The sequence below is a fragment of the Erysipelatoclostridium sp. An173 genome, assembly GCF_002160495.1.
In the GTDB taxonomy this organism is placed as follows: Bacteria; Bacillota_I; Bacilli_A; order Erysipelotrichales; family Coprobacillaceae; genus Thomasclavelia; species Thomasclavelia merdavium.
Genome location: NZ_NFKR01000008.1, coordinates 1 through 99,965 on the forward strand (window position 1 = coordinate 1; position 99,965 = coordinate 99,965).

The window sequence follows — 99,965 nt, forward strand, 5'->3', positions numbered from 1 at the left end:
GTAAATCTATTGCGCAAGTAATTTTAAGATGGTTAGTACAAAGAGGAATTGTACCACTAGCAAAATCAGTTAAAAAAGAAAGAATGCAAGAAAATATTAATATCTTTGACTTTGAATTAAGTGATGAAGATATGGCAGTAATTGCTAAAATGGATAAAAAAGAAAGTTCATTCTTTGATCATTATGATGCTTCAACAGTAGAAATGATTGCTGGATTGAACAGATAAGATAGGAGAAGTGTTTGATAAAATGAAAGTTATTTTAATTAATGGAAGTCCTAACGCTAGAGGCTGTACATATACAGCCTTAAGCGAAGTAGCTCAAACTTTAGAAGACGAAGGAATTGAAACCGAAATTATCCATGTCGGTCATAAAGATATTCGTGGATGTATTGGTTGTCGTAAATGTAAAACTTTAGGAAAATGTATTTTTAATGATATCGTAAATGAAGTTGCTCCTAAATTTAAAGAATGTGATGGAATCGTAATTGGTTCACCAGTATATTTTGCATCTGCAAATGGAACATTGATTTCTTTTGTTGATCGTTTATTCTATAGTATGACTGAAGACAAAACAATGAAAGTTGGAGCTGCAGTTGTTTCAGCTCGTCGGGCAGGAAATACGGCAACATTTGATGAAATCAACAAATACTTTACAATTTCACAAATGCCAGTAGTTTCTAGTCAATATTGGAATATGGTACATGGAAATAATGCCGAAGAGGTTAAACAAGATCTTGAAGGGTTACAAACAATGAGAACATTAGGAAGAAATATGGCATTTTTAATCAAGAGTATTCATTTAGGTAAAGAAAAATATGGTTTACCTGAAAAAGAAGAATCAGTTCATACTAATTTTATTCGCTAAATAATAGGTACTTAGTTATTAAAATATCATTATTTTATCTTCTAGATACAGAATTTATTTTCTGTATCTTTTTTGCCGATTTTTTAATATTAGTATTTGGATTAAAAAAGATTTATAATAATAGCTATTTTCTTCTAGTGTAGATTGGTTTATACTGTTGTTGGTTAAAGGAGATGGAATTATGCATACTAATAAAATATTAAAAATTGTAATGATTGGGTTAATGGCAGGATTATGTTATATATCTTTCATGTTTTTTCAAATTAAAATACCAACACCAGGTGGTTTTACTTCATTTCATTTAGGAAATACTTTTTGTGTTTTAGCGGCACTTTTATTAGGTGGTTTAGAAGGTGGCTTGGCAGGAGCAATAGGAATGGGAATTGCCGATTTACTAGATCCAACATATGCAATCGTAGCTCCTAAAACAATGATTTTGAAATTAGGGATTGGTCTAGTAACTGGTTTTGTTGCACACAAGATTTTTCATGTTCAAAAATTAGAAGGGAAAAAATTATTGAAGGCAGTTGTTTTATCAACTAGTGCGGGAATGTTATTTAATATAGTAGGAGAACCAGTTTTCTCATATTTTTATACTGCTTTTGTTTTAGGTTCACCACATAATGCCGCTGCTGCTTTGGCTTCTTGGAATGCAATAACAACAGCTGTAAATGCAATTCTTGCAATTGTTATTTCATCGATTTTGTATATAAATATCCAACCACGGTTAAAAAATAATGGTATCTTAAAAAAATTAGCGGTAAAAGAATAATATTAGCTAGTTTTATTTGTAAAAAACAAAAAAGAACTTGACAAATTTTTAATAATGATAAGAATAATTTATAGAGATAAGTTAGTATTTTAATAGATAAAAAAAGTCCATATGCTTATATAGTTATAAAACCAACTAATGTCTATTATGTAGATAGTTTTATGGCTTTTTTTATATAAACCTTTTAAATGATTGAAAAGACTGTTCCAAAAGAGGGATGGTACAGTTTAATGGTTGTAAAATGAAAGAGGGAAGTATGAAATCAAAAATTTTAGGAGTATTGCAAAGGATTGGACGTAGCTTTATGTTACCAATTGCTTTGTTACCAATTGCAGGATTCTTTTTAGGGATAGGTAGATCTTTAACTAATGAAACTACTATTCAAACCCTTCATTTAGACGCATTTTTAGGACAAGGAACATTTGTTAATAGCTTTTTAACGATTTTAACAAAAGTTGGAACAGTGCTGTTTAATAATCTACCATTAATTTTTGCAGCATCAGTTGCTTTAGGAATGGCTAAAAAAGCTAAAGAAGTAGCGGTTTTATCGTCGATCATAGCATTTTTTGTTATGCATACAACTATCAATAGTATGTTAACGTTAGATGGAATGCTTATAAATGATCAGATTGCTGGTCATGTTTTACAAGGGACGATTACTTCGGTTTGTGGAATTAATTCTTTAGAAATGGGGGTTTTTGGTGGCATAATTGTTGGTTTAGGGGTTGGCTTTTTGCATAATCGTTTTTATCAAATTGAACTGCCTAGTGTTTTATCGTTTTTTGAAGGAGAACGTTTTATTCCAATCATTTCGGCAATTGTTTATGTTTTCGTTGGAATTGTGATGTTTTATTTTTGGCCATTTGTTCAAAATTTGATTTTTGAATTAGGACACCTAATTTCATCTACTGGTTATTTTGGTACCTTTGTCTATGGAATGATTGAAAGATTACTAGTGCCTTTTGGTTTACATCATGTCTTTTATTTACCATTTTGGCAAACTGCAATTGGTGGTTCAATGTTAGTTAATGGCACAATGGTTTATGGGGCTCAAAATATTTTCTTTGCTCAGCTAGCTGATCCTAGTGTAGTTCATTTTAGCAGTGAAGCAACTAAATATTTTACTGGTAAATTTATTTTTATGATTTTTGGTTTACCAGGAGCAGCTTTAGCGATGTATCAATGTGCTAAACCGGAAAAAAGAAAAGCAATTGGTAGTTTATTATTAACAGCTTCGCTTACAAGTATGTTAACAGGAATTACGGAACCATTAGAGTTTACTTTTTTGTTTTCAGCGCCATTGTTATTTGGAATCGAAGTTATTTTAGCTGGAAGTGCTTATATGATTGCTCATATTTGTAATATCGCAGTTGGTTTAACATTTTCTGGCAGTTTGATTGATCTTATTGTATTTGGGGTTTTACAAGGGAATAGTAAAACAAGCTGGCTTTTAATGATTCCAATAGGAATTGTATATTTTGGATTATATTATTTTAGTTTTAGATTTTTGATTAAAAAATTGAATTTGAAAACAATTGGTAGAGAAGATGATGATCGTTTAGTTGTTTTTAAAAAGCCTAAAATTGGTGATAAAAAAATATTTGATGAAATAGAAGTAGATAAACAAATCCAAATGATTGTTCGTGGATTAGGGGGCCGAGATAATTTTAGTGATTTAGATTGTTGTATTACCCGATTACGAGCAGCAATTGTAAATACTGATTTAGTAAGTGAGAGTTTATTGAAACAAGCTGGGGCAGCAGCAATAGTGTTACAAGGAAATAATATCCAAATTATTTATGGTCCTAAAGCATCTTCAGTTAAAGTAAGATTAGAGGAATATTTACAAAATATTCCCCCTGAATATGATGAATTACCAGTTAAAGAAAATAAAGAAACTTCAGTAATTGAAATAGGAAATGTTGTTGATGGAGAAGTATTACCAATTGAGGATTCATGTGATGATCTTTTTGCCCATAAGTTATTAGGTGATGGTGTAATGATTAAACCTTATCATGGTTTAGTTGTAGCACCATGCAATGGAATTATTACGATGGTTTATCCAACTAAACACGCTCTTGGTATTCAGCTTGATAATGGCTATGAGTTATTGATTCATTTTGGAATTAATACCGTTAATTTACAAGGAAATGGTTTTGAATTATTGGTAAATGCAAATCAAAGAGTAAAAAAAGGTGATTTATTATGGAACGCGGATTTGGAGTATATCAAGGAAAATGCAGTTAGTGAAAATATATTATTAGTAGTTACAAAGATAGATGATAATTGTCAAATTGAAAAAGAATATGGCAAAAAAGATAGTGGTACAACAATATTAAGGTTATGTAATTGAAAAGGGATAGAGTATGTATAAAATAATAAAAGTATTAAATAATAATACCGTTTTAGCTGCTTTTGAAAATGATGAAGTAATTATTATGTATAAAGGGATTGGTTTTGGTAAAAAAGTTAATCAAGAAATCGAAATACCTAAAAATGCCAAAAAATTTTTGATGCAGAAAAACTATAATTCAAAAATGAAATCTAATAATATTATTAATTACATTGATCCAGTTTATCTTGAAATTGCTTTTGAAATCATTAAATTAGCAGTTGAAAAATTTGGTCGTGTTGATAACGATATACTTTTACCATTAGCTGATCATATTTATTTTGCAATTAAAAGAATGGCTGAAAATATCATGCCTTCAAATCCATTTTTAGATGACATTAAATTATTATTTCCTGATGAATATGAAGTAGCTTTACAAGGAAAAGAAGTAATCGATAAATTTGTAGCAGTTAAAATCAATGATGATGAAGTTGGATTCATTACGTTACATATCCATTCAGCAATTTCATCAAATCAAGTTGTGGAATCAATGGAAGCAACGCGGGTTATTCATGAAAGTATTGATAAATTACAAAAAGACTTAAATATCGTTATTGATGTTAATTCAATATCTTATGCTCGGTTAATGAATCATATCAAGTTTTTGATTTTAAGATTAAATACTAATGAAAAGTTACAGATGGATATCAGTGAGTTTACTAAAGAAAAATTTCCATTTGCTTATTTACAAGCGGTTAATATGTGTAATGCATTATCTAAAGCTTTAAATAAAGAATTACCAGAAACTGAAGTTGGTTATTTAGCACTACATCTAGAGCGAATTTTATCTAGTATCGTTTAATTTTAAAACGTTGCTTGACAAATTTAGCCCTTTAATGCTATGATTGTTGCATAAAAGAATACTTAATAGTGTGTAACTGGTGAGGCAGGCATTAACTATTTTTAAGATTTAATATCCATGGGATTATTATATCTTTTAATAGTTATGTCTGCTTTTTTGCGTTGTTGAGTATTTAAAAGAAAGGGAGGAATTTATATTATGGTAGGAATTATCCTTGCTAGTCATGGAGAATTTGCAAACGGTATTTTGCAATCTGGGTCAATGATTTTTGGTGAGCAAAAAGATGTTAAAGCTGTAACATTGCAACCAAGCGAAGGACCTGATGATTTAAAAGCAAAAATGGAAGCAGCAATTGCTACCTTCGAAAATCAAGAACAAGTATTGTTTTTAGTTGATTTATGGGGTGGAACACCATTTAACCAAGCTAATGGTTTAATTGCTGGCCATGAAGACACATGGGCTATTGTTACCGGACTTAATTTACCAATGTTAATTGAAGCTTATGCTTCAAGAATGTCAATGGAAACAGCTCATGAAATTGCAACACACATTACAGAAGTTGCTCGTGAAGGGGTTAAAGTTAAACCAGAAACTTTAGAACCAGAAAAACCATCAGCAAAAGCAGCACCTGTTGCTACACCTCAAGGAGCAATCCCAGAAGGAACAGTTATTGGTGATGGTAAAATAAAATATGTATTAGCACGTGTTGATACAAGATTATTACATGGACAAGTTGCTACTACATGGACAAAAACTACACAACCAAATCGTATCATCGTTGTTTCTGATTCTGTGGCCCATGATAATTTGCGTAAACAAATGATTGAACAAGCTGCGCCACCAGGAGTAAGAGCTAACGTTGTTCCAATTCACAAAATGATTGAAGTTGCTAAAGATCCACGTTTTGGTAACACTAAAGCAATGTTATTATTCGAAACACCTCAAGATGCTTTAAAAGCCATTGAAGGTGGGGTCGATATTAAAGAATTAAATATTGGATCTATGGCTCATTCACTTGGAAAAGTTGTTGTTAATAAAGCAATCGCTATGGGTGAAGATGATGTTAAAACAATTGAAAAATTAAAAGAAAAAGGAATTAAATTTGATGTACGTAAAGTACCTAGTGATTCTAATGAAAACATGGATACTTTATTGAAAAAAGCGAAAGCTGAATTAGCTAACGCATCAAAATAATTAAACAGGAGGAATTATAATGTCTTTAATTACAATAATTTTAATCGTTATAGTTGCCTTATTAGCTGGTATGGAAGGAATCTTAGATGAATTCCAATTTCATCAACCGCTAGTGGCATGTACATTAATTGGTTTAGTAAGTGGACATCTAACTGAAGGAATTATTTTAGGTGGTTCATTACAAATGATTGCCTTAGGATGGGCAAACGTTGGAGCAGCAGTTGCTCCTGATGCAGCTTTAGCATCTGTTGCTTCTGCTATTATCATGGTGTTAGGATTACAAGGTGGGACTACTGATGTTCAAACAGCAATCTCTACATCAATTGCTGTTGCTATCCCACTTTCAGTAGCTGGTTTATTCTTAACAATGATTTGTCGTACTATTGCAATTCCAATGGTGCATTTTATGGATAATGCAGCTGAAAAAGGGAATTTTAGAACAATGGAAATGTGGCATGTTTTAGCAATTTTATTACAAGGGGTTCGTATTGCTATTCCTGCTGCTGCACTTTGTATCGTACCGGCTTCAGTAGTAACTGATGCTTTAAATCAAATGCCTGCCTGGTTATCTGGCGGAATGACTGTTGGTGGTGGAATGGTTGCCGCAGTTGGTTATGCAATGGTTATCAATATGATGTCAACTAAAGAAACTTGGCCATTCTTTGCTTTAGGTTTCGTATTAGCAGCTATTGGTGAATTAACATTAATTGCATTAGGTGCTATCGGTGTTGCATTAGCATTAATCTATTTAGGATTAAAAGAAAATGGTGGTTCTGGAAGCGGTGGAACTGGTTCTGGCGATCCATTAGGTGATATATTAAATGATTATTAAAATCTTGAAGGAGGAAAAAAACAATGGCAGAAAAAATTAAATTATCAAAAAAAGATCGTTTATCAGTCGCTTGGCGTCATCAGTTCCTTCAAGGTTCTTGGAACTATGAACGTATGCAAAATGGTGGTTGGTGTTATTCAATTATTCCAGCTATCAAAAAATTATATTCTAATAAAGATGATCAAATTGCAGCTTTAAAAAGACATATGGAATTCTATAATACTCACCCATATGTATCTGCTCCAGTTATGGGGGTTACATTAGCATTAGAAGAAGAAAGAGCTAATGGTGCCAAAATTAATGATCAAGCTATCCAAGGGGTTAAAGTTGGAATGATGGGACCTCTTGCTGGGGTTGGGGATCCAGTATTCTGGTTTACTTTAAGACCTATTCTTGGGGCTTTAGGTGCTTCTTTAGCATTAAGTGGAAACATTATTGGACCTTTATTATTCTTCTTTGCATGGAATATTATCAGAATGGCATTTATCTGGTATACACAAGAATTTGGGTATAAAGTTGGTACATCAATTGCTCAAGATTTATCAGGTGGTTTACTTGGTAAAATTACTCAAGGAGCTTCAATTTTAGGGATGTTTATCATTGGTGCTCTAGTTCAACGTTGGGTAACTATTTCATTTACACCAATCGTATCTACAGTAACTCAATCTGAAGGTGCATATATTGATTGGGATAAAGTTAAATCTGGAGCTGATGGAATTAAATATGCTTTAGAACAATATAGTACTTTAGGAGCAGATGGTCTAAATGTTGAAAAAGTAACTACATTACAACAAAACTTAGATCAATTAATTCCAGGTTTAGCAGCTTTATTATTAACATTATTATGCTGCTGGTTATTAAGAAAGAAAGTTTCACCAATTGTAATTATCGTTGCATTATTCGCAGTTGGTATTATTGCACGTCTTTGTGGAATCATGTAAGATAAAAATATCGATAAAAAATATTTAGGAGGAATAACATGGTACAATCTTTAAACACTAAAGTAGATTTAACAATTAAAGCCACTTCTTATTTAGGTTTAGCGACTTATGGGAAAGTAATGGTTGGCGATAAAGCTTTTGAATTTTATAATGAAAAAAATATTCGCGATTATATTCAGATTCCTTGGGAAGAGGTTAGTTGTGTAATGGCTTCAGTAATGTTTAAAGGAAAATGGATTCCTCGCTTTGCCATCAAGACTAAACAAAATGGAAATTTCACATTTTCTACAAGGGATAATAAAGCGCTATTAAGAGCGGTCAATAAATATATTCCTTCTCAAAATATGGTTAGATCACTAAGCTTTTTCCAGGTTGTTGGTCGGGGCTTAAAATCGATTTTTATCAGAAAAAAGAAAAAATAAAAATAACTAAAACTGTCGGTAAAACGGCAGTTTTTTTATTATGCTTGCCAGGTATACTGAAATGCGATATTGGTATTGTACTTTAAAAAATAACTTTAATAAAATATAGTTAGAAAAAGAAAAATATATTATTAATTGATATAAGGAGGTCAAAATGAATTCAAATACATTAGTAAATAGTGTTATTAATAACCCAAAATTTAAAAACTTTGGCAGATTTATTTTTCCTAGTGGTTTTAATCAGCCAACACCAACAATGAAAATAAGTAATATAAATTCATTATTACCTTATCATAGCTATATTAATACCAATACAACAATTGAAGTATTAGAATACTTTGAAAATCAAGTAAACAATGGGCAAACAATATTCTATGATATCTATTCACCTGAAGAAAAAGCAAGTGATCCAAGTAAAGAAGATACGGGATTATTCTTCTTTAAAGGTAAAAAGAATGCTCCATTTGCTTTGATTAGCGCTGGCGGCGGTTTTGTTTATGTTGGCTCAATTCATGAAAGCTTTCCTCATGCTTTAAAACTATCTAGACAAGGATATAACGCCTTTGCTTTACAATATCGCACATATAGCGGACAAACGGCATGTGTTGATCTAGCTAGGGCGATAGCGTTTATCTTTGAACATGCTAAAGAATTAGAAGTCGATACTAATTGTTATTCACTTTGGGGTGGTTCAGCTGGTGCGAGAATGGCTGCTTATTTAGGTTCATATGGTCCTGGTTCCTTTGGTCAAAATCTATATCCACGTGCTGGTACTGTAGTAATGCAATATACCGGGCATAATGACTACACCCCAAATGATCCACCTACTTATGTTTGTGTTGGTAAAAATGATGGTATTGCTTATTGGAAAACTATGGAGCGAAGAATAAATCGTTTAAAGCATTGTGGCATTCCTACAGAATTTCATGTATATCCTAATTTAGGTCATGGTTTTGGTTTAGGAGTTGGAACTTTGGCAGAAGGATGGATAAATGATGCAATAGCATTTTGGCAACAGCAAATCGATAAAACTAAATAAAAAAGGAGGATTAATATTGAAAAAAGTTTTCACTATTATCTTGATGATGTTTTTAGTTATTGGTTTAAGTAGTTGTCAAAATAATCAAGATCAAATGGCAAATGAAGATACAAGTATTTTAGTTGCTTATTATCGACCCAATTCATTTGACTGTTCTAGTGATGATATAAAAGAGGGGGGAGTTAGATATTCAAGAAATTGTCGATATTATTGATGAAAATATTGAGGCTGATTTTTTTGAAATCGAAACTGAACAGGAATATTCACAAAATCTAGATGAATTATCTAATCAGATTCAAATGGAAAAATTAGCGATTATCCTCAGTTAAAAAGTAAGGTAGCTTGATGATGATATGATCGCCAGTTAACCAATATATTCAATAGTTAATATTATTTTGTGAAATTATGTGTTTTCAAAAAAATAATTGACCGGTTGTAACTACCGGTTGATAAAATCTAAATCGAAAAGAAGATGGTGTTTTTAGTTGAAAGTAAAACGTATTTTAGATGTTGTTATGTTTATACTGTTATTATTTTTGATGGCCTTTTTCAACACTGGTCAAACAGTTCACGAAGTATTAGGAATATTGATGGCGATATGCTTTATTATTCATCATGTTTTAAATAGAAACTGGTACAAAACAGTTTTTAAAGGAAAGTATCCATTATTAAAAAAGGTCTATATCGTAGTTAATTTTCTTTTATTAGTCGATGTTGTTTTTCTAGTATTGAGCGGGTTATCAATGTCAAGATTATTACCATTTTTAAGTTTTATGCCAGTTTCATTAGCTAGAAGAGTTCATTTAACTTTATCTTATTGGGGTTTTGTATTAATGGCAGTACATTTTGGATTGCATATTCAAAGTATTTCAAGACCGCTAGCTAAGAAATTTGAAGATAGTTCTAAAGTAGTAAAAACAATTATCTTTTTGGTTATTCCTTATGGATTAGCATTATTTGGTTTAATTATGTTTATTAAAAATCAATTGATTGCATATTTATTTATGTTGACTGATTTTGTTAATGTTGATAGCAGTATAAATTTGGTGAGATATATATTTGAGTATTTAGGAATTTTCAGTTTATTTGGACTTTTAACATATATTGCAATTAAAAATATTAAAAAAACATAAGGAGTGAGATTAATGAAAAAATTTTTATTAGCTTTATTAGTAATGCTGGTATTTGTTACTGGATGTTCATCTAATAACCAAAGTAATAACGATGAATCTAGTGGAAATACAAATGAAAGTCAAGATGCTACTAATGATCAAACAACAACAGAAGATAGTAATATTTTAATTGCTTATTTTTCAAAAACGGGCAATACTGAAGCGATTGCTCAAGAAATTCAAAGTTTAACTAATGGTACATTAGTAGAAATTGAAACAGTTGAACCATATCCAGATTCATATTCAGAAACTGTTGATATTGCTGAATCTGAAAAAGAAGCCAATGCTCGTCCAGAGATTTCAACAACAGTTGATAATATGGATCAATATGACACTATCTTTATTGGTTATCCAATCTGGTGGCATGATGCGCCAATGGCTGTGTATACATTTTTAGAAAATTATGATTTTGAAGGTAAAACAGTTATTCCATTTTGTACTAGTGGTGGTAGTGACATTGAAGAAAGTATTCCAGGAATTGAAGCAGCCGTTTCTGGAGCGACAATGTTAGAAGGGTTAACTGCTAATGATAGTAGTGATGTCCAGCCATGGTTAGAAGAAATTGGGATTTTAAAGTAAGGAGGTAATGCTTGTGAAGAAAAAGATTTTAATTATTCTAGGTGTAATTGTTATTGTTGGGGCCGCGGTAGGGTTTTACTTGTATCAAAATAGTGATAGCCCTAGTGTTGGAATTAATGATTCAATCGTTAATGAAGATGGAAAAGAAGGTAGTGCTAGCACTAATTTAGATAGTGATAAAGTTTTAGTTGTGTATTTTTCTCATGGTGGTAATACTCAAAAACTTGCAAAAGAAATCTCTGATCAAGTTGGTGGCGATTTTAGAAGAATCGAACCAGTTAATGCTTATCCTGAAGGGGATGAATTATATGATTATACTGAACAAGAACAAGCCGATGGTGCTCGCCCAGAGATTCAGGATTTAAATATTGACATGAGTAAATATGATACAGTATTTATCGGTTATCCAATCTGGTGGTATACTTATCCGCAAGTTATCTTAACATTCTTCGACAATTATGATTTAACTGGTAAAACAATTGTCCCATTTGTAACTCACGGTGGTAGTGGTATGAGTGGTACTGAAGATGATATGCGTGAGTATTTAAGTGATAAAGACGTTACAGTATTAGATGGTCTTGCTGTAAGTCGAAATGATATTGAAGAAGACCAAAGTCAAACAGTTACAAACTGGCTAGAAGAGTTAGGTTTTATTAAATAAGAAAAGAGGTAATTATATTATGAACAACTTTAAAATGACTAATATGCCTAAAGTTTATTTTGGACAAGGGGCTTTAAAAGAAGCTCTAAATACTGAATTAAAAACAGTAGGAGATAACGTATTATTAGCTTATGGTGGCGGATCTATTAAGAAAACTGGAATTTATGATGAAGTTGTCACTTTACTTAAAGAAGCTGGTAAAAATATTTTTGAATTTAGTGGTATTATGTCTAATCCAACTTATGCTAAAGTCTTAGAAGGGGCTAAAATTGTTAAAGACAATCAAATTGATTTTATTATCGCTGTTGGTGGTGGATCAGTTATTGACTGTTGTAAGATTGTTAGTGCCCAAGCTAAAGTTGATCAAGATATTTGGCAAATGGAATTTGTTGATGGAAAATTACCAACTGAATTTATTCCAATGGCAGCTGTTACAACAGCTTCAGGAACTGGATCAGAAATGAATAATGGTGCTGTTATTACTAACGAAGAATTAAAAATTAAAGCCGGAATGTTAGGAGCTTTATCAAAGTTTGCTGTATTAGATCCAGCTTATACATTAACAGTCCCAATGAAACAAGTTGTTTCTGGAGCTTTTGATACATTAAGCCATGCAATGGAAACATATTTTGGAAAACCGCTTGAAAACAATGTTTCTGATGAAATCAATGAAGCAATCATGCGTAATACTATTAGAAATATTAGAGCAGCAATTAAAGAGCCTCAAGATATTCAAGCTCGTAGTGAATTAATGTGGGATTCAGCAATGGCTGAAAATGGTATTTTAAAATTAGGAAAAGTAACTGATTTCCAAGCTCATCAAATTGAACACCAATTAGGAGCTTATACTGATTGTAATCATGGTCAAGGATTAGCAGTAATTCATCCAGTATTATATCGTCATATTTATGAAGCAGGAGTTTCTAAATTTGCTCGTTTTGCTAAAGAAGTATGGCATGTAGATGATACTAATTTAACTGAAAAAGAAACAGCTTTAAAAGGAATTGAAGCATTAGCAGATTTTATTAAAGAAATTGGATTACCAACTACTTTAACACAAATGAATATTACTGATGTAGATATGCTTAAAAAAGTAGCAGATTCATCTAATATTACAGCTGGATGCTGTAAACAATTAAGCCATGATGAAATTTTCGAAATCTTAAAAGAATGTCTATAAAAATATCGAATTTGTCTCAAATTTATATAATTGCAGTATCAAAAATATCAATATCAAATTATAAATAAGCTAAAAATATTGATAAAATTTAGATAAAAGACAAAATTTATTACAATTTATTAAATCTTTATTCCCTGGTGCTTGCTTTACAACTAAATTGGTAAATGATAAGATAAAGCCAAGGAAAGCGAATATTCTATTTTCTCAAAGTACCCGTTCGGGTACTTTTTTAATTATCAAATACTTTAGTTATTGAATTTCGTTTTTCTAAAAGAACAGTTTATAGAAAGAGGGGAATAAAGATGTTTTGTCGTGATCCTTGTTTAAAAGCATTATAAAATGCTTTTTTTATTTTAAGGAGGAAAGTTAAAATGATAAGGTTGAAAAAAAGAAATAAGAAATTGTTTAAAATAATAATTTCTTTACTAATGGTTTTTAGTTGCCTTTTAACAAGTATTAATACTATAAATGCCGCTAGTTATACAGGACCATTTACCCGCGTTAAAGAACTTGATTATCCAGAATGGTGGGCAAGGAAATTAGGCGTTAAACAGTGGAGTACCTGGATGTGTACTTTTAATGGGCAATGGTCTTACTGCCTGGAATCAAGTAAAAATAGTCCTAGTTCTGGTAATAAGACAGCTGAAGAATTAGTAAACTCTAATGAAATGATTAGTAAGCTGCTTTACTATGGTTATGGGGGACCGGCTGCTTTAGAAGGACAGCTTGATGGTAGTGGTACAGGACTAGAAGGTGATGGATTAACAGCACCAGAAACCCATTATCTTTATACTCATGTTTTATTATCAATTGCTTATAGTGGTGATATGATGGGTGTTGATTTGGATGGATTAGAAACTTTAGGAATCGGATTAAAAGGGTTATATAATTATATAGCTAGTTTACCAATGCCAGTTAGTCCAACTTTAAGTGATTCTTTCACTGCTAGTTTTGATCCAGCTACTAAATTACAAAAGACTAATACAGTTACTTTCAACGGGGCTAGTAATGCAGTGATCAATGTTACTTTACAAGATGGGGTTACTCTTCATAATGTGACTACTAATGCTTCTGAAACTGGAACTGTCAGTGTTAGTGGTGGTCAAAGTTTTTATTTAACAGCACCATTAAGTGTAACAGAAGATTATACTAGTGGTAATATTGCCGGTAGTAATTGTACTCGTTTTGTACCGCTAGCAATTTATGGCAGTGGTAATACCCAGACTCATGGCAGTTATACTTATGATGTTGCCAATTTAACATATCATGTTGATTGGATCGATACTGGTCGTTTAGAACTTAGTAAAACTAATACAAATAATGATTTGATTGATGGAGCTATCTTTAATTTAAAATCAATTAGTTTTGAAGGTTATGATGAAAACATAACGGTTACTAATGGTAAATTAGTAGTTGAAAACTTACCAATTGGAACATATGAGTTAAAAGAAATTAGCGCTCCTGATGGTTATTTATTAAATAGTACAACTTTTGCAGTTACGATTAATAAAGATGAAACAGCCAGTCAAAGTGTTAGTAATGAAGAACCATTAGGTAAGTTAGAATTAACAAAGAAAATTGATACTAGTAAAACTGATGGTAAATCAGGTGATAGTTATTTAAAAGGTAATGAATATCAATTGATTGCTCGTGATGATATTACCAACCAGGCTAAAACAATTACATATTTTAATAAAGGTGATGTAGTTGCAAAGGGAATAACTGATGAACAAGGGCAGATAACTTTTGATAATTTACATGTGGGTAAGTATTATCTTCATGAAAGTAAAGCTAATGATACTTTAGTATTAAATCCTAATGATATTAATGTTGATATAAATTATCAAGGTCAAACCGTTTCTAAAATTTTAGAAACCAAAGAAACAGCTAATAGAGTAAACATGCAAAAAATACAGGTTCATAAATCTGGGGAAAAAGAAGGGATAAGTGGTTTTGTTAAAGGTTTACAAGGCTGTGAATTTACGTTCAAACTTAAAAGTGAAGTTGATAATGTTGGCTGGGATAATGCTAGTGTATATGATGTAATTACTACTGATGAAAACGGTCGGGCAGCAACTAAATATTTGCCATATGGTACGTATTTAGTTAAAGAAACTAAAACACCGCAGGATTATATGACAGCTCCTGATTTTTTAATTGACATAACAGATGATTATAGTGAATATAGCGATATTGATCAGATAAAAACTATCGATATTAATAATCGTCCTTACACTACGCAATTAAAATTAGTTAAGCGTGATCAAAAAACTAATCAAATTGTAACTTTAAGCAGTGCTTCATTTAAAATTAAAGCTAAAGAAGATATTGTTTCTAACGGTAAAATAATATATCACGCTAATGATACTATTGTTCAAAAAGTTAGTGGTAAAAACTATGACACTTTTACTACCAATAGTGATAATGTTATTGTAAATGATTCATATAGTAATCATGATAATGATCGCGGAACAGTAATTTTACCATTACAATTAGATCCCGGTAAATATTATCTTGAAGAAGTAAAAACGCCAGAAGGCTTTTTGGCTCTAGAAAGTCCAATTGAATTTACGATTGAAAACATTCGTGATTATACAACAGATGAAGATGGTGATCCAATTTTAGAAATCAATGTAGTTAACGATACTCCTAGTGGTAAACTAACAGTTATTAAGAAAATTGATTTAGGTGAAGGTGATACTAGTCGGGTAAATATCCAGGATTTATCACCAATTAAATTTAGGTTAACAGCTAACAGTAAAATAGTTTCTCCAATTGATGGTAGTGTTATTTATGATCAAGGTGATGTTGTTGGTGAATATAATTTATCATCAGATGGCAATTTAACGATTGAAAACTTACCATTAGGAACAGGTCAAGTAGAATATCAACTTGAAGAAATTGCCACTTTACCAGGTTTGGTTCTTGATGAAAAAAAACATATCGTTGCCTTTGAGCAAAATGATACGACAACCAAAGTTTATAGTCATGAATTAGAAATTGAAAATCAGATTACTAAAGTAGAAGTATTGAAATTAGATAAAGCTAATAATCAAGGTCTAGCAGGAGCTAAATTACAAATTCAAGACCAGGATGGAAATATTATTGATCAATGGCAGTCTGATGGAAGTGGTCATTTGATCCAAGGATTAGTAGTGGGACAAGAATATAAATTAATTGAAACAAAAGCCCCTGATGGATATCAACTTGCTAGTGAACTTACTTTTACGGTTGAAAATACTACTGAAGTCCAAAAAGTTATCATGTATGACCAGGCAATAACCGCTGTTAAGACTGATGATACTGTTTCATTTGATCATTTAATAGTTATTACTTTTAGTAGTGGATTGTTATTGATAGTTTTAGTTTTAAAAGGTTATTTAGCTAAAAAAGAAAATTAATTTTAGATAGTATAAATTATGTTAAGAAGGTTAAATTATATTATGATAATATAATTTAAACCTTCTTTTTTTGTTTAAATAACAATAAATTACAAATTATAAAATAATTATGAATATTATCACTTTTTGTTTAAATAAATGTTATAATTTTGTAAAGAACACAGGAGGGTATAATAATGGCAAAAGAACTAGATGAAGCAGTCAAGTCTGGACATCAGTTAGCTGCTTATTTAGAAAGTGAGCAGGCTGATCAAAAAGCTGAAAATAAGTTTGATGCTTTATGGCAAAGTATCTATGATGTCTGTGCATTAGTTTATCGAGATATTTTAGATGAACTATTGACTGAAGAGGAATATAAGGAAGCTGTTACCTGGTTAAAAAAATATCAGCATTTAACAAAAGATTATCAAGAAATGGAAATTGAATTATAAGGGACAGAATTATGAAAAATTATTTAATTGTTACAGATACAACAAGTGCAATGAACGGGGATCAGGCTAAAAAATATGGAATTGAACTTGTTTCTTTAAGTGTGCTGATTGATCATCAAGAATATAAAGATCAAATTGATATTTCAACAGAAGAGTTATATCAAAAATTAAGAGATGGTTGTATTCCAACAACTTCACAGCCTAATACTGGTTATTTACAAAATTTAATGGAAAAATGGAAAAGTGAAAATTATGAAGCGATTATTGTTATAACATGCAGTAGTGATTTAAGCGGGACATGGAGCGGTTTTAATTTAGTTAAAAATGATTTAGAAATGGATAATATGTATATTTATGATAGTCGTCAAATTGGCGCTCCTGTTATGGATATGGCTATTTGTGCTAAAGAAATGGCTAATAATGATTGTAGTGTAGCTGAAATTTTTGAAATGTTAGAAAGAAAAAGTGCTAATGTATTTTCATTTTTAGCACCACTAGATTTTAAACAATTAGCTCGTTCTGGTAGATTATCACCATTGGCTGCTAAAATGGCAACGATTTTAAAAGTAAAAGCGTTGTTGTATTTAAAAGAAGATGGCAGCTGTGTTGATAAGTTTGCTATGAGTCGAACAGAAAGTAAAGTTATTAAGACAATGATTGAAAAGTTTAAATCAGCTAATGTTAATGCTCAGGATTTTAGAATCTATATTTCTCATGCTGATAATGAAGAATTAGCTATTAAAGCTAAAAATTTATTACAAGATATTTTTGAGGGAATTGCAGTTTTTGTTAATAAACTTCCAGCGGTATTAACTTGTCATGGTGGACTTGGTTGTATTGCGATTCACTATATTTGTAAATAAAATAATGTTTTTAAAGTGATATTTATAATGCAATATAAATATCATTTTATTGTATTATTTAATAATATAAAGGGGGCTAGCAAAATGAAAGTTGTGGATATGCATTGTGATACTATTTCAAGAATATATAAAGAAGGTGGCAGTTTAAAAGAAAATGATTTTAACGTTGATTTAAACAAGATGAAAAAAGGGGATTATCTTTTACAAAACTTTGCAATGTTTGTTAATTTAAAAAGTAATCCTGATCCGTTAACTAAAGCACAGCAATTAATTGATTTATATTATCAAGAACTAGCAAGAAATCAGGATATTATTAAACCAGTATTTAGTTATCAAGATATTGTTGATAATCAAGAAAAAGGATTGATGTCAGCATTATTAACATTAGAAGAAGGGGCCGTTGTTAACAATGATTTAGCGATTTTGCGCAATTATTATCGTCTTGGTGTTAGAATGATTACGTTAACCTGGAATCATCCAAATGGGATAGGTTATCCTAATATGTTAAGTGGTGAAGGATTTGCTCGTTTAAAAAGCATTAATACTGATAAGGGATTAACTGATTTTGGAATTGCTTATATCCAGGAAATGGAACGCTTGAAAATGATCATCGACGTATCACATTTAGGTGATGCTGGATTTTATGATGTCTTGAAATATACAACTAAACCATTTGTTGCTTCACATAGTAATGCTCGTAGTGTTTGTGATGTTGCTCGTAATTTAAGTGATGATATGATTAAAGAACTGGCAAAACGTGGTGGGGTAATGGGAATTAATTTTTGTGGTGACTTTTTAAAACAGTCTGATACTGGTGATGAAAGATCATGTATTGAAGATATGGTAAAACATATTTTATATATTAAAGATCTAGTTGGAATTGATTATGTTGGTTTAGGCAGTGACTTTGATGGAATTAGTCAAAATCTGGAAATTAAAGATGCTTCGATGATGCCTTTGTTACAAAAAGCTTTAGAAGATGCCGGATTGACTAATGATGAAATTGAAAAAGTTTTTTATAGAAATGTTTTGCGGGTATATCAAGAAGTATTATAAACGTAAAATGGCAAGTGGGGAAAAGCACTTGCCATCTTTTTATTAGTTATCAGGGAAAGGATACTAATAATATATGATATCAGGGAAGGATATCGTTATATCTTGTAGTCATTATATTGAAGGGAAAATCGAATATCTTTTGACTACGCTTATAATATATATTAAAAGGTTGGTCAAAATGTAAAAAGAATATAAAAAAATATGTGAAATTAATTTTTTTACAGCTATAAGTGAGCTATTTTAAATTATCAAAATATAGTGTATAATACACATAAGTGGAGGATAGCATAATGAAAAGTTTGTTTTATCGTTTGATTATCTTTTTAGATACAGCTAGCGAGGCAGATACAAATTATAATATTGCCTGGTATATGGCACACAATTTTTCCAAAGTAGCTAAAATGGGAATTAGCCAGCTGGCTAAAGAATGTTATGTTTCCCCTGCTACAATTTCCCGTTTTTGTCGTGCTCTTGGATATGAAAACTATGCACATTTAAAGCAGGAATGTTCTTCTTTTGCTTCTGATAGTAAAAAGTTTAATAACTTGATTAATGTTCCTTTAAATGTTATGAAAGATAAACCACAGGCATGTACTGAATATTATAGTCAGCAAGTATGTCATGCAGTCGCTAATTTGACACATTATTTAGATTGGAATGTTATTGATAAAGTTTTAGAATTGATTCATGATAGTGATTCGGTTGCTTTTTTTGGAACACAGTTTTCACATTCGGCAGCATTACATTTTCAAACTGATTTATTGATGCTTGAAAAGTTTACAATGGCTTATATGGAAACACAACGGCAAATTGAATGTGCACGATCTTTAGATAGAAATAGTGTTGCTATTATTATGACTGTAAATGGGTTTTATTTAAAAAGTAATACTAAGGTATTGCAGTATTTAAAAAAAGCTCATTGCAAAGTTGTTTTGATTACTAATAATCCTGGTATTGATATTGGAATAGATGTTGATTATACTATCATATTAGGTGATAGCAAGCAAAGAAAAACAGGTAAGCATACATTGCTTACAACTGTTGAGTTGATGTCACTTAGATATTATTCATTATATTATCCAGATGTTCAGGAAAATATTGTTTAAAAAGGTTGTTAAATACCTTTTTTTATGAAAGGAATAAAGATGCGAGAAATTAAATGTGAAGATATTATAAAAACTGTAAAACAATTATGTAAAGAAGCTGCTTGCAATTTACCAGAAGATGTTTTTAATACGATAAAAAATAAAGCAGAAAATGAACCTTATCCATTAGCTAAAAAGACATTGGATGTTTTAGTTGAAAATGCAATTTTGGCTAAAGAACAAATGATGCCAATTTGTCAGGATACCGGAATGGCATTTGTTTATGTGACAATTGGTCAAGAAGTCCATGTTGATGGTGATTTAAAAGAAGCGATTAATGAAGGAGTTCGTCAAGGATATCAAGAAGGGTATTTAAGAAAGTCGGTTGTTGATGATCCATTATTTGATCGTGTTAATACTAAAGATAATACTCCTGCAATAATTTATTTTGATATTGTAGCAGGTGATGAGTTTAAAATAGTAGTGGCCCCTAAAGGATTTGGTTCTGAAAATATGTCACAAGTAAAAATGTTAAAACCAAGTGATGGTGTTCAAGGGGTAAAAGATTTTGTTTTAAAAGTTGTTAATGATGCTGGTCCTAATGCCTGTCCACCGATGGTAATTGGTGTAGGAATTGGTGGGTCTTTTGATAAGGTAACAATGCTTGCAAAAAAAGCAATGTTACGTGAAATAGGAACTCATCATCAAGATAGTCGCTATGCTTTGTTAGAAGATGAACTATTGCAATTAGTAAATGCTTCAGGAATTGGTCCAGCTGGATATGGTGGTAAGACAACAGCGTTGTCTTTAAATATTGAAACTTATCCAACTCATATTGCGGGAATGCCTGTTGCAGTTAGTATTTGCTGTCATGTTTCTCGACATAAGGAGGCTAGATTATGATTAAATTAACAACGCCGCTTACAAAAGAAAAGATTAGAAAATTACATGCTGGCGATGAAGTATTGCTAAGTGGAGTAATTTATACTGGGCGTGATGCTGCTCATAAAAGATTAATGGCATTACTTGATGAAGGAAAGGAATTACCATTCCCTTTAAAAGATCAGGTGATTTTCTATGTTGGACCAACCCCTAGTAAACCGGGTCAGGTTTTTGGTAGTGGCGGACCAACAACTTCAGGACGTATGGACGCTTATGCGCCCCGCTTAATTGAACAAGGTTTACGTTCAATGATTGGTAAAGGATATCGTCAAGATGCTGTAAAAAAAGCAATAGTAGAAAATACTGGTGTATATTTTGGTGCTATTGGTGGTGCCGGGGCGATGATGTCGCATTGTATTAAAGAGTGTGAGGTTATTGCTTTTGATGATTTAGGACCTGAAGCAATTCGCCGTTTGGTCGTTGAAGATATGCCGTTAGTAGTAATTATTGATAGTGAAGGTAATGATCAATATGAAATTGGTCGAAAAGATTATTTAGATTCATATAAATAAAAGGAGTAAAAAGAATGTTTAGAAAAAAAAGAGATTATGGTTATTATAGTAGCTATGGTGGTAGTAGTAGTCGTTTAAGAGTTGGTAGAGTGGCTATTATCGGTGTGGTTATTGCTGTTGTAATCATCGCAGTAGTTATTGTTTTAAACTTGACTCGAATTCAATTGATGTTTAAAGGATATTCGTTTTCACAAGCTAGTGAGATTTTATCATTAACTAAAGAAGAAGAGAATGAAATTTTAGCACATGATAAAATGGATCATATCGTTAACTGGATCGAAGAATCTGATAATGTTGAATGGTATGACGAATATGAAAGATATTTAGGATTAAATAAAAAATTAGAATATGCTGATGTTGTTAGCTATGTTGATAATTTATATGAAACTCAAGTACCTAAATTAAAAAGTCTTTCATATAGTAATGATGATATTTGGAAATTAATTGAAGATGGTGCTAGTGAAGATGATTTCCAATATTTAATTGATAATAATTATAGTGCTAATGATTTAGAACCATATAGTAAGGTTGAAGGTTATAAAATTCAAAATTTAGCTGGTTATATTAGTGCTTATGCTACATATAAAGATTATAATTATGCAGTTTGTATAACTAATTATCCATTTATTATTTCTAGTAATGGAGACCCTCAAGATAGTTATACTATCAGTAATCCTGATGAATTATTAACATTAGTTAAAAAAGGTTTCTATTTACCAGATGATTATGAACCAGAATTAGTAGAACCAGATATTCCGGTTGCTCCAGATTGTGAAAATTCACAAATGACACCAGAAACTTCTAAAGCATTAACTAAGATGTATGAAGCTGCAAAAAAAGAAGGGTTAGAATTAGTTGTAAATAGTGCTTATCGTTCATATGAAACTCAAGTAGCAATTTATAACGATTTTGAAACACGTTATGGTGGTCAATATGCTTCTGAATACGTAGCAGCACCTGGTGCTAGTGAACATCAAACTGGTTTGGGTCTAGATTTAACTTCTCAAAGTGTTGTTGATGGTGAAAGAATTACATTTGGTGATACTGAAGAATATCGCTGGGTAGTTGAAAATTGTTATAAATATGGTTTTATCATCAGATTTGAAGATGGTACTGATGGTATTACTGGTATTGCTCATGAACCATGGCATTTACGCTATGTAGGTGAAGATGTTGCCAAAGAAATTGTAAAAAATAAATGGACTTTTGAAGAATATTGTTTATACAACAATGTTATGCCAAAAGTTGAAGAGAAATAATCTAGGGTTTTACTCTAGATTATTTTAATGAGGTGGATATGAAAACATTAATTACAACATTAAATTCAAAATATATACATAAATCATTATCAGTTAGATTATTATATGTAGCGACTATTGCTTACCACAATACTGATTTTAAAGAATATACTATCAAAGATAATCTTGATAATATTGTACAAGATATAATTAAGCAAGAAATTGATATTTTAGCGATAAGTGTTTATATCTGGAATGTTGATTTAGTACGTGAGTTAATTATTAAATTAAAAAGTATTAAATCTGATTTAATTATTGTTGTTGGTGGTCCAGAAGTAAGTTATGAGATTGATTATTTTTTAGATAATTTTGAAATTGATTATTTAATTAGTGGTGAAGGTGAAGTTGCTTTTAAACAGTTATTAGATTGTCTTGAAAATAATCAAGAGGTTGATATTCAAGGAATCAGTAGTAAAAATAAGCGTGATTATCGCCAGACTAAACCAGTTGACTTAGCTTATGTAGAATCGTTAGAATCACCATATTTATTATCAAGAGATTTACCAGATATGGCTAATCGAATTTTGTATTTTGAAACTAGCCGTGGCTGCCCATATCAATGTCAATATTGTTTATCGTCTTTAGAAAAAGGATTACGTTTTTTTAGTTTAGATTATTTAAAAGAGCAATTACAGTTAATTATTAATAGTGGTGTTAAAACGATAAAGCTATTAGATCGAAGTTTTAATGCTAAAACTTCCCATGCTTTAGCTATTTTAGAATTTGTTTTTAAAAATGCCAAGCCTGGCATGCAATTCCAGTTTGAAATTAATGGTGATGTTTTAGATCAAAAAATTATTGATTATATTAATGATTATGCCCCTGATGGTTTGTTGCGATTTGAAATAGGGATTCAGTCAACTTATGATCCAACAAATGAAATTGTGCGTCGTTATCAAGATTTTAATCGATTAAGTGAAGTAATTAGACAATTACAGTCTAATCATAAAATTGATTTTCATTTAGATTTAATTGCTGGTTTACCACTAGAAAATCTTAGTCGTTTTGCAAAATCTTTTGATGATGTCTTTGCTTTTAGACCTAAAGAATTACAACTTGGCTTTTTAAAACTATTAAGAGGAACTAGTTTACGAAATGAAGCTAATAAGTATGGCTATGTTTATGATTCTAAACCACCATACGAGTTAATTGAAAGTAATGATTTATCTAAAGAGGATATTAAAAAAATTCATTTGGCTGAAGAAATGCTGGAAAAATTCTGGAATAGTGGCAAAATGCCTATAACAATGAATAAGGTCATGGATAATGTCAGTTCACCATTTTACTTTTTTATGGAATTTGGTAAGTATTATCTAGAACATGGTTTTAAGCTGTTTAAGTTTCAAAATGATGAATTATTTAGTTATTTAAATCAATATTTAAATTATGAATATGAAGATTTATTGATAGAAGATTATTTACGATTAACCAAAGTAAAACCAAAACGCTGGTGGAAAAGTCGTATAAGTAAACAACAATCTCGTGATGTTATGCATCAGTTAGTTGAAAAGTATCATTTAGATCAAGAAGAATTATTTAGATATGGTTTGGTAGAAAAATTAGATAGTGGATATATTGTTGCTATATATAAAAATTATCATGCCAATGTCAAAAAATATCTTTTATAATTAACCAAAAATTCATTAAAATCTCTCTTTCTTTAGTATATAATATAAGTAATGATATTTTATAGAAAAGAGGAAAAGTATATGGGATTTAGAGAAGATTTTTTATGGGGTGGAGCAGTTGCTGCCCATCAATGTGAAGGTGCCTGGCAAGAAGGTGGCAAAGGAATTAGCTGTAGTGATGTTGAAACAGCAGGAGATAATGTTACTGGAGCACCTCGTCGTTTAACAGATGGTGTTATCGAAGGTGAAGATTATCCTAACCATGTCGGTGTTGATTTCTATCATCGATATAAAGAAGATATTGCTTTAATGGCTGAAATGGGATTTAAAGCATTTAGAACTTCTATTGCATGGACACGTATTTTCCCACGTGGTGATGAAAAAGAACCAAATGAAGCTGGTTTAAAATTCTATGATGATTTATTTGATGAATGTCATAAATATGGAATTGAACCAGTAGTTACTTTATCACACTTTGAAATGCCTTGGGCGCTTGCTAAAGAGTATGGTGGATTTAGAAATCGTGAAGCAATTGACATGTTTGTTAAATTCGCAAAAGTATGTTTTGAAAGATATCAACACAAAGTTAAATATTGGATGACATTCAATGAAATTAATAACCAGGCTGATTACACACAACATAACTTGATTCAAGAAGGGGCTGTTTTATTAAAAGAAGGTGACGATCCTGAATATTTAATGTATTTATCAGCTCATCATGAATTAGTTGCATCAGCTTTAGCTGTAAAAGCAGCACATGAAATCAATCCTGATTTAAAAGTTGGTTGTATGATTGGTATGAATGCCGTTTATCCAGCTACTTCTAATCCAGAAGATGTTATGAATGCTTTAGGTGCTATGCATCAAAAATACTGGTATGTTGAAGTTCATGCTCGCGGACATTATCCACAACATATGTTAAAATTATTTGCAAGAAAAGGATATGACTTTATTACTAAAGAAGATGAAAAAGTCTTAGCAGAAGGTAAAGTTGATTATATTGGATTCTCTTATTACATGTCTTTTGCAACAAAATATCAAGGACGTAATGAAAAAACATTTGATTATTCAGGAGAAGACTTTGTAAGAAATACATACTTAAAAGCTTCTGACTGGGGATGGCAAATTGACCCTCTAGGACTTCGCTGGTGTCTAAACTGGTTCTATGATCGTTTTGAATTACCAATGATGATCGTTGAAAATGGTTTTGGTGCTTATGATAAAGTAGAAGAAGATGGTTCAATTAATGATCAATATCGTATTGATTACTTCAAATCACATATTGAAGCAATGCGTGATGCTGTTGATTATGATGGTGTAGATTTATTAGGATATACAATGTGGTCACCATTTGATATCGTATCTGCTTCTACTGGTGAATATGATAAACGTTATGGATTTATTTATGTAAATTATAATAATGCTCATGAAGGTGATTTTTCTAGAAGCAAAAAGAAATCATTCTATTGGTATAAAAAAGTTATTGAAACTAATGGTGAAGATTTATCAGATGTCGAATAATTTCGGCATCTTTTTTTAAAACCGAATATTAGGTTTTTATAGATAAATTTGTGATTGGTAGTTATAACTTGCAGTGATAAAATATAGGTAGCGATGAAGTATATAACATGATTTAATTAGTTAAATGCGATATACTAGTAAGTACATGGAGGGAATTGTAATGATTGAAAATATTCGAAAACGAGATGGGCGTTTAGTCGCATTTGAATTAGATAAAATTGCAGGAGCTATATATAAAGCTTTTCAAGCAACCGGTGGTAAATATGATTTAAAAAATGCTATGGATATCGCTAAAATAGTTGAAGTTAAACTAGAAAAGAAAAAAAGCGAGCTACCAACTGTTGAACTAGTTCAAGATACTGTTGAAGAAGTATTGATTGAAAAAGGTTATGTTCGAGTTGCCAAAGCATATATTTTATATCGTGCTAATCGAACAAGAGAACGTGATATGCGGTCACGATTAATGAAAACTTTTGAAGAAATTACTTTTGCCGATAGTAAAGATAGTGATTTGAAACGTGAAAATGCTAATGTCAATGCCGATGCGCCAATGGGAACAATGTTAAAATATGGTGCTGAAGCAGCTAAACAATTTAATGAAATGTTTGTTTTAAATCCGAAACATGCTCGTGCTCATATTAATGGTGATATTCATATTCATGATATGGATTTTTTAACCTTGACAACAACATGCTGTCAAATTGATTTGATTAAGTTATTTAAAGGTGGTTTTTCAACTGGTCATGGTGTTTTAAGAGAGCCAAATAGTATTAGTACATATGCAGCACTAGCATGTATTGCTATTCAATCTAATCAAAATGATCAACATGGTGGACAAGCTATTCCAAATTTTGATTATGGAATGGCACCAGGGGTTAGCAAATCATATTATAAACATTTTTATCAAAACTTAGCTAAAGCCATTTCATTATTATGTGATATTGACGGTGATGAAGTAGTAAAGAAGATAAAAAAAGAAATGACTATAAAACCTGCTTTAGATAAAAATGAAGATTTTGATAAACAGTTAAAAGAGGTTTTAGCAAATAATAATATTAAAGAAAATGTTGATAAAATCATCGACTTTGCAACTAAAAATGCGTATAAAGAAACTGATCGAGAAACATATCAGGCCATGGAAGCCTTTATTCATAATTTAAATACAATGCATTCAAGAGCTGGAGCCCAAGTACCATTTAGTTCAATCAATTATGGTATGGATACTTCTAGTGAAGGTAGAATGGTCATGAAAAATATTTTATTAGCAACAGAAGCTGGATTAGGACATGGCGAAACACCAATTTTCCCAATTCAAATCTTTAGAGTTAAAGAAGGTATTAATTATAATAAAGGAGAACCTAATTACGATTTATTTAAATTGGCTTGTCGAACTTCAGCAAAACGCTTATTCCCTAACTTTTCATTTATTGATGCGCCATTTAATAAACAATATTATAAAGGTACACCAGAAACTGAAATTGCTTATATGGGTTGTCGAACTCGTGTGATGGGAAATATTTATGATCCTGATAAAGAAATTAGTTTTGGGCGTGGAAATTTAAGTTTTACATCAATTAATTTACCACGTTTAGCGATTCGCAGTCGTGGTGATGTAAATGAATTTTTTGATAAACTAGATCAAATGCTTGATTTATGTATCGACCAATTATTAGAACGTTTTGAAATTCAATGTCGCCGTAAAGTAATGAATTATCCGTTTTTAATGGGACAAAAAGTATGGCTTGATAGCGATAAATTAAAACCAGAAGATGAAGTAAGAGAAGTATTAAAACATGGTACTTTGACGGTTGGATTTATCGGATTAGCTGAAACATTAAAAGCTTTAATTGGTCATCATCATGGTGAAAGTGAAAAAGCTCAAGTATTAGGATTACAAATTGTTGGTCATATGCGTAATGCAATGGATAAAGCTAGTGAAAAATATCATCTTAATTTTAGTTTAATTGCTACGCCAGCAGAAGGATTATCAGGAAGATTTGTAAAAATGGATAAAAAACTATTTGGGGAAATTGAAGGAGTTACTGATCGTGACTATTACACAAATAGTTTCCATATTCCTGTTTATTATCCAATCAGTGCCTATAAAAAGATTGAATTAGAAGGACCATATCACGAATTAACTAATGGTGGTCATATTAGTTATATTGAAATGGATGGAGATCCAACTAAAAATATTGCCGCATTTGAAAAAATTGTTCGAGCAATGCATGATAACGGAATTGGTTATGGGGCAATTAATCATCCAGTCGATCGTGATCCGGTTTGTGGTTATAATGGAATTATTGATGATGTGTGTCCACTTTGTGGGCGTAGTGAAAAAGAACATCATGGTTTTGAACGAATTCGGCGAATTACCGGTTATTTAGTTGGTTCATTAGATCGTTTTAACGATGCTAAAAAAGCTGAAGAAAGCGATCGAGTAAAACATGATGTAGAAAGTAATGAAGAATAATGGAAATTAGATTATTTGGTACCGTCAATGATTCAATTGTTGACGGTCCAGGATTACGATATACGATTTTTACTCAAGGTTGTTTGCATCATTGTCCTGGCTGTCATAATCCTCAAAGCCATCCTCTTGATGGTGGCTATGTAGAAGACTGTGATAAAATTTTAGCAGAGATTTTTAATAATCCATTATTAGATGGAATTACGTTATCAGGTGGCGAACCAATGTTACAAATTGAACCATTAAAATATATTTGCCAGGAAGTAAAAAAACATCACTTAAATATTGTTATTTATAGTGGTTATACTTATGAACAAATTATAAGTGATCAAAATAAACTATCATTATTAAAGCTAGGTGATATGTTAGTTGATGGTCTTTATGTAGAAGAAAAAAGAAGTTTGGCACTATTGTATCGTGGCTCTTCTAATCAACGATTGATCAATATTCAAGAATCTTTAAAACAAGGCAAAGTAATCGAATATATAATTGATGAATATGGGGAGATAGAAATTTAAAATGGCAAAGATAAAATATGGATTTTTATGTTTTATACCAATTTTAGTTTATATCATTTTTAATTCAATGATTCCTCAAGAAATTGTTGGACATATTTCGGGTTTAGGAAATGTTACTTATGTAAATAAATGGTCTTTTGTATTATTTACAACTTTGGCTGGTTTTGTTTGTCATTGTCTTTATATGATAATTTCATTAAAGAAACCAGATTGGATTGGTAAAAAGAAGATTGGTAAGTATAGTCATTGGTATTTTCCAATTCTTATTAATGTGGTTAGTTTAATTGTTGTTTGCATTAGTTAATAAAAGCTCTAAATCGTTTGATTTAGAGCTTATTTTAGCTATTTAATTAATAAATTAGCTTGTAACCAGCTTTTTTCTTCACTAGTTAAATATGGAGCAATAGTATCAAATACTAATTGATGATATTCATTGATTTGTTCAATTTCATGATTAGATAATAAGTTTAAATCTAAACCATCTAAATCAAAAGGCACCATTGTAATAGGTTCAAATCTTAAGAATTGACCATATTCATTATTAGCTGTTTCAACACATAATAATTCATTTTCATGACGAACACCATGACTATTTTCAATATAGATACCTGGTTCATCAGTAGTAATCATACCTGGTTCAAAAGCACACATTGCATTAGATCCAGGACGATCTTTTGGTCTGAAACCATTAGGTCCTTCGTGAACATTTAAGAAATGACCTACCCCATGACCAGTACCACAGCGGTAATCTAGATTATATTTATAAACCATTTCACGAGCAAATAAATCTAAATTTGGCCCAGTTGTTCCAGCGATAAAACGAGCATCTTGTAATCTTAATAAAGCTTTTAAGGCAACTGTGTAATCACGACGTTCAATATCACTAATATTTCCTAATACAAATGTTCTAGTAATATCAGTTGTTCCATCAAAATATTGTCCCCCAGAGTCAATTAATAATAACCCTTCATTAGTAACGGTCGCACATTTACCAGGTTCTGCTTTATAATGCATTAAGGCTGCATTTTCTTTATAAGCACAAATAGTATCAAAGCTTAAGTCATAGAAATCTTTTTGAGCTTTTCTGAATTCTTCAAGTTTATCAGAAATGCTGACTTCATCCATTGGGATTTTTCCAACGTTTGTTTTTAGCCAGTACATAAATTTAGTTACAGCAACACCATCTTTAATATGGGCGTATTTAGTAGCTTCGATTTCGGTTTTATTTTTAATTGCTTTAAATAATTGAGTTGGATTTGGTCCATTAACAATTTCACAGTTTAAACGACGGCAAATTTCATAATTGACAATTTGTTTATCTAATAAAACTTTACCTGTTAATTTTTCAACATCATCATAAATATCGTTATAGTTTTTAATATAGATGCTATCACGTTTTAATATTGCTTCAATTTTAGCATCAATAACGCCATCTTGAACATATAAATAAGCATCTTCTTGATTAATTAATGCATACGATAAAACAACTGGATTGCAAGGAACATCATTACCACGAATATTAAATAGCCAAACGATATCATCTAAACTAGTAATAATGTGATGATTACAATCTTTCATTGCTTTTCGTAAACGTTGTAATTTTGAACCGCGAGATTCACCACAATATTTTTCATCGTAAATAAATGCTGGTTCATGGCTAATGCTAGGACGATCATGCCAGATTTCATTTACAAGATCAACATTGCTGATAACTTTATTTTTCATATTTAAAACTTCTTGATATGACATTACTCGACCGTCAAAACCAACAGTTTTATCAGCATTTTTTTCTAAGTATTCATTAATTGTATCAACCCCGGCTAATCCCATTTTCATCAATGTGATTCCAGTATTGGCAGTTTGTTTTTCAGCTTGAATATGATAACGTCCATCAACCCATAATCTTGCTTCATCTAAACCAACAATTAAAGTTCCAGCCGAACCAGTAAAGCCAGACATATACTTACGAGCGCCAAAATATTCACCTACATATTCACTTTGGTGATAGTCACTTGTAGGAATGATATAAAGATCGATTCCATGTTCTTTCATTAATTTTCTTAATTCTTCTATTCTTTCTTTAACCATATTTATAACCTCACTTATCTAATACTTTAGCACAAGTTTAAAGGACACTCAAACAAAATAATTGATAAACTAGTTATTTGATAAAATAAAAAATCAACTATTATTAATTTATATAAATTATTGTTAATTATTTGTTTTAAAAAGAGTAGTTAGTTAATAATATCGAATAATTATTAATAAAAAAGATAAAATTATATGATGAATTTAATTGGTTTTAATAGTTTTTGTTAAGAAAAATTTACGAAATTAGTAATTTAGGAAAATGAATCTTAATAGTGGATTTAAATTGGTAGGAAAATTAAATTTGTTGAATAATTGTAATAAATTTATTTTTGATGGTTTTAAATAGATTTTTATTTTGGATTAAATAGTTGGTTTTTTAGGTAAATTTTTTGTGATATTAGCTAATTATAAGGGGTCACAATAGCAGTTTTATTTCCTAATTAAAATTGTATTATTACCATTGCATTTTGAAAATTTAGGAGTATACTAAACACAAGTAAAGGAGGACTATATTTATGGACGATGTAATTCAAAGATTAGTAGAAGTTGATCGCCAATGTGTTGAACGTGTTGAAGCTGCTAAAGCTAAAAAATTAAACGCTCAGGCGAACATGAATGAAAAAAGAAAAGAAATCTACGATAGTTTTGTTTCCAAACAAAATGAGAAAATTGAAGAACATAAAGCACAGCTGCAAGATAAAAATCAAGCTGATGCTAAACAGTTAGAACAAAATTATCAAGAGACATTATTAAAATTAGAAAATCTTTACAATCAAAATAAAGAGCGCTGGGTAAGTGACATTGTCACAAGATGTTTAGGTAAGTAGGTGATATTTATGGCTTTGTCATCAAATGCTTTATGTGCTAAAGCAAAAGCAATGTATGGTAATCGTCTTAAAGAGGAATCATATAGTGAGTTGTGTCGTAAGCAAACACTTGGTGATATGGTCACTTATTTAAAGACACAAACTAATTATAGTGATGCTTTAAAAAACATTAATGTGCGAAACGTTCATCGTCATCAGTTAGAGGCAGCTTTAAATGAAGAATATTTTTCTCGCTGTACTAGATTGATGAAGTATGCACCACGAAAAAATCTGGATTTTTATCGCCAGGAAATTATAGCGATTGAAATTGGATTGATCGTTGATAAAGTTATTAGTATCAAAGAAAAAGATACTGCTAGTTTTTCTTTGGAAATACCAGATTACTTAGCTAGTAAATTGAGTTTTAATGTTTATGGGCTAGTAAATGTTGATAGTTATAAAGGATTGATTACTTATTTAAAAAATACCCGTTATTATCGGATTTTAGCTAATTTTGATTTTAGAGATCCAATAGATATTAATGGCTTAGAAAGAAAGTTAAAGTCGTTGTATTATCATGTTTATGTCGAATTGATAAATAAATATTTTAGTGGTAGTGAAAGAAAAGATTTGCTTGATTTGATTTTCGTAACAATTGAACTTGCCAATATTACTAAGATCTATCGCTATAAAAAGTATTTTAATGAATCTAATGAGGTAATTAAAAATTCATTGTTTTTAGAATTTTCACGAATTCCGATTCGGATGTATGATAAATTGATTGAAGCGGCTGATGCAGATGAATTAATGAAACTGTTAGCTAATTCACGATTTAAAGTATATTTGGGTGATCATGATTATCCATATATAGAATATTATGTTGAAGAGGTTAAATATAATGTGGCAAAAAGAAATATGCGTTTTTCAAGCAGCGGGCCATTAGTATATTTGACATATTCAATTCTACAAAGAATTGAAATAGATAATTTAAAACATATTATCGAAGGTATTAGATATGGCCGTGACGCATCGAGTATTGAAGATACGTTGATTTATGCATAGGAGGACATGTTATTATGGCAATTATAAAAACGCATTTTTACAATATTTCTTTTGAAAATAGAGATTTAATAAAAATGCTTATTAAGATGACTGAATATCAGGAAGAAATGTTTCCTCAAGATTCGAAAAAAATAGTCAATAATGTTAAAGGTGTATCAGTTATGGATCAAACTAATCCATATAATGAAGTCCTTGATAACCTTTATCATGTCTTGAATCGTTTAGGTTTAAACGGAAATGTTCAAGATAATGAATATCAAGAAATAAATGTAGCATCAGTTAAAAACTTAATTGAAGAAGTAAATACTAAGATTGATGAAATTGTTACAATTAAAGAAGATATCTTAAAAGAAAAAGATGAAAATGATCAGGCAATTACATTATTAAAAAATCTTAGAGAATCAGATATAAGTGTCGATGATGTTAAAAATACAAAATACATCACTTGTCGTTTTGGTCGTTTACCGGTAAGTGAATACGATAAAATTAAGTATTATCGTGATTATGAATTCGTTTTTAAAGAATTAAGTCGTACTAAACAATATGTTTGGATTGCATATGTAGGATTAACAAAAAATATTTCTGAAATTGACAATGCTTTTTCATCAATGGCTTTTGAATCAGTAGAATTACCTGAATTTGCTCATGGTAAAATGGATGAAGCAATTGATATGTTAACTGAAGAAGCTGCGGCAATGGAAAAATATGCAGCCAAAATGGAAGTTAAATTAGAAAATGTTAAAAACGAATATCAAGAACAGCTTTTAGAAGATTTTACTAGAGTATATAATTTGAAAAAATTATATGACAAATGCTGTTATGTAGTTGATTTTTCACAAAAAGCTGCCATTTATCTCTTTACAAGTTTAAGTATTGAAGAAATAAAAAATCGATTTGATGATGTTGAAAGTGTGAAAGTAATTGAACTACCTGCAAATATTTATGAAAATAGAAATATTATTGCACCAGTATTAACAAAAAATAACTGGTTAACTAAACCGTTTAGTAATATTTTATCGATCCAGACAGGAGATCGTTTTGATCCAACAACAATTGTAGCTATTTTATCACTATTAATTGGCGCAATTTGTCTAGGAGATATCGGTGTTGGCTTGTTATTAATCGTAATTGGGTTTATAGTATCAATTAAGGGCACTAATAATTTTAGTGAAATCTTAAAACGTGTTGGTGTAGCGGTATTACTAGGTGGTTTGGTTTATGGAACATGCTTTTATCAAATCGAACTTTATACACCGCTTATAGATATGCCAATTCATATTGTTCATACTTTAATGTTTGGCGTTGTGATATGGGTTGTAGCAATCATTATACTGCTAATCATCAAAAAGATTGTCCGTAGATCAATAAAAGTGTAGAGGAGGGGTATAATGGCGATTGCTAAATTAGATCTACTCAGTATAAATTTTGAAAAGGAGCACTATAATGAGGTATTGCTAAAGCTTTTTGACCATGATGATTTTAACCCAGAGTTGGCCACAAAGTTTATTGATAGCGTTACAGGATTAAGTGTTTATAATCAAGATAATTTATATGAGGAGATCTTAGTACGATTAAATGATGCATCGAAAAAATATCAATTTGAATTAAAAGAGATACCAGTAAAAAATAATCAGATCAACGTTTTAAGAGTTAAAGAATATTTAGATGATTTGTTATTAGATGTTGAAAGAATTGATGCGGTTAGAGAACAATTAGAAAAAATGATCGTTGAAAATCAAGAGGCCGTAATTCAATTGAAACATGTAGCTGGAATAGATGTTGATTTCGATGATTTATTTAATTGTGCGTATTTAAAAATTAGATTTGGGAAGATTCCAGTAAATAATGTCGCGAAATTAGATTATTATGAATCTTTACCATTTGTTTTTAAAGATTTTGAAAATGATGGACATTATGTATGGTGTATGTATATTACAACACCAGGGGATGCTCCAGAAGTAGACAATATCTTTTCATCTTTATATTTTGAAAGAATTTATATTCCTAACTTTGTTCATGGTTCACCAGAACTAGCTATTGGTGAAATTGAAGAAGAAGCTCGCGTAGCTAAGGAACAAAGTAATAAATTACAAAAAAGAATAGCTAAACTCTTTGAAGATAATCAAGATGAATTGAATCGAATCTATACTGTTTCTAAACATCTAAATGATGTTGCTGTAATGCAAAAATATGTTGTAGTTATTGGTGATCATTTATCTGTTAATGGATTTGTACCAAGTAAGAATTCTAAGAAATTTAAAAAAGATTTTGAAGAAATTGAAAATGTTTTCGTTGATATCAAACCAGCCAATAGCGATGCGCGTTTACAACCGCCAACATTATTAAAAAATAACTGGTTTTCAAAACCGTTTAGAATGTTTGTCGAGATGTATGGAGTTCCTAAGTACAATGATGCTGATCCAACTATGTTAGTTGCCTTATCATATACATTGTTATTTGGAATTATGTTTGGTGATGTTGGACAAGGTGCAATCTTATCAATCGTTGGATTTATTGCTTATAAAAAATTTGGCTTACAATTAGGGGCAGTAGGAATGCGTTTAGGTATTTCTAGTATGATCTTTGGTATTGTATTTGGTTCGGTATTTGGTAGTGAAGAAATATTGATACCAATGTTTAATGCCATGTCTCCAGATAATACAATGACTTTATTAATTGCAGCCATCTGTTTAGGAATTATATTAATTATTATTTCAATGGCATTTAATGTGTTTTTGAATTTTAAGAAAAAGAATTTAGGCGAAGCTATTTTAAGCCAAAATGGAATTTGTGGACTTGTTTTCTATATTTCTATTTTAGGCTTGGTTATTAATATGTTTTTAGGATTAGGATTTGTTAATATATTCTATGTTCTAATTTTAATTGTAGTTCCTTTACTATTAATTTTCTTAAAGGAACCATTGATTCGAAAATTTGAAGAAAATAAAAAGATGTTTCCTAATGGATTTGGAGCTTTCTTTGTAGAAGGGTTCTTTGAATTATTCGAAGTTGTTTTATCGTTTATCACTAACACCATGTCATTTTTAAGGGTAGGTGGGTTCGTATTATCACATGCAGGAATGATGTTGGTTGTATATACTCTAGCTGGAATGGTTGGAGGAGTTGGTGAGTACATTGTTATCGTTATTGGTAACGTGTTCGTAATGTGTCTAGAAGGACTAATTGTCGGAATTCAAGTTTTACGTTTAGAGTTCTACGAAATGTTTAGTAGATATTATGAAGGAAACGGAATTCCATTTAGAACTATTAAAGAGGATTAAAAGTTGAGGAGGAAGTCATTATGACAGTTTTAGAATTTATTTTACCAGCATTAGTAGTTATTTTATTATCATTACCATTAATTTCAGTATTTAAAGGAAAAGTAAGTGTTAAATCAGCAAAAATTAGATTAGCTACTCACGTAGCAGGATTTGCCGGAGCTGTATGTTTAGCTTTATATTTAGCTGCTGTTACTAACGGAGTACAAGCTGCCGGAACTGAATCTATTACAGGTACAATTGCTCAAGGGTTAGGTTTCTTAGCTGCTGCTCTTGCTACTGGATTATCAGCATTAGGTGCAGGTATTGCCGTTGCTGCTGCTGCTCCAGCTGCTATTGGTGCATTCTCTGAAAATGAAAAGAACTTTGGTAAATCATTAATCTTCGTAGCCTTAGGTGAAGGGGTTGCTATTTACGGGTTATTAATTTCAATCTTAATTATTAACAATCTTTAATTGAAAGAATGTGATCATTATGCGATTTTATTGTATAAGTGATAATGTCGATACTCAAGTTGGACTTAGATTAGTAGGAATTGAAGGCGAAGTAGTCCATAAACGTCGTGAATTTTTGGAGTTATTGGAAACAAAATTAAAAGATGATTCGATTGGAATTATCTTAATTACTACTAAATTAATTGAATTAGCGCCTGATATTATTTCAGAAATCAAGTTAAAACAACAAAAACCATTGCTAGTAGAGATACCAGATCGTCATGGTGATTCAATGATTGGAGAAACGATTGACAAATATGTATCTGAAGCAATCGGGGTTAAGTTATAGAAGGGGAATGCTATGGAAAAGAAAGAACAAGTATTTCTTTATATGAAAGAAGAAATTGAAAGGTTAGCTAGCAAGGAAGAAGAAAAGATTTTAAATGAAGCTAAGGAATTAGAAGAAGAAATCTATAACCAGATTAAAGCTGAAGCTAAAAAAGATGCTGATGTTTTATTAGATAAAGAATTAGCTGAAATTTCTTCTAATGCTAGTGTTGAAGCTTCTTTATCTCAAGAAGAAAAAACTAAATTATTAGTTACTAAAAGAGATGAATATGTAGCTGATATTTTTAATCAAGCAAAAGAAAAACTAGTTGCTTTTGTAAACAGTGATGAATATCACGGATATTTAGTTGATCACATGAAATCTATTGGTACTACATATCAAATGGAAAATTCAACATTATATTTACGTCAAGAAGATGTAAAGTATCAAGCTGATTTAATTAGTGCTTATGGTATTGATTTAGATGTTAAAACAAGTGATCAAATTAAAATAGGTGGTTTTATTATTGAAAATAAAGCAAATAATGTCGTAATTGATGAATCATTAGACTTTGCTTTAGAGAATCAAAAAGACTGGTTCTATAAAACATCAGGATTAATGATTAAATAAAACAGGGGGTTAAATATGAGCAATAATGTAATTTATTCAATTAATGGACCCGTTGTCAAAGTAAAAGATACTGTATCTTTTTCAATGTTAGAAATGGTGTATGTCGGTAATGATTCATTAATGGGTGAAGTAATTTCAATCTCTAAAGAATTTACTACCATCCAGGTATATGAAACAACTACTGGTCTTAAACCTGGTGAACCAGTTGTCTCAACGGGATCACCTATCTGTGCAACGCTTGGCCCAGGTATCTTAAGAAATATTTTCGATGGAATCGAACGTCCTTTAAAAGCTCTTGAAGAACAAACAGGTGCTTTTATTCAAGCAGGAAGTAACGTTGATTCTTTAGATGTCAATAAAAAATGGGATGTAACAATGACAGTTAAAGTTGGTGACTATGTTAAAGGTGGCGATATTTATGCTACTTTACCAGAAACTGATTTAATTGTTCATAAATGTATGGTCAGTCCTTTAATTAGCGGAAAAGTAGTTGAAGTAGCTAATGATGGGCAATATACAGTTAATGACGTAGTGATGAAAATTGAAGATGATCAAGGAAAAATCATCGAATGTACATTATGTCAAAAATGGCCAATTAAACAAGCTCGTCCAACTGCTAAACGTTTACCAATTAGTATCCCATTAGTAACTGGACAACGTGTTATTGATACATTGTTCCCAATTGCTAAAGGTGGAACTGCAGCGATTCCTGGTGGTTTCGGTACAGGTAAAACAATGACTCAACACCAAATTGCAAAATGGTGTGATGCTGATATTATCGTTTATGTAGGTTGTGGAGAACGTGGTAACGAAATGACTCAAGTTCTTGAAGAATTCAGTGAATTGATTGACCCTAAAAGTGGTAAACCATTAACTGATAGAACTGTATTAATTGCCAACACTTCAAACATGCCAGTTGCTGCTCGTGAAGCTAGTATCTATACTGGAATTACTTTAGCAGAATATTATCGTGATATGGGATATCATGTTGCCATTATGGCAGATTCTACTTCTAGATGGGCTGAAGCACTTCGTGAAATTTCTGGTCGTCTTGAAGAAATGCCAGCTGAAGAAGGGTTCCCAGCATACTTACCATCTCGTTTATCTCAATTCTATGAACGAGCTGGATATATGGAAACTTTAAATGGTCAAGATGGTTCAGTATCAATTATTGGTGCCGTATCACCACAAGGTGCTGACTTTTCAGAACCAGTCACTCAAAATACAAAACGATTTGTACGTTGTTTCTGGGCTCTAGATAAAGCATTAGCTTATGCTCGTCACTATTTTGCTATTAACTGGACTCAAAGCTATAGTGATTATGTTTATGATCTTGAAAAATGGTACAACAAAAACGTTAGTCCTAAATTTGTTAGTGATCGTCAAGAAATTTCATATATTTTAGCTGAAGAAGCTAAATTAAATGAAATCGTACAATTAATGGGACCTGATGTATTACCAGAAGATCAAAAATTAATTATTGAAATTGCTAAAGTAGTAAGAGTTGGTTATTTACAACAAAATGCTTTCCATAAAGATGATACTTATGTACCAATGGAAAAACAATTAAAAATGATGGAAGTCATCTTATATCTAAATAAACGTTGTAAAGAAGCTGTAAATCAAGGGAAAGTAGTTCGTCGTATTGTTGATACTGGTATTTTTGATCAAGTAATCAAGATGAAATATGATGTTCCTAATGATAACATTGCTAAATTAGACACTTATTATCATGATATTGATGAAGCAATAAATTCTGTAGCGTAGGAGGAAAATGATTATGTCACTACAATATGTAGGTTTAAATGAAATCAATGGACCATTAGTCGTTTTAGACCACGTTAAAGGTGCTTCATACGATGAAATGGTAGAAATACAAATAAATGATGGAACAACACGTTTAGGACGTGTTGTTCAAATCGAAGGTGAAAGAGTTGTAGTTCAGGTTTTTGAAGGAACTAATGGCTTATCACTTGAAAACACTAAAACCAGATTACTTGGTAAACCAATGGAATTGCCAGTTTCTAAAGAAATCTTAGGAAGAATTTTTAGTGGTGCTGGTCGTCCAATTGACGGTTTAGGAGAAATTTATGCTGAAGAACAAATGGATATTAATGGGTTGCCATTAAATCCAGTTGCTCGTGTTTATCCACGAAACTATATTAATACTGGAATTTCATCTATTGACTGTCTAGCAACATTAATTCGTGGACAAAAATTACCAATCTTCTCAGTATCTGGATTACCTCATGACCGTTTAGCGGTTCAAATCGTTAAACAAGCTAAAATCGCTGATGAATCTGGTGAAGGATTTGCAGTTGTCTTTGCAGCTATGGGGGTAACTAATGACGTTGCTGAATATTTCAAACGTAGTTTTAAAGAAGCAGGCGTTATGGATCGAGTTGTAATGTTTTTAAACTTATCTAACGATCCAATCATTGAACGTACTTTAACACCACGTTGTGCATTAACAGCTGCTGAATATTTAGCATTTAAACAAGATATGCACGTATTAGTAATTTATACTGACGTTACTTCATATTGTGAAGCCGTACGTGAATTCTCATCAAGTAAAGGTGAAATTCCAGCTCGTAAAGGATACCCAGGATATCTATATTCAGACTTAGCTTCATTATATGAAAGAGCTGGTATCATTCAAGGTGCTAAGGGTTCAGTAACTCAAATTCCAATTTTAACTATGCCTAATAACGATATTACTCATCCGGTTCCGGATTTAACTGGGTATATTACTGAAGGACAAATTACATTAGATGTAGATTTAAACTCAGCAGGTATTTATCCACCAGTTGGTGTTTTACCATCACTTAGCCGTTTGATGAAAGATGGTATTGGTGAAGGGTATACAAGAGCAGATCATCAAGATATTGCTAACCAGTTATTTGCATGTTATGCCCATGTCCAGGATGTTCGTTCTTTAACATCAGTTATTGGTGAAGATGAGTTATCAGATTTAGATAAGAAATATATTACTTTTGGTAATTTATTTGAAGAACATTTTATTAATCAAGGATTTAATACTAATCGTAGCATTGAAGAAACTTTGGATCTTGGTTGGGACTTAGTTTCAGTATTACCAAGAGAAGCATTAGATCGTTTGGATAATGCTTTATTAGACCAATATTATAATCATGAAAAAGCAATGCAACGTTTTAATATCAAAGAAAAGAAAATTATTAAAGAATTACAAAGAGAAGGTGAATAATCATGGCTCTTAAAGTAGTTCCTACTAAAGGTAATCTAATTGCGATGAAAAAATCATTGCAATTAGCTAACCTAGGATATAGCTTAATGGATCAAAAAAGAAATGTTTTGATCAAAGAAATGATGTCATTATTAGATGATGTTAAAGTAATCCGTGAACAAATAACTTCTTCATATCAAGAAGCTTACGATGCTTTACAAGAAGCTAATATTTCAATGGGGTTAATTAGTGATATTGTAAATAGTATTCCTGAAGATTATGGTATTTCAATTGCTTATCGTAGTGTTATGGGAGTTGAAATTCCTAAAATTTCTTATAATAAACAACCATTGAAAATGACATATGATATTGAACGTTCTAATTCTAAAGTTGACTATGCTTATAATTGTTTTTACAAAGTAAAACAATTAACAGTATTATTAGCAGAGGTTGAAAATAGTGTTTATCGTTTAGCTAATACAATTAGAAAAACTCAAAAAAGAGCTAATGCGTTAAAAAATATTTCAATTCCTCGTTTTGAATCAACAGTAAAAGTAATTACTGAGGCCTTAGAAGAAAAAGAACGTGAAGAATTTACTCGTCAAAAAGTAATTAAAGAAATGAAAAAATAGTCGTAGAATTTCTACGACTATTATTTTTGAATAAATTTTATATTTTCATTATCTAATGGGTATTCCAAATTTGCTGGTAATTTTGAACGGATATGAATTAACTTATTATCTTCGATCATTCCATTCCAAGTAGCTACTACTATTATTTTTTCAGTTAGTTTTTTCAAAAAAGAAAGCATATCAATCTTAGAATCTTTAGCGTAAAGTACACGTTTATTATCAATTAGTAAGACATCTTTGTCATAATTCTTTAAAAAATCATTCATTACAGTTTCAATATCATCACAGCTAGTACCAAAAATCTGATCTAGATTTAAAATTGGCACACCTGTTTCATCACTGTATTCATGAATAACTTTAGATTTTCCACTACCAGGTTTACCGATGATTAAGATTAATTTACTTTCTCCGTTTTTAGCGGCTTCGATTTCTTTTTTTAATTGATCCATGGGTCCATTCCTCCTTTATTTATTTTTATCCCAAATCTATTAAATATGAATCATCTATTACTTTTATTTTAACATTATTATTCTCTTTTTAATAGCAAAATCATAATTTTAATTGTTATTTCCTGGGAAATATGTATTTTAGTGTCGATTTCTTTAGAATTATTAAGAAATATAAACTGTATCGTTTGTTGTGGTACAGTTAACTGAATGTTATAATATAACTGTATTAATTGAAATAATACAGTTATATTAGGAGGGAAAAGAATGTGAAAAGGATTGTTAAGATATGCTTAGTAACTTTAATTTTGTGTAATGTAAATTTTAAAGATATTAAAGCTATTACTTCAAATAGCAGTTTAGTTAGTTATAATGAAGGGAAAGTTATTAATGCAAAATGTTTGGGACAGGAAATAGTCTTGTCTGATGATTTACAGGGACTTATGGTATCTAGTGATGATAGTTTATTATTGGTTAATAGTGATTTTAAGATTGATACAGAATTTCCTGTTAAAGATTTTATGGTTATTGATGATATTGATCAAGATGGTATCAGGGATGTATTTGTATATTTAGACAGTGAAGATAATTATGATGATATAAAAATTATTAGTGCTAAATCTTCTAAAGTTGTTTATTCATCAAAACATACTTATGAGATGTTTGATGAAAAAGGTAATAAATTAATCAAGAATAGTAAAACTCGTTCAATTAATTATAGTGATGGAATTATTTATTATATTTATGATTATCATTTAGTTGCTTTTGATCCGGTTAAACAAGAAATTATTTTTGATTATGAAGATAAAGATAACTTATGGAAAATGGTAGTCTTAAAAGATCGGATAATTGCTGGTAATCAATTAGGACAGATTATTTGTTTAGATAAACATGGTGATTTACTTTATCGTAATTCCTTAGTAAATCCATATTCAATAAATATCGAGTATATAGGTAAGCAAGAGGTGAACTTAAATGTTTGGGATCTAATTGAAATAAATGGAAACATTTATGTCACTCTCGAAGATAGCAGTTTATGTCAAATAGATAAGCAAACCGGTAATATTATTAAAACAGTAGTATTAAATGAAAATATCGAAAGCGTTCTAAGTAAAAATCTTCAAGATAATTCTATGTATTCAAAGTTAGCGCCAACTGGTCTTAATGATTATGACTTTATGGGCTATCAGATGCAAATGATTTCGCAGGATTTACTATTAGTAAGCAGTTATTTTGGAAATATGGCTCTTAACCAAAATGGAAGTGATCGTGAAAAACCAGGTATTTATCTAGTGGACTTAAATGATATGAGTGTTAAAGCAAAATTTGCTTTAGAAAATTATAATTTACAATCAAGTAATCTAGTAACTGGTAAATACCAGAATCAAGATGTCATTATAATTCCAGCGTCTTTAAATGATGGAAAATTAAAAGTGCTAATATATGATTTTAATGGTTCTCTTTTGGCTCAAAATGAAATTCTGGTAGGTGAAACAGGACAAGAAAATAATAATATCCAGCTAAAGAAAGTTAGTACTGGTTATTTATTGCAAGTAAATGATAGTTTTTCCTGGCTTCTTGATCAACAGTTAAAAGTCACTGGTAATGTACTAGAAAGTAAGATTGCTAATAAAATTGTAGATCTTGATGATGGTACATTAGTTACGTATAAAAAAGATGGAAAAATTACAGAAATTAGAAAGATAGCTTTGGATGAAAGTTCATTAATGAGTTTTTCTGTTAGTAGTGATTATTTAAATAACGGTTTTGAAGCTATTAATTATATTGCTAAGCAAAATCATATTTTAGCTTTAGTCAATGAAATTAATAATGTTAATCAAGTTATAGCTAGTCATATTATTGATATTGATTTAAATAGTGGCAAAATAAACGATAGCAAGGTTTTATTAGATAAAGGATATCTTGATGGTAAATATTATGAAAATTATTTAAAGGGTGCTAAAATCGATTATTTTAGTGATTTAAATAATGATGGCAGCCAGGAAATATTAGTAGATGATTATCTTATCGATGGTGTAACTAAAACTTTTAAAAGTTATTATCAGCCATCATTTGAAGGGATGACCATGGCTTTAGAAACAGGTGATATTAATAATGATGGCATAACTGATTTGATAAATTTAGGGGAAACAGAAATGCGACTCTATTATTCTAAAAAAGATGGCTATAATATCAGTTATGAAAAAACTAATATTTTTAAAACATATGATAAAAAACTACTAAATAATGCTTTTGGTAAAGTACTAGGAGACATTGATGGTGATGGAATCAATGAGATTGTTATCAATGGTTACAATGATAATAAGTGCCAAAATTATCAAGTGATAAATTGTAAAGATTTAACAATGAAATTTGCTTTGATGGAACAAGGTGTTTTGGACTATGGGGAAACTTTTAGTCTTAGTGAAAATGATTTTAATCATGATGGTAAAAAAGATATTATCTTTAATCATGGTGATTATCTTTTTGATGTAATCAGTGGTCAAGATGGTAGTGTTTTGTTTAGTTATACCAGCTTTGAAAGTAATTTGTATAGTAGTGATACACCAGTGCCATTAGATAATATTGTAGAGTTTAAGATAAATGATGATTCAAAAATTGTTGCTATTAATGATTTAGATGATGACGGGTTTAATGAATATGGTTATTTAACTTATCTCGATAGTTATGAACATGATGATTATGGCACGTTTTTAGTTATAATCGATGGTAATAGTCTTAAAGAGCTAAAAAGAATTCGATTAAGTAAAGAAGATTATACTGATAATGATTTAGTTGCGGTAAAGGGACAAAATTTAATAATCTACTTTGATGAAAATATACAACAAATATATGATTACCAGGATGAACAAGTAGTTGCTGGTGTGAAAAAGAAAATTAAGAGTGCTAAAGCATTAACAAATGGTCGGTTGTTATTAGAAACAGATGATGTAAGCTTATATAGTTTTGATTTTCAATGTGATTTTAAAATGACGGGTTTAAATAATAATGAAGTTTCTAATGGTGATTTGACAGTTAAATATGAAAGTAATAAAAATGGTATTATGTCCGTATATGATCAAGGTGAATTAGTAACGATGACTACTGAAAATACGATTAGTTTCAAAATGTTACCAGGTGATCATCAATTATTGTTTTCTTATGATGATGGTCATGGTAAAGTAACGCATTTACAAACTACAATAGTTGTTGAAAAAAGTGGAATGTCACGATATATGATCATGATATTAATGGTGGTTATTCTACTTGGCAGTGCTGGCTTAGTGATGGGTCCTAAGTATTATCTAATTAAAAAGGCAGGGATAAAAAATGGAAAAGATAATTGAAGCTAATCATATAAATAAAAAATTTGGGAAGTTCAAAGCTTTAAATGATATCAATCTAGCATTAGAAAAAGGCAAGATATATGGCATAATTGGACCAAATGGAGCTGGAAAATCAACAACCCTTTCAACGATCATGGGCTTAGTGTTGCCAAGCAGTGGTCATGGTAGTATTAAAGGACATTATTTTGGTTCGGTTGAAGCTAAAGCGATTATTGGCTATGTTCCTGAGTTTCCTAGTTTTTATAGTGATATGAGCTGTTTAGAGTATCTGGTATACATGGGCCAGCTGGCTAATTTAAGTTATGATGAATCTTTGACAAGTTCTTTAAAATGGATAAGAGAATTTGATCTACAAGAACATATGTTAAAAAAGGTAACTAAATTTTCAACTGGGATGAAAAAGAAAGTAGGTCTTATTCAAGCTTTATTGGCTAATCCGGAGATTTTATTATTAGATGAGCCAACCGCCAATCTTGATCCAACTAGCCGTTATGAAATTATTTTGACTTTAAAAAAATTAGTAAAACAAAAAGAAATGACAATATTGATTAGCTCACACGTATTAACAGAATTGGAAACAATTATTGATCATGTAATTATGATTAATAAAGGTAGTGTGATAATTAATCAGCCTTTAGATATTGTTTTGAATCAATTTAATTTAAAACATGTATTAGTTAGTTGTAGTAATAATGAGGCTTTGATTGCTTATTTAAAAGATAATGATTTTCATTTTGCGCTAGAAGATAATGTTATAAGATTAATGGTTGAAGATAAGGTGGTTTGTAAAAAGAAAATTGTTAAATTTGTTTATGAAAATGATTATGATCTTAAATTGTTACAAGATGATCATATTTCTTTGGATAAGTTGTATCAGCGATTTATGGAGGGAAAAGAATGAAAGTATTGTTAAAGAAGACTTTTATTAAGATGTTTAAACCAGTACCAGTACTAGTTAGTGTTTTAATATCAGGTGCATTAGGTTTTGTTTTATCAAGAGTTTATCTAAATTTATTTAATCAAAATACTTCTTATTCTAATTTAGCCCTAAATATTGAAATTATGTATATTGTTTTTGGTTTTGTCTTTTTATCAGGGTTAGTTATCTGGGTTATTGTAGCTAATTATGCAACTGGTTTATTTGCAAGTGAAATTCATGAAGGAACGATTAGACTGTTGTTATCAAAACCAATTTCTAGATTACAGTTAGTTCTAGGTAAAATATTGGGGTTATTTTTAGGAGCAATTGGGTATTTATTAATAATTTATGCCGCCTTTATTTTTAGTTTTACTTTGTCTAGTCAGGTAGAAAAGGATATTTTAGAAGTAATCTTAAAAGATAGTATCATGTTTATTGGCTATGGGATTGTTTTAATATTTATTATAGGGAGTATTGGCAGTTTTTTATCTAGCTGTTTTAAAAAGAAAGCACCTGCAGTAATATTATTGGTGTTTCTAGCGATGATTGTTTTTGGAATTATTCCAATCATGCGGTTGTATATGCAAGATATTTATAATAGCTGGCACTTATATTATTTTGATATTAATTATCATCTTGCTTTAATTAGTCATCAGTTCTTTGGATTGGTGTCTAATTTAGAAGCACCATTGTCACAGTTGAATATGCTTAATTTATTTACAAACTTATTTATTAATGCAATGCCTGATTATGATTTAGGCAACTATGCGATTGATTTTTTTAATAATAGTTTAAATGGTACATTGATAATGATTGTTTATATAGCAGGTTCTTGCTTGTTGTATGGATTAACTTATAAAAATATTTTAAATAAAGATATTTAGGATTAAAGCTAAACTTTAATCCTTTTTATATGTTATGATAATGACAAGGAGGAAAATTTTATGTATTTAGTATTTGATATTGGGGGAACAGTAATAAAATATTGTTTGATGAATGATCAAGGACAAATAAGTCAACAATGGGAGTTTTCGGCTCAGGAAATTACTAGTTTAGAGATGTTTGTAGCTAGTATTAAAAAAATATATCTAGAACATAAAAATGAGGTCGCTGGAATTGCTTTTTCTTCACCAGGGGTAATTAATGCAGCTAAGGGTATTATTGAAATAATCGTTGCTCATCCTTATTTACAAGGAGTCTGTTTGACTGAAGAAATATCTAAAGCTTGTGATAATATTAAAGTTACCATAGAAAATGACGCTAAATGTGCTGGATTAGCAGAAACTTGGCTTGGTAATGGTAAAGACTATCAAGATATGGTAGTTGTTGTTTTAGGTACTGGTATTGGCGGAACGATTATTAAAAATAAACAGATTCATCATGGTCGAAATCTATTTGCTGGTGAAATTAGTACGATTATCGTTAATTATGATAAAGAAAACCATAAAGCTTTGACCTGGTCAGATATTGCTTCAACGACTGCACTATGTAAGCGGGTTGCTAAAGTTTTAAATGTTGATAGTATTGATGGCTATCATGTCTTTGAATTAGCTAATAATCAAGATGAACGAGTATTATCAGTTTTAAAGGATTTCTGCTTAGATATTGCCGTGCAGTTATATAATTTGCAATATATTTATGATCCAGAAATCATTTTAATTGGTGGGGGAATCTCTAAACAACCACTGTTAATTAAAATGATCAATGAAGCAATTGATGATATTAACAAACAAACTAACCAGCTGGTAATACCACAGGTTAATACATGTAAATTTTATAATAATGCTAATTTAATAGGGGCGTTATATCATTTTTTTCAACAAAAATAATTTGAATTTTTAAACAAAAAAAGTATCATCTTAGTGATAATAGTGTTATAGTATATAAGATGAAAAAGTTGATATTTCATCATATATATATATAAGCTGGTTATATATAATTAAGGAGGATAGGTATATGAAAATTTGTAAGGTTAAAAACATTACAATTGGTGAGGGGATGCCTAAAGTATGTGTACCGGTAATTAATCGTAATCATCAAGATATTATCGCTGAGTTGATGCGATTGGAAAAGTTGGATATAGATTTAATAGAATTACGAATCGATTATTTTGCTGATTTACTAAATGATCAGGAGTTAATAAGTTTATTTAATGAAATTGCTTCATTATCACTTACAAAAGGAATAATTTTGACATATCGTAGTGAAAAAGAAGGCGGTAATGGTCAGTTAAGTATTCAAGAATATATTGAATTATATAAATTGGCTGTTAGTAGTAATGCTTTTGATATTTATGATGTTGAATTATCTAGTGGTACTAATGCAATAATTACATTAACGTCTTTAATTCATCAAGCTGGTAAAAAAGTTTTGATGTCGATGCATGATTTTAAACGTACCCCAAGTATTGATACAATGATGGAAAAATTTAAATTGATGGATTCATCAGAAGCTGATATTTTTAAAATTGCGGTTATGCCAGAAGATTATAAAGAAGTTTTAGCTTTAATGGAAACATCATTAAGAGCAAAAGAAATTTATGATCGTCCTATTGTAACAATATCAATGTCGAATATGGGTCTAGCAACAAGACTATTAGGTGAACAATTTGGTTCAGCTATTACTTTTGGTAAAGCTGATAATGGTTCAGCTCCAGGTCAAATTGATGTTGATTCATTAAAACAGGTCTTAAAAATTATTCATGAAAATATTTAGTTCTTACTTATTTATTAGTAAGAACTTTTTTCTTGTCATTTCCAAGCAATTTTTTAATCATTTCGACATATAATGTATTAGGTGATAAAATGATTATAAAACAAGAAGAATTAGAAAAGATTTGCTTAAATTTGTATCCGTATTTTTTTGATTATAAAGATATCACGCTTCATGATATCAATATTAAAATTGATGATTATTTACATGTAAAAGCTAATTTAAATTATTATAATATTGAAACCAAAATAAAAGCAATTGCAAGAGTTGTTGTAAAAGATCAGATAATTATTAATTTTGATGGAATAGTAAAATATGGTTTTATTAATTTAGATTTAAAGAAAGTATTAACCGAATTAATCAAAGATAATCCTTATTTACAAATAGAACCTGATTGCATTAAAATTGCAAATGATTATATTAAAGAAATTACTCTAGAAGATGGGTTAGTAAAAATAGAACTAAAATAATCGTAAAGATTATTCTAGTTCTATTTTAATTTGATAAATCCGACCCCATAAATAAATCTGATAGAAATACGCTAATAACTGTGGTCCGGTCATTAATTGACCAAACCATGGATATTTAAACGATTGACCTCCAGTATTGATTAAATTAATCAGTTTATCATAATTGAAAAAGCGTAATAAAATATTTTCTTTATCATTGAGAGACTCTTTTAATAATTCAACAATTAAATCTCGATAAATAGGAGAATGGGTTTTAGGGTACGGATTCTTTTTACGATTGTAGATATCTTCAGGTAGAAAGTCTTTAAAAGCATCACGGAGTAATCCTTTTTCGGTATTATTATGATACATATATTCCCATGGAACATTGTAAAGATAAGAGACAATATCTTTATTGGCAAAAGGAACCCTTAGTTCAATTGAACTATGCATCGTTTGACTATCAGAACGGGTTAATAACGTTTGCATAAACCATTCCATATTTAAATAGATCATTTTTCTTTTATTAGCATCTTTGAAATTATAATCATGATAATCTATTTCATTTAAAGTCTGGTGGTATTTATCTAGGACATAATTTTTAATATTTAAAGCTTGAATATCATCATTGAATAATTCCATTCGTTTATCAAAATCACGCATCCATGGAAAACCTTCAATATTGATTAATTCTTCACGATAAAACCAAGGATAACCACCAAAAATTTCATCAGCACATTCACCCGATAAAACTACTTTATGATGATTAGAAATCTCTTTAGAAAATAATAAGAAACTTGAATCAACATCGGCCATACCAGGAGCGTCGCGGGCAATCATTGCAGTTTTTAAGGCCATTACTAGATTCTTTTGTGATAAAGTTACAGTTCGATGATTGGTTTTGTACATAGTTTTTATTTCATTAATAAAATGTTCATCACGGGTTGTTTGATATTCATAAGGCTGGAAATACTTATCTTGATCTTGATAGTCAACGCTATAAGTCGCTAGATTAGAAATGTATTGACTAGCAACACCGGTAATGATTGAAGAATCTAGACCACCAGAGAGCATGCAGGAGATAGGAACATCGCTTAATAGCTGTTTACGAATACTATGATTTACGAGCGAACGAACATCATAAACTGTTTCTTCATAACTACGATTATGATTATGACGTTCTAAGGCCCAATAACGGTCAATATCATGATAACCATTAAAGACAGTCATATAATGACCAGGACGTAAACTGTAGATATCTTTATAAATAGTATTGCCTGGAGAAACACTTGGTCCTAAACCTAATAGCTCTCTAACCCCGTTTTTATCAACAACACATTGTTTTAAATACATCAATATACATTTTATTTCGCTGCTAAATATATATAAATCATCATGATGATAATAATATAGTGGTTTAACTCCTAGTTGATCACGAGCAATAAAAAGTTTATTTTGATAACTGATGACAAAAGAAAAGATCCCATCCAATAAATTTAAACAGCGTGTTCCATAAGCGATATAGCTAAGTAGTAATACTTCAGTATCGCTTTGACTATGAAAATGGAAACCATCATTAAGCAGTTGTTCTTTTAACTGGTTCATATTATAAATTTCACCATTATAGATAATGGTATATTCAACATTATTAAAAGTGTATTTAAATGGCTGTTTACCACCGTTTAAATCAATTATTGATAAACGACAATGGCCTAGTAAAACATGTTTATTATTAACAACATTAAAATCATCAGGACCACGATATCTTAATAATTCAAGCATTTTAGTAAATTGTGGTACTTCACTAGTTAGATCCTGGTTATAATTATACATACATAAAAATCCACACATATTTTCACCCCATATCATTGTATGATGAATTTTTTTATTTATGTTGAAAACTATGTTCAAACACTTATTAGTTAATAAAAATACTTTTTTGTAATAATAAAATTATTAAATAAGCTAAAAGAAAATAGCGGGATAATAACTTTTATGATATTATATAAAAGAAAATAGGTTGGTTTATAAATAGAAAGCAGGTGAGATGATGAAAATCAAAGCAGCACAAATTGCCCGTGACCTGGGATTATCAAAAGCGACAGTTTCATTAGCGTTAAATGATAAACCAGGTGTGAGTGAAGAAACGAAAAAAATGATTTTTCAATATATAGATCGAATGGAAAAAGGTATTGATATTGTTGAAAATAATATAATCAAAATAGTTAACTATTCCAAAAAGGAAAATATTTATGGTGGTGAAGTTGATCTTTGGAGCGAAGTTTTAAGTGAATTTAACAAAGAAGCGAAAAAAGATGGTTATTCTCTTGGTATTGATTATATTAATGATGATATCGATGAAATTAATAAATTGATCATGGAGTGTAAGCAAGGTCATGTTGTAGGTGCAATTGTTTTTGCAAACGATCTTGATGAAGATATTTTTAAATTGTTTAAACAAATTAAAAAACCATTGATTATTTATGATAATGATTTTGATGATGATAATTATAGTTATGTAATGATTGATAATTATCAAGGAATGGAAAAGATAATTAAATTAATTGTCGAAAAAGATTTTAATGAGGTTTGTTATTTAGCCAATAGTCATGATAATTATAATTTTAGGAAAAGAAGAATGGCATTTACTGATTTAATTAGTAAGTATAATCTAACAGGTAGAATTTTTATAACGGGTAATGATGTTGAAAGCGTATATGCAGCGATGAAAACAGAATTGGTTGATAAATCTTTTCCTAAAGTTTTAATTAGTGAAAATTATCAGGTTTCGATTGGAACAATTAAGGCGATTCAAGAAATGAATTTGAGTTTTAAAGATGATATTAATTTAATTGGAATTGATGAAATTCCCGACTATTTTTGTTATGGGCATCATCTAACAGCGTTAAAAATTATACATGGTAAAAGAGCAGGGGTAGCTTTATCATTATTGAAAAAAGAAATTGAGGATCATGATGTTGAAAAGTTTAAAATTTATTCAACTTGTCGTCTTATTGAAGGGGATACTATATAGTGATATTGATTAAATATCACTATTTTTTATCTTTTTTGATGAAAGGGTTTACAAATTTAAACAAAAGGTTTATGGTATGTTTGAAAGTTGTTTAAATAATTAAACTTTATTTAAACCAAAGTAGAAAGAAGAAAAAAATGAAAAAGTATTTTATGGTATTCAAAAAACTGGCAATAGTTTTTTGTATGCTGGTAGTGGTAGTAGGTTGTTCTTCAGGTGGTGAAGACCAGAAGGTGGTAACTCAAACAAACCAGGAAAAGGCGAGAACTGTAATTACAACTGATGGTGAAGTAGATGATATGAACTCAGTTATTCGTGCTTTGTTGTATTCTAATGATATGGATATTAGTGGTATTGTTTTAACGAGTTCAATGTATCATTATGCTGGAGATAGCGAAAAAGGAATTGAACCATTTAGATGGATAGGAACAGATTGGATCTTTGATTTTTTAGATGATTATGAAGCTGTATATGATAATTTAAAAGCTCATGATGAAGATTATCCAGAACCTGATTATTTAAGATCAGTTACTAAAATTGGTAATATAAAAAATAAAGGTGAAATGGATGAAGTAACTGAAGGTTCTGAATTTTTGAAAGATTTATTCTTAGATGATGACCAGCGTACTTTATATGTTCAAACTTGGGGTGGTACTAATACAACTGCTCGTGCTTTAAAATCTATCGAAGAAGAATATAAAGACACTGATGAATGGGAAGATATTCAAAAGAAAATTAATGATAAACTTGTTTTATACATTATTTTAGATCAAGATGATAGTTATAGTGATTATATTGCTAAAAACTGGCCTGATATTGAAATTATTAATGATCGTAGTAATTTCTGGCATTTTGCATATGCTTGGCAAATGCATAGCGATGAATTAAATGAAACTTTAAAAGCTGATTGGTGTTATGAAAATCTTGTTAAAGATAAAGGTCCTTTAATGGAAAACTACGCTTTAATGGGTGATGGGAAAATCATTGAAGGTGAAAATTATGAAGAATTACGTGGAACCTAAGATTATTTAACTAACAATCCAAATTATCAACAATATGATTTTATTTCTGAAGGGGATTCACCATCATTCTTATATTTAATTGATACTGGTCTTAGAAGTTTAGAAGATCCTAGCTATGGTGGCTGGGGTGGTCGTTTTGGTGAAGATGGTATTAACTCAGTTCTTGATTATAATCCATATTCTAAACAATACGAAGCACAATATAGTTTAAGTCGCTGGTTTACTGATATCCAAAATGATTTTGCAGCACGTGTAGATTGGTGTTTGACAGATGATGATAAAGCTGTAAATCATGCTCCTAGTGTTAGTGTTGAAGAAGGAATTGATATCGAAGCTAGTGCTGGTGATGAAGTAACATTAACAGCTAAAGGTAAAGATCAAGATGATAATAATTTAACTTATAGATGGTGGCGTTATCATGAAGCTGATACTTATCAAGATAGCAAAGTGACTACTAAAGAAGAAGTTCAAGATTTAGATGGTTTACAAATGGATATTACTCGCCAAGTTGGTGAAAATGAAAAAATAGATACAATTGAAATTAAAAATAGCAACGAAGCTAAAATGTCATTTGTAGTTCCAGAAGATGCTAAAAGCGGTGATACAATTCACATGGTAGTAGAAGTCCAAGATGATGGGGCTCATCAATTAAAACATTATCAAAGAGTTATAATTACTGTAAAATAAATAGGATGCTAGCGCATCCTATTTTTCATCATCTTCAGTTTTATCATCATCAACTAATTCTTTAATTGAACTAACTAAACCAGCAAGACCTTGAATTTCACTAGGAACAATAATTTTTGTAGCCTTACCTTTAGCTAATTCTTCTAATGCTTTAAAACCTTGTAATGTAACATAAGCTTGTTCAGGTTTTGCATCATTAATATATCTAATACCTTTAGCTTGAGCTTCGTATACAAGTCTTAAGGCTTCAGCTTCCCCTTCAGCAATCGCGATTTTAGCTTCCTTATCAGCTGTTGCTCTTAAGATCATTGCTTCTTTATCACCTTCAGCATTTAAGATAGAAGCAGTCTTTTTACCTTCAGCTTGTAAAATAGCTTCACGTCTTTCACGTTCAGCACGCATTTGTTTTTCCATTGCTTCTTGAATATCACGAGGTGGAATAATGTTTTTAACTTCAACACGATGAACTTTAATTCCCCATGGATCAGTTGCTTCATCTAAGATACTGCGCATTCTTGAATTGATAATATCTCTAGAAGTTAGTGTTTCATCTAATTCAAGATCACCAATAATATTACGAAGTGTAGTTGCTGTTAAATTTTCAATTGCATTAATTGGTCGATCAACACCATAAGTGAAAAGTTTTGGATCAGTAATTTGATAATATACTACAGTGTCGATTTGCATAGTAACATTATCTTTAGTAATAACTGGTTGTGGTGCGAAATCAACAACATGTTCTTTTAAAGAAACTTTATTAACTACTCGATCTAAAAATGGAATTAAGATATGCAAACCAACGTTGCAAGTACGATTATAAGCTCCGATTCGTTCAACAACATAAGCTTTTGATTGTGGTACGATTCTAATTGTTGTAGCAATAATGATGATCAATAAGATTGCTAAAATACCCCATAAAACATAAACATATAAATCAGTCATAAAATATCCCTCTATTCTTCAATTTTTTTAACTACAAGATGAACTCCTTCAATGGCAACTATTTCACAATAATCTCCTTCGCTAATAACAGCGTTATCAAGACTTGTTGCTGGCCATGAAGTTGACATAACTTTTACTTCACCTTTATTATCAGCTGTGATGGTTTTAGTTACTAAACCATGTTTACCAATCACACGATCGACATTAGTTTTTTCAATGTTTGTTCGTAAATATTTTTTAGCTATAGGTCGTACTATTATAATTGTAAAAATACTAACAATTGCAAATAATACGATTTGAATCGTTTGACTAGCACCTAATAGACAGGCAATCAAAGAAACAATACCACCAGCAGCAAACCAGATACTAACTAAATCAGTTGTAAGGATTTCGATTATCGCAGCGACAATGGTAATTCCTAACCAGATTGGTATCATTTATCTTCCCCTCCTTTACAGATTAACTAATAGAATTTGATGGACAACATCAAACTTTGCTGAAAATTTAACACACTTATTATTTTCCAAATCAAAGCCATAACTATTAGCTAAATCACTTATAAAATTTTTGTTTGAAATACGGCCATAGCTTTTTCCAATAGAAATTCGATGCAATTGATCTTCAGGGTATATTTGCTCGTTAATTTCTTTCTTTTTTACTGGCTTAATTCCTAAAACATTATTTTTTCGATCAATTCCTAATAAAACATATTCCACATCTTCAAAATGACGACATGCCGCTTTATTTAATGTTAAGTTTGTACTATAGATAGTAACTGTTTTTTTGGCAATATCATTAGTTGACCATTCAAATTCCATAAGTATCATCCTTTCTATTAATATTATATTATAAAAATTATTTTTATTCAATAATATTACATTATAAAATCAAAAATATAATTCACTATTATAACATGATTTTTTAAATTGAACACAAAAAATCTATTTTTATCCCATTAAATCAAAATAATATTATAAAGACAAAGGTAATTAGTCATAGTATATCTAGTTAAATTTTGTCAAAATTAATAGTATGACTACTGCTATAAATTGGGGATTATAGTCTTTTACAACTATGGGCGATTGGGGTATAATGACTTAGAGGTGTAATATGAAAAAATTAATTAAATTAACAATGATGTTCATTTTGGCAATTACAGTAGCGGGTTGTCAAGAAAAACGAGAATATACCGATACTTATACGCTACATTATTTTTATTTAGAAAGCTGTCCTAATTGTCAAAATTTTACCGAAAATGGTTTACCACTAATTGAAGAAGAGTTTGGTGATCATATGAAAATTGTTAAGTACAATATGGATGATCGTAATACTATTAATGAAGTAAAAGCAGCCTATGATAATTTTGTTAATAATATTATTGATTTTAATCAAGATGATTATGGCTTTGGTCCATTTTTAGTTTTAGAAGGGTACTATGCTCAATTAGGGGTTGAAGATGTTGATAAATACTTAGATAATCTAATTGCTGCGGTATCAGGAGAAAAATTAAGTGAACCTGGCGAAATTGAAACATATTATTATTTCAATGACGGATTAGTCAAATCAGAAAATTAAGGAGGAATATGACATGGCAACACCACATAATCAAGCCAATCCTGGTGAAATTGCTAAAACAGTTTTAATGCCTGGAGATCCTTTGCGGGCTAAGTTTTTAGCAAATACTTATTTAGAAAATGTTAAGGAATTTAATACTGTTCGTAATATGTTAGGTTATACAGGAACATATAAAGGAAAAGAGGTTTCAATAATGGGTTCTGGTATGGGAATGCCTTCAATGGGAATCTATTGTCATGAATTGTATAGCCAATATGGGGTAGAAAGCATTATTCGAATCGGTTCATGCGGTTCTTTGAAAAAGGATATTAAATTAAGAGATATTATTATTGTTCAAGGTGCTTGTACGGATTCTAATTTTGCTCATCAATATGAATTGCCGGGTACTTATAGTGCTATTTCTAGTTTTGATTTATTAGAAAAAGCGGTTAATGAAGCCCGTAAAAAAGATGCAGCGTTTCATGTTGGGAATGTTATTTCATCAGATATTTTTTATCATGCTGACAAAGATAGTGGCGCTAAATGGGCTTCAATGGGATGTTTAGGAGTAGAAATGGAGTCTTATGCACTATTTGCAACTGCAGCTTATTTTAATAAAAAAGCGATTACTTTATTAACAGTTTCTGATTCTTTGGTAAGTGATGAAATCACAACTGCTAAAGAAAGAGAAAAAACATTTACTACCATGATGAAAATTGCTTTGGAGATTGCTTAATGAAACAAAAATTTGCCTTTTTTGATTTTGATGATACTTTAATTCATGGCGATTCAGGACGGGCCTTACTTGGCTATTATTTAAAAAAACATCCCTTAGCTTTTTGGCGTTTGTTTAAAGTTGGGATTTTGTTTGTTTTATATTTAATAGGTATTGTGAGTTTTCAAAAGGCTAAAAGTGCCTGGTTATTTCCGATGGATAAATTAAATGATGATGAAATTAATGATTTTTATCAAAAATGTTTAGTTCCGCTCTATTATGATAATGTAATTAAGGAATTAAAACAAAAAAAAGAAGCTGGATATTTAGTGTATATTTGTTCAGCTTCAATAGAGGGATATTTACGGTTTTGTGATTTACCAGTTGATGGGATTTTAGGAACTAAGACAAAAATAGTTAATGGTAAATATACAAGTGAAATGATTGGTAAAAATTGTAAAGATGAAGAAAAAGTAATTCGTTTAAATGAGGTTATTAATAAGTTAGGGGTAGAAATTGATTATGATAATTCGTATGCTTATTCTGATTCTACTCATGATATTCCAATGTTGAAAATGGTTAAAAACCGCATTAGAATTAATAAAAAAAATGGAGAAATGACTCCATTTATATTCGAGGAGTAAAGGCTCCTCTTTTTTAATGTCCATCTAAATCGGTAAATAATAACATAATGTTAATAATACCGGCAATTCCAACTAGAATATATATTAACATTGATAAAAAGCTATCAACACCAAATAATGTATCAACTAAGTTGAAATTAAATAAACCAATTAAACCCCAGTTAATGGCACCGATAATTGTTAATGTTAATGCTATCTTTTGTAATATATTCATTATTTAAATCCTCCTTATTAAATTCTATCCAATCTAAAGTTCTTTATACATATTCTTGTAATTTTTACATATTTTATTAGTGGGGGTGTGAATTTGAAAAAAATTTATATTGGTATAGGTGCTATTGTAGTTGTAATCATTGCCACGTTGATCTTTTTTAAATTTAAAGATACATCATTAGATAAAACGATTGAAAAGGTAAAGGCTTATGATAAATATACGCTTACTTGTAATATGGAAATGGTAGAAAATGATGAGTTAAAAAGTTATCTGGTTAATGTAAGTTATTTAAATGAAGATAAAAATGAATATTATAAGGTTGAATTATATGATAAAGCGTTGAATCAATCACAAATAATTATTAAAAATAGTGATGGGGTTTTTGTTTTAACACCAACGTTAAATCAAATTTTTAAGTTTCAAAGTGAGTGGCCTAATAATTCTCCTAAACCATACATTTATCAATCATTGATCGAATTATTAGAAAAGGGCGAAGTAGAAAAAATTAAAGATGGTTATCAAGTAAAATGTGAAGTTCAATATCCTAATGATTCTAGAGTGGTTGGACAAGAAATGATTTTTGATAAATCACTAGCACCAAAACAAGTGACAGTTTTAGATAGTGAGGATGCTGAAATTATAACTGCAGAATTTACGGAGTTTAAAACTGATGTAAATCTATCTAAAGATAATTTTAATGAAAAAGAAGTCTTACAAAATAGTAAAAGTGAGTATTCAAGTGCTAGTAGTGAACTACCATTATATCCAATTGCTTTAATGGGTAGTACTTTAGATAGTGAAGAAGTATCAACGATTGATGGAACAACTAACCATATTTTAAAATTTACTGGTGATAAAAACTTTACTGTTATTGAAACACCAGTAGCAGCAAGTGATGAGATCGTTGTTGAAACAATCGAAGGTGAAGCAATTGATTTAGCTGATGGGGTTGCCTTTTATAATGAAGGTGAATTAACGATGATGAAATCAGGAATATTATGCAAAGTGTATTCACAGGATTTGAATAAAGATGAAATGGTAAATGTAATTAGCAGTATGCAAACTTCAAGTTTGAAATAGGGGCAAATGCCTCTACTACATATTTTGGAAAATGTTTGAATTATAATAGAGATTGGATTATACTAGAGGGTGCAAAGGAGTAAATTATGAATTTATATCGTGATACATATGCCCAAATTAATTTAAAATATTTAAAAAATAATATTGAAACAACATATAAAAAATTTAAACGACCTTTAATGGCGGTAATCAAAGCAGATGCTTATGGTCATGGTTATCGTGAGGTTGCTAAATATATAAATGATATTGATTATATAGAGATGTTTGCTGTGGCAACATTGCCAGAAGCTATTGAGTTGCGGGAACTAGGAATCAAAAAAGGAATATTGATTTTAGGAGCAGTACCAACATTAAAAGAAGAAATTGATTTAGCAATTAAATATGATATTACTTTAACGATGATATCATTAGAGTACATGCATCATTTAGCTTCGTTAATTGAAGATAAACCGCTTAAAGTCCATATTAAATTAGATACTGGTATGCATCGTATTGGACTTACAAGCAAAGAAGAATTAGAAGAGTTATTAGCGACGATTGATCGTGATAAGTTTATTTTAGATGGTATTTTTACCCACTATGCGACAGCTGATGGGGAAAAAGAGGCTTTTGATAAACAGCGAGCATTATTCTATGAATTGGTAAAAGGTCATGAATTTAAATATATTCATTGTTGTAATAGTGCGGCAATGACATACCATCATGATACTGGTTCGAATTTAGGGAGAATTGGTATTGTAATGTATGGATTGGATCCAGCTGGAAATGAAACTGATGAGTATAAACAAGTAATGTCATTATATTCTAAAGTATCAATGGTTAAACTTATTAAAAAAGGTGAGCGAGTAGGTTATGGGTTAACTTACCAAGCTGAAAATGATGAATATATTGCGACAGTTCCAATTGGTTATGCTGATGGTTTGATTCGTAAAAATCAAGGACGTAAAGTATATATTAATGGTAATTATTATGAAATCGTAGGTCGTATTTGTATGGATCAAATGATGGTTAGAGTTGATGAAACAGTTCATTCTGGTGACCAGGTCGAAATATTTGGTGATCATATTTCTTTAGCGAGCATGGCTAAAGATTTAGAGACAATACCATATGAGATTGTTTGTTTAATTTCTAAAAGAGTTGAACGCGTTTATATAAAATAAAGATGATAAGCAGATAAATTAATCTGCTTTTTATAATGAAAAGGAGCGAAGATAATGAATAAAATACCTGCTCCTAATGAAATATTTCCTAATGAATATAAAACATCATGTTTCATTAAAAATGTAATAACAGCACCTAATATTATAGTAGGTGATTATACATATTATGATGATTCTGTTGCCCCAACTGAATTTGAGAAAAATAATGTTTTATTTAATTATCCGGAATTTGGAGATAAGTTAATTATTGGTAAGTTTTGTTCAATTGCTTCAGGAACTAAATTTATTATGGGTTCTGCTAATCATCGACTTGGCAGTGTTACTACTTACCCATTTAATGTTTTTGGTGGCAGTTGGCAAGAAAATACGCCAGATCATATGTCGCAATTGCCTTTTAAAGGTGATACTGTCATTGGTAATGATGTTTGGATTGGTCGTGAAAGCATTATTATGCCAGGTGTAAAAATTGGTGATGGGGCCATTATTGCAGCGTATTCAGTTGTTACTAAAGATGTTGAACCTTATAGTGTCGTTGGTGGAAATCCAGCCCGCTTTATCAAAAAAAGATTTAATGATGAATTGATTGAATTGTTGTTAGAGTTTAAATGGTGGGATTTACCGCCAGAAAAGTTAGTTGCGGCTTTACCGTTGCTTTGTGATTTTGATTTGGAAAAAGTAACTAAAAAGATAGAAGAAATGATTGAGCAGTAATAAAAAAGTTACAATGAAAAATGAAATGAACCCGATTATTTAAATAAAGGAAGTTCATTTCAAAACCATTGTAACTTTTTTTATTCAAACAGCTTTGATAATCGATAATATGATAATGAACCTGATTTACTTGATTCAACTTTACCATCTTTATAAACAATTGTTTGTGGTACAGTGGCATCAGTAATGTCAAGTTTTTCTTCTAACCAGTTTGCATAATCAGTATCTTCAGAAATATCAACATAATATAAAGTATCCCCAAGATGTTCTTGCAAGTATTGACTCATAGTTTGTTGATATGATTGAGTTGTAGTGTCAGTATTATTACCAATAACGACAACGAAACTATCATCATCCTTAACTTTTTCTACTAGTTCGCTTTGAGAGATAGTTGTATAGTCGTTAAAAAAGATATTATGGTAAACATAAAGCCCGATAAAAACAACTAATACAATTCCAAAGACGCTAATTTCTTTCCAAAATTTTTTTATTTTTTTCATAATTAGCCTCCAATAAATACTATTATATAATAACAAAAATATTTACTAAAAACAACTAATAAAAAGGGATATGGCAACCATATCCCTCTAAAATAGTTTTATTTATGTTTTAATGCATAATTCCATGTGTCGCGACACATATCTTCAATTCCTCTAGTTGCAACCCAGTCAAGCTCTTCTTTTGCTCTAGTAGGATCTGCGTAGCAAGTAGCGATATCTCCAGGACGACGATCTTTGATTTCATATTTAACTTTAACGTTATTTACTCGTTCAAAAGTTTTTACTAAATCAAGAACACTATAACCAGTACCAGTACCTAAATTACAAATGTGAACACCAGGAGCTTGATAATGCTCAAGTGCTTTTACATGTCCTTTAGCTAAGTCAACGACATGAATATAATCACGGACTCCAGTACCATCATGAGTATCATAATCATCACCGAAAACACCTAAACATTCTAATTCACCAGTAGCTACTTTCATGATATATGGCATTAGGTTGTTAGGAATTCCTTTTGGATCTTCACCTAATAAACCAGATTCATGAGCACCGATTGGATTAAAATAACGTAATAGTGATACTGACATATCAGGACAAGCATGTTGGACATCGGTTAAAATTCTTTCCATCATGGCTTTACTAGTACCATAAGGATTAGTAGTATCACCTAATTTACAATCTTCTGTAATTGGTACGGTTTCAGGATCACCGTAAACTGTTGCACTTGATGAAAAGACGATTTGATTAACATGATATTTTTTCATCATTTTACTAACAATTAATGTAGTCATTAAATTATTAGTATAGTATTCAATTGGTTTTTGAACTGATTCACCAACAGCTTTAAAGGCAGCACAGTGAATAACCGCATCAATTTTATTTTCTTTAAAAACTGCCTCAGTTTTTGCTTCATCTAAAATATTAAATTCATAAAACTTTGCTTCTTTTCCCGTAATATCTTTGATATATCCTAATACTTCTGGTTTTGAGTTAGAAAAATCATCAATAACAATGACCTCATGACCAGCTTCTAATAATTCAACACAGATATGGCTACCGATATATCCAGTACCACCAGTAACTAAAACATTCATAAAATACCCCCATCCTTTTTTTCTATAATAGCATTTTTATTTCTTTAATTAAAGTATAGAAATGTTATTTTAATCTTATTATTTATTTACAACTTCACGAACAACAGCGTCACTTGCGAATTCATAATCTAAAAATTCCATTTCAAAAACGCCTTGTCCTTGAGTGATTGAACGTAAATCAACAGCGTAATTCATTACTTCGCGCATTGGTGCTTCAGCTACGATTTTAATTAAACCATCACTTAATACATCACTACCGATTACACGAGCTCGTTTAGTATTGAAATTACTCATGATATCACCAGTATAAGCTTCATCAACAATAACTTTCATTTTCATATATGGTTCCAATAAAGCCGGACTAGCTTTAGGAATGGCTTCTTTAAAGCACATCATTGTAGCTGTTTTAAATGCCATTTCTGAAGAGTCAACAGTGTGGTAAGAACCATCAACTAAAGTTGCTTTGATACCTAAAACTGGATAACCAGCTAATACCCCGCTTTTAACGCTTTCTGCCAAACCTTTTTCAACTGCAGGGAAATATGATTTAGGGACAGCCCCACCAAATACTTTTTCATCGAATACATATGATTCGTCATAATTATGAGTTGGTTCAAATGTGATTTCAACTTCACCGAATTGACCATGACCACCAGATTGTTTTTTGAAGCGAGTTCTTTGGGTAACAGATTTTTTGATTGTTTCCCGATATGGAATTTTAATATCTTCTAATGTTGCTTCAACTTTGAATTTATTTTTTAATTTATTTAACATTGTATCAAGATGGATGTCACCAATACCATAAATACATTGTTGTTTAGTTTCGCTGTTGCTATTGAATTTTAATGTTAAGTCTTCTTCTAACAATTTATTAATAGCATTAGCAATCTTTTCTTCATTGCTTTTTCCTACCGGTACGATGGCTTTTCCATAGTATGGAGTAGAGAATTCAATTTCAGGAACAATAATCTGGTAACCAGCAATACATAATGTATCATTAGTTTTTGAATATGATAATTTAGTTAATGCTCCAATATCACCTGCATGTAAGCAATCAACAGGAACTAATTCTTTTCCAATTGGCTGATATAATTTAGATATTTTTTCAACTTCTTTTTCTTTAACATTATATAATGAACTACCGCTATAGACTGTACCAGTTACTACTTTAAATAATGATGTTCTTCCGACAAATGGATCGGCAACTGTTTTAAAAATAAAGATACTAGCTGGTAAGCTTTCATCAAAACCTATTATTTCTTCTTCATCTTTATCGATATTTTTTACGATTAAAGAGTTGCTCATATCACCAGCTGCACTAAAGAAAGCAACCATTGAGTTTAAAATTATTTGAATTCCGATTTGATCAGTTCCACATAAAACAGGAATTAAGTTTTTAGACATAACCCCTTGACGTAAAGCTAATGAGATTTCATCTTTAGTAAATGGTTCTTCATTAATGTATTTTTCTAATAGTTCATCGCTTGTATTAGCAACAGCTTCATCAATCATTTCTTTGATTGGTAAGATTTCATCCATTAAATCTTCAGGAATATCACCTGGGATAGTATGGTCACCATCAAAGATACGTCCTTCCATTTTAGCGACGTTGACATAACCGATCATTTTATTATTTTCCATGATTGGAACCTGAATAGGAGCGATGACTTTACCATAGGTATCTTTTAATTGTTGTAACTTAGTTGGATAATCACTATTAGGGTTATCTAAGCCGTTAATATAAATTATTTTAGCTTTGTCACGAGCTTTATACATTGCTTGTTTAGTACCGGCGCTAATTCCAGGTGTTGCTGGATCAATTATTAATGCTGATTCGCAAACACTTAAAGCAGCTTCGCATTCTCCTACGAAATCAAATGTACCAGGAACATCGATTAAATTAATTTTACAGTTATTCCATTCAACCGGAATGATGGATAAATTAACAGATGATTTTCTGTTGATTTCTTCGTCACTGTAATCACTTATGGTGTTTCCTTCATTAATAGTTCCGGCCCGTTTAATTAAACCGCTACGATAGGCCATAGCTTCAATGATACTGGTTTTACCACAACCAGAATGACCTAACACGGCAACGTTACCGATTTCATTTGCATGATAAGTTCTCATAAAATACCACCTTTCTATAAAAAAACGAACTTCTTATATCTATTTTATCATATTGTTAGTAAAAAAAACTATATTAAGGTACTAAGAATTTAATTATTTTTAGTAAATATTTTAGTTACTAGTAATAAATGATAAAATTTAATGGGAAAATAGTGGGTAAAAGGGGAAAGAAAAAAGAAATTTAGAAAAAAATAAAAAAATATTAACAAAAGTATTGACCTATTTAAAATCTTTTGGTATATTATAGCAGTACCGTTCGAGGAGGTTTAGCTCAGTTGGGAGAGCATCTGCCTTACAAGCAGAGGGTCAGCGGTTCGAGCCCGTTAACCTCCACCATTAAAAAAGAAGAAAAGCCGGCTTAGCTCAATTGGTAGAGCAACTGACTTGTAATCAGTAGGTTGAGGGTTCAAGTCCTTTAGCCGGCACCATGATGGAGGAGTAGCGAAGTGGCTAAACGCGGCTGACTGTAACTCAGTTCCTTTCGGTTCGGTGGTTCGAATCCGCCCTCCTCCACCATACTAAAATTGGGGTATAGCCAAGCGGTAAGGCAACAGACTTTGACTCTGTCATCTCCCTGGTTCGAATCCAGGTACCCCAGCCAAGATGACCCGCTAGCTCAGTCGGTAGAGCATCTGACTTTTAATCAGAGGGTCAGGCGTTCGAATCGCCTGCGGGTCACCATTTCAATTAAATTGCCCAGGTGGCGAAACTGGTAGACGCACAGGACTTAAAATCCTGCGGACCTCAAAATCCGTGCCGGTTCGATTCCGGCCCTGGGCACCATGATTGCGGGTGTAGTTCAATGGTAGAACTTCAGCCTTCCAAGCTGACTACGTGGGTTCGATTCCCATCACCCGCTCCATTGCATGTAAATCAATCGTATGATTGATTTTTTTGTTTATTTGGATATTTTTATAGTAATAACGTTTTTTCTTTATTGTTTAAAAAAATTATTATATACTATAACAAATAGGAGGGATAAACAATGGCAGAAAGAATTACTGGACATACTAAGTTAATTGGCTTATTGGCTCATCCGGTTCATCATTCAACTTCACCAATGATGCATAATGAGGCTTTTGCTAAACTTGGTTTAGATTATGCTTATCTTGGTTTTGATGTTGATAATAATACTTTAGAAGATGCAATTAAGGGATTAAGAGCATTAAAGATGGTTGGGGCTAATGTTTCAATGCCAAATAAAATTTTGGTTGCAAAATACTTAGATGAACTTTCACCAGCTTCTAAATTATGTGGAGCTGTAAATACAATTGTTAATGAAAATGGTAAGCTAGTGGGGCATATTACTGATGGGATTGGTTTTATGCAATCGCTAAAAGATAATGATATTGATGTTATAGGTAAAAAGATGACAATTGGTGGTGCTGGTGGGGCAGCTACAGCAATTATGGTTCAAGCAGCTTTAGATGGTGTTAAGGAAATTTCGGTATTTAATGTAAGAGATAAATTCTGGGATAATGCGCTAGAAAAAATTGAAATGATCAATCAACAAACTGACTGTAAAGTGACTTTGTATGACTTAGCTGATTTAGATAAATTAAAAGCTGAAATCGCAAGTAGTCATGTTTTTGTAAATGCAACAGGAGTTGGAATGAAACCATTAGAAGGACAGACATATATTCCTGATGCTTCTTATTTACCAAAAGATGTTATTGTTGTTGATATTATTTATGTACCAGAACAAACAGCGTTATTAAAATTAGCGCAGGAAGCTGGTTGTAAATATATTAATGGAAAAGCGATGGTCTTGTTCCAGGGAGCGGCTTCTTTTAAATTGTGGACAGGACAAGATATGCCAATTGATTATATGAAAGAAATTTTGAATATAAAATAACAAATCAGGAAACTGGTTTGTTTTTTTATGTGAAAATTAATTATTTTTAAAAGTTAATATAGAATTCATATCCGTGTATAATATGATAGATGAGGTGATTAATATGGCACAAAGATTTGAATTTAATGAAGAACATGATGAATTAGAAGATATGCCACTTGACTATCAAGAAGACGATAGTGACGAAGATACAGATGAAAAAGAGAAAACTGCTAAAAAACAGCGTGGTCGTAAAAAGAAAGTAACCAAGACCAAAAAACGTAACAAAACAAAAACGAAAGTAAAAAAAGAAAAGGGTGGTCGTTCTACTTTTTCTACGATAATAATATTTATTTTAATTATCCTTATTATAGCAGGTATAGGTGTTGGTGGTTATTTTGCCTATAATTATTATCAAGATCAACAAAATCAAATAGATAATCTTCAAGAAGAATTAGATAACCAGGAAAATCAAAATACTGATAGTAAAGAACAAAACTCTAATGAAAAACAAAATAGTAATAACGATAATATAAGTGATGAAGAAAATAATTCTCAAAATCAAAAAAATGATCAATTACCATCTTCAGGAAATGACTCACAAAATAATGATAATCAAAATAATGAAGATAAAAATAGTGATTCGAGTGAAGATACTACTAATGATACTACTGATTCAAATGGAGAAACTGTTAATTAAAGCAGTTTCTTTTTTGTAATATAAAAAAATATTTAAATGTTTTTTTTATAAAATAATACTTAAAATTGTTAATTTAAGCAATAAATGATAAAAAAATCGAAAAAAATTTTAAATTTATAAAATTAAATTTTATTGATTATAAGAGGATTTTTTGATAAGAGTATAAATAGGGTTAAAAAAATGTAAAATTTTTTTAAAAAAAGTATTGCAATAGTTGAAAATAGATGTTATTATATTAGGGCAGTAGTCGATGAGGCACTACTCAGAAACGAAATAAGCGGGTGTAGTTCAATGGTAGAACTTCAGCCTTCCAAGCTGACTACGTGGGTTCGATTCCCATCACCCGCTCCATATTTTTGCTTGAATAGCTCAGTTGGTAGAGCAATCGGCTGTTAACCGATCGGTCGTAGGTTCGAGTCCTACTTCAAGCGCCATGTGGCCTGTTGGAGAAACGGTTAACTCACATGCCTTTCACGCATGCATTCACGGGTTCGAATCCCGTACAGGTCACCATTTGAAATCATCCAGGACTTAGCGTCCTGGTTTTTTTGTTTAATTGGTAAAAATCATATGTGTTAACCCAATGGCATGATTATTTAATATCCCGGCAATATATGATAAAATCTGGCGTTGGCTAACAGTATAAATATCATAGAAAGATTGAATAAAGAATAAGCGGTTTGAGTCTCCTTCGTAATTAAGGAGCCACTTAACTGATTCAATAAAGTTACCATGGAATTGTGCTTTTTCAACAATTGGATTATAACTAGAAGTGTTTTCTTCTTGATAAATTCGTTCAAGATAGGTAGCGTTATTACGACAGTCAGAAGAATAATTTATTAATTTGGTCTTTGTTTCATTGTTGGGAGCAATGGTTGCGACTAATTCATAATTAGCAGCAGCGAAAAGCTGATTGTAAATTAAGTTTTGTAAAACTGTATTATTCATTTTATCACCTGCTTTATTATATGCTTTGATTTTTTAAAGATAACTGATATTTTTCAATTGTTAGTTCATAAAGTTCGATATTTAAAAATTCACCACGTTTATAGCCATAATTTTTTAAAGAAACTAGTAATTCAAAGTTATTTTTAACTAAGATTTTTTTACTAGCTAGATTACGACTAAAAACTCGAGCAACAATGATTTTTGTATCATAGTTTGTAAATATATATTCGATCATTTGTTTAATTGCTTGATTCATTATTCCTAGATTCCAGTATGGCTGTCCTAGCCAATAACCGATTTCACCACAATGGCTATATATATCGTGACCAAAGGTAAATGATATAGCACCACAAAATATTTGATCAACAGTTATCGCAAATTCGATAATTCTAGAATTGGGCTGGTTAGCTTTATTGATACAGTTTAAAGCATCTTGATTTGTAAAAGGATAAGGGAATTGATCGTTTAAATTGGCAGAAACATTAGGATTGTTGGCTAATAAAACTAGTTGATTTTGGTCTTGTAGAATATATGGTCGTAATTGGATTTTCATTTTGACACCTCTTGTTTAATATTTTTATCATGTTATACTAGGTTATAATAATTTAAGGAGATGAAAAATAATGTCATATCAGATTATAAAATTATTTGTTTATGTAATTTCGGTAATGTTATCGATGTGGAGTTTAAGTTGTTTTAATTATGATAATATTATTCATAAAGGGAAGGTAAGAGAGTTTTATTTGTTTTTTTTAATTATCTCTTTATCGTTAGGATATTTATTAGGAAGTTTTATTTTAGAGTTTGCAACGATTCATTTTTAACATATTATTAAGATCTCTTTCATATAGTTTGATGAGGTAATTATATGAAAGAGATTGGTGTTAAAATTGGAATCGTTTTTTTTATTTTAATCGCTTTTTTATCGATGCAATTTAAATCAAAATATGAAGAAACAACGATTACAGGTAAACAAGAACCAGATAAACCAGTACAAGTGGCAGTAACGATAGATAATAATGTTAATTATATTGATATGGATGATTATTTATTAGGGGTCGTTGCTGGAGAGATGCCAGCTGAATTTGAAATTGAAGCTTTAAAAGCCCAGGTCGTTGCAAGTCGGACTTTTGTTTATAATCGTAATTTAAGTGTTGATAATACTACTAACTCGCAGGTTTATTTGAGTGAGGAGCAAATGAAAGAAAACTGGGGTGATAAATATGATCAGTATCGTCAAAAAATTGTTACGGCTATCGATGAAACTAACGATGAAGTAATGAAATATGATGGTCAATATATAAGTGCGATGTTTTTTTCTTCTAGTAATGGTTATACTGAAAATGTTGAAGATTATTTTGAATCAAGTGCATTACCATATTTAAGGAGCGTTGATAGTCATTGGGATCTAACTGTTGATCCCAGTAATAGTCGCTCAAAAGCTTTTTCTCGAGAGCAGTTAAAAGAAAAGTTTGCTTGTACTGACTTGGATTTTAATATTATTGCTTATAAAAAAAGTGGGCGTGTAGCTACTTTGAGCGTGGGTGGTAAAAATTATAGTGGTCGACAAGTTCGAGAAATTTTAGGATTAGCTTCAAGCTGTTTTGAAATTGAATATAGTGATGGTGATTATATTTTTAAAACTTTAGGCAGCGGTCATGGTGTTGGGATGAGCCAATATGGTGCGCAAGGTATGGCTTTAGAAGGTGCTGATTATAAAACAATTTTAAATCATTATTATACTAATATTGAAATTACAAATAATTAGTATAAACCTGATTTTAGTGGAAACACTACAAATGAGGTGAAATAATGAAACTTTTTATAAAGCGTAATCGACGGGTCTTGATTTTTACAGCTGTAGTTTTGTTTTTTTTACTTGGTGTTGGTGTTGTTCAGTTAATTGTTAATCAATATCAGCCTTATAATGATACTGCGGTTGTTAAAGTTGATGAAGGCCAGGAAGAAACAAATGAAAGTAATGATGATCCTCAAGCCCCAGCAGAAAAATTGATTAAACCAGTAGATGATGGTATTGAAATAGTAAAAAAGTTTTATGATGCTAGCTTGAGTGATGAAGAATTAGAAAACGCTCTAGTATATTTTGAAGGGGTGTATCGTCCTAATTTAGGTATCGATTTTGCTAATGATAACAAAGCTTTTGAAGTAAAAGCAGCATGTTCAGGAACAGTTACTAAAAAAGAAAATGATGCGTTATTAGGATGGGTAGTAACAGTTACTAATGAAAATGGGATTGCAACTACTTATCAGTCTTTAAGCGAAGTTACGGTAGAAAAAGATGCTGTAATTAAACAGGGAGATAAAATTGGTACTAGTGGTGAAAATGTTTATGAATCAGAATTAAAGAATCATTTACACTTTATTTTAGAAAAAGATAACCAGGCTATAAACCCTGAAAAATATTTTGATCAAGAGGTCTCAAAAATAGCGTTATAATCAACCAAATAGTGATAATTAAAAAAATTATCGCTATTTGGTTTTTTACCTTGTAAATAAAAAAAATCATGGTACAATAGTTAAGAAAAACAAGGAGGACGTATAATGGCATTATCAAAAGAAATTGGTATCGACTTAGGTACAGCAAATATTTTAATTTATGTCAAAGGTGAAGGTATCGTTGTTAATGAACCTTCTGTAGTTGCAATAGATGAAGAAACAAAAAAACCTTTAGCTGTCGGTCAAGAAGCTAAAGATATGTTAGGAAAAACACCAGGTAGAGTAAAAGCAATTCGTCCCTTAAAAGATGGGGTTATTGCTGATTTTAGAATTACTGAAATCTTAATTACTCATTTTATAAATAAATTAAACTTAAAAGGAATCTTTTCAAGACCAACTATTTTAATTTGTTGCCCTTCAAACATTACATCAATTGAAAAAAGTGCAATTAAAGATGTAGCTGAAAGATGTGGTGCAAAACGAGTATTTATTGAAGAAGAACCAAAAGTAGCTGCTGTTGGAGCAGGTCTTGAAATTTCTAAACCAACTGGAAATATGGTTATCGATATCGGTGGAGGAACTACTGATATTGCCGTATTATCTTTAGGGGATATTGTTACAAGCAGTTCATTAAAAATTGCTGGTGACGTTATGGATGAAGATATCATCAAATTTGTAAAAGATAAATATAAATTATTAATTGGTGATCGTACTGCTGAACAAATCAAAATGCAAATTGGTATTGCAATTAAAGGAATCAGCGATGAAACATTTGAAGTAAGAGGTCGTGATTTAGTTACTGGATTACCACATACTATTACTATTACTGCTGATGAAACTGAATTAGCATTACGTGAAACTTGTCAAACTATTGTTCGTGAAACTAAACATGTTCTTGAACAAACACCACCTGAATTAGCTGCTGATATCGTATCTAGAGGAATTTTCTTAACTGGTGGAGGTGCTTTATTAACAGGACTTGATCGCCTATTAGAAAACGAATTAGGAGTACCTGTATTTGTAGCTGATGATGCTTTAAACTGTGTTGCTAACGGTTGCGGTGTTATGTTAGAAAATACTCACTACGTAAAATAATTAATAGTCTATTAAAAGTACAGTTGATTACATATTGTAATTGATTGTACTTTTTTTAAAATTAATTTGTGACAAATTTTTCATGTTTATGTTAAAATTAATATGGTAGGTGAAAAATGTGTTATTTACGTATAAACAAATTGCTGATTTAAATCCAACGGAGACAAGTGTATATCAATATGTAATTAAAAATATTCCAGCGGTTATTAAAATGTCTGTTAGGGATTTAGCTAAGGCAACTCATGTTTCGACAGCTACTATAGTTAGATTTTGTCAAAAATTAGATTGTCAGGGGTTTGTCGAATTTAAAACAAAATTGAAATTGTTTAATGAAGGTTTGTTATTACCGGATATTGATGATGAAATAGATGTTATTTTAGAATTTTTTAATTATGCTAGAAGTGAAGACTTTAAAGAAAATATTGCTAAATTTGTCGAATATGTTGATCATGCTCAATCAATAACTTTTTTAGGAATTGGTACTAGTGGCTTGCTTGGCAAATATGGAGCACGTTATTTTAGTAATGTCGGTTATTATAGCCAAGGTATTGATGATCCCTATTGGCCACCGCCAGTAAATAGTGATAGTAGCCATTTGTTAATTGTTTTAAGTGAAAGTGGTGAAACTAGAGAAATAATTGATCAAATAAAGATGTATCAGCGCCAAAATACAAAAATTGTTTCGATAATTAATAAACCCGATACAACAATAGGAAATATGAGTGATTTGTGTATTAATTATTATGTTAAAGATATAATTTTACCCCAAACATATAATATTTCTTCACAGATTCCAGTTCTTTATATTTTAGAGCGAGTAACTCGGGAACTACAAAATAGTAAAAAACGTTCTTTACCATTAAAATTTACAAGTCGTAATTTATAAACTGATTATTTAAGTAATCAGTTTTTTGTTACAAACGATGTAACACATTACAGAAACGCGCGGAAATATTTAAAAATGGGTAATAATGTGCTAATTTTAAGGTATCAAGAAGCACATTTGTAAAAATACATTGATTTGATGTATTGATTAGTTATGTCACAATAAAAGCTGGCCACTTTTATTGATGACAAATAATGTGTTTAAAATTAGAGAAAGGAAAATGATTATGGTAAAGAAATGTTTTAAAAAAGTGACCGCTATGTTATTAGTGGTAATGATGTTAATGGCAACTTTTACTGTGATGCCAGTAGAAGCTAAAACTTTATCATTGCCAGAGTTTGATACTGAAAAAACATATGCGATAATTTCAACAACCACAAATAAAGCAGTTCAAGTAAGGGAAGTAACCTGGAGTGATGCTGGAGCTGTTTATGTTGATGGTGATGTAGTTAATAGTAAAGCAAAAGGTAAGGTTGCTTTTAAAATTACCAATCAAGGTGATAGTCAATATGCCTTTGCTTCAGTTGGAAATAATGGAGCTTTATTAAAGTGTGAAAATACTTTGGGTAATGGAATTTCATTTGTTTTCAACTATGATACTAATGTAAGCAATGATCATAAATTTACGATTGAACCGGTTGAAAACGGGTACAAGTTAAAAAGTTACAGTGGCGTATATTTAGGACTAGGTGAAAATGGTCGTTTAGATAAAGTTGCTGCTGATCAAGCCGAAGTATTTGTTTTTGAAGAAGTTTCAGTTATTGATGAATATGTATCGATTCAAAATGTAGAAACAAATAAACTGGTAAGTTTTAATGGGCAAGAAAACCTACAACCAGTAAAAGTAACCGGTGATATAAATAATATTACTGATGATGAAAAATTTATGCCTGCATATACAACTAATGATAATTATATTATGGAAGATGTTTCTGGAGCGATAGATACTGTTGCTTTTAAATCTAAAAGCAAACCTAATATGACAATTATCTCAGCTAATTGGGTAGATGGGGCAGTAAGTGCTATAGTTGCTAAAGAAGCCAATCCAGGTGGCTGGGAATCAATTGTCGTTGAACCGGCTGGAAATGGACAAGTATATTTAAGAAGTTCATATACTCATGAATACATTACTGTAAATGAAAATGAAGAATTAGCATTATGTGATAAAACTACTACTAATTTAACTGATAGAGAAAAATTTGTTATTCATAGTGAAGTTTTTCCTGAAATGATAACAGATTTAAAAATTGATAGTAGTACCAGAACCCAAACTACATTAGACTTATCATGGACTAATCCAGTATGTATTTATACACAAATTGAATTATATCAAAAAGGACCAAGTGATGAGTTTTATAGTAAAATCGCAGATTTAACAAACGAAAGTTCTTATACAGTTACTGGATTAAATCCAGGAAATGAATATAGTTATAAATTATTAGTTATCAATGGTGATAAAAGTGTTAGTACATACAGTAATGAAGTAAGTGCTAAAACTCGAGTTGGTGATAAACCAGCTACACCTACAAATGTAAAACTTGATGAAATAGGTAATAACAAAGTAAAGATCAGCTGGGATAAAGCTGAAAATGCGACTCATTATAAATTACAATGGGCTCCTAGTGCTTATGGAACATATACTGATGTCGAAAATGGTCTTGTTAAAGATGGTACTTCAATTGAAGTAGCGTTAACAGGTAATAAATATGAAAATTATTATCGCGTTGTAGCAATCAATAATGGTAATAATGACCAAATTGGTGATGAAGCTGAATATTCTGATGTATCAAGATTTGTTTCATTAGAAACAAATTTATTCGGTGATCATACAATTATTTTTGCTCAAACTGATGATACAGCTCAAATTGACAGTATCTTATTAGCTTTGTTTGAACAACAACATGATGCTAATGCTGATGCGCAATTTAAAGCAGATCAATATCAAGTATATTTTAAACCAGGAGATTATACAGAAACTAGCTGTATGTATTTAGGTTTCTATACTTCATTTAATGGTTTAGGAAAAACACCTTATGATGTTAAGTTAAATAACGTTGCGATTCCAGCGTATTTAACAGACAATAATGCAACTTGTAATTTCTGGCGTTCAATGGAAAATGTTTCAATTATTAATACTGGAAATGAACAAGGAAAAGCCCAATATGGTTCTTGGCGCGCTGATGAATTTAACTGGGCTGTAGCACAAGCTGCACCATTAAGACGTGTTTATTCATCTCGTAATGTATCATATGATTGGAATTATGGCTGGGCTAGTGGAGGTTATGTAGCTGATAGCTATTTTGAAGGTGATGCTGGAACTCATTCTGGTCAACAGTTCTATACTAGAAATAGTGTTATTAATGGTAATGCCTTTGGTACAACTTTAAATAACTTCTATCAAGGGGTTATTTCTGATAATTTACCAAACGAAGACACTGGTAATAGTCTGGTTAATGGAAATGGATATTCTAACTGGAATATTGGTGATGCTAGTGGTAATCAACAAGTATTTACAAATATCGAAACAACTCCAAAAATTAGTGAAAAACCATTCTTATATATTGATGATAATGGTGAATATCAAGTTTTTGTCCCAGCTGTTAGAGAAAATACTAATGGTGTAAGCTGGTCAGAAGATGATATGGGTGAAGGAAAAAGTATTCCTTTAAGCGAATTCTATATCGCAACCCCTGATGATTTGGCTGCTACAATAAATGAACAAATTGCCGCTGGTAAAAATATTTATTTTACACCAGGAACATATTATGCCCAAGAACCAATCTTAGTAAATGAAGATAATACTATTTTATTAGGAACTGGAATGGCATCAATCATTCCTGCAAATGAAGAAGCAGCGATGATTATTGATGATGATGTTACTGGAGTTAAAGTTGCTGGCTTAATTTTTGATGCGGGTGAACATAGTAAATATTTATTAAAAGTAGGAACTGAAAAGAATTCTAATAACAACGAAGATAATCCAATTGTATTACAAGATTTATTCTTTAGAGTAGGAGGAACAACTGATACTCTTACAAAAGCTGATAATGCTTTAGAAATTAATGCTAATAATGTTTTATGTGATCATTTCTGGATTTGGCGTGCTGACCACGGTGCTGGTGTTGAATGGTATGGTAACGAATCTGATCATGGTTTGATTGTTAATGGTGATAATGTTACTTGTTATGCATTGTTCAATGAACATTTCCAAAAGTATAACACATTATGGAACGGTGAAAACGGGGCAACATATTTCTATCAAAATGAAACAGCATATGATCCAATCTCACAAGAAGAATGGATGTCTCATAATGGTACTGTAAATGGATATTCATCATATAAAGTTGCAAATAATGTTAAAAGTCACTATGCTGTTGGTTTAGGTATTTATAATGTCTTTATTTATACTGGTGAAGATTATGACTCTTCTAAAGTACAGATTCAATTAGATAATGCAATTGAAGTACCAAATAGTGAAAATGTTTTAGTTGAAAATGCTTGTTTACAAACATTTGCTAAAGATGATGGCGCATTACAAAGAATTAATACAATTATTAATGGTGTTGGTGATGGTGTCAGCAGTGGTAAAGATAATGAAACTGGCTTAACTGGTGAAGGATGGTCTCGAAAATTCTTGATCAGTTATCAAAATGGTACTGCTGTTGTTGGTAAAGCAACTGATGGCAGTGATGAACAAAAAGGTAAGTATCTTGGCGTTGAAACAATTACTAATGTTCGTCAATTTGGTGAAGATGGTTTAGATGTTGCTTCTATGCAGGCGCTTTATGATCAATATAAAGATTTAACTCAAGGTAATTATACTGAAGGTAGCTGGAATGAATTTAGCGCAGCTTTACAAGAAGTTGAACGCGTATTATCAAAGGATTATTTAAAATATGAAGCTTCAAATAGTGAATTTAATGAAGTATTAAATAACTTTAAAACAACTATTGAAAATCTTCAAGTAGCTGGTGATAAAACTAAACTACAAGAAATTTATGATAACTATCAAACATTAAAAGAAGCTAACTATACAAAAGATAGCTGGAAAGCTTTTGCTAGTGCAATGGAAGAAGCTAAAAAAGTATTAAATGATAGTGAAGCTTTACAAGAAGATATAGATAAAGCATATCAAGCATTAACAGATGCTTATAATAAACTAGTATTAATAAGTGATGATACTAATACTGGTGATAACGAAAATCAAGATTCAAATACTGATACCGTTAAAACACCAGCAAAACATGATACTAAAAAAGCAGTAAAAACAGGAGATGATAGCTTAGTTACCTTATTTGCCACAACAGCTCTATTATCCTCAGTCGCTTTTACTTGCGTAAAAAGAAAACATGAAGATTAAAAAGATATTAATAGTTCTTGTTTGTCTGTTAATTTCATTGATGCCAGTTAAAATAATGGCTCAAGAAAATAATAATCGCTTTGATAGCTGGAAAACATCAGCGATAATTACCCCGGAAGCTAAGGAATTAAAACCGGCTGGTAATATTGATGTAGCTTTCAATCAATTTGCAGTTGATGATATTGTAATAGATCATTATGATATTTATATTGATGGTCAAAAAGTTAATGTTGTTTTTGCTGATGGAAAAGATATTTTAAAAACTAGTGTATATCTAACTAAGACTGATTATTATCAATTACAAGTAGTTGCCGTTACTAAAGATAATCATGAATTTAGTTCTAATATCCGTAAGTTCCAGATTTGTAAAAAAGGACTAAATATTGATGATAAGGCAGTTAATACTCCAGTTGCTTATATGCAAGAAAGCTGGTATTACAACTGGAGTTATACTCCTTCAACTAACGTTACTGGTTCTAAAGAATTTGTGCCAATGATTTGGGATGAAAATAGCCTCTCCTGGCTAGAAAGTGATCAGGTAGCTAACTATACAACAATTCTTGGTTTTAATGAGCCTGATTTAACTAATCAAGCTAATTTATCTGTTTTACAAGCAGCTAGCTATCAAGATTTATTTACTGAAACAGGTTTACGAATTGGGTCACCGGCAACATCATATCCAACTAATGAATGGTATCAGGAGTATGGTAAAACTGTTAATATGGATGATATCGATTTTATCCCGGTTCATATTTATTATGATTGGGCTGGTGAGGGAATGGCTCAGGCTTTTTTAGAAGCAATCGATACTCTTTATCAGTTATACCATAAACCAATTTGGGTAAGTGAATTTGGTGTTGCTAATAGTGGTTTATATGGTGCCAATTCTAATTATGATGAAGCTAATAAGCAGATAAGTACTTATTTAAAAGAAACAATTGCTGGACTAGAAGCTCGTGACTATGTTGAAAGATATACCTGGTTTAATTTTGATGACGATGATGTAAATGGTGGTAAAACAGCTTTATATGATCAACAAACTGGCCAATTGACAGATCTAGGTAAATTATATAAATCACTAGGTAATCCTAATATTGAAGGTATTGATTTAAATGATGAATATGTAGAAGATGCAGGTTATTATATTGATTTAGATAAGATGATTAGTAAAGCTGATGAACTAATAGCTAGTAGTGATTATGATCAATATATCAATGTTGAAACTTTTGAAAATATTTTAAACCAGGCAAAAGCAATTGATCGTAATTTAGGGTCTAGTAGTCAATTTATAATTGATGATCTATATAAGCAATTATTAGAGGCTTATAATGGTTTAGAAAAACAAACTGTTACACCAGAACTTCCTAAAGAAGATAAGGTAACAAAACAAACAGAACTTTCAAGTAGTTCAAGTGTTGCAACTGGTGATACTAGTAATGTTTTAATGTTAATGTTATTAATGCTTATATCTTATAGTGGATTTAAATTAGTTAATAAATAATTTTCGATAAAATCTCTTTTAGTTATCTAAAAGGGATTTTATTTTTCCAAAATAGTAAAAAGCAATTTGTTTAAAATGCCTTTGTTATAATTTAGTCATAAATAAAACAATGAGGTGGAAAGATGACAAAAGTATTATTTTTTGATATCGATGGAACATTGACAGAAACTCATGCCGGGGTTCCAGAAATGCCAGCTGGTCTGCAAAGAAAGATGCGTGAGTTACAACAACAGGGGAATTTACTTTTTATTGCCAGTGGACGACCATATGCTTTTATCTCTAAGACGATTTCTGATTTTGGTTTTGATGGGATGGTTTTAGCTAATGGGGCACATGTTGAATTAAATGGTGAGTTTATTTATCAACAGCCAACTAATCTACAAAAAACTATTAATTTAATAAAACATTTAGATGAAAAGGGTTATGAATATATTATCGAAACTAGTCGTGGTTCTTATTTGAATCCGGAATTTAAAGTATTAGAAGAATTTTTTATTAGCTGTGATATTAACGAAGATTATTTGATTACTGATTTTAATAAAGATGATGTAATTGATCAATGTTTGAAAATTGAAGTTAATGTTCCGGTGGATAAAATGGATGAAATTGAAGATATTATTAAAGATGATTTCAATTATGATAAACATGGAACTGAAAATGCTTTTGAAATATATTCTAATGTAATATCAAAAGCAACTGGAGTACAAAAAGTTTTAGAACACTTAAATTTAAATCATCAAGATAGTTATGCTTTTGGTGATGGGCTAAACGATTTAGAAATGATTCAGTTAGTCGGTACTGGAGTAGCGATGGGCAATGCTGTACCAGAGTTAAAAGAAGTAAGTGATTTAGTCTGTGATACCATTCAAAATAATGGCTTAGAAAAAGTTTTAGTTGAATTATTTGGCTAGGATATTAAATTAGTACCATATAATAGTGGTACTTTTTTTATTATTAGAAATAGTTTTTGTTATTTACATATTAGTAATTTTTTTTTAAGATAGAAGTAGCTTATAAAAAGGGAGAAGGTAGTATGGCAGCTAAATATCCAGAAATAAAAAAATATATTTTAGAGCAGATTGATAATGGAAAATTTAAAGAGGATGTTATGTTGCCCTCTGAAAAAGAATTTACAGAATTATTTAACGTTTCTAGAATGACGGTTCGAAGAGCTTTTGATGATTTGATCCAGGATGGGGTATTGATTCGTAAACGCAGTAGTGGTTTGTTTTTAGCTAAAAAGAAAATGAGTCGGTCAATGAATCAAATTTCTGTTAGTAAAGATGAACAACTGCATAAAATCTTTAAGCAGTTAACAGTTAAAGTGTTAGAAGTAAAAGTTATTGATGATAATTATATTGCTAAAGAATATTTTAATCTTGAACAAGAAAAAATAATAAGGGTTAAAAGAGTACAATTAGGAGATGGACAGCCAATTGTCTATGAAAAAATTTATTTACCACTTAAATATTTTACAATGGTAAAAAAGGAAGAGTGTTATCAAAGTTTTGAAAATGTCATTGAAAAACATTTTTTAATAAAACAACAAGAACTTTCTAATCAAATTATAGTAGAAGCTAAGGTCGCAAATAAAAAAACGTCGTCATTGTTACAAATACCGATTAATAGTCCAATTCTACAATTAAAAATTATTGCTAAGGATAGTAGTGATAAAATATATTATTATGGTATTAATTCTTATCCAGGAGATCAGTTTGTATATTGTGGGGAAAGTTAGATTTTTAATCTAGCTTTTTATTTCTATTTCAGAAATTGTCTAGACAATTATAAATGATAGCGTTATATTATAAGTAGGTATAAATTAAAGACAAAAACTTAATGGATTGGAGGTAAAAAGATGGACAAATTATCAGAAATTAAGGAACTTATGCAACAAGGACGGGCTAAAAATGTTGTTACTTTAGTACAGGAAGCTTTAGATGAAGGAATTGAAGCTAATGTAATTTTAAATGATGCTTTGCTTGCGGAAATGGCAATCATCGGTGATAAATTTAAACGGGAAGAAATTTTTGTCCCAGAAGTTTTAGTTGCTGCTAGAGCGATGAATAAAGGGGTTGAAGTTTTAAAACCATATTTACAAGATTCCAGTAACATTAGTAAAGGAACTGCCGTACTTGGAACGGTAAAAGGCGATTTGCATGATATTGGAAAAAACTTAGTTAGAATCATGATGGAAGGTAAAGGAATCGATGTTATTGATTTAGGTACTGATATTAGTGCTGAAACATTTATTGATGAAGCTAAAAAGAATCATGCTGATATTATTTGTTGTAGTGCTTTGCTTACAACAACGATGCCTGAAATGAAAAGAGTAGTTGATTTAGTTAAAGCGGAAAATTTAGATGTTAAAGTGATGATTGGTGGGGCACCGGTTAATCAAGAATTCTGTGATGAAATTGGAGCTGATTATTATACTGATGATGCAGCTAGTGCAGCTGATGTAGCAGCATCTATTTTGGAGGGAAGAGCATGTTAACGAAAGAAAAGAAACAACAGTTAATTAATGATTTTGAAGACTGGTGGGATCATAAATTAGAAAGACCAATTATCCAGGTTACTTTAAAAAAGAAAAATACTGAAAATGTAGCTAGTCGTGGTCAGCTTTTAAAAATGGTTTATGATAATACTTGTCCCGCAAGTGAAGTGGCTAAAAGCTACCGAGCTGTTTATGAATCTAATCTTTATTTAGGGGATGCTTTTCCTAATTTTTACATGCGTTCTACTGGAATTCTTGGGGCAATGCTAGGTCAAAGCTATCATATTGATGAAGAAAGAGGAACAATCTGGTTTGAAGAAATGAAAGGTAAAGAACTTCAGGATATTCGACCTTGCTTAGATGAAAATAATTGGTTATATCAAAGAGGAATGGATTTAATAAAAGCATTCCAGGAAGAATTTAAAGATGATATTGCTTTTGGAATTCCGAATCTAGGCGGTATGATGGATATTGTTGAATCAATGCGTGGTGCTAATAATTCGTTATTGGATTTATATGATGATCCTGATGAAGTTACTAGATTAAATGATGAGATTTATAACGCTTATGAGTTTGCATATAAAAACTATATTGAACAGATTTCTAAACAAAAAGGATTAGGATATTCAGGATGGATATCTTTGTTGTCGCAAAAACCATACTTTATTTCACAATGTGATTTTTGTTGTATGATTGGACCAGCTCAATTCGATGAGTTTGTTACTGATACTTTAAAAAAAGAAGTTGATTTGATTGAACGTTCTTTCTATCATTTAGATGGTCCTGGAGCGGTTAGACATTTAGATCGAATTATTGAATGTGGTTTTGCAGGTATTCAATGGATCAATGGAGCTGGCTCTAAACCAATAGATGATAAGCAGTGGAGTGAAATTTATCATAAGGTTCATGATGCGGGATTGTTATTACAAATAAATTGTTATAATAAAGATGAGTTGCGTTTTATTGATCATATCGTTAATTTATTGCAGAGAACAAAAGGGTTAGCGTTTATTTGTGAAGGTAATGAAGAAGATCGTGAGGAATTTGAAAAGGTTTTAAATAAGTATAGAGTACCTAGATAGGTTAAAGGAGAATTATGATGGATGAATGGTTAAAACAAATTAGAATAAAGAAGAATAAACGAGCAATGCCGGTTTTGACATTTCCAGCGATTCAATTATTAAATACATCAGTTGAAAAATTAATTAGTGATAGTAATTTACAAAGTGAAGCCCTAAAATTAATTAATCAACGTTGTCATCCTTTAGCTATCATGGGATTCATGGATTTATCAGTTGAAGCTGAAGCTTTTGGTGCTAATATTCGTTTTAGTGAAGATGAAGTACCAACGGTTGTTGGTAGTATTATAAAAAGTGAAGAAGATGTAATAAATTTAAAAGTACCTAAGGTAGGTACTAAAAGAACCCAAATATATCTTGATGCAATGAAAAAAGCTAAACAGGAAATTAAAGATTGTCCAGTATTTGCCGGATGCATTGGTCCTTTTTCCCTAGCCGGAAGATTATTAGGAGTTAGTGAAGCGATGATTTGTTGTTATGATGAACCAGAAATGGTACATCTAGTATTAAAAAAGGCAACTGAGTTTTTAATCAATTATCTTCAAGCTTATAAAGATCTAGGTATCGATGGGGTATTCATAGCAGAACCGTTAGCTGGTATTTTATCACCTAATTTATGTGATGAATTTTCTAGTCGCTATGTTAAAGAAATTGTTTCAGTTTTAGATGATGATAGTTTCCTTGTTGCTTATCATAATTGTGGTAATAATACTTTAAAAATGGTAGATACGATTTTATCAACTGGCTGTCGCCTTTATCATTTTGGCAATGCCATTTCAATTGAACAAATGTTAAAACTAATGCCTAAAGATGTTATGGTAATGGGAAATATTGATCCGGTTAGTTTAAAAGATGCTAGTAAAGAAGATGTAATAGCGGCTACTAATGCTTTATTAGAAGCTGTTGGTGATGTTGATAATTTTGTTATTTCTTCTGGCTGTGATATTCCACCTTTTGCTAAATGGGAAAATATTGATGCCTTTATGAAAACGGCTCAAGAGTATTATCAAAAATGAAAACAATATTAGATGTAATTCAAGAAAAAGGACAGTTATTACAAGGTTCTTGTAACGGTCATCAAAAATGCGGTAAATGCAAAATAAAAGTTTTAAATGAAAATTTTCCAGTTACCCCATTAGAGAAAAAAATATTAACGCCTCATGAAATCGCAATGGGAATTAGATTAGCTTGTCTACATGAATATCAAGAGTCAATTAAATATCAAATCTGGCAATCTGATATGAGTATTTTAACGAAGATGTATTTAAGAAATAATGATAATATTATTGAAGATGGTTATGGTTTAATTACTGATATTGGGACAACAACAGTTGTTATGTGCTGGGTTGATTTAAAGACAGGTAAAATAATTGCCACTAGTGCTTTTAAAAATCCCCAAGTAGCTTATGGTAGTGATGTGATTTCTCGGATTGAATTTAGTAAAAAAAATCAAAAGCAATTAACAGATATCTTACTTTCAAAAATAGAAGCAGCGCTCATTGAAAAAGCCGATATAAAAATTAAACGGATGATAGTTTGTGGTAATACAGTGATGACAAATCTTTTTTTAAACTGTGATGTTTCTAGTCTAGGACATGTTCCCTTTAAGATTCCGATAAAAAAGACCCAGATTATTTCATCAAAACAAATTTTCAAAAATATTAACCAGCAGTTTTTAGTATATACATTTCCTCATATTGGACCTTTTGTTGGTGGTGATATTGTTGCCGGGATTTTAGCTTTAAATATTGATAAAGAAAATAATTTGAAAATGCTTATTGATTTAGGTACTAATGGTGAAATTGTTGTTGGTAATAAAGATGGCATGTTGGCAACTTCTTCAGCTGCTGGTCCAGCTTTTGAAGGAGTAGGGATTACTTGTGGTGGTCCCAGTATTCCTGGTGCTATTAGTGAGGTTACGATAAAAGATAATAAAGTAACTTATCTTACTATTGATAATAAGGCTGCTAAATGTATTTGTGGCAGTGGCTTAATATCATTGTTTGCAAGTTTAAAACGTAATGATATAATTGATGAGCTAGGAAGGTTTAAAAATTCTAAAAAACAATTTAATATAGCTCCTAATATTTATATTACTCAAAAAGATATTCAAACCTTCCAATTAGCTAAAGCAGCGATTCAAGCTGGTGTAAAAGCATTATTAGATGAAAATGGCAATGTTGATCAAATTTATATTTCTGGAGGCTTTGGCAGCCATCTTCAGGTTAAAGATTTAGTAGAGTTAAAAATATTACCACCAGGGGTTAATGTTGAGTGTGTTAATAATAGTGCTTTAAGTGGCGCCTATACCTTGTTACGTCATCAGGATTTAAAAAGATTAGATCATATTGTAGATGCTTGTAAAAATATTAATTTGGCTGAATATCCAGATTTTGATGATTATTTAATTGATGGTTTATATTTTTGAAATATAAAGTTATTTCCTGTGCGATTTTTCAGCCGTATATTGAATATTTGACATTTGACAAGGAACAATATGTATTTACCTTTTTAGAAATTTCACAACATAATCAACCTAAAAAATTAGCTAAAGCGATTCAATTAGAAATAGATCGTAGTGATGAAAATGAATTTGATAAGATTATAATATTATATGGTGTTTGTGGTGGGGCATTGACGGCTTTAAAGACTCGTAGCATTCCTTTGGTTGTAATCAAGGTCCATGATTGTATGAGTATTTTGTTAGGATCAAAAGAAAGATTTGAGCGATTAACTGAAAATAATAAATCGATAGGCTGGAGCTGTTATGCTTTAAAAAAGGCAAATTATACTAATGATAGTTTATTAAAATGGCAAAGTTATTATGATGAAGAAACAATTGCTTATTTAAAAGAGATGTTATCAATTGATGTCAGTTATTATATTTCTTTAAACATTCCATTAGATGATGAATATTTGGATAGTGAAAAACAGGTACTTACTGGTGATTTGAAATTTTTAGAAAAAATAATTAATTTGAAGTCTAATGAAATAGTAGATGTATATCCAGGTCAAAGAATTGTTTTATCAATTGATGATAATGTAATTAAAATTGTTTAATAATCGGGTAAGGAGAGTATATGAAAAATAGAGTAAAAATATTAGTAGCGTTATTAGTAGCTATTGTTGTTTTTAGTGGAATTGGATTTTATTTTTATCAAAGAGGCAATAGTGATGTTAAGGAAGTTACAGTAGAAATTATTTCTAAGCGTGATGATTTTAATGAAAAAGAAAACTATAAAACTAATATCGAATATTTAGGTGATTTATTAAAAGAAGAAAATATAGTTACTGACTATGAAGATAGTGAGTATGGTATGTATATTCACGGAGTTAAAAATATGGCAGATGATCCTTCGGCTCAGTACTGGTGGAGTATATCAGTTGATGGTAAAAGTGCTACTCAAGGTGCTGATGCTTTAGTATTAGAAGATGGCAAGACTTATACTTTAGAATTAAAACAGGGCTATTAGATGAAAACTAAAGAACTGGTAACTATTGCTATTTTAGCGGCTTTATTGTACATCGTACAAGTTGCTTTTAGTTTTCTGCCGAATATTGAACTAGTTTCATTGTTGGTTTTGGTTTATACATTAGTATTTGATAAAATGACATTAAAAATAATCGCTGTTTTTATTATTTTAGAAGGAGTCCAATGGGGCTTTGGTTTATGGTGGTGGAGTTATATCTATGTTTGGCCAATTCTTTATTTTGTAGTAAGGTGGTTAAAAAATTTTATTCGTATTGATGATAGTATTTCCTGGGCAGTGGTTTTAGGTTTTTATGGCTTGTTTTTTGGGATGTTGTTTTCATTAGCGTATATTTTGATTTCGCCATCGTATGCATTTACTTATTGGGTATCAGGAATCTTGTTTGATGTAATTCACTGCATTGGTAATTTTTGTTTATGTTTAATTGCATATAAGCCCTTATATGCAATTTTAAAACGATTTAGATAATTAAGATTGTAATTAGTTTTATTACAATCTTTTTTTATAAAAAATGATGATTTTATCGATATTTTTTGGAATATATATTGATATCTATGAACATTATGATATACTATAAGTAGAAGAAATAATATAAATATTTTAAATAATAAAATAGAAATGAGGGATTGGATATGGGATGTTTTGATTGAAAAATTAGTTAGATAATAAAAAATAGGAATATTAAATAATTGAATGATTATTTAATATTGAAAGGAGCTAATCTTATGAAACGCGAAGCATTGAATCAAATAAATAAATTTGTTGATTTTCATCCAAGTCCTAGAATTAAGATTAATATTTGTTTAGAGGGAAATGAAAAAGAAGATAGTGATAATTTGATTTTTGGTAAAAAGATCGTATTAGATCATAATGGTAAACATCAAGAAATTGATTATAGTGATGTTAGTGAAATTCGTTTATCAATGTGTAGTCGTATTTATAATCAGGGAGTTATTGAATATAATCCGGCTAAGTGGTTTGTAAAAATCTGGCAAACTGGGGCTGTTGGAACAGTAATGGTTCATATTCAATATTATTTGGACTTTGATATTGTTTTAAAAGATAATATCTTAAAATTTGAAAATACATGTATATATGATAGTTTGCCGATTATTAGATTTTTAAAAGATAAGGGTGTAGTTGTTAATGATCCATATCAAATTGAAAACATCTTAACAAAGTATCCTGATGCAATGAAATTAGTTAACTTTTTAAATGAAGCTTTTCCAAAAATGGCTAAAAAATATGGCTTAGATAATCCAAGAGGGGTGGAAGCAATTAAATAAGTTAGCTATTAAAAACAAAAAAACAAGTAAGAATAAATGATGTTTTGATTAAGTTTTGCTTAAGAAAAAACATCATTTTTTACGTTTTTGTTAAAATGATAAAGTGTTTGTAAACTTAATTGACTCCCTTTTTTTACGGGGTAAAATAATTGGCGTACTAGATGTACGACAATTTAATAGGTAATTAAGGAAAAAGGGGATTCAAGATGAACGAGAAATTGAAAAAACGATTTATTGTTTCTTTAGCTACTATTTCATCGTTAGCTAGTTTGACAGTTGTACCTACATTCGCCTTTGGTGAATATTCAGGTAATGATGGTACTAGTAATCTAAATAATGGAATTACAGCTACAACTGAATATCAAAACTGGTATGATAACCAATGGAATAACAATGAAGAAAAAGATACTGGTAAAATTGTTTTAACACCAGGAAGCAAACCTACTGATTTAAATTTTGCCTGGTATTCACAAACTAAAGGAACACCAAAGGTAAAAATGTCTACAAATCAAGATATGTCGAATGCATATGAAGTAACTGGAACTGCTACTGATATCAATAAAACTAATGGTTTTAATGCTTATAAAGCAAGTAATAAAGTATCAGTTACTGATTATTTACAAGAAAACACTACATACTATTATCAATATACTGTTGATGGTAACTGGAGTACTGTTTACACTTATCAAACACATAGCTTTACTGATTTTAAAGCCGTATTAGTTGGAGACCCACAAATTGGAGCTTCAAGTAGTACTGGTCAAGGAACAGAAGATGATGAAAGTATTGCTATTAATACTTATGCATGGAATAAAACATTAACAACAGCTTTAGGTGAAAATGGGATTGCTGAAAATGCCAGCTTTATTTTATCAGCTGGAGATCAAATCGATTATTCATCATACGGTTCAAATGGTGAAGGTGAATTAATTCGTGAACAAGAATATGCCGGATTCTTATATCCAAGCGTTTTAAGAAGTGTTCCGCTAGCAACAACTATTGGTAACCATGAATCACAAGTTGATGATTATAGTTATCATTATAATAATCCTAATGCTAGTGAATTAGGGAAAACTGAATCTGGTGGTGATTATTATTATAGCTATGGTGATACATTATTCATTAGTTTAAATAGTAATAGCCGTAATGTTGAAGAACATCGTGCTTTAATGCAAGAAGCAATTAATAGCCATAAAGATGCTAAATGGAAAGTAGTATTATTCCATCATGATATTTATGGTTCAGGTTCTCCACATAGTGATGTTGATGGGGCTAACTTAAGAATTTTATTTGCACCTTTAATGGATGAATTTGGTATTGATTTATGTTTAACAGGACATGATCACTCTTATGCTCGTACTTTCCAAATTTTAGATGGTAAAGTAATTGAAACTGATGGTGTTGGTACAGATACAAGCTCAGCTTATAACCCTGAAGGAACTTTATATATTGCAGCTGGTTCAGCTTCAGGAAGTAAATTCTATACATTAAATACAACTAAACAATATTATATTGCTGAACGTTCTAATACACCAGTTCCAACTTTTTCAACAATTGATTTTAGTGGTGATTCATTAACAATTAAAACTTATGATTATGATGGTAATAAATATGCTAATGATGTAACTCTAACAAAAGATGGTAATGCAACTTCAATTGTTGAAACTAAAAAGGATGTCGAAGCAATTGATACAACTACTGTTACTAGTGGTTCTAAAACAAGAATTGATGAAGCATTAAATAATGTTAATACCGTTTTAGATTCACGTGATGACTTGGAAGCTGTAAATACATTAAGTGGTGCTTATGATTCATCTATCAATGGTAATAATGCAAATGATCCATTAAATTATTACGCTTATGCTCAAGGTGAGTATAAAGATCCTAATTCACAAGCTTTAGTACAAGGTTTCTCTACATTATTAGATAAAACATTATATGAAAATGATACTAACGTAGCAGTAAGTAAAGAAGCAATCGGTGATGCCTACAACAAATTAGTAACAGCTAAAAATGAAGTAGTAACTAAAGATGAATTTACTGCATTAGAAAATCAATTTACAGCAGCTCAAGATCAAATTGCTAATGCTGTAGTTGGTAATAAAAAAGGTGAATATTCTAAAGATGTCGTTGATGCCTATGCTAAAGTAGTAAATACTTTAAAAGGTAATTTAAATGAAGCAACTATTACTAAAACAGAGTTGACTAATTTACAGGAAGAATTAACAGCTACTGTAAATGAATTTGTTTCAAAAGCTAACGCTAATGATTTAACTGATAAACCAGTAACACCTACTACACCAGGTGATGATACATCTAAACCAGCTGTTTCAACTGGAAATAAAACTAATAGTAGTGTAAAAACAGGTGATGATTTACAAGCAGGTGTACCACTAATGGCAGCAATCGTATCATTATTAGGAATTGCTGGTGCTAGAATTCTTAGAAGAAAAAGAATTGAAGAATAATAAAATTTAATCAACAAGGCAGCTTGTTCTGCCTTGTTTTATGCTAATAGGAGGCAGTAATGAAATTAATTCAAAAATTTAAACAAATGAGTAAAAAGGAAAAAATAGGTCACTTTTGTGTTTATGGGGCTATTATCTTATTCCTGGTTTTTTTATACTTTTTTAATAGCAGCATTGAAAAAACACCATTACTTGATGAAAGCAGCGACGAATTTGCAAGAGCACGGGTAGTGGAAATAATTGAAGAAAATCGTGATAGTGAAGGTAATCAAGTTGGTACCCAAATTGTTAATGTGGAAATTTTATCGGGTGAATATGAAGGTGAAATTGTTCAAACTACTAATATTGATAGTTATTTATATGGGGCTGATTGCAAAGTTGGAACAAGAGTGATCGTTCAATTAAGTGAGTATGATGGTAGCCTTAGCGCTAGTGTCTATAATTATGATCGAACGAATACTTTAATTTTGATGGTAGCTTTATTTTTGTTTTTATTAATATTAATTGGTAAGCAAAAAGGATTAACATCAGCATTTGGTTTGATCTTTACGTTTATATGTATTATTTTTTTGTATATTCCAATGATGTATATTGGGTTTTCACCGTTTTTTAGTGCGGTATTAGTAGTAATTTTAACGACAATGGTAATAATGTATTTTATTGGTGGTTTTTCAATGAAAACATTATGTTCAATATTGGGTACAATCGTTGGGGTTGTTATTGCAGGGGTATTTGCTAGTCTTTTTGGAACTTTAAGCAATATCAATGGGTTTAATGTTGATGATATTGAAACGTTGATTTATATTGGCCAAAATAGTCATTTAGATATTAGTGGTTTATTATTTTCAGGAATATTAATTGCTTCACTAGGAGCAGTTATTGATACTGCAATGTCAATTGCCACAACTATTGAGGAAATCAAATATCGTCGTCCTGATATTTCAGCTAAAGAATTATTAAAAAGTGGGATCAAAATCGGTGGCGATATGATGGGAACGATGTCAAATACTTTGATTTTAGCATTTACTGGTGGTTCTTTAAGTACGTTAGTTGTTTTCCATGCTTATGATATGCCATTTTTACAAATGTTTAATTCATATAGTATTGGCATCGAAATTATTCAAGGTATTTCTGGTTCGCTAGGAGTTATTTTAACGGTACCATTTGTTTCAATTATTTCAGCATTTTTAATGACAAGAAAAAAAGTTAGTTTAAATAATGAGTTAAAATAAAAAATACTGCCATAATATATATAAAAGCTACCGGAAAAACCGGTAGCTAAATTTGCAATAACTATTTTTTCAAAGCAAAATGATGTCCTGGTTTAATGAAATCTAATAATTGAAGTTCTTCTTCTTTGATAGTGGCAACTAAGTTACGTTCACCATCATTTGGGATTTCAGTTAAAACGATTTCTAATTCACCACGATAGTGTGCTAAATTATCATTTACGATTAATACGTCACCACGAGTGAATACTTTTTTATCACAGTCATGATGGGGAATATTTTTATCTACAACAGTTTGATTAGAAGATAAACCAAAGTCTTGAACAGACGCTTTTTCTTTAAATTTAACTCTTGGCATACTAGATCTTAACATGAATGATGAATGATCATAACGATCCCAATGAGGTCCAAATTCATATATGATCATTTGTTCGTTAGCAGTGATTTCTGGAACTTCATCAACACGCATTTCAATTGCTTGGAAGTTGATTTTTGATAAAGCTTCTAATTCTTCATCAGTAGCTGGATAGTTACCAATTAAGATATCATCAACATTACCAGCAGCAAGCATTAAACGGGCTTGTAAATCGATTGGTAAACCACGCATGATTTCTACAGTTGGTAAACCGCAGAATACTTGCCAAGGACCAATTGTATTTTCATTGTTGCTTGAAACAAATGCGGCTGTGTGTAAGTTTAACTCTTTCCAGTATCTGTTGTATTCTTGGAATAAGTCAAAATCTAAACCAGTATAACGTTCTGGGAAGAAGTTGTGGCACATAATGATTTGTTCACGGTTACCACCATTTTTGATTAATAGTTCAACTCCAGAATCCATACTAGCATTGAATTCAATTTTAATATTGTCTTGGTTACGAGTAAGCTGGATATCACCTTGTGTCCCAAAATTTCCATCCATTCTGATAATATCTAGTCCTAAATCAACAAATGGTTTTAAATTATCAGGAGTAGCACCGATTAATTTAAATACTTCTGGATTAGTATCAGCAGCTACTTCAAATCCTAATTCATGAGCTTTTGTCATGAATTCTTTAAATTCCACCAAATAACTTTCGCGCTTATCTTCAGGGATTGATAAGAAACAAGTAAAGATTCTTTTAAACCCTAATTTAGCGGCTTTTTCCATGTACGCGTATACCTCTTCTTTTGGTGATTTATCAGGGTATACTGAAATTCCTAATTTATGCATTTCGTTTTCCTCCTTAATAATATCATTATAAAACTATTTAATGATTTTGTCTTGTATTTTATAAAAAAATAATTGATAATATACAAAGATAGGTTGGTGAAAAGATGAATCTAAGTATAATAATGTCATTTGTTGTTACAATGGTCATTTCCGCTATCCTAGTTCCTATTGTTATGAAAGCAGGGGCCCAGCTTGGAATTGTAGCTCATAAAAATGAAAGAACAGTTCATAAAGTAGACGTCCCCCGAATAGGCGGTTATGCAATATATATAAGTTCATTAATTGGATCGGTTATTTTTTTAAAAACAGATCCGCAGATCAATGCTATTTTAATTGCTGGCTTTTTAGTTTTTTTCGTTGGGTTATTAGACGATGTTTATGATCTATCACCGAAAACTAAATTAATAGTTGAAATAGCAGCTGCTTTGATCGTTATTGTTCATGGTAATATTTATTTAAAAGGTTTTGATAATCTGCCTAGCAATTTAGTTCCAGTTATTCCTGGAATTATTACTGTTATATGGATCGTGGGAATTACGAATGCGATTAATTTAATAGATGGTTTAGATGGCTTATCTTCAGGTATATCAATTATTGTCTTGTTTACAATTTCGATGACTTCATATACTAGTGGTCGAACTGATATTGCCTCACTATCATTATTATTAGCCGGTGCTATTATGGGCTTTTTGTTTTATAATTTCCATCCAGCTAAAGTTTTTTTAGGGGATTGTGGTTCTTTATATATCGGTTTTATGATTTCGGTAATTTCATTACTAGGATTTGGTTACAATGTTTCTACGTTTTTTACTTTAGGGGCACCGATCGTTGTATTAATGGTGCCAATTATGGATACATTGATAGCAATAGTTCGTCGTAAAGTTCATCATAAAAAGTTCAGTGAAGCCGACCGAGCGCATTTACATCATAATTTAATGTTTAAATTAAAATTAGGACATCGTAAAAGTGTTTTAGTTTTATATGGGGTTACTTTTTTATTTTCATTAACATCATATATTTTTTATTATGATTCAGCTTTAGGAACCCTGATGTTTATTATTTTAATGTTTATTTTTGAATTATTTATCGAAATGACTAATATGGTTAGTCGAAAATATAAACCAGTATTAACGATTATTAATATTTTCTTAAAAAGCGATAATTTACCTAAGATTAAACATCTAGAACGTTATCGAGCTAAAAGAAGCGAACGTAGAAAAATATTTGATCGTTTTATGGTTATTATTTGTTTAGGTGCGGTTATTTTTGCAGTAAGTACATATTTCTATCCTAGTACTACAATTGAAAATCCAGCCCAGTATGTTGCTACACCATATAGTCAAAGTGATTCTAATGAAATATTGAGTGATATTTATAATCGTTTAGATCGTGCTTTTCAAAGTGGTTTAAGCAGTGAAGAGTGTCAGTTAGCGGCATCATATTTTGCAGTTGATTATTTTACGTTAAATGATAAAGAAGAAAATCAAGTAGGTGGTATTGATTATATTTATCCTAGTTTGCAAAGTGAATTTAATTCATTTGCGTTGAAATCATTTTATTTATATCGGGATACTTATCCGAATTTAGAAGTAACTAATTATGAAATTATTTCTTATTCACCTTCAAAAGTTGTAATTGAAGGATTAGAGGATAATGATTATTATAATGTATTGATTTCTTTAGAATATAATGTTGAAGATCAGCAGCTTCCTACAAGTGCTAATATCGTCATGGTTTATGATAGTAATCGTTATTATGTGGTAGGTGTTGATAATGCTTAGATTTGAATTGGTAAAGGTAGTTGATGAGCAGTTGTGTGCTTTTCATCAACGACAAACTGATTATTATCAAATAGAAAAACTTACACCTACTAAAGAGTATTTGATAAATGACATGCATGCTCCTGATGGTTTTGATCAAAATGATCATGTTGTCTATAAAGTATTTGATGATGATAGTTTAGTTTCAATTATTGATTATCAAAAAGGATATCGTTATTCGATGATTCATGATCAAAAATGTGTCTGGATTGGTTTATTTTTAGTCGATCAGAATAAACAAAGAACAGGACTTGGAACGAAAATTATTAATAAATTTATTGATGAAAAATGCCAGCAATTTGATTTGATTCAACTAGCATGCATTAAAGATAATCAAAAAGGATTAGCTTTTTGGCACAGTTTAGGATTTGAAAAAATTGGTTGCAGTAAGTATCGCGATTTAGATGTTATTGTTTTACAACGAAATTTATAATTATAAAACACCTCGTATGTTAAATAAGAGGTGTTTTTGACTAGATTTTAAAATATTTATAAAATGCTTTGGCAATACCATCGTTATCAACACTATCAGTAATATCATCACTAATTGCTTTAATTTCATCAATGGCATTGCCCATTGCAATACCATGACCAACAAGCTGAAGCATTTCTTTATCATTGATACCATCACCAAAAGCATAACTGTTTTTTTTGGAATACCTAATTTTTCAAACATGTATTTACATGCAGTTCCTTTAGTAAAGCCTTTTTTATAAACGTCCATTCGAATTAGTCCGGTATAATAAGGTACTATTGTAAAATCTTCTTTTAATTCATCATAACAAGCTTGTAATTGTTCGATTGTTTTAAATAATACACAACATGATATTGCTTCAACATCTTCAATTTCAAATTTTTCAATTAAATTAGCAGGACGAGCGCTGGTTCCTGAGAACATTTCACGATGATTAGTTACCATTGGATCATCTGGGCAAGCACACCAGGATAGTTCATGACCACCAAACATACTTTTGCCATCATATTTTTTATAAGCAGCCATTTGTTTAGCTATTTCATCTTTAGTAAAAATATCATCGATCCATACTTGATTATTAAAAATAATATAATGGCCATCATTGAAAATATAGCCATCAAAATCAATGTCCTGGATACTACTAGGGACACTTCCTCTAGCCGTAGCTACAACAATATAATTTTTTTGTTGTTTAAATTCATTTAAAACGCGCATTGTCTCACTAGTTGGGTGTATAATATTATTAGGAACATTGATCATTGTTCCATCAATATCAAAAAAAGCAATTTTTTTCATTTGATTTCTCCTTATAATAGCTAATACTTTTGATAATTATTATAACAAAAATTTAAATACAATGATGATAGTTTCCTGATTTTGAAATAACCATTAGTTAAGCTATTGTAGTACTTTAAATTAATGCATTTAATTAAAAAGAGTGAAGAGGTAATGAAGGAAGTTAAAAATGATTGATGTCAGCGAACAAAGTAATCAGTAAATCATTGTTTTTTGAAAAAAAATATGTTATTATGTTTTAGCAATGTATCAAAGTATCTATTAGGAGGCATATTATGTTTGAAACTGTTTTAAATGGAATATTAGTTGCTGTATCGATAGCACTTATTATATTATGTTTATTACAAAGTGGTAAGTCTGATGGAATTGTTAATGCTTTAACAGGACAAAGTTCAAATTTATTTGCTCATCAAAAAGAAAGAGGAGCGGAATTGATTTTAACAAGAGTTACTGCTGGATTAGCGATTGTGTTCTTTGTAATTGCAATCATTTTACGAATGTCATAATTAATAGGGCTAAGGTCCTATTTTTATTTTCAAGAAAGGAGGAGGTGAAACTATGAAAGAGGAAATATTAGCTTTATTGAAGGATAATAGTTATTTAGAGCGTTCGATAGACTTAATTGCTGCTAAATTGAATTATCAAAGCAGTGAACAGTTCGTCAAACTGGTAAAAACATTAAATGAACTTGAAGATGAAGGTTTAGTAGTTCGTAATAAGTATAATCATTATTATTTACCTAATCAATTTGGTATGGTATTAGGAACATTGACCCTTAATAAACAAGGATATGGTTTTGTAACTGTTGAAAATCAGGAAAAAGATATTTTTATTCCACAAAGTGGTTTGAAAGATGCCTTTAATAAAGATACTGTTTTAGTTGAGATAACTAAAAGTGGTGATGACAAAAAACCTGAAGGAACGATTGTAAAAGTCGTTAGTCGTGGTCAAACCAGATTTGTTGGTGAAGTTAAAAAAGGAAAACGAGAATGCTATGTTGAAGTAGATGATCGTTTATTTAAAAATCTTATTTTTGTTGATCATGCTCATTTACATGGAGCAGTAGTAGGAAATAAAGTTGTTGTTGAAATTAAAGTTTATAAACCATATTTAAAAGGTGATATTGTCAAAGTTCTAGGACATCGAAATGATCCGGGAATTGATGTTTTATCAGTAGTTTATGAACATGATGCACCAGTAGAATTTCCACAAGATGTTTTTGATCAAATCAGTGATATTAAAGATAGCGTTACTGCAGATGATTTAGATGGTCGCGTGGATTTAAGAAATGAAGTTATCGTAACTATTGACGGTGAAGATGCAAAAGACTTAGATGATGCTATTTCATTAAAGAAATTAGATAATGGTAATTATTATTTAGGGGTGCATATTGCCGATGTTTCTTATTATGTTGGTGAGGGTACACCTTTAGATAAAGAAGCATTTGCAAGAGGAACATCAATATATTTGGTTGACCGAGTTATTCCAATGTTACCGCATAAATTATCTAATGGTATTTGTTCTTTAAATCCTCATGTAGATCGTCTAACTATTTCTTGTTTTATGGAAGTTGATTCTGAAGGAAAAGTTGTTGATCATGAAATTGTGCCATCAGTTATTAACTCAACAGAGCGTATGACTTATACTAATGTAAATCGTATTTTAGCTAATGATCAAGCTATGCAATTACAATATAGTCATGTTAAAGATTTATTTTTCTTGATGGAAGAATTAGCATCGATATTACAAAAGAAACGTTTTAAACGTGGTGCAATAGATTTTGATGCTAAGGAAGCTAAAGTAATCGTTGATAATCGTGGTAATCCAATTGATGTTGTATTAAGACAGCGAGGAATTGGTGAACATATTATTGAAGAATTTATGTTGCTGGCTAATGAAACTATTGCTGAACATTTTTATTGGTTAGAGTTACCGTTTTTATATCGGGTTCATGAAAATCCTAAACCAGAAAAATTGTTACAGTTTGCAAATGTTGCTAAAACATTAGGTTATACTATTAAAGGTTCACTTGAAAATGTTTATCCTAATGAATTAAGTGCTATTATAGAAGCAAGTAAAGACACACCAGAGCATACAATTATATCTACTTTATTGCTTAGATGTATGCAAAAGGCTCGTTATGATGAACAATGTTTAGGACATTTTGGTCTAGCTGATGAGTTTTATACGCACTTTACATCACCAATTAGACGTTATCCTGATTTAATTGTCCATCGGATGATTAGAAGATTTATTTTTGAAAATACTGTAGATAAAAAGACTATTCGCTATTATCAAGAACTAATGCCAGAAATCGCTGAACAAACTTCATATCGGGAACGTGAAGCAATTGATATCGAACGCGAAGTTGATGATATGAAAATGGCTGAATACATGGAAAAGCATTTAGGTGAAGAATTTGAAGGAACAATAACTTCAATTACTAATTTTGGTTTCTTTGTAGAACTTGATAATACAATTGATGGTTTAGTTCATGTTACAGATTTAACCGATGATTTTTACTATTATGATGAACGTAACTTACGTTATGTTGGTCAAAGAAATGGTAAAGTATTTAAGATGTCTGATCGAGTAAAAGTCAGAGTAGCTAGTGCATCTAAAAAAGATCGAACAGTGGATTTTGAAATTGTTGGTATAAAATCTAACAAAAAACCTAGAAAAACTGTTATAATAAATAAGCGAAGTGACAGTGAACGTAAAAAACGACGCAACGATTCATCTCGTCATAGAAAACGACATGAAGAACCAGAATTTGCAAGACGCAATCGTAGTCGTTATAAAGGAAAAAAGAAAGTAAGAAAACGTCGTTAATAAAAAAAGGAGAAATGGCTATGAAAATTATTTCTAATAACAAAAAAGCATATCATGATTATTTTATTTTAGATACATATGAAGCAGGAATTGAACTTAAAGGTACTGAAATTAAATCAGTACGTTTAGGTAACGTCAATTTAAAAGATGCTTTTATCAGAATTAAAGATAATGAAGCTTTTGTAGAAAATATGCACATTTCTCCTTATAGTCATGGCAATCGTTTTAATCATGAGCCAAGACGTAATCGTAAACTTCTTTTACATAAAAAAGAAATTTTAAAAATTTCTAATAAAATAAAAGAAGGAGGCTTGACAGTTGTTCCAACTAAGTTATACTTTAATACAGGCAGTAAAGCCAAATTAGAAATTGCAATAGCTCGTGGTAAAAAACTTTATGATAAACGTCAAGATATTAAAGAACGTGATTCTAAAAGAGAAATCCAGCGAGCTCTTAAGAATTACTAATGGGGATGTCCTGGGTTCGACAGGTATATGTCTGACCTTAGCTGCAGTCGAAGGCATTCGTTAAATGCATCAAAAAAATAACTGGAAACAGACAAACTAATTACGCTTTCGCTTAGTCGACATAGACATGAAAGCTGCCACTGTTTAATGTGCCTATAATTAAATAGCTGGTATCATAACTCATAGGATAAGAACAGTTATAGCTTAGGTAACTGTTACGAAAATCTTATAAGCTCGTTAGGTGGAAAATTGCTCATTGATTGTAGCCTAATTAAATTTATTTAATGAGATAAACTGTAGACGCTTTGGAGGGATTATGCTTGGACAGGGGTTCGATTCCCCTCATCTCCACCATAAAAGGATTTAGGACACTTTAATTTTTTAAGTGTCTTTTTAAATAACAGAAAGGATGTGTTTTTCATGAATTATATTTTAAAACAGTTTGATAATGATTTATTGTATTTTTCTATGGAAAATACAAATGATGGTTTAGAAGTAAAAATTAAAACAGTTAGTGAAGAGTTAAAACACTTATTACCTTTAGATCTAGAATTAACAAATCAATCATTAAAAAAATGGTTAGAAAAAAGAACAATCCCTAGAAATAGGGCATATGTTAGCAATTTTTTAGCTCGCCTTGGATTGAATGAAAAAGATACTAAAGGAATTATAGATATATGTCAGGGACTATCATTAAATGATTGTTATTGGATAGTTCAAGAAAATTGTAAAGATAAGTTTGCAGATAAAAATTTATATACAAATTCTTTTAATACAAATATCGCTTCTATTGCCTTTACGGGTTATGGAAGTTATACAAGAAGTTCGTTTCGTTCATCACCTGAATTTACGACAAATGGAATGCTTGCAAAATCATGGCGTAGAATTAAGGGTAAAGTTCTTCTTTATAAGTCGGGTACAGAAGGATTTGCTAATAGTGGGTTAGAACCATATTCGGAATATTATGCAAGTCAAGTTGCAAAGACTATGGAACTTCATTATGTTGAATATGGATTATCTAAATGGAAAGGTAAATTGTGCTCGACATGTGAATTATTCACAAGTTTAGACAAGTCATTTATTCCAATTGGTAGACTTGTAAAAACTGGAGGAATTGAAGCGGTTAGAAGTTACTATCAAAGTTTAGGAGAAAATTTCTATCAAGAGTTTATTGATATGCTTGTATTTGATGCTGTCATTTTAAATGAAGATAGACATTTTGGTAACTTTGGTTTATTGATAGACAATCAAACTAATAAAATTATTGCCCCAGCACCAATCTTTGATAATGGACTATCATTACTATGTTATGCTATGGAAGATGATTTCAAAAATATTAATAATTATATAGAAACAAGGCAACCAGCAAGTTATCAAGATTTCATTGCTTATGTTAAGCCGCTCATGAATAGTAGACAAAAGGAAAAAGTAAGAAAGTTATTGGATTTTCATTTTAAAAATCAATCAAAATATAGATTAAGTAAAAATAGATTAAAACAATTAGAAATAGTAATCCAACAAAGAGCAGTGTCTTTGTTGGATTAAGATAAATTCATTGAAAGGAAAGATAGTTCATTGTTGATTAGCGAATTATATTATCTATTATTTTCAGAATAAATTAGTTGTTTTTTAAAGAATAATTTTATAAATTAATCATAATAGGCAAATTGTTTTAATAATAATATTATAAAAAAGGAACGTTGCAGCGTTCCTTTTTTCGTTTCTATGACATCTTTACGATTTTTGCCTATAGATATTATATAGTATGCTCTAGTTAAAATTAAATATCCTTTATTTAGTGTTAATACATATTTTTTTAGCTGATTATTTTTTGATAGATGTTAATGCTGGAATAAAAAACGGATTAGTTAGTATATAGTACAATCTCATAAGCTTAAATCAAAAATAGGAAAGAGTTATATAACAATGACTAAATCAATATTTGCTGATGATTTGAAATAGGAAGTAGTTCAATATGTATTTGATTATCTGATGAATCTAAAGTAGCTACTTAAAAAGTGTGGTATAAAAGTCAAGATAATTTGACCAATTTGTTGCAATTAAGTGTTCTCAGTTTTTTTAGGATTTAATTTATCTTTGATTCGATAAGATGGACCTGTGATATTAAATA

At 30.5% G+C, this 99,965-nt stretch carries 92 protein-coding genes, 10 tRNA genes, 1 other RNA gene and 2 pseudogenes; 91 read left to right on the plus strand and 14 right to left on the minus strand.

Annotated elements, in window-relative coordinates:
- The 28 genes from B5F09_RS05010 to B5F09_RS05145 form a co-directional block, all read left to right on the plus strand.
- Positions 1-227 (plus strand): aldo/keto reductase (locus B5F09_RS05010; RefSeq protein WP_143357488.1); only part of this gene is annotated, 227 nt, incomplete at its 5' end.
- A gap of 22 nt (positions 228-249) precedes the next feature.
- Positions 250-867: a flavodoxin family protein gene (locus B5F09_RS05015; RefSeq protein ID WP_087299938.1), complete on the plus strand. Its 618-nt coding sequence runs from the start codon at positions 250-252 to the stop codon at positions 865-867.
- Positions 868-1,048: 181 nt separating this feature from the next.
- Positions 1,049-1,639: an ECF transporter S component gene (locus B5F09_RS05020; protein ID WP_087372222.1), complete on the plus strand. Its 591-nt coding sequence runs from the start codon at positions 1,049-1,051 to the stop codon at positions 1,637-1,639.
- A 256-nt stretch (positions 1,640-1,895) separates the two neighbouring features.
- Positions 1,896-3,992, plus strand: a complete 2,097-nt coding sequence (locus tag B5F09_RS05025; RefSeq protein WP_087299944.1) for a PTS transporter subunit IIABC — start codon at positions 1,896-1,898, stop codon at positions 3,990-3,992.
- 13 nt (positions 3,993-4,005) lie between these two features.
- Positions 4,006-4,833: a PRD domain-containing protein gene (locus tag B5F09_RS05030; RefSeq protein ID WP_087299946.1), complete on the plus strand. Its 828-nt coding sequence runs from the start codon at positions 4,006-4,008 to the stop codon at positions 4,831-4,833.
- A 198-nt stretch (positions 4,834-5,031) separates the two neighbouring features.
- Positions 5,032-6,027, plus strand: coding sequence for a mannose/fructose/sorbose PTS transporter subunit IIA (locus B5F09_RS05035; RefSeq protein WP_087299948.1), 996 nt, complete (start codon positions 5,032-5,034; stop codon positions 6,025-6,027).
- A 19-nt stretch (positions 6,028-6,046) separates the two neighbouring features.
- On the plus strand, positions 6,047-6,859 hold the full coding sequence (locus tag B5F09_RS05040) for a PTS mannose/fructose/sorbose transporter subunit IIC (RefSeq protein ID WP_087372225.1): 813 nt from the start codon (positions 6,047-6,049) through the stop codon (positions 6,857-6,859).
- A gap of 23 nt (positions 6,860-6,882) precedes the next feature.
- Complete coding sequence (locus tag B5F09_RS05045) at positions 6,883-7,800, plus strand: PTS system mannose/fructose/sorbose family transporter subunit IID (protein WP_087372228.1); 918 nt, start codon at positions 6,883-6,885, stop codon at positions 7,798-7,800.
- Between the two features lie 38 nt (positions 7,801-7,838).
- Positions 7,839-8,222, plus strand: coding sequence for a DUF956 family protein (locus B5F09_RS05050; protein WP_087299955.1), 384 nt, complete (start codon positions 7,839-7,841; stop codon positions 8,220-8,222).
- A 154-nt stretch (positions 8,223-8,376) separates the two neighbouring features.
- Positions 8,377-9,261: an alpha/beta hydrolase gene (locus B5F09_RS05055; RefSeq protein WP_087299957.1), complete on the plus strand. Its 885-nt coding sequence runs from the start codon at positions 8,377-8,379 to the stop codon at positions 9,259-9,261.
- Between the two features lie 16 nt (positions 9,262-9,277).
- Positions 9,278-9,475 (plus strand): hypothetical protein, encoded by a 198-nt coding sequence (locus B5F09_RS05060; RefSeq protein WP_087372231.1) that lies wholly within the window; start codon positions 9,278-9,280, stop codon positions 9,473-9,475.
- A gap of 271 nt (positions 9,476-9,746) precedes the next feature.
- Positions 9,747-10,394 (plus strand): DUF4405 domain-containing protein, encoded by a 648-nt coding sequence (locus B5F09_RS05065; RefSeq protein WP_087372234.1) that lies wholly within the window; start codon positions 9,747-9,749, stop codon positions 10,392-10,394.
- Between the two features lie 12 nt (positions 10,395-10,406).
- The gene (locus tag B5F09_RS05070) at positions 10,407-11,012 is read left to right on the plus strand and encodes a flavodoxin (protein WP_087372237.1); all 606 of its coding nucleotides are present in this window, start codon (positions 10,407-10,409) and stop codon (positions 11,010-11,012) included.
- A gap of 13 nt (positions 11,013-11,025) precedes the next feature.
- Entirely contained in the window at positions 11,026-11,673 is a 648-nt protein-coding gene (locus B5F09_RS05075) for a flavodoxin (RefSeq protein ID WP_158095804.1), read from the plus strand.
- A 19-nt stretch (positions 11,674-11,692) separates the two neighbouring features.
- Positions 11,693-12,853 carry an iron-containing alcohol dehydrogenase gene (locus tag B5F09_RS05080; RefSeq protein WP_087372244.1) on the plus strand — a complete coding sequence of 387 codons (1,161 nt, stop codon included), beginning with the start codon at positions 11,693-11,695 and terminating at the stop codon, positions 12,851-12,853.
- A 371-nt stretch (positions 12,854-13,224) separates the two neighbouring features.
- Positions 13,225-16,254, plus strand: a complete 3,030-nt coding sequence (locus B5F09_RS05085) for a SpaA isopeptide-forming pilin-related protein (RefSeq protein ID WP_087372247.1) — start codon at positions 13,225-13,227, stop codon at positions 16,252-16,254.
- A gap of 176 nt (positions 16,255-16,430) precedes the next feature.
- Complete coding sequence (locus B5F09_RS05090) at positions 16,431-16,685, plus strand: hypothetical protein (protein ID WP_239404256.1); 255 nt, start codon at positions 16,431-16,433, stop codon at positions 16,683-16,685.
- A gap of 11 nt (positions 16,686-16,696) precedes the next feature.
- The gene (locus B5F09_RS05095) at positions 16,697-17,548 is read left to right on the plus strand and encodes a DegV family protein (protein ID WP_087372251.1); all 852 of its coding nucleotides are present in this window, start codon (positions 16,697-16,699) and stop codon (positions 17,546-17,548) included.
- Positions 17,549-17,632: 84 nt separating this feature from the next.
- Positions 17,633-18,604, plus strand: a complete 972-nt coding sequence (locus B5F09_RS05100) for a dipeptidase (RefSeq protein ID WP_087372254.1) — start codon at positions 17,633-17,635, stop codon at positions 18,602-18,604.
- A gap of 290 nt (positions 18,605-18,894) precedes the next feature.
- Complete coding sequence (locus tag B5F09_RS05105; RefSeq protein WP_087372257.1) at positions 18,895-19,710, plus strand: MurR/RpiR family transcriptional regulator; 816 nt, start codon at positions 18,895-18,897, stop codon at positions 19,708-19,710.
- A gap of 39 nt (positions 19,711-19,749) precedes the next feature.
- Positions 19,750-20,592 carry a fumarate hydratase gene (locus tag B5F09_RS05110; RefSeq protein ID WP_087299976.1) on the plus strand — a complete coding sequence of 281 codons (843 nt, stop codon included), beginning with the start codon at positions 19,750-19,752 and terminating at the stop codon, positions 20,590-20,592.
- On the plus strand, positions 20,589-21,143 hold the full coding sequence (locus B5F09_RS05115) for a Fe-S-containing hydro-lyase (RefSeq protein WP_087372260.1): 555 nt from the start codon (positions 20,589-20,591) through the stop codon (positions 21,141-21,143). Before B5F09_RS05110 ends, B5F09_RS05115 begins: the two co-directional genes overlap by 4 nt.
- A 14-nt stretch (positions 21,144-21,157) precedes the next feature.
- Positions 21,158-22,402, plus strand: a complete 1,245-nt coding sequence (locus tag B5F09_RS05120) for a M15 family metallopeptidase (RefSeq protein WP_087372264.1) — start codon at positions 21,158-21,160, stop codon at positions 22,400-22,402.
- Positions 22,403-22,440: 38 nt separating this feature from the next.
- A complete protein-coding gene (locus B5F09_RS05125) occupies positions 22,441-24,069 on the plus strand; it encodes a B12-binding domain-containing radical SAM protein (RefSeq protein WP_087372267.1) in 1,629 nt (542 codons plus the stop codon).
- An 81-nt stretch (positions 24,070-24,150) separates the two neighbouring features.
- Positions 24,151-25,590, plus strand: a complete 1,440-nt coding sequence (locus tag B5F09_RS05130; protein ID WP_087372270.1) for a 6-phospho-beta-glucosidase — start codon at positions 24,151-24,153, stop codon at positions 25,588-25,590.
- A gap of 160 nt (positions 25,591-25,750) precedes the next feature.
- A complete protein-coding gene (locus tag B5F09_RS05135; RefSeq protein WP_087372275.1) occupies positions 25,751-28,063 on the plus strand; it encodes an anaerobic ribonucleoside triphosphate reductase in 2,313 nt (770 codons plus the stop codon).
- Complete coding sequence (nrdG, locus tag B5F09_RS05140) at positions 28,063-28,578, plus strand: anaerobic ribonucleoside-triphosphate reductase activating protein (protein WP_087299988.1); 516 nt, start codon at positions 28,063-28,065, stop codon at positions 28,576-28,578. The genes B5F09_RS05135 and nrdG overlap by 1 nt, the downstream gene beginning before the upstream one ends.
- Position 28,579: 1 nt before the next feature.
- Positions 28,580-28,882, plus strand: a complete 303-nt coding sequence (locus B5F09_RS05145) for a hypothetical protein (protein WP_087372278.1) — start codon at positions 28,580-28,582, stop codon at positions 28,880-28,882.
- A gap of 38 nt (positions 28,883-28,920) precedes the next feature.
- Here B5F09_RS05145 and B5F09_RS05150 read toward each other — a convergent pair whose 3' ends face one another.
- Positions 28,921-30,666 (minus strand): aminopeptidase P family protein, encoded by a 1,746-nt coding sequence (locus tag B5F09_RS05150; RefSeq protein WP_087299991.1) that lies wholly within the window; start codon positions 30,664-30,666, stop codon positions 28,921-28,923.
- 518 nt (positions 30,667-31,184) lie between these two features.
- Here B5F09_RS05150 and B5F09_RS05155 point away from each other — a divergent pair.
- The 10 genes from B5F09_RS05155 to B5F09_RS05200 are packed head-to-tail and all read left to right on the plus strand — an operon-like array spanning position 31,185 to position 41,041.
- Entirely contained in the window at positions 31,185-31,496 is a 312-nt protein-coding gene (locus B5F09_RS05155; RefSeq protein WP_087299993.1) for a hypothetical protein, read from the plus strand.
- Between the two features lie 9 nt (positions 31,497-31,505).
- Entirely contained in the window at positions 31,506-32,537 is a 1,032-nt protein-coding gene (locus B5F09_RS05160) for a V-type ATPase subunit (RefSeq protein WP_087299995.1), read from the plus strand.
- Between the two features lie 14 nt (positions 32,538-32,551).
- Positions 32,552-33,913 (plus strand): hypothetical protein, encoded by a 1,362-nt coding sequence (locus B5F09_RS05165; protein WP_087372282.1) that lies wholly within the window; start codon positions 32,552-32,554, stop codon positions 33,911-33,913.
- A gap of 12 nt (positions 33,914-33,925) precedes the next feature.
- Positions 33,926-35,818, plus strand: coding sequence for a V-type ATP synthase subunit I (locus B5F09_RS05170; RefSeq protein WP_087372285.1), 1,893 nt, complete (start codon positions 33,926-33,928; stop codon positions 35,816-35,818).
- A gap of 20 nt (positions 35,819-35,838) precedes the next feature.
- Positions 35,839-36,270 carry an ATP synthase subunit C gene (locus B5F09_RS05175; RefSeq protein ID WP_087300001.1) on the plus strand — a complete coding sequence of 144 codons (432 nt, stop codon included), beginning with the start codon at positions 35,839-35,841 and terminating at the stop codon, positions 36,268-36,270.
- Positions 36,271-36,289: 19 nt separating this feature from the next.
- On the plus strand, positions 36,290-36,598 hold the full coding sequence (locus B5F09_RS05180; RefSeq protein WP_087300003.1) for a V-type ATP synthase subunit F: 309 nt from the start codon (positions 36,290-36,292) through the stop codon (positions 36,596-36,598).
- A 12-nt stretch (positions 36,599-36,610) separates the two neighbouring features.
- Entirely contained in the window at positions 36,611-37,207 is a 597-nt protein-coding gene (locus B5F09_RS05185) for a V-type ATP synthase subunit E (RefSeq protein WP_087300005.1), read from the plus strand.
- Positions 37,208-37,222: 15 nt separating this feature from the next.
- Positions 37,223-38,974: a V-type ATP synthase subunit A gene (locus B5F09_RS05190; RefSeq protein ID WP_087300007.1), complete on the plus strand. Its 1,752-nt coding sequence runs from the start codon at positions 37,223-37,225 to the stop codon at positions 38,972-38,974.
- Positions 38,975-38,987: 13 nt separating this feature from the next.
- A complete protein-coding gene (locus B5F09_RS05195; RefSeq protein ID WP_087300009.1) occupies positions 38,988-40,430 on the plus strand; it encodes a V-type ATP synthase subunit B in 1,443 nt (480 codons plus the stop codon).
- 2 nt (positions 40,431-40,432) lie between these two features.
- Complete coding sequence (locus B5F09_RS05200) at positions 40,433-41,041, plus strand: V-type ATP synthase subunit D (RefSeq protein WP_087300011.1); 609 nt, start codon at positions 40,433-40,435, stop codon at positions 41,039-41,041.
- Between the two features lie 20 nt (positions 41,042-41,061).
- Here B5F09_RS05200 and brxF read toward each other — a convergent pair whose 3' ends face one another.
- Positions 41,062-41,490 carry a BREX-3 system P-loop-containing protein BrxF gene (brxF, locus tag B5F09_RS05205; protein ID WP_087300013.1) on the minus strand — a complete coding sequence of 143 codons (429 nt, stop codon included), beginning with the start codon at positions 41,488-41,490 and terminating at the stop codon, positions 41,062-41,064.
- Positions 41,491-41,756: 266 nt separating this feature from the next.
- On the opposite strand from brxF, the gene B5F09_RS05210 reads away from it, so the two are divergent.
- The 6 genes from B5F09_RS05210 (at position 41,757) to B5F09_RS05235 (ending at position 48,935) form a co-directional block, all read left to right on the plus strand.
- Positions 41,757-44,834, plus strand: coding sequence for a VCBS repeat-containing protein (locus tag B5F09_RS05210; protein ID WP_087372288.1), 3,078 nt, complete (start codon positions 41,757-41,759; stop codon positions 44,832-44,834).
- On the plus strand, positions 44,818-45,735 hold the full coding sequence (locus B5F09_RS05215; protein WP_087300017.1) for an ABC transporter ATP-binding protein: 918 nt from the start codon (positions 44,818-44,820) through the stop codon (positions 45,733-45,735). Before B5F09_RS05210 ends, B5F09_RS05215 begins: the two co-directional genes overlap by 17 nt.
- Complete coding sequence (locus B5F09_RS05220; protein ID WP_087372291.1) at positions 45,732-46,637, plus strand: ABC transporter permease subunit; 906 nt, start codon at positions 45,732-45,734, stop codon at positions 46,635-46,637. The genes B5F09_RS05215 and B5F09_RS05220 overlap by 4 nt, the downstream gene beginning before the upstream one ends.
- A gap of 60 nt (positions 46,638-46,697) precedes the next feature.
- Entirely contained in the window at positions 46,698-47,582 is an 885-nt protein-coding gene (locus B5F09_RS05225) for an ROK family protein (protein ID WP_087372294.1), read from the plus strand.
- Positions 47,583-47,709: 127 nt separating this feature from the next.
- On the plus strand, positions 47,710-48,468 hold the full coding sequence (gene aroD / locus B5F09_RS05230; protein ID WP_087300023.1) for a type I 3-dehydroquinate dehydratase: 759 nt from the start codon (positions 47,710-47,712) through the stop codon (positions 48,466-48,468).
- 89 nt (positions 48,469-48,557) lie between these two features.
- Positions 48,558-48,935 (plus strand): hypothetical protein, encoded by a 378-nt coding sequence (locus B5F09_RS05235; protein ID WP_087300024.1) that lies wholly within the window; start codon positions 48,558-48,560, stop codon positions 48,933-48,935.
- A gap of 9 nt (positions 48,936-48,944) precedes the next feature.
- Here the strand turns inward: B5F09_RS05235 and asnB are convergent, their stop codons facing one another.
- A complete protein-coding gene (asnB, locus tag B5F09_RS05240; RefSeq protein WP_239404257.1) occupies positions 48,945-50,765 on the minus strand; it encodes an asparagine synthase (glutamine-hydrolyzing) in 1,821 nt (606 codons plus the stop codon).
- A gap of 199 nt (positions 50,766-50,964) precedes the next feature.
- On the opposite strand from asnB, the gene B5F09_RS05245 reads away from it, so the two are divergent.
- From B5F09_RS05245 to B5F09_RS15000, 3 genes and pseudogenes are all read left to right on the plus strand, one after another.
- Positions 50,965-51,948 (plus strand): LacI family DNA-binding transcriptional regulator, encoded by a 984-nt coding sequence (locus B5F09_RS05245; RefSeq protein WP_158095805.1) that lies wholly within the window; start codon positions 50,965-50,967, stop codon positions 51,946-51,948.
- Between the two features lie 185 nt (positions 51,949-52,133).
- Positions 52,134-53,096, plus strand: a pseudogene (locus B5F09_RS14990) (DUF1593 domain-containing protein); the annotation flags it as partial.
- A 138-nt stretch (positions 53,097-53,234) separates the two neighbouring features.
- Positions 53,235-53,657 (plus strand): hypothetical protein, encoded by a 423-nt coding sequence (locus B5F09_RS15000; protein WP_204215233.1) that lies wholly within the window; start codon positions 53,235-53,237, stop codon positions 53,655-53,657.
- Between the two features lie 18 nt (positions 53,658-53,675).
- On the opposite strand, the gene B5F09_RS05255 is transcribed toward B5F09_RS15000, so the two are convergent.
- From B5F09_RS05255 to B5F09_RS05265, 3 genes are read right to left on the minus strand one after another with little or no spacing between them, the layout of a single operon-like run.
- Positions 53,676-54,599 (minus strand): SPFH domain-containing protein, encoded by a 924-nt coding sequence (locus B5F09_RS05255; protein WP_087372300.1) that lies wholly within the window; start codon positions 54,597-54,599, stop codon positions 53,676-53,678.
- An 11-nt stretch (positions 54,600-54,610) separates the two neighbouring features.
- Positions 54,611-55,036 (minus strand): NfeD family protein, encoded by a 426-nt coding sequence (locus tag B5F09_RS05260; protein ID WP_087300030.1) that lies wholly within the window; start codon positions 55,034-55,036, stop codon positions 54,611-54,613.
- Between the two features lie 15 nt (positions 55,037-55,051).
- The gene (locus B5F09_RS05265; protein WP_087300032.1) at positions 55,052-55,417 is read right to left on the minus strand and encodes a hypothetical protein; all 366 of its coding nucleotides are present in this window, start codon (positions 55,415-55,417) and stop codon (positions 55,052-55,054) included.
- A gap of 292 nt (positions 55,418-55,709) precedes the next feature.
- Between B5F09_RS05265 and B5F09_RS05270 the strand changes: the two genes are divergently transcribed.
- From B5F09_RS05270 to B5F09_RS05280, 3 genes are read left to right on the plus strand one after another with little or no spacing between them, the layout of a single operon-like run.
- Entirely contained in the window at positions 55,710-56,174 is a 465-nt protein-coding gene (locus B5F09_RS05270; protein ID WP_087300034.1) for a hypothetical protein, read from the plus strand.
- A gap of 13 nt (positions 56,175-56,187) precedes the next feature.
- On the plus strand, positions 56,188-56,889 hold the full coding sequence (gene deoD, locus B5F09_RS05275) for a purine-nucleoside phosphorylase (RefSeq protein ID WP_087372303.1): 702 nt from the start codon (positions 56,188-56,190) through the stop codon (positions 56,887-56,889).
- Entirely contained in the window at positions 56,889-57,512 is a 624-nt protein-coding gene (locus B5F09_RS05280) for an HAD family hydrolase (protein ID WP_087300038.1), read from the plus strand. Before deoD ends, B5F09_RS05280 begins: the two co-directional genes overlap by 1 nt.
- 13 nt (positions 57,513-57,525) lie before the next feature.
- Here the strand turns inward: B5F09_RS05280 and B5F09_RS05285 are convergent, their stop codons facing one another.
- A complete protein-coding gene (locus tag B5F09_RS05285; RefSeq protein WP_087300040.1) occupies positions 57,526-57,726 on the minus strand; it encodes a DUF378 domain-containing protein in 201 nt (66 codons plus the stop codon).
- 87 nt (positions 57,727-57,813) lie between these two features.
- Here B5F09_RS05285 and B5F09_RS05290 point away from each other — a divergent pair, with 87 nt between their 5' ends.
- The 3 genes from B5F09_RS05290 to B5F09_RS05300 all read left to right on the plus strand — a co-directional run bounded on the left by B5F09_RS05290 (position 57,814) and on the right by B5F09_RS05300 (position 60,677).
- Complete coding sequence (locus B5F09_RS05290) at positions 57,814-58,806, plus strand: hypothetical protein (RefSeq protein WP_239404258.1); 993 nt, start codon at positions 57,814-57,816, stop codon at positions 58,804-58,806.
- Positions 58,807-58,892: 86 nt separating this feature from the next.
- The gene (alr, locus tag B5F09_RS05295; RefSeq protein ID WP_087372308.1) at positions 58,893-59,966 is read left to right on the plus strand and encodes an alanine racemase; all 1,074 of its coding nucleotides are present in this window, start codon (positions 58,893-58,895) and stop codon (positions 59,964-59,966) included.
- 54 nt (positions 59,967-60,020) lie between these two features.
- Positions 60,021-60,677 (plus strand): CatB-related O-acetyltransferase, encoded by a 657-nt coding sequence (locus B5F09_RS05300; RefSeq protein ID WP_087372311.1) that lies wholly within the window; start codon positions 60,021-60,023, stop codon positions 60,675-60,677.
- A gap of 80 nt (positions 60,678-60,757) precedes the next feature.
- On the opposite strand, the gene B5F09_RS05305 is transcribed toward B5F09_RS05300, so the two are convergent.
- From B5F09_RS05305 to B5F09_RS05315, 3 genes are all read right to left on the minus strand, one after another.
- Positions 60,758-61,177, minus strand: coding sequence for a DUF6568 family protein (locus tag B5F09_RS05305; protein WP_087372314.1), 420 nt, complete (start codon positions 61,175-61,177; stop codon positions 60,758-60,760).
- Between the two features lie 98 nt (positions 61,178-61,275).
- The gene (gene galE, locus B5F09_RS05310; RefSeq protein WP_087372317.1) at positions 61,276-62,274 is read right to left on the minus strand and encodes a UDP-glucose 4-epimerase GalE; all 999 of its coding nucleotides are present in this window, start codon (positions 62,272-62,274) and stop codon (positions 61,276-61,278) included.
- 78 nt (positions 62,275-62,352) lie between these two features.
- Entirely contained in the window at positions 62,353-64,404 is a 2,052-nt protein-coding gene (locus B5F09_RS05315) for a translation factor GTPase family protein (RefSeq protein ID WP_087300050.1), read from the minus strand.
- A gap of 260 nt (positions 64,405-64,664) precedes the next feature.
- Between B5F09_RS05315 and B5F09_RS05320 the strand changes: the two genes are divergently transcribed.
- From B5F09_RS05320 to B5F09_RS05375, 12 genes are all read left to right on the plus strand, one after another.
- A tRNA-Val gene (locus tag B5F09_RS05320) sits at positions 64,665-64,740 on the plus strand.
- Positions 64,741-64,756: 16 nt separating this feature from the next.
- Positions 64,757-64,832 (plus strand) — tRNA-Thr (locus B5F09_RS05325).
- Between the two features lie 4 nt (positions 64,833-64,836).
- Positions 64,837-64,920, plus strand: a tRNA-Tyr gene (locus tag B5F09_RS05330).
- Positions 64,921-64,929: 9 nt separating this feature from the next.
- A tRNA-Gln gene (locus B5F09_RS05335) sits at positions 64,930-65,005 on the plus strand.
- A gap of 4 nt (positions 65,006-65,009) precedes the next feature.
- Positions 65,010-65,085 (plus strand) — tRNA-Lys (locus tag B5F09_RS05340).
- A gap of 13 nt (positions 65,086-65,098) precedes the next feature.
- Positions 65,099-65,187 (plus strand) — tRNA-Leu (locus tag B5F09_RS05345).
- Positions 65,188-65,192: 5 nt separating this feature from the next.
- A tRNA-Gly gene (locus tag B5F09_RS05350) sits at positions 65,193-65,266 on the plus strand.
- Between the two features lie 123 nt (positions 65,267-65,389).
- The gene (locus B5F09_RS05355; protein ID WP_087372320.1) at positions 65,390-66,259 is read left to right on the plus strand and encodes a shikimate dehydrogenase; all 870 of its coding nucleotides are present in this window, start codon (positions 65,390-65,392) and stop codon (positions 66,257-66,259) included.
- A gap of 103 nt (positions 66,260-66,362) precedes the next feature.
- Entirely contained in the window at positions 66,363-66,938 is a 576-nt protein-coding gene (locus tag B5F09_RS05360) for a hypothetical protein (protein ID WP_087372323.1), read from the plus strand.
- Positions 66,939-67,215: 277 nt separating this feature from the next.
- Positions 67,216-67,289, plus strand: a tRNA-Gly gene (locus B5F09_RS05365).
- Positions 67,290-67,296: 7 nt separating this feature from the next.
- Positions 67,297-67,372: transfer RNA gene (locus B5F09_RS05370), tRNA-Asn, on the plus strand.
- A 3-nt stretch (positions 67,373-67,375) separates the two neighbouring features.
- Positions 67,376-67,451, plus strand: a tRNA-Glu gene (locus B5F09_RS05375).
- Positions 67,452-67,490: 39 nt separating this feature from the next.
- Here the strand turns inward: B5F09_RS05375 and B5F09_RS05380 are convergent.
- Together B5F09_RS05380 and B5F09_RS05385 are read right to left on the minus strand one after the other, a co-directional pair.
- Entirely contained in the window at positions 67,491-67,886 is a 396-nt protein-coding gene (locus B5F09_RS05380; protein WP_087301675.1) for a hypothetical protein, read from the minus strand.
- Between the two features lie 16 nt (positions 67,887-67,902).
- Entirely contained in the window at positions 67,903-68,439 is a 537-nt protein-coding gene (locus B5F09_RS05385) for a GNAT family N-acetyltransferase (protein WP_087301673.1), read from the minus strand.
- Positions 68,440-68,509: 70 nt separating this feature from the next.
- On the opposite strand from B5F09_RS05385, the gene B5F09_RS05390 reads away from it, so the two are divergent.
- From B5F09_RS05390 to B5F09_RS05480, 19 genes are all read left to right on the plus strand, one after another.
- Entirely contained in the window at positions 68,510-68,710 is a 201-nt protein-coding gene (locus B5F09_RS05390) for a DUF1146 domain-containing protein (protein ID WP_087372326.1), read from the plus strand.
- 44 nt (positions 68,711-68,754) lie between these two features.
- On the plus strand, positions 68,755-69,654 hold the full coding sequence (gene spoIID, locus B5F09_RS05395) for a stage II sporulation protein D (protein WP_087372329.1): 900 nt from the start codon (positions 68,755-68,757) through the stop codon (positions 69,652-69,654).
- A gap of 44 nt (positions 69,655-69,698) precedes the next feature.
- On the plus strand, positions 69,699-70,343 hold the full coding sequence (locus tag B5F09_RS05400) for a M23 family metallopeptidase (protein WP_087301667.1): 645 nt from the start codon (positions 69,699-69,701) through the stop codon (positions 70,341-70,343).
- A 105-nt stretch (positions 70,344-70,448) separates the two neighbouring features.
- On the plus strand, positions 70,449-71,438 hold the full coding sequence (locus B5F09_RS05405; RefSeq protein WP_087301665.1) for a rod shape-determining protein: 990 nt from the start codon (positions 70,449-70,451) through the stop codon (positions 71,436-71,438).
- A gap of 118 nt (positions 71,439-71,556) precedes the next feature.
- Complete coding sequence (locus B5F09_RS05410; RefSeq protein WP_087372332.1) at positions 71,557-72,324, plus strand: MurR/RpiR family transcriptional regulator; 768 nt, start codon at positions 71,557-71,559, stop codon at positions 72,322-72,324.
- Between the two features lie 226 nt (positions 72,325-72,550).
- Positions 72,551-76,684 carry a fibronectin type III domain-containing protein gene (locus tag B5F09_RS05415; protein WP_087372335.1) on the plus strand — a complete coding sequence of 1,378 codons (4,134 nt, stop codon included), beginning with the start codon at positions 72,551-72,553 and terminating at the stop codon, positions 76,682-76,684.
- Positions 76,674-78,185, plus strand: coding sequence for a glycosyl hydrolase (locus tag B5F09_RS05420; protein WP_087372338.1), 1,512 nt, complete (start codon positions 76,674-76,676; stop codon positions 78,183-78,185). Before B5F09_RS05415 ends, B5F09_RS05420 begins: the two co-directional genes overlap by 11 nt.
- A gap of 122 nt (positions 78,186-78,307) precedes the next feature.
- On the plus strand, positions 78,308-79,096 hold the full coding sequence (locus tag B5F09_RS05425) for a Cof-type HAD-IIB family hydrolase (protein ID WP_087372341.1): 789 nt from the start codon (positions 78,308-78,310) through the stop codon (positions 79,094-79,096).
- A gap of 122 nt (positions 79,097-79,218) precedes the next feature.
- Positions 79,219-79,923: a GntR family transcriptional regulator gene (locus B5F09_RS05430; RefSeq protein WP_087372344.1), complete on the plus strand. Its 705-nt coding sequence runs from the start codon at positions 79,219-79,221 to the stop codon at positions 79,921-79,923.
- Between the two features lie 120 nt (positions 79,924-80,043).
- Positions 80,044-80,682 carry a corrinoid protein gene (locus B5F09_RS05435; protein ID WP_087372346.1) on the plus strand — a complete coding sequence of 213 codons (639 nt, stop codon included), beginning with the start codon at positions 80,044-80,046 and terminating at the stop codon, positions 80,680-80,682.
- A complete protein-coding gene (locus tag B5F09_RS05440; RefSeq protein ID WP_087372349.1) occupies positions 80,676-81,764 on the plus strand; it encodes a hypothetical protein in 1,089 nt (362 codons plus the stop codon). The genes B5F09_RS05435 and B5F09_RS05440 overlap by 7 nt, the downstream gene beginning before the upstream one ends.
- 17 nt (positions 81,765-81,781) lie before the next feature.
- Positions 81,782-82,777 carry a uroporphyrinogen decarboxylase family protein gene (locus B5F09_RS05445; RefSeq protein ID WP_239404259.1) on the plus strand — a complete coding sequence of 332 codons (996 nt, stop codon included), beginning with the start codon at positions 81,782-81,784 and terminating at the stop codon, positions 82,775-82,777.
- Positions 82,774-84,189: an ASKHA domain-containing protein gene (locus B5F09_RS05450; protein ID WP_087372354.1), complete on the plus strand. Its 1,416-nt coding sequence runs from the start codon at positions 82,774-82,776 to the stop codon at positions 84,187-84,189. Before B5F09_RS05445 ends, B5F09_RS05450 begins: the two co-directional genes overlap by 4 nt.
- Positions 84,186-84,821 (plus strand): DUF1638 domain-containing protein, encoded by a 636-nt coding sequence (locus B5F09_RS05455; RefSeq protein ID WP_158095806.1) that lies wholly within the window; start codon positions 84,186-84,188, stop codon positions 84,819-84,821. The genes B5F09_RS05450 and B5F09_RS05455 overlap by 4 nt, the downstream gene beginning before the upstream one ends.
- A 20-nt stretch (positions 84,822-84,841) precedes the next feature.
- Entirely contained in the window at positions 84,842-85,234 is a 393-nt protein-coding gene (locus B5F09_RS05460; protein WP_087372360.1) for a DUF4430 domain-containing protein, read from the plus strand.
- A complete protein-coding gene (locus B5F09_RS05465) occupies positions 85,235-85,720 on the plus strand; it encodes a hypothetical protein (RefSeq protein WP_087372363.1) in 486 nt (161 codons plus the stop codon).
- A gap of 257 nt (positions 85,721-85,977) precedes the next feature.
- Positions 85,978-86,538 (plus strand): hypothetical protein, encoded by a 561-nt coding sequence (locus B5F09_RS05470; RefSeq protein WP_087372366.1) that lies wholly within the window; start codon positions 85,978-85,980, stop codon positions 86,536-86,538.
- Positions 86,539-86,744: 206 nt separating this feature from the next.
- Positions 86,745-89,006, plus strand: coding sequence for a metallophosphoesterase family protein (locus tag B5F09_RS05475; protein WP_087372370.1), 2,262 nt, complete (start codon positions 86,745-86,747; stop codon positions 89,004-89,006).
- A gap of 59 nt (positions 89,007-89,065) precedes the next feature.
- Complete coding sequence (locus B5F09_RS05480; RefSeq protein WP_087372373.1) at positions 89,066-90,238, plus strand: YibE/F family protein; 1,173 nt, start codon at positions 89,066-89,068, stop codon at positions 90,236-90,238.
- Between the two features lie 61 nt (positions 90,239-90,299).
- On the opposite strand, the gene B5F09_RS05485 is transcribed toward B5F09_RS05480, so the two are convergent.
- Positions 90,300-91,445, minus strand: coding sequence for a DUF871 domain-containing protein (locus tag B5F09_RS05485; protein WP_087372376.1), 1,146 nt, complete (start codon positions 91,443-91,445; stop codon positions 90,300-90,302).
- 104 nt (positions 91,446-91,549) lie between these two features.
- Between B5F09_RS05485 and B5F09_RS05490 the strand changes: the two genes are divergently transcribed.
- A complete protein-coding gene (locus tag B5F09_RS05490) occupies positions 91,550-93,226 on the plus strand; it encodes an MraY family glycosyltransferase (RefSeq protein WP_087372379.1) in 1,677 nt (558 codons plus the stop codon).
- A complete protein-coding gene (locus B5F09_RS05495) occupies positions 93,219-93,698 on the plus strand; it encodes an N-acetyltransferase (RefSeq protein WP_087372382.1) in 480 nt (159 codons plus the stop codon). Before B5F09_RS05490 ends, B5F09_RS05495 begins: the two co-directional genes overlap by 8 nt.
- A 40-nt stretch (positions 93,699-93,738) precedes the next feature.
- On the opposite strand, the pseudogene B5F09_RS05500 reads toward B5F09_RS05495, so the two are convergent.
- Positions 93,739-94,535 (minus strand): annotated as a pseudogene (locus B5F09_RS05500) (HAD-IIB family hydrolase).
- Positions 94,536-94,810: 275 nt separating this feature from the next.
- Between B5F09_RS05500 and secG the strand changes: the two are divergent.
- From secG to B5F09_RS05525, 5 genes are all read left to right on the plus strand, one after another.
- Complete coding sequence (gene secG / locus B5F09_RS05505) at positions 94,811-95,041, plus strand: preprotein translocase subunit SecG (protein WP_087301625.1); 231 nt, start codon at positions 94,811-94,813, stop codon at positions 95,039-95,041.
- A gap of 52 nt (positions 95,042-95,093) precedes the next feature.
- Entirely contained in the window at positions 95,094-97,367 is a 2,274-nt protein-coding gene (gene rnr, locus B5F09_RS05510; RefSeq protein WP_087372389.1) for a ribonuclease R, read from the plus strand.
- Between the two features lie 14 nt (positions 97,368-97,381).
- Positions 97,382-97,834 carry an SsrA-binding protein SmpB gene (smpB, locus tag B5F09_RS05515; protein WP_087301621.1) on the plus strand — a complete coding sequence of 151 codons (453 nt, stop codon included), beginning with the start codon at positions 97,382-97,384 and terminating at the stop codon, positions 97,832-97,834.
- A 1-nt stretch (position 97,835) separates the two neighbouring features.
- Positions 97,836-98,188, plus strand: a transfer-messenger RNA (tmRNA) gene (ssrA, locus tag B5F09_RS05520).
- Between the two features lie 66 nt (positions 98,189-98,254).
- Positions 98,255-99,379 carry an XRE family transcriptional regulator gene (locus tag B5F09_RS05525; RefSeq protein ID WP_239404260.1) on the plus strand — a complete coding sequence of 375 codons (1,125 nt, stop codon included), beginning with the start codon at positions 98,255-98,257 and terminating at the stop codon, positions 99,377-99,379.
- Positions 99,380-99,965 lie beyond the last annotated feature (586 nt).

Bases quoted from the DNA above. Each gene is read 5' to 3' on its own strand.
- B5F09_RS05015 (WP_087299938.1), top strand. From the start codon at position 250: ATGAAAGTTATTTTAATTAATGGAAGTCCTAACGCTAGAGGCTGTACA.
- B5F09_RS05020 (WP_087372222.1), top strand. From the start codon at position 1,049: ATGCATACTAATAAAATATTAAAAATTGTAATGATTGGGTTAATGGCA.
- B5F09_RS05025 (WP_087299944.1), top strand. From the start codon at position 1,896: ATGAAATCAAAAATTTTAGGAGTATTGCAAAGGATTGGACGTAGCTTT.
- B5F09_RS05030 (WP_087299946.1), top strand. From the start codon at position 4,006: ATGTATAAAATAATAAAAGTATTAAATAATAATACCGTTTTAGCTGCT.
- B5F09_RS05035 (WP_087299948.1), top strand. From the start codon at position 5,032: ATGGTAGGAATTATCCTTGCTAGTCATGGAGAATTTGCAAACGGTATT.
- B5F09_RS05040 (WP_087372225.1), top strand. From the start codon at position 6,047: ATGTCTTTAATTACAATAATTTTAATCGTTATAGTTGCCTTATTAGCT.
- B5F09_RS05045 (WP_087372228.1), top strand. From the start codon at position 6,883: ATGGCAGAAAAAATTAAATTATCAAAAAAAGATCGTTTATCAGTCGCT.
- B5F09_RS05050 (WP_087299955.1), top strand. From the start codon at position 7,839: ATGGTACAATCTTTAAACACTAAAGTAGATTTAACAATTAAAGCCACT.
- B5F09_RS05055 (WP_087299957.1), top strand. From the start codon at position 8,377: ATGAATTCAAATACATTAGTAAATAGTGTTATTAATAACCCAAAATTT.
- B5F09_RS05070 (WP_087372237.1), top strand. From the start codon at position 10,407: ATGAAAAAATTTTTATTAGCTTTATTAGTAATGCTGGTATTTGTTACT.
- B5F09_RS05080 (WP_087372244.1), top strand. From the start codon at position 11,693: ATGAACAACTTTAAAATGACTAATATGCCTAAAGTTTATTTTGGACAA.
- B5F09_RS05085 (WP_087372247.1), top strand. From the start codon at position 13,225: ATGATAAGGTTGAAAAAAAGAAATAAGAAATTGTTTAAAATAATAATT.
- B5F09_RS05090 (WP_239404256.1), top strand. From the start codon at position 16,431: ATGGCAAAAGAACTAGATGAAGCAGTCAAGTCTGGACATCAGTTAGCT.
- B5F09_RS05095 (WP_087372251.1), top strand. From the start codon at position 16,697: ATGAAAAATTATTTAATTGTTACAGATACAACAAGTGCAATGAACGGG.
- B5F09_RS05100 (WP_087372254.1), top strand. From the start codon at position 17,633: ATGAAAGTTGTGGATATGCATTGTGATACTATTTCAAGAATATATAAA.
- B5F09_RS05105 (WP_087372257.1), top strand. From the start codon at position 18,895: ATGAAAAGTTTGTTTTATCGTTTGATTATCTTTTTAGATACAGCTAGC.
- B5F09_RS05110 (WP_087299976.1), top strand. From the start codon at position 19,750: ATGCGAGAAATTAAATGTGAAGATATTATAAAAACTGTAAAACAATTA.
- B5F09_RS05115 (WP_087372260.1), top strand. From the start codon at position 20,589: ATGATTAAATTAACAACGCCGCTTACAAAAGAAAAGATTAGAAAATTA.
- B5F09_RS05120 (WP_087372264.1), top strand. From the start codon at position 21,158: ATGTTTAGAAAAAAAAGAGATTATGGTTATTATAGTAGCTATGGTGGT.
- B5F09_RS05125 (WP_087372267.1), top strand. From the start codon at position 22,441: ATGAAAACATTAATTACAACATTAAATTCAAAATATATACATAAATCA.
- B5F09_RS05130 (WP_087372270.1), top strand. From the start codon at position 24,151: ATGGGATTTAGAGAAGATTTTTTATGGGGTGGAGCAGTTGCTGCCCAT.
- B5F09_RS05135 (WP_087372275.1), top strand. From the start codon at position 25,751: ATGATTGAAAATATTCGAAAACGAGATGGGCGTTTAGTCGCATTTGAA.
- nrdG (WP_087299988.1), top strand. From the start codon at position 28,063: ATGGAAATTAGATTATTTGGTACCGTCAATGATTCAATTGTTGACGGT.
- B5F09_RS05145 (WP_087372278.1), top strand. From the start codon at position 28,580: ATGGCAAAGATAAAATATGGATTTTTATGTTTTATACCAATTTTAGTT.
- B5F09_RS05150 (WP_087299991.1), bottom strand. From the start codon at position 30,666: ATGGTTAAAGAAAGAATAGAAGAATTAAGAAAATTAATGAAAGAACAT.
- B5F09_RS05155 (WP_087299993.1), top strand. From the start codon at position 31,185: ATGGACGATGTAATTCAAAGATTAGTAGAAGTTGATCGCCAATGTGTT.
- B5F09_RS05160 (WP_087299995.1), top strand. From the start codon at position 31,506: ATGGCTTTGTCATCAAATGCTTTATGTGCTAAAGCAAAAGCAATGTAT.
- B5F09_RS05165 (WP_087372282.1), top strand. From the start codon at position 32,552: ATGGCAATTATAAAAACGCATTTTTACAATATTTCTTTTGAAAATAGA.
- B5F09_RS05170 (WP_087372285.1), top strand. From the start codon at position 33,926: ATGGCGATTGCTAAATTAGATCTACTCAGTATAAATTTTGAAAAGGAG.
- B5F09_RS05175 (WP_087300001.1), top strand. From the start codon at position 35,839: ATGACAGTTTTAGAATTTATTTTACCAGCATTAGTAGTTATTTTATTA.
- B5F09_RS05180 (WP_087300003.1), top strand. From the start codon at position 36,290: ATGCGATTTTATTGTATAAGTGATAATGTCGATACTCAAGTTGGACTT.
- B5F09_RS05185 (WP_087300005.1), top strand. From the start codon at position 36,611: ATGGAAAAGAAAGAACAAGTATTTCTTTATATGAAAGAAGAAATTGAA.
- B5F09_RS05190 (WP_087300007.1), top strand. From the start codon at position 37,223: ATGAGCAATAATGTAATTTATTCAATTAATGGACCCGTTGTCAAAGTA.
- B5F09_RS05195 (WP_087300009.1), top strand. From the start codon at position 38,988: ATGTCACTACAATATGTAGGTTTAAATGAAATCAATGGACCATTAGTC.
- B5F09_RS05200 (WP_087300011.1), top strand. From the start codon at position 40,433: ATGGCTCTTAAAGTAGTTCCTACTAAAGGTAATCTAATTGCGATGAAA.
- brxF (WP_087300013.1), bottom strand. From the start codon at position 41,490: ATGGATCAATTAAAAAAAGAAATCGAAGCCGCTAAAAACGGAGAAAGT.
- B5F09_RS05215 (WP_087300017.1), top strand. From the start codon at position 44,818: ATGGAAAAGATAATTGAAGCTAATCATATAAATAAAAAATTTGGGAAG.
- B5F09_RS05220 (WP_087372291.1), top strand. From the start codon at position 45,732: ATGAAAGTATTGTTAAAGAAGACTTTTATTAAGATGTTTAAACCAGTA.
- B5F09_RS05225 (WP_087372294.1), top strand. From the start codon at position 46,698: ATGTATTTAGTATTTGATATTGGGGGAACAGTAATAAAATATTGTTTG.
- aroD (WP_087300023.1), top strand. From the start codon at position 47,710: ATGAAAATTTGTAAGGTTAAAAACATTACAATTGGTGAGGGGATGCCT.
- B5F09_RS05235 (WP_087300024.1), top strand. From the start codon at position 48,558: ATGATTATAAAACAAGAAGAATTAGAAAAGATTTGCTTAAATTTGTAT.
- asnB (WP_239404257.1), bottom strand. From the start codon at position 50,765: ATGTGTGGATTTTTATGTATGTATAATTATAACCAGGATCTAACTAGT.
- B5F09_RS05245 (WP_158095805.1), top strand. From the start codon at position 50,965: ATGAAAATCAAAGCAGCACAAATTGCCCGTGACCTGGGATTATCAAAA.
- B5F09_RS05255 (WP_087372300.1), bottom strand. From the start codon at position 54,599: ATGACTGATTTATATGTTTATGTTTTATGGGGTATTTTAGCAATCTTA.
- B5F09_RS05260 (WP_087300030.1), bottom strand. From the start codon at position 55,036: ATGATACCAATCTGGTTAGGAATTACCATTGTCGCTGCGATAATCGAA.
- B5F09_RS05265 (WP_087300032.1), bottom strand. From the start codon at position 55,417: ATGGAATTTGAATGGTCAACTAATGATATTGCCAAAAAAACAGTTACT.
- B5F09_RS05270 (WP_087300034.1), top strand. From the start codon at position 55,710: ATGAAAAAATTAATTAAATTAACAATGATGTTCATTTTGGCAATTACA.
- deoD (WP_087372303.1), top strand. From the start codon at position 56,188: ATGGCAACACCACATAATCAAGCCAATCCTGGTGAAATTGCTAAAACA.
- B5F09_RS05280 (WP_087300038.1), top strand. From the start codon at position 56,889: ATGAAACAAAAATTTGCCTTTTTTGATTTTGATGATACTTTAATTCAT.
- B5F09_RS05285 (WP_087300040.1), bottom strand. From the start codon at position 57,726: ATGAATATATTACAAAAGATAGCATTAACATTAACAATTATCGGTGCC.
- alr (WP_087372308.1), top strand. From the start codon at position 58,893: ATGAATTTATATCGTGATACATATGCCCAAATTAATTTAAAATATTTA.
- B5F09_RS05300 (WP_087372311.1), top strand. From the start codon at position 60,021: ATGAATAAAATACCTGCTCCTAATGAAATATTTCCTAATGAATATAAA.
- B5F09_RS05305 (WP_087372314.1), bottom strand. From the start codon at position 61,177: ATGAAAAAAATAAAAAAATTTTGGAAAGAAATTAGCGTCTTTGGAATT.
- galE (WP_087372317.1), bottom strand. From the start codon at position 62,274: ATGAATGTTTTAGTTACTGGTGGTACTGGATATATCGGTAGCCATATC.
- B5F09_RS05315 (WP_087300050.1), bottom strand. From the start codon at position 64,404: ATGAGAACTTATCATGCAAATGAAATCGGTAACGTTGCCGTGTTAGGT.
- B5F09_RS05355 (WP_087372320.1), top strand. From the start codon at position 65,390: ATGGCAGAAAGAATTACTGGACATACTAAGTTAATTGGCTTATTGGCT.
- B5F09_RS05360 (WP_087372323.1), top strand. From the start codon at position 66,363: ATGGCACAAAGATTTGAATTTAATGAAGAACATGATGAATTAGAAGAT.
- B5F09_RS05380 (WP_087301675.1), bottom strand. From the start codon at position 67,886: ATGAATAATACAGTTTTACAAAACTTAATTTACAATCAGCTTTTCGCT.
- B5F09_RS05385 (WP_087301673.1), bottom strand. From the start codon at position 68,439: ATGAAAATCCAATTACGACCATATATTCTACAAGACCAAAATCAACTA.
- B5F09_RS05390 (WP_087372326.1), top strand. From the start codon at position 68,510: ATGTCATATCAGATTATAAAATTATTTGTTTATGTAATTTCGGTAATG.
- spoIID (WP_087372329.1), top strand. From the start codon at position 68,755: ATGAAAGAGATTGGTGTTAAAATTGGAATCGTTTTTTTTATTTTAATC.
- B5F09_RS05400 (WP_087301667.1), top strand. From the start codon at position 69,699: ATGAAACTTTTTATAAAGCGTAATCGACGGGTCTTGATTTTTACAGCT.
- B5F09_RS05405 (WP_087301665.1), top strand. From the start codon at position 70,449: ATGGCATTATCAAAAGAAATTGGTATCGACTTAGGTACAGCAAATATT.
- B5F09_RS05415 (WP_087372335.1), top strand. From the start codon at position 72,551: ATGGTAAAGAAATGTTTTAAAAAAGTGACCGCTATGTTATTAGTGGTA.
- B5F09_RS05420 (WP_087372338.1), top strand. From the start codon at position 76,674: ATGAAGATTAAAAAGATATTAATAGTTCTTGTTTGTCTGTTAATTTCA.
- B5F09_RS05425 (WP_087372341.1), top strand. From the start codon at position 78,308: ATGACAAAAGTATTATTTTTTGATATCGATGGAACATTGACAGAAACT.
- B5F09_RS05430 (WP_087372344.1), top strand. From the start codon at position 79,219: ATGGCAGCTAAATATCCAGAAATAAAAAAATATATTTTAGAGCAGATT.
- B5F09_RS05435 (WP_087372346.1), top strand. From the start codon at position 80,044: ATGGACAAATTATCAGAAATTAAGGAACTTATGCAACAAGGACGGGCT.
- B5F09_RS05440 (WP_087372349.1), top strand. From the start codon at position 80,676: ATGTTAACGAAAGAAAAGAAACAACAGTTAATTAATGATTTTGAAGAC.
- B5F09_RS05445 (WP_239404259.1), top strand. From the start codon at position 81,782: ATGGATGAATGGTTAAAACAAATTAGAATAAAGAAGAATAAACGAGCA.
- B5F09_RS05450 (WP_087372354.1), top strand. From the start codon at position 82,774: ATGAAAACAATATTAGATGTAATTCAAGAAAAAGGACAGTTATTACAA.
- B5F09_RS05460 (WP_087372360.1), top strand. From the start codon at position 84,842: ATGAAAAATAGAGTAAAAATATTAGTAGCGTTATTAGTAGCTATTGTT.
- B5F09_RS05465 (WP_087372363.1), top strand. From the start codon at position 85,235: ATGAAAACTAAAGAACTGGTAACTATTGCTATTTTAGCGGCTTTATTG.
- B5F09_RS05470 (WP_087372366.1), top strand. From the start codon at position 85,978: ATGAAACGCGAAGCATTGAATCAAATAAATAAATTTGTTGATTTTCAT.
- B5F09_RS05475 (WP_087372370.1), top strand. From the start codon at position 86,745: ATGAACGAGAAATTGAAAAAACGATTTATTGTTTCTTTAGCTACTATT.
- B5F09_RS05480 (WP_087372373.1), top strand. From the start codon at position 89,066: ATGAAATTAATTCAAAAATTTAAACAAATGAGTAAAAAGGAAAAAATA.
- B5F09_RS05485 (WP_087372376.1), bottom strand. From the start codon at position 91,445: ATGCATAAATTAGGAATTTCAGTATACCCTGATAAATCACCAAAAGAA.
- B5F09_RS05490 (WP_087372379.1), top strand. From the start codon at position 91,550: ATGAATCTAAGTATAATAATGTCATTTGTTGTTACAATGGTCATTTCC.
- B5F09_RS05495 (WP_087372382.1), top strand. From the start codon at position 93,219: ATGCTTAGATTTGAATTGGTAAAGGTAGTTGATGAGCAGTTGTGTGCT.
- secG (WP_087301625.1), top strand. From the start codon at position 94,811: ATGTTTGAAACTGTTTTAAATGGAATATTAGTTGCTGTATCGATAGCA.
- rnr (WP_087372389.1), top strand. From the start codon at position 95,094: ATGAAAGAGGAAATATTAGCTTTATTGAAGGATAATAGTTATTTAGAG.
- smpB (WP_087301621.1), top strand. From the start codon at position 97,382: ATGGCTATGAAAATTATTTCTAATAACAAAAAAGCATATCATGATTAT.
- B5F09_RS05525 (WP_239404260.1), top strand. From the start codon at position 98,255: ATGAATTATATTTTAAAACAGTTTGATAATGATTTATTGTATTTTTCT.